102 protein-coding genes and 1 pseudogene (1 of these 103 cut by a window edge) are annotated in these 112,415 nt (G+C 71.4%); 45 read left to right on the top strand and 58 right to left on the bottom strand.

Features of this window, described 5'->3' with window-relative positions; all coding sequences use genetic code 11:
- Positions 1-57 carry the 5' portion of a zinc-dependent alcohol dehydrogenase gene (locus ACZ63I_RS08130; protein ID WP_469336521.1) on the bottom strand. 957 nt of this gene lie to the left of the window's left edge, so the window shows 57 of its 1,014 coding nt (coding positions 1-57); it begins with the start codon at positions 55-57; its stop codon lies beyond the left edge, outside the window.
- Positions 58-164: 107 nt separating this feature from the next.
- On the opposite strand from ACZ63I_RS08130, the gene ACZ63I_RS08125 reads away from it, so the two are divergent.
- Both ACZ63I_RS08125 and ACZ63I_RS08120 read left to right on the top strand, forming a co-directional pair.
- Positions 165-1,880, top strand: coding sequence for an IlvD/Edd family dehydratase (locus tag ACZ63I_RS08125; protein WP_469336519.1), 1,716 nt, complete (start codon positions 165-167; stop codon positions 1,878-1,880).
- A gap of 180 nt (positions 1,881-2,060) precedes the next feature.
- Entirely contained in the window at positions 2,061-2,402 is a 342-nt protein-coding gene (locus ACZ63I_RS08120; protein ID WP_469336517.1) for a hypothetical protein, read from the top strand.
- A gap of 123 nt (positions 2,403-2,525) precedes the next feature.
- On the opposite strand, the gene ACZ63I_RS08115 is transcribed toward ACZ63I_RS08120, so the two are convergent.
- Positions 2,526-2,981 carry a hypothetical protein gene (locus ACZ63I_RS08115; RefSeq protein ID WP_469336515.1) on the bottom strand — a complete coding sequence of 152 codons (456 nt, stop codon included), beginning with the start codon at positions 2,979-2,981 and terminating at the stop codon, positions 2,526-2,528.
- 127 nt (positions 2,982-3,108) lie between these two features.
- Complete coding sequence (locus tag ACZ63I_RS08110; protein ID WP_469336514.1) at positions 3,109-4,806, bottom strand: glycoside hydrolase family 99 protein; 1,698 nt, start codon at positions 4,804-4,806, stop codon at positions 3,109-3,111.
- A gap of 302 nt (positions 4,807-5,108) precedes the next feature.
- Here ACZ63I_RS08110 and ACZ63I_RS08105 point away from each other — a divergent pair, with 302 nt between their 5' ends.
- On the top strand, positions 5,109-5,972 hold the full coding sequence (locus ACZ63I_RS08105) for an MHYT domain-containing protein (protein WP_469336512.1): 864 nt from the start codon (positions 5,109-5,111) through the stop codon (positions 5,970-5,972).
- Here ACZ63I_RS08105 and ACZ63I_RS08100 read toward each other — a convergent pair.
- Genes ACZ63I_RS08100 through ACZ63I_RS08085 form a run of 4 tightly spaced genes read right to left on the bottom strand, consistent with a single transcriptional unit; the run spans position 5,938 to position 10,248 of the window.
- Entirely contained in the window at positions 5,938-6,822 is an 885-nt protein-coding gene (locus ACZ63I_RS08100) for a carbohydrate ABC transporter permease (RefSeq protein ID WP_469336510.1), read from the bottom strand. The two genes, ACZ63I_RS08105 and ACZ63I_RS08100, sit on opposite strands and share 35 nt — an antisense overlap.
- Positions 6,819-7,889 (bottom strand): carbohydrate ABC transporter permease, encoded by a 1,071-nt coding sequence (locus ACZ63I_RS08095; protein ID WP_469336509.1) that lies wholly within the window; start codon positions 7,887-7,889, stop codon positions 6,819-6,821. The genes ACZ63I_RS08100 and ACZ63I_RS08095 overlap by 4 nt, the downstream gene beginning before the upstream one ends.
- 6 nt (positions 7,890-7,895) lie before the next feature.
- Positions 7,896-9,140, bottom strand: a complete 1,245-nt coding sequence (locus tag ACZ63I_RS08090) for a sugar ABC transporter substrate-binding protein (protein WP_469336507.1) — start codon at positions 9,138-9,140, stop codon at positions 7,896-7,898.
- 46 nt (positions 9,141-9,186) lie between these two features.
- The gene (locus ACZ63I_RS08085) at positions 9,187-10,248 is read right to left on the bottom strand and encodes a LacI family DNA-binding transcriptional regulator (RefSeq protein ID WP_469336505.1); all 1,062 of its coding nucleotides are present in this window, start codon (positions 10,246-10,248) and stop codon (positions 9,187-9,189) included.
- Between the two features lie 146 nt (positions 10,249-10,394).
- Here ACZ63I_RS08085 and ACZ63I_RS08080 point away from each other — a divergent pair, with 146 nt between their 5' ends.
- The 3 genes from ACZ63I_RS08080 to ACZ63I_RS08070 all read left to right on the top strand — a co-directional run bounded on the left by ACZ63I_RS08080 (position 10,395) and on the right by ACZ63I_RS08070 (position 15,143).
- Positions 10,395-12,503 carry an amylo-alpha-1,6-glucosidase gene (locus tag ACZ63I_RS08080; protein ID WP_469336503.1) on the top strand — a complete coding sequence of 703 codons (2,109 nt, stop codon included), beginning with the start codon at positions 10,395-10,397 and terminating at the stop codon, positions 12,501-12,503.
- A gap of 112 nt (positions 12,504-12,615) precedes the next feature.
- Positions 12,616-14,091 carry an MFS transporter gene (locus ACZ63I_RS08075; RefSeq protein WP_469336501.1) on the top strand — a complete coding sequence of 492 codons (1,476 nt, stop codon included), beginning with the start codon at positions 12,616-12,618 and terminating at the stop codon, positions 14,089-14,091.
- Positions 14,092-14,093: 2 nt separating this feature from the next.
- The gene (locus tag ACZ63I_RS08070; protein WP_469336500.1) at positions 14,094-15,143 is read left to right on the top strand and encodes a glutathione S-transferase family protein; all 1,050 of its coding nucleotides are present in this window, start codon (positions 14,094-14,096) and stop codon (positions 15,141-15,143) included.
- A 249-nt stretch (positions 15,144-15,392) separates the two neighbouring features.
- On the opposite strand, the gene ACZ63I_RS08065 is transcribed toward ACZ63I_RS08070, so the two are convergent.
- Positions 15,393-16,583 carry an MFS transporter gene (locus ACZ63I_RS08065; RefSeq protein ID WP_469336498.1) on the bottom strand — a complete coding sequence of 397 codons (1,191 nt, stop codon included), beginning with the start codon at positions 16,581-16,583 and terminating at the stop codon, positions 15,393-15,395.
- A 327-nt stretch (positions 16,584-16,910) separates the two neighbouring features.
- Here ACZ63I_RS08065 and ACZ63I_RS08060 point away from each other — a divergent pair, with 327 nt between their 5' ends.
- Positions 16,911-17,429, top strand: a complete 519-nt coding sequence (locus ACZ63I_RS08060) for a lytic polysaccharide monooxygenase auxiliary activity family 9 protein (protein ID WP_469336496.1) — start codon at positions 16,911-16,913, stop codon at positions 17,427-17,429.
- Positions 17,430-17,446: 17 nt separating this feature from the next.
- Positions 17,447-18,169 (top strand): chitinase, encoded by a 723-nt coding sequence (locus ACZ63I_RS08055; protein WP_469336494.1) that lies wholly within the window; start codon positions 17,447-17,449, stop codon positions 18,167-18,169.
- A gap of 106 nt (positions 18,170-18,275) precedes the next feature.
- Here the strand turns inward: ACZ63I_RS08055 and ACZ63I_RS08050 are convergent, their stop codons facing one another.
- The gene (locus ACZ63I_RS08050; RefSeq protein WP_469336492.1) at positions 18,276-19,157 is read right to left on the bottom strand and encodes a YhjD/YihY/BrkB family envelope integrity protein; all 882 of its coding nucleotides are present in this window, start codon (positions 19,155-19,157) and stop codon (positions 18,276-18,278) included.
- 144 nt (positions 19,158-19,301) lie between these two features.
- Here ACZ63I_RS08050 and corA point away from each other — a divergent pair, with 144 nt between their 5' ends.
- Positions 19,302-20,384, top strand: coding sequence for a magnesium/cobalt transporter CorA (corA, locus tag ACZ63I_RS08045; protein ID WP_469337048.1), 1,083 nt, complete (start codon positions 19,302-19,304; stop codon positions 20,382-20,384).
- A gap of 25 nt (positions 20,385-20,409) precedes the next feature.
- Here corA and ACZ63I_RS08040 read toward each other — a convergent pair whose 3' ends face one another.
- The 4 genes from ACZ63I_RS08040 to ACZ63I_RS08025 form a co-directional block, all read right to left on the bottom strand.
- Complete coding sequence (locus ACZ63I_RS08040; protein WP_469336489.1) at positions 20,410-21,150, bottom strand: ANTAR domain-containing protein; 741 nt, start codon at positions 21,148-21,150, stop codon at positions 20,410-20,412.
- 5 nt (positions 21,151-21,155) lie between these two features.
- Positions 21,156-21,878 (bottom strand): GAF domain-containing protein, encoded by a 723-nt coding sequence (locus ACZ63I_RS08035; RefSeq protein WP_469336487.1) that lies wholly within the window; start codon positions 21,876-21,878, stop codon positions 21,156-21,158.
- Between the two features lie 101 nt (positions 21,879-21,979).
- Entirely contained in the window at positions 21,980-22,150 is a 171-nt protein-coding gene (locus ACZ63I_RS08030; RefSeq protein WP_469336485.1) for a hypothetical protein, read from the bottom strand.
- Between the two features lie 9 nt (positions 22,151-22,159).
- Positions 22,160-22,516 (bottom strand): PRC-barrel domain-containing protein, encoded by a 357-nt coding sequence (locus ACZ63I_RS08025; protein ID WP_469336483.1) that lies wholly within the window; start codon positions 22,514-22,516, stop codon positions 22,160-22,162.
- Between the two features lie 360 nt (positions 22,517-22,876).
- On the opposite strand from ACZ63I_RS08025, the gene ACZ63I_RS08020 reads away from it, so the two are divergent.
- The gene (locus tag ACZ63I_RS08020; RefSeq protein WP_469336481.1) at positions 22,877-23,947 is read left to right on the top strand and encodes a fatty acid desaturase family protein; all 1,071 of its coding nucleotides are present in this window, start codon (positions 22,877-22,879) and stop codon (positions 23,945-23,947) included.
- Between the two features lie 213 nt (positions 23,948-24,160).
- Here ACZ63I_RS08020 and ACZ63I_RS08015 read toward each other — a convergent pair.
- Positions 24,161-24,568, bottom strand: a pseudogene (locus ACZ63I_RS08015) (hypothetical protein); the annotation flags it as partial.
- A 246-nt stretch (positions 24,569-24,814) separates the two neighbouring features.
- Between ACZ63I_RS08015 and ACZ63I_RS08010 the strand changes: the two are divergent.
- Positions 24,815-25,138: an ArsR/SmtB family transcription factor gene (locus ACZ63I_RS08010; protein WP_469336479.1), complete on the top strand. Its 324-nt coding sequence runs from the start codon at positions 24,815-24,817 to the stop codon at positions 25,136-25,138.
- On the top strand, positions 25,128-25,994 hold the full coding sequence (locus ACZ63I_RS08005) for an SRPBCC family protein (RefSeq protein WP_469336478.1): 867 nt from the start codon (positions 25,128-25,130) through the stop codon (positions 25,992-25,994). Before ACZ63I_RS08010 ends, ACZ63I_RS08005 begins: the two co-directional genes overlap by 11 nt.
- Here ACZ63I_RS08005 and ACZ63I_RS08000 read toward each other — a convergent pair.
- From ACZ63I_RS08000 to ACZ63I_RS07975, 6 genes are all read right to left on the bottom strand, one after another.
- The gene (locus tag ACZ63I_RS08000) at positions 25,972-26,733 is read right to left on the bottom strand and encodes an MgtC/SapB family protein (RefSeq protein ID WP_469337046.1); all 762 of its coding nucleotides are present in this window, start codon (positions 26,731-26,733) and stop codon (positions 25,972-25,974) included. The two genes, ACZ63I_RS08005 and ACZ63I_RS08000, sit on opposite strands and share 23 nt — an antisense overlap.
- 95 nt (positions 26,734-26,828) lie before the next feature.
- Entirely contained in the window at positions 26,829-27,899 is a 1,071-nt protein-coding gene (locus tag ACZ63I_RS07995) for a LacI family DNA-binding transcriptional regulator (RefSeq protein ID WP_469336476.1), read from the bottom strand.
- A 67-nt stretch (positions 27,900-27,966) separates the two neighbouring features.
- On the bottom strand, positions 27,967-28,422 hold the full coding sequence (locus ACZ63I_RS07990) for a tellurite resistance TerB family protein (RefSeq protein WP_469336474.1): 456 nt from the start codon (positions 28,420-28,422) through the stop codon (positions 27,967-27,969).
- Positions 28,423-28,534: 112 nt separating this feature from the next.
- Complete coding sequence (locus ACZ63I_RS07985) at positions 28,535-30,451, bottom strand: sigma-70 family RNA polymerase sigma factor (protein WP_469336472.1); 1,917 nt, start codon at positions 30,449-30,451, stop codon at positions 28,535-28,537.
- A 148-nt stretch (positions 30,452-30,599) separates the two neighbouring features.
- On the bottom strand, positions 30,600-30,782 hold the full coding sequence (locus tag ACZ63I_RS07980; RefSeq protein ID WP_469336470.1) for a hypothetical protein: 183 nt from the start codon (positions 30,780-30,782) through the stop codon (positions 30,600-30,602).
- 134 nt (positions 30,783-30,916) lie between these two features.
- Positions 30,917-31,738, bottom strand: a complete 822-nt coding sequence (locus tag ACZ63I_RS07975) for a UbiA family prenyltransferase (protein WP_469336468.1) — start codon at positions 31,736-31,738, stop codon at positions 30,917-30,919.
- A 154-nt stretch (positions 31,739-31,892) separates the two neighbouring features.
- Here ACZ63I_RS07975 and ACZ63I_RS07970 point away from each other — a divergent pair, with 154 nt between their 5' ends.
- Genes ACZ63I_RS07970 through ACZ63I_RS07960 form a run of 3 tightly spaced genes read left to right on the top strand, consistent with a single transcriptional unit; the run spans position 31,893 to position 34,599 of the window.
- The gene (locus tag ACZ63I_RS07970) at positions 31,893-32,945 is read left to right on the top strand and encodes a type III polyketide synthase (protein WP_469337044.1); all 1,053 of its coding nucleotides are present in this window, start codon (positions 31,893-31,895) and stop codon (positions 32,943-32,945) included.
- 53 nt (positions 32,946-32,998) lie between these two features.
- Positions 32,999-33,583 carry an isoprenylcysteine carboxyl methyltransferase family protein gene (locus tag ACZ63I_RS07965; protein ID WP_469336466.1) on the top strand — a complete coding sequence of 195 codons (585 nt, stop codon included), beginning with the start codon at positions 32,999-33,001 and terminating at the stop codon, positions 33,581-33,583.
- On the top strand, positions 33,580-34,599 hold the full coding sequence (locus tag ACZ63I_RS07960; RefSeq protein ID WP_469336465.1) for an NAD(P)/FAD-dependent oxidoreductase: 1,020 nt from the start codon (positions 33,580-33,582) through the stop codon (positions 34,597-34,599). Before ACZ63I_RS07965 ends, ACZ63I_RS07960 begins: the two co-directional genes overlap by 4 nt.
- 178 nt (positions 34,600-34,777) lie before the next feature.
- Here the strand turns inward: ACZ63I_RS07960 and ACZ63I_RS07955 are convergent, their stop codons facing one another.
- Positions 34,778-36,034: a DUF4032 domain-containing protein gene (locus ACZ63I_RS07955; RefSeq protein WP_469336463.1), complete on the bottom strand. Its 1,257-nt coding sequence runs from the start codon at positions 36,032-36,034 to the stop codon at positions 34,778-34,780.
- Positions 36,035-36,220: 186 nt separating this feature from the next.
- Between ACZ63I_RS07955 and ACZ63I_RS07950 the strand changes: the two genes are divergently transcribed.
- Both ACZ63I_RS07950 and ACZ63I_RS07945 read left to right on the top strand, forming a co-directional pair.
- Positions 36,221-37,693, top strand: a complete 1,473-nt coding sequence (locus ACZ63I_RS07950; RefSeq protein WP_469336461.1) for an MFS transporter — start codon at positions 36,221-36,223, stop codon at positions 37,691-37,693.
- Positions 37,690-38,304 carry a TetR/AcrR family transcriptional regulator gene (locus tag ACZ63I_RS07945; protein WP_469336459.1) on the top strand — a complete coding sequence of 205 codons (615 nt, stop codon included), beginning with the start codon at positions 37,690-37,692 and terminating at the stop codon, positions 38,302-38,304. Before ACZ63I_RS07950 ends, ACZ63I_RS07945 begins: the two co-directional genes overlap by 4 nt.
- Here ACZ63I_RS07945 and ACZ63I_RS07940 read toward each other — a convergent pair.
- The 6 genes from ACZ63I_RS07940 to ACZ63I_RS07915 form a co-directional block, all read right to left on the bottom strand.
- Positions 38,294-40,033 carry a TIGR03767 family metallophosphoesterase gene (locus ACZ63I_RS07940; protein WP_469336456.1) on the bottom strand — a complete coding sequence of 580 codons (1,740 nt, stop codon included), beginning with the start codon at positions 40,031-40,033 and terminating at the stop codon, positions 38,294-38,296. The genes ACZ63I_RS07945 and ACZ63I_RS07940 overlap by 11 nt on opposite strands.
- A 192-nt stretch (positions 40,034-40,225) precedes the next feature.
- A complete protein-coding gene (locus ACZ63I_RS07935) occupies positions 40,226-41,518 on the bottom strand; it encodes an RNA polymerase sigma factor (RefSeq protein WP_469336454.1) in 1,293 nt (430 codons plus the stop codon).
- On the bottom strand, positions 41,515-41,841 hold the full coding sequence (locus ACZ63I_RS07930) for a YciI family protein (RefSeq protein ID WP_469336452.1): 327 nt from the start codon (positions 41,839-41,841) through the stop codon (positions 41,515-41,517). Before ACZ63I_RS07930 ends, ACZ63I_RS07935 begins: the two co-directional genes overlap by 4 nt.
- 282 nt (positions 41,842-42,123) lie before the next feature.
- Positions 42,124-42,882, bottom strand: coding sequence for a glycoside hydrolase family 75 protein (locus ACZ63I_RS07925; RefSeq protein WP_469336451.1), 759 nt, complete (start codon positions 42,880-42,882; stop codon positions 42,124-42,126).
- A 41-nt stretch (positions 42,883-42,923) separates the two neighbouring features.
- Entirely contained in the window at positions 42,924-43,409 is a 486-nt protein-coding gene (locus ACZ63I_RS07920; RefSeq protein ID WP_469336449.1) for an NUDIX hydrolase, read from the bottom strand.
- Between the two features lie 135 nt (positions 43,410-43,544).
- Positions 43,545-45,653 carry a discoidin domain-containing protein gene (locus ACZ63I_RS07915; RefSeq protein ID WP_469337042.1) on the bottom strand — a complete coding sequence of 703 codons (2,109 nt, stop codon included), beginning with the start codon at positions 45,651-45,653 and terminating at the stop codon, positions 43,545-43,547.
- Between the two features lie 433 nt (positions 45,654-46,086).
- Between ACZ63I_RS07915 and ACZ63I_RS07910 the strand changes: the two genes are divergently transcribed.
- The gene (locus ACZ63I_RS07910; protein ID WP_469336448.1) at positions 46,087-46,833 is read left to right on the top strand and encodes an SDR family oxidoreductase; all 747 of its coding nucleotides are present in this window, start codon (positions 46,087-46,089) and stop codon (positions 46,831-46,833) included.
- On the opposite strand, the gene ACZ63I_RS07905 is transcribed toward ACZ63I_RS07910, so the two are convergent.
- From ACZ63I_RS07905 to ACZ63I_RS07895, 3 genes are all read right to left on the bottom strand, one after another.
- Positions 46,826-47,563 carry a TetR/AcrR family transcriptional regulator gene (locus tag ACZ63I_RS07905; RefSeq protein WP_469336447.1) on the bottom strand — a complete coding sequence of 246 codons (738 nt, stop codon included), beginning with the start codon at positions 47,561-47,563 and terminating at the stop codon, positions 46,826-46,828. The genes ACZ63I_RS07910 and ACZ63I_RS07905 overlap by 8 nt on opposite strands.
- A gap of 81 nt (positions 47,564-47,644) precedes the next feature.
- Positions 47,645-50,089, bottom strand: coding sequence for a beta-L-arabinofuranosidase domain-containing protein (locus ACZ63I_RS07900; RefSeq protein WP_469336445.1), 2,445 nt, complete (start codon positions 50,087-50,089; stop codon positions 47,645-47,647).
- A gap of 165 nt (positions 50,090-50,254) precedes the next feature.
- A complete protein-coding gene (locus ACZ63I_RS07895; RefSeq protein WP_469336443.1) occupies positions 50,255-51,313 on the bottom strand; it encodes an aldo/keto reductase in 1,059 nt (352 codons plus the stop codon).
- Between the two features lie 114 nt (positions 51,314-51,427).
- Here ACZ63I_RS07895 and ACZ63I_RS07890 point away from each other — a divergent pair, with 114 nt between their 5' ends.
- Positions 51,428-52,099, top strand: coding sequence for a TetR/AcrR family transcriptional regulator (locus tag ACZ63I_RS07890; protein WP_469336441.1), 672 nt, complete (start codon positions 51,428-51,430; stop codon positions 52,097-52,099).
- A 70-nt stretch (positions 52,100-52,169) separates the two neighbouring features.
- Positions 52,170-52,613, top strand: a complete 444-nt coding sequence (locus ACZ63I_RS07885) for an ATP-binding protein (RefSeq protein ID WP_469336439.1) — start codon at positions 52,170-52,172, stop codon at positions 52,611-52,613.
- Between the two features lie 37 nt (positions 52,614-52,650).
- On the opposite strand, the gene pcp is transcribed toward ACZ63I_RS07885, so the two are convergent.
- From pcp to ACZ63I_RS07870, 3 genes are all read right to left on the bottom strand, one after another.
- Entirely contained in the window at positions 52,651-53,292 is a 642-nt protein-coding gene (pcp, locus tag ACZ63I_RS07880; RefSeq protein WP_469336438.1) for a pyroglutamyl-peptidase I, read from the bottom strand.
- Positions 53,293-53,364: 72 nt separating this feature from the next.
- Entirely contained in the window at positions 53,365-54,234 is an 870-nt protein-coding gene (locus ACZ63I_RS07875; protein WP_469336436.1) for an ABC transporter substrate-binding protein, read from the bottom strand.
- Between the two features lie 203 nt (positions 54,235-54,437).
- On the bottom strand, positions 54,438-55,013 hold the full coding sequence (locus tag ACZ63I_RS07870; RefSeq protein WP_041998302.1) for a TerD family protein: 576 nt from the start codon (positions 55,011-55,013) through the stop codon (positions 54,438-54,440).
- Between the two features lie 115 nt (positions 55,014-55,128).
- Here ACZ63I_RS07870 and ACZ63I_RS07865 point away from each other — a divergent pair, with 115 nt between their 5' ends.
- Positions 55,129-55,533, top strand: coding sequence for a BlaI/MecI/CopY family transcriptional regulator (locus ACZ63I_RS07865; protein ID WP_469336435.1), 405 nt, complete (start codon positions 55,129-55,131; stop codon positions 55,531-55,533).
- A gap of 81 nt (positions 55,534-55,614) precedes the next feature.
- Here the strand turns inward: ACZ63I_RS07865 and ACZ63I_RS07860 are convergent, their stop codons facing one another.
- The 6 genes from ACZ63I_RS07860 to ACZ63I_RS07835 form a co-directional block, all read right to left on the bottom strand.
- Entirely contained in the window at positions 55,615-57,177 is a 1,563-nt protein-coding gene (locus tag ACZ63I_RS07860) for an SDR family oxidoreductase (protein WP_469336433.1), read from the bottom strand.
- A 256-nt stretch (positions 57,178-57,433) separates the two neighbouring features.
- Positions 57,434-57,844, bottom strand: coding sequence for a PTS-dependent dihydroxyacetone kinase phosphotransferase subunit DhaM (locus ACZ63I_RS07855; protein ID WP_469336431.1), 411 nt, complete (start codon positions 57,842-57,844; stop codon positions 57,434-57,436).
- Positions 57,841-58,470 carry a dihydroxyacetone kinase subunit DhaL gene (gene dhaL, locus ACZ63I_RS07850; RefSeq protein WP_469336429.1) on the bottom strand — a complete coding sequence of 210 codons (630 nt, stop codon included), beginning with the start codon at positions 58,468-58,470 and terminating at the stop codon, positions 57,841-57,843. The genes ACZ63I_RS07855 and dhaL overlap by 4 nt, the downstream gene beginning before the upstream one ends.
- 93 nt (positions 58,471-58,563) lie before the next feature.
- The gene (gene dhaK / locus ACZ63I_RS07845; RefSeq protein WP_469336427.1) at positions 58,564-59,556 is read right to left on the bottom strand and encodes a dihydroxyacetone kinase subunit DhaK; all 993 of its coding nucleotides are present in this window, start codon (positions 59,554-59,556) and stop codon (positions 58,564-58,566) included.
- Positions 59,557-59,795: 239 nt separating this feature from the next.
- Positions 59,796-61,001, bottom strand: coding sequence for an SGNH/GDSL hydrolase family protein (locus ACZ63I_RS07840; protein WP_469336425.1), 1,206 nt, complete (start codon positions 60,999-61,001; stop codon positions 59,796-59,798).
- Positions 61,002-61,083: 82 nt separating this feature from the next.
- Positions 61,084-61,653 (bottom strand): TetR/AcrR family transcriptional regulator, encoded by a 570-nt coding sequence (locus tag ACZ63I_RS07835; RefSeq protein WP_469336423.1) that lies wholly within the window; start codon positions 61,651-61,653, stop codon positions 61,084-61,086.
- Between the two features lie 71 nt (positions 61,654-61,724).
- Here ACZ63I_RS07835 and ACZ63I_RS07830 point away from each other — a divergent pair, with 71 nt between their 5' ends.
- The gene (locus tag ACZ63I_RS07830) at positions 61,725-62,216 is read left to right on the top strand and encodes an FBP domain-containing protein (RefSeq protein ID WP_469336421.1); all 492 of its coding nucleotides are present in this window, start codon (positions 61,725-61,727) and stop codon (positions 62,214-62,216) included.
- Positions 62,217-62,272: 56 nt separating this feature from the next.
- Here ACZ63I_RS07830 and ACZ63I_RS07825 read toward each other — a convergent pair whose 3' ends face one another.
- Both ACZ63I_RS07825 and ACZ63I_RS07820 read right to left on the bottom strand, forming a co-directional pair.
- Complete coding sequence (locus ACZ63I_RS07825; RefSeq protein WP_469336419.1) at positions 62,273-62,947, bottom strand: TetR/AcrR family transcriptional regulator; 675 nt, start codon at positions 62,945-62,947, stop codon at positions 62,273-62,275.
- A gap of 48 nt (positions 62,948-62,995) precedes the next feature.
- Complete coding sequence (locus ACZ63I_RS07820; protein ID WP_469336417.1) at positions 62,996-63,901, bottom strand: LysR family transcriptional regulator; 906 nt, start codon at positions 63,899-63,901, stop codon at positions 62,996-62,998.
- A 105-nt stretch (positions 63,902-64,006) separates the two neighbouring features.
- Here ACZ63I_RS07820 and ACZ63I_RS07815 point away from each other — a divergent pair, with 105 nt between their 5' ends.
- Positions 64,007-65,341, top strand: coding sequence for an aspartate aminotransferase family protein (locus ACZ63I_RS07815; RefSeq protein ID WP_469336415.1), 1,335 nt, complete (start codon positions 64,007-64,009; stop codon positions 65,339-65,341).
- A 58-nt stretch (positions 65,342-65,399) separates the two neighbouring features.
- Here ACZ63I_RS07815 and ACZ63I_RS07810 read toward each other — a convergent pair whose 3' ends face one another.
- Together ACZ63I_RS07810 and ACZ63I_RS07805 are read right to left on the bottom strand one after the other, a co-directional pair.
- Positions 65,400-67,337 carry an RICIN domain-containing protein gene (locus ACZ63I_RS07810; RefSeq protein ID WP_469336413.1) on the bottom strand — a complete coding sequence of 646 codons (1,938 nt, stop codon included), beginning with the start codon at positions 67,335-67,337 and terminating at the stop codon, positions 65,400-65,402.
- Positions 67,338-67,712: 375 nt separating this feature from the next.
- Entirely contained in the window at positions 67,713-68,699 is a 987-nt protein-coding gene (locus ACZ63I_RS07805; RefSeq protein ID WP_469337040.1) for a LacI family DNA-binding transcriptional regulator, read from the bottom strand.
- A gap of 313 nt (positions 68,700-69,012) precedes the next feature.
- Here ACZ63I_RS07805 and ACZ63I_RS07800 point away from each other — a divergent pair, with 313 nt between their 5' ends.
- The 15 genes from ACZ63I_RS07800 (at position 69,013) to ACZ63I_RS07730 (ending at position 87,367) form a co-directional block, all read left to right on the top strand.
- Positions 69,013-70,986 carry a discoidin domain-containing protein gene (locus ACZ63I_RS07800; protein ID WP_469336412.1) on the top strand — a complete coding sequence of 658 codons (1,974 nt, stop codon included), beginning with the start codon at positions 69,013-69,015 and terminating at the stop codon, positions 70,984-70,986.
- Between the two features lie 375 nt (positions 70,987-71,361).
- Positions 71,362-72,033: a hypothetical protein gene (locus ACZ63I_RS07795; RefSeq protein WP_469336410.1), complete on the top strand. Its 672-nt coding sequence runs from the start codon at positions 71,362-71,364 to the stop codon at positions 72,031-72,033.
- Positions 72,034-72,406: 373 nt separating this feature from the next.
- On the top strand, positions 72,407-72,874 hold the full coding sequence (locus ACZ63I_RS07790) for a nitroreductase family deazaflavin-dependent oxidoreductase (protein WP_469336408.1): 468 nt from the start codon (positions 72,407-72,409) through the stop codon (positions 72,872-72,874).
- The gene (locus ACZ63I_RS07785; protein WP_469336406.1) at positions 72,871-73,338 is read left to right on the top strand and encodes a cupin domain-containing protein; all 468 of its coding nucleotides are present in this window, start codon (positions 72,871-72,873) and stop codon (positions 73,336-73,338) included. Before ACZ63I_RS07790 ends, ACZ63I_RS07785 begins: the two co-directional genes overlap by 4 nt.
- An 85-nt stretch (positions 73,339-73,423) precedes the next feature.
- A complete protein-coding gene (locus ACZ63I_RS07780) occupies positions 73,424-74,329 on the top strand; it encodes an alpha/beta hydrolase (RefSeq protein WP_469336405.1) in 906 nt (301 codons plus the stop codon).
- Positions 74,330-74,392: 63 nt separating this feature from the next.
- Positions 74,393-75,277: a helix-turn-helix domain-containing protein gene (locus ACZ63I_RS07775; RefSeq protein WP_469336403.1), complete on the top strand. Its 885-nt coding sequence runs from the start codon at positions 74,393-74,395 to the stop codon at positions 75,275-75,277.
- 33 nt (positions 75,278-75,310) lie between these two features.
- The gene (locus ACZ63I_RS07770) at positions 75,311-75,535 is read left to right on the top strand and encodes a sialidase family protein (RefSeq protein ID WP_469336401.1); all 225 of its coding nucleotides are present in this window, start codon (positions 75,311-75,313) and stop codon (positions 75,533-75,535) included.
- A gap of 67 nt (positions 75,536-75,602) precedes the next feature.
- Positions 75,603-75,962, top strand: a complete 360-nt coding sequence (locus tag ACZ63I_RS07765) for a hypothetical protein (protein ID WP_469336399.1) — start codon at positions 75,603-75,605, stop codon at positions 75,960-75,962.
- Between the two features lie 141 nt (positions 75,963-76,103).
- Entirely contained in the window at positions 76,104-76,952 is an 849-nt protein-coding gene (locus ACZ63I_RS07760; protein ID WP_469336397.1) for an SMP-30/gluconolactonase/LRE family protein, read from the top strand.
- Positions 76,953-77,109: 157 nt separating this feature from the next.
- On the top strand, positions 77,110-78,363 hold the full coding sequence (locus ACZ63I_RS07755; RefSeq protein ID WP_469336395.1) for an MFS transporter: 1,254 nt from the start codon (positions 77,110-77,112) through the stop codon (positions 78,361-78,363).
- A gap of 154 nt (positions 78,364-78,517) precedes the next feature.
- Positions 78,518-80,863 carry an AbfB domain-containing protein gene (locus tag ACZ63I_RS07750; protein WP_469336393.1) on the top strand — a complete coding sequence of 782 codons (2,346 nt, stop codon included), beginning with the start codon at positions 78,518-78,520 and terminating at the stop codon, positions 80,861-80,863.
- Positions 80,864-81,015: 152 nt separating this feature from the next.
- Positions 81,016-81,756, top strand: coding sequence for an SDR family NAD(P)-dependent oxidoreductase (locus ACZ63I_RS07745; protein WP_469336391.1), 741 nt, complete (start codon positions 81,016-81,018; stop codon positions 81,754-81,756).
- A gap of 70 nt (positions 81,757-81,826) precedes the next feature.
- A complete protein-coding gene (locus ACZ63I_RS07740; RefSeq protein ID WP_469336389.1) occupies positions 81,827-82,939 on the top strand; it encodes a serine hydrolase domain-containing protein in 1,113 nt (370 codons plus the stop codon).
- Positions 82,940-83,368: 429 nt separating this feature from the next.
- Positions 83,369-86,371 carry a tetratricopeptide repeat protein gene (locus ACZ63I_RS07735; protein ID WP_469336387.1) on the top strand — a complete coding sequence of 1,001 codons (3,003 nt, stop codon included), beginning with the start codon at positions 83,369-83,371 and terminating at the stop codon, positions 86,369-86,371.
- Between the two features lie 162 nt (positions 86,372-86,533).
- The gene (locus ACZ63I_RS07730) at positions 86,534-87,367 is read left to right on the top strand and encodes an undecaprenyl-diphosphate phosphatase (RefSeq protein WP_469336386.1); all 834 of its coding nucleotides are present in this window, start codon (positions 86,534-86,536) and stop codon (positions 87,365-87,367) included.
- A gap of 11 nt (positions 87,368-87,378) precedes the next feature.
- Here the strand turns inward: ACZ63I_RS07730 and ACZ63I_RS07725 are convergent, their stop codons facing one another.
- Positions 87,379-87,750: an STAS domain-containing protein gene (locus ACZ63I_RS07725; RefSeq protein ID WP_469336384.1), complete on the bottom strand. Its 372-nt coding sequence runs from the start codon at positions 87,748-87,750 to the stop codon at positions 87,379-87,381.
- Positions 87,751-87,883: 133 nt separating this feature from the next.
- Positions 87,884-88,855 (bottom strand): AraC-like ligand-binding domain-containing protein, encoded by a 972-nt coding sequence (locus ACZ63I_RS07720; protein ID WP_469337039.1) that lies wholly within the window; start codon positions 88,853-88,855, stop codon positions 87,884-87,886.
- 101 nt (positions 88,856-88,956) lie between these two features.
- Between ACZ63I_RS07720 and ACZ63I_RS07715 the strand changes: the two genes are divergently transcribed.
- Positions 88,957-90,054, top strand: a complete 1,098-nt coding sequence (locus ACZ63I_RS07715; RefSeq protein WP_469336382.1) for a LacI family DNA-binding transcriptional regulator — start codon at positions 88,957-88,959, stop codon at positions 90,052-90,054.
- Here the strand turns inward: ACZ63I_RS07715 and ACZ63I_RS07710 are convergent.
- Genes ACZ63I_RS07710 through ACZ63I_RS07695 form a run of 4 tightly spaced genes read right to left on the bottom strand, consistent with a single transcriptional unit; the run spans position 90,048 to position 95,182 of the window.
- Positions 90,048-91,001 carry a carbohydrate ABC transporter permease gene (locus ACZ63I_RS07710; RefSeq protein ID WP_469336380.1) on the bottom strand — a complete coding sequence of 318 codons (954 nt, stop codon included), beginning with the start codon at positions 90,999-91,001 and terminating at the stop codon, positions 90,048-90,050. The two genes, ACZ63I_RS07715 and ACZ63I_RS07710, sit on opposite strands and share 7 nt — an antisense overlap.
- 5 nt (positions 91,002-91,006) lie before the next feature.
- Complete coding sequence (locus ACZ63I_RS07705) at positions 91,007-91,942, bottom strand: carbohydrate ABC transporter permease (RefSeq protein WP_469336378.1); 936 nt, start codon at positions 91,940-91,942, stop codon at positions 91,007-91,009.
- Between the two features lie 25 nt (positions 91,943-91,967).
- Positions 91,968-93,278, bottom strand: a complete 1,311-nt coding sequence (locus ACZ63I_RS07700) for an extracellular solute-binding protein (RefSeq protein WP_469336377.1) — start codon at positions 93,276-93,278, stop codon at positions 91,968-91,970.
- Positions 93,278-95,182, bottom strand: a complete 1,905-nt coding sequence (locus ACZ63I_RS07695) for a glycoside hydrolase family 2 protein (RefSeq protein ID WP_469336376.1) — start codon at positions 95,180-95,182, stop codon at positions 93,278-93,280. Before ACZ63I_RS07695 ends, ACZ63I_RS07700 begins: the two co-directional genes overlap by 1 nt.
- Before the next feature lie 237 nt (positions 95,183-95,419).
- On the opposite strand from ACZ63I_RS07695, the gene ACZ63I_RS07690 reads away from it, so the two are divergent.
- The 4 genes from ACZ63I_RS07690 to ACZ63I_RS07675 all read left to right on the top strand — a co-directional run bounded on the left by ACZ63I_RS07690 (position 95,420) and on the right by ACZ63I_RS07675 (position 99,176).
- On the top strand, positions 95,420-96,727 hold the full coding sequence (locus ACZ63I_RS07690) for an alpha/beta fold hydrolase (RefSeq protein WP_469336374.1): 1,308 nt from the start codon (positions 95,420-95,422) through the stop codon (positions 96,725-96,727).
- Between the two features lie 123 nt (positions 96,728-96,850).
- Complete coding sequence (locus ACZ63I_RS07685; protein ID WP_469336372.1) at positions 96,851-97,363, top strand: XRE family transcriptional regulator; 513 nt, start codon at positions 96,851-96,853, stop codon at positions 97,361-97,363.
- Between the two features lie 63 nt (positions 97,364-97,426).
- Positions 97,427-97,978, top strand: coding sequence for a ParH-like protein (locus ACZ63I_RS07680; RefSeq protein WP_469336370.1), 552 nt, complete (start codon positions 97,427-97,429; stop codon positions 97,976-97,978).
- Positions 97,971-99,176, top strand: a complete 1,206-nt coding sequence (locus ACZ63I_RS07675) for an MAB_1171c family putative transporter (protein WP_469336369.1) — start codon at positions 97,971-97,973, stop codon at positions 99,174-99,176. Before ACZ63I_RS07680 ends, ACZ63I_RS07675 begins: the two co-directional genes overlap by 8 nt.
- Before the next feature lie 10 nt (positions 99,177-99,186).
- On the opposite strand, the gene ACZ63I_RS07670 is transcribed toward ACZ63I_RS07675, so the two are convergent.
- The 7 genes from ACZ63I_RS07670 to ACZ63I_RS07640 all read right to left on the bottom strand — a co-directional run bounded on the left by ACZ63I_RS07670 (position 99,187) and on the right by ACZ63I_RS07640 (position 106,781).
- Positions 99,187-100,779: a purple acid phosphatase family protein gene (locus tag ACZ63I_RS07670; RefSeq protein ID WP_469336367.1), complete on the bottom strand. Its 1,593-nt coding sequence runs from the start codon at positions 100,777-100,779 to the stop codon at positions 99,187-99,189.
- Positions 100,780-100,918: 139 nt separating this feature from the next.
- Entirely contained in the window at positions 100,919-101,920 is a 1,002-nt protein-coding gene (locus ACZ63I_RS07665; RefSeq protein WP_469336365.1) for a proline racemase family protein, read from the bottom strand.
- Positions 101,920-102,900: a dihydrodipicolinate synthase family protein gene (locus ACZ63I_RS07660; RefSeq protein WP_469336363.1), complete on the bottom strand. Its 981-nt coding sequence runs from the start codon at positions 102,898-102,900 to the stop codon at positions 101,920-101,922. Before ACZ63I_RS07660 ends, ACZ63I_RS07665 begins: the two co-directional genes overlap by 1 nt.
- Complete coding sequence (locus ACZ63I_RS07655) at positions 102,897-104,471, bottom strand: FAD-dependent oxidoreductase (protein WP_469336361.1); 1,575 nt, start codon at positions 104,469-104,471, stop codon at positions 102,897-102,899. The genes ACZ63I_RS07660 and ACZ63I_RS07655 overlap by 4 nt, the downstream gene beginning before the upstream one ends.
- Positions 104,468-104,842: a (2Fe-2S)-binding protein gene (locus ACZ63I_RS07650; protein ID WP_469336359.1), complete on the bottom strand. Its 375-nt coding sequence runs from the start codon at positions 104,840-104,842 to the stop codon at positions 104,468-104,470. The genes ACZ63I_RS07655 and ACZ63I_RS07650 overlap by 4 nt, the downstream gene beginning before the upstream one ends.
- Positions 104,839-106,113 (bottom strand): NAD(P)/FAD-dependent oxidoreductase, encoded by a 1,275-nt coding sequence (locus ACZ63I_RS07645; protein WP_469336357.1) that lies wholly within the window; start codon positions 106,111-106,113, stop codon positions 104,839-104,841. The genes ACZ63I_RS07650 and ACZ63I_RS07645 overlap by 4 nt, the downstream gene beginning before the upstream one ends.
- Positions 106,114-106,187: 74 nt before the next feature.
- Positions 106,188-106,781 (bottom strand): helix-turn-helix domain-containing protein, encoded by a 594-nt coding sequence (locus tag ACZ63I_RS07640; protein ID WP_469336356.1) that lies wholly within the window; start codon positions 106,779-106,781, stop codon positions 106,188-106,190.
- Between the two features lie 232 nt (positions 106,782-107,013).
- Between ACZ63I_RS07640 and ACZ63I_RS07635 the strand changes: the two genes are divergently transcribed.
- Positions 107,014-108,018 carry an aldo/keto reductase gene (locus tag ACZ63I_RS07635; protein WP_469336354.1) on the top strand — a complete coding sequence of 335 codons (1,005 nt, stop codon included), beginning with the start codon at positions 107,014-107,016 and terminating at the stop codon, positions 108,016-108,018.
- Between the two features lie 11 nt (positions 108,019-108,029).
- On the opposite strand, the gene ACZ63I_RS07630 is transcribed toward ACZ63I_RS07635, so the two are convergent.
- Both ACZ63I_RS07630 and ACZ63I_RS07625 read right to left on the bottom strand, forming a co-directional pair.
- On the bottom strand, positions 108,030-109,718 hold the full coding sequence (locus tag ACZ63I_RS07630; RefSeq protein WP_469336352.1) for a serine/threonine-protein kinase: 1,689 nt from the start codon (positions 109,716-109,718) through the stop codon (positions 108,030-108,032).
- Between the two features lie 235 nt (positions 109,719-109,953).
- Positions 109,954-110,931, bottom strand: coding sequence for a PRC and DUF2382 domain-containing protein (locus ACZ63I_RS07625; RefSeq protein ID WP_469336351.1), 978 nt, complete (start codon positions 110,929-110,931; stop codon positions 109,954-109,956).
- 301 nt (positions 110,932-111,232) lie between these two features.
- On the opposite strand from ACZ63I_RS07625, the gene ACZ63I_RS07620 reads away from it, so the two are divergent.
- The gene (locus tag ACZ63I_RS07620) at positions 111,233-112,294 is read left to right on the top strand and encodes an NAD(+)/NADH kinase (protein WP_469336349.1); all 1,062 of its coding nucleotides are present in this window, start codon (positions 111,233-111,235) and stop codon (positions 112,292-112,294) included.
- Positions 112,295-112,415: the final 121 nt, after the last annotated feature.

The following is a 112,415-nucleotide window of genomic DNA, read 5'->3' as shown; positions in this document are numbered from 1 at the left end:
GGGCGCCACGTCACGCACCCCGCACCGGCGCGGACCTGTGATGACAAAGGCGCGCATGGCCAGATGTTAGTACGCGCCAGGAACATCCGTACGGGCGGAGCGCACTTCAAAAACACCGCCCCGACATGGCAAGTTGGCAGCCACGGACGACGGAGGAGTACGCCATGGCGCAGCAGCGCAGTTCCCAGTGGTACGCGGGCACCGACAGGAACTCCTACATCCACCGGGCCTGGATGCGCAGAGGACTGCCCGCCCACGCCTTCGACGGCAGGCCGCACATCGCCATCGCCAACACCGCGTCCGACCTCACCCCGTGCAACTCCCATCTCGACGAGGTCGCGCAGAGCGTCAAACAGGGCATCTGGGAAGCGGGCGGCGTCCCGCTCAACCTGCCGGTGGTCTCCCTCGGCGAGACGCTGGTACGGCCCACGGCGATGCTCTGGCGGAACATGGCGGCCATGGCGACGGAGGAGATGCTGCGCGCCAACCCCGTCGACGGCGTCGTACTGCTGGGCGGCTGCGACAAGACCATCCCGTCCCTGCTGATGGCGGCGGCCTCCGTGGACCTGCCCGCCGTCGTGGTGCCCGGCGGCCCGATGCTCACCGGCACCTTCCGCGGCAAGCCGCTGGGCTGCGGCACCGACGTGTGGAAACTCAGCGAGGAGGTGCGGGCGGGCACCCTCTCCGAGGAGGCGTTCCTGCGGTCCGAATCCTCGATGATCCGCAGCCGGGGGCACTGCAACACCATGGGAACGGCCTCCACCATGGCCGTCGTCGCCGAGGCGCTGGGTACGACGCTGCCGGGCGTGGCCGGGACGCCCGCCCCCGACAGCCGGCTGCTGGAGAGCGCCCACGCCACCGGCGTGCTCGCGGTCGAGATGGTCGCGGCGGAGCGCCGCCCCAGCACGCTGCTCACCCGGGGCTCCTTCCTCAACGCGATCGTCGCGCTCGCCGCCGTCGGCGGCTCCACCAACGCCGTGGTGCATCTGCTCGCCGTCGCCGGACGGCTCGGCATCGAACTGACCCTGGACGACTTCGACCGCACCGGCGCAGGGGTGCCGCTCCTCGTCGACCTCCAGCCGGCCGGACGCCATCTGATGGAGGACTTCCACCGCGCCGGCGGGCTGCTCGCCGTGCTCAACGAGGTACGCGACCTGCTCGACCCGGCCGCCCTCACCGTCACCGGCACCCCGCTGGTCGACCATCTCGACGGCGCGCGGATCTGGGACGAGACCGTCATCCGGGGCCGCGCCGACCCGCTGCTGCCCGACGCCGGCATCGCCGTGCTGCGCGGCAACCTCGCGCCGTCCGGCGCCGTCATCAAACCCGCCGCCGCCTCCCCCGAACTGCTGCGCCACCGGGGGAGGGCCGTCGTCTTCGACAGCGTCGAGGACATGCACGCCCGGATCGACGACCCGGACCTCGACGTGGACGCCTCGTCGGTGCTCGTGCTGCGCGGCTGCGGCCCCAAGGGCTACCCGGGCATGCCCGAGGTGGCGAACATGCCGCTGCCCACCAAACTGCTGGAGCGGGGCGTCAGGGACATGGTGCGGGTCTGCGACGGCCGGATGAGCGGCACGGCGTACGGGACGGTCGTCCTGCACACCGCGCCCGAGGCGGCGGCCGGCGGTCCGCTGGGCCTGGTCGAGAACGGCGACCCGGTCGTGCTGGACGTGGCCGCCCGCAGGATCGATCTGGACGTGCCAGCCGAGGAGTTGGCGCGCCGCCGCCCGTCGAAGGCCATGACGGCGGCGTTCGCCGCCCCCCGGCGCGGCTGGGAGCGCCTGTACGTCGAGCATGTGAACCAGGCGGACCGGGGCGTCGACCTGGACTTCCTGGTCGGCTCCAGCGGCCACGAGGTCTCCCGCGAGTCGCACTAGGCCCTCTCCGCTCCCTGGACCGGCGGGTGGGAGGTACGGCCGGATCCTCCACATGGCCGTCGCAGAAAGGATTCGGCGGTCCACGAACGGGCGACAGCGCGGCACGCACCGTTACGGACGGGGTGCGCCGCGGACAGCCTCGGAGGGAATCCACCCCACCGACCACAAGGATGACTCCTCATGCGTCTTCGCACCTCCGTCGCCGCCGCCCTCGGTGCCCTCGCGCTCGTCGTCACCATGCCGACCTCGGCCGGCGCCGCGACGGGCGAGTTCACCTTCGCGTACAGCCACCGCGGCCTGACCCACGAGACCAAGCTGATCGACCCCGGCAGCCGCGAGTGCATCAACCTGGACGAGGTCTCCGAGGAGGGCCACGCGCCCGCCCACTCCCCGCGCAACCGGACCGACGCCACCGCGACCGTCTTCACCGGACTCGACTGCGAGGGCGACCACTTCAGCCTGCGGCCGCACTTCGGACACGCCTCCGAGCGGCTGGTGTTCCGCTCCGTCGTCTTCAGCTAACCCCGGAGCCGACCTCGCTCCCGGCGCGAAAAGGAGGACAGCGGGCCGCTGCCCGCTGTCCTCCTTTGCCGTGGCCGTGCTCCGACGGCCGTCAGCTTTGCCGTGTCCGTGCTCCGACGGCCGTCAGCGCCGGGAGCGGCGTACCGTCAGCGCGACGATCACCGCGGCCGCCGCTATGTACGGAGCCGGATTGCGCCGGACCGCCTCGGCGAGTTGCGACGCCCGCTCGCTCCACTGGTCAGGAGCCTTGTCCTGGGCGCGCTGGAGCGTCTGGCTCGCCTTCTCCTGGAGCTGCGCCGTACGGTCCTGGAGCTGGATCTTCGTCTTGGCGGCCTGGTCGTCGATCCGCTCCTTGACCTCGGCCGCCTTCTCCTGGGCCTTCTCCTGCACCTCGGCGGCCTTCTCCTGCGCGCGCTCCTTCGTCTCCTGGGCGCGCCCCTTCACGTCGTTCTTGGCCGCCTCGGCCTTGGCCGCGACGCCCTCAGCGGTTCTGCCCAGCTCGTCACGGGTGCGTTCGGCCTGTTCCCGCAGCTCCTCGGCGGTGGGCTCGCCTTCGTTCGTGCTCCGCTCGTCCGTCATCGGTGTGACCTCTCCTGGGTGCGGCCGGCGCATGGTCGTGCCGGTACCTGGTGCGCTGTGCCTGCCTTGCCACCCGGGTAACCCGAAACGGCGGCACCAATCAGCGCCGGACGCACCCGCCGCCGACTCAGTCCGCGTAGACGCTCAGCGAGGAGAGCTGTCCGGCCGGCCAACCGGTGTTGGCGGTGAACTGAAGCCGCACATAACGGGTGGTGACGGCGGTGGGCAGGGTGATCGTGGCGGTGTTCCCCGAGGCCGGGTTGAAGGTACGGCCCGCGGCGCCCGAAAGCGTGGTGAACGTGGTGCCGTTGGTGGAGCCGAGCACGGCCACCGTCTGGGTGCGGGTCGCCCACGCCTGGTCCGGCGGCAGCGACAGCACGAGCCGCTTCACGGTGTACGCGCCGCCGAGGTCGACCTGGAGCCACTGCGGGAACGCGTTGTTGGCGCTCTCCCAGTACGTTCCCGCGTTGCCGTCCACGGCGTTGCCCGCCCCGTACGACTGGGTGGTGCTGCTGGCCGTCGCCGGGCGGCGCAGGGCCAGGTCGCCGGTCGGCTGCGTCGGTCCGCCGCCGCCCGGCAGCGGTACGGTCGGGCGCACCGCGGTGAGGGCGATCTGCCCCTTGAGCATGCGCCCGCCGTCGTTGGTGAGCCGCAGGTAGTAGTCGGACGAGCAGCGCGTGCCGTCCTCGTCGAGGGCCCAGATCCCGGACCCGGTCGGCACGTCGGCTGCGGTCTCCGCGGTCTTGGCGATCTGGTTGCCCTCGTTGTACTCGTCGAACATCGAGATGTAGAAGCCCTGCACACCGATCCGGACCAGGTTGTAGAACTGGCGCCACATCAACTCGCCGTGGGCGCGGGCCCTGCCTTGCAGATCGCCGGGGATGACGCAGGGCTGGTAGTCGATGCCGTGGGCGTTGCAGTCCAGTTGGTCGGGGCCGTTGTTGTCGCGGTAGAACTGGTCCGCCTGGTCGACGTTGCTGATCCGGCCCACCATCCAGGGCGAGATCATGTTGAACGCGTGGTAGACGTCGGAGAAGCCGGGGCGTGAGTCCTCGGTGCCGGTGCGCCAGTGGGTCGGCACCCCGCCGATCACGTAACAGCCCTGGTTCTTGAACCAGTTGACGACGTCCAGGCACGGCGCGGGCTCGAAGGGCCGGCCGGGGTCGCTGAAGCCGAAGCCCCAGATGCACACCACGGGCTTGCCGTTCTGCTTGGCGTACGCGCTCGACGCGGTGTGCGCCTTCATCTTCGACGTCCAGTCGTCCTTGATCTGCGACTGCATCGCGGTCCAGTCGGTGACGTCGTACATGATGTAGAACTTGCGGCCGTGCGCCTCGGCCGACTGGCGCACCTTCTGCGCCATCGCGTCCCGGGTGGGCCCCTCGGCGCCGAAGGGGTTGAACCGCTGGAGGGCGGCGGTGTCGCAGCCGTTCTCCTGCATCCAGCGGAAGTGCGTGTCCACCGTCTGCTGGTCCCACGACGAGAACAGCGTGGCGGGAGCGCCGCTGCCGAGGTTCCCGTAGGCCGTGGGGTACGACTTCGCGTACTCCTTCATCTCCGGCCAGGAGGCGATGGTGGTGTTCGAAGGGGACGGCGGCTGACCGGCGTTGGCGCTCCAGTGCCACCAACTGTCGATGGGCGCGCCGTCCCCCTTGCAGGCGAACCAGCCCTGGTAGCCCACGGTCACCTTGCCGACCACGTCGCCGGGCGGCGAAGCGGCGGCGACGGCGGGCGCGGCCGTCGCCGTGGTGGCGGCGGACCACCCGCCGACGGTGGCGGTGCCGGCGAGCGCGGACAGGATGACGGACCGTCTGGAAATGCTCACGGGTCCCTCGCAATCGGCTCAGGGCCCACACCGGACGGGGGCCATCCGAAGACAAGGTATGGACATGACAACGCACGGACAAGATGACTGCACGCAATTTCTTGACGTGTCCAGGAAAGAATCTATGCCAACTCCGCCATCACGGTGGCCGGATGGCAATCATTAGGCGTGGATCATGGTGAACACGCACCTTTGTCAACACGTAATCGCCCAGACCCTTGTTTGTGGCTGGATTCCGCCTACGCTCACGTCGGGCTGTCGCATCTCAGACGAGCGACACCGGTTGAAGGGCGTGCACCGCTATGCAGGGCACAGTGGATGGATTCACCTACGGCGCTGTCACCCCCGTGGTGGCCTTTCTCATGGCATGTCTCGGCTCGGCCCTCGGGCTGCGCTGCACCACCCGCTCGCTACGCCACGAGCGTTCCTGGAAGCCCGGCTGGCTGGCGCTCGGCGCGCTGTCCATCGGCTCCGGGATATGGACGATGCACTTCATCGCGATGATCGGATTCAGCGTCGAGGAGGCACCGATCAGCTACGACAAGCTGACCACCGTCGCCAGCCTCGCCGTGGCGATCGTGATGGTCGGCATCGGCGTCTTCATCGTGGGCTACCGCGGGGCCACGAAGGCGGCGCTGCTCTCCGCCGGTGTCATCACCGGACTGGGCGTCGCCGCCATGCACTACCTCGGAATGGCCGGAATGGAACTCCAGGGACACCTGGAGTACAACGTCACGACCGTCACCCTCTCGATCGTGATCGCCGTCGTCGCCGCGACCGCCGCACTCTGGGCGGCCGTGTCGGTCCACGGGTTTCTGGCCAGCCTGGGCGCGAGTCTGGTCATGGGCATCGCCGTGACCGGGATGCACTACGTCGGCATGCTGGCGATCAGCGTGCATCTTCAGGAGGACGTGGGCGCGGCGTCGGGATCGTCACCCACCTCGCTGCTCTTCCCGATGCTGCTCGGCCCGGCCGTCTTCCTCGTACTCGCCGGTGTCGTGGTGATGTTCGACCCGCTGCTGGTCCTGGGCGAAGGCGACTGGAACCAGCCCGCGCCCGCCAGGGGAGCGGCGGCCGGCGCCACGACGGCCGGTGCGCGGATCCCCGCGCAGTCCGGCCGTCAGAGCGGCATCAGTCCTTCAGAGCCCCCGAATTGGCCCCACTGACGAAGTAGCGCTGGAAGCAGAAGAACAGCGCGGCCACCGGCAGGGTGGACAGCAGGGCGGCAGCCAGTTTCAGCGGATACTGGGTGCCGCCCCCGAGGCCGCCGGAGACGAAGCGCGCGAGACCCGTGGTCAGCGTCTCGTACTGCCCCGACTGGGTGGCGATGAGGAAGTGCGTGAACTCGTTCCACGACCCCTGGAACGACAGGATGGTCAGCGTGATCAACGCGGGCCTCGCCATGGGCAGGACGACGGACCAGAAGATCCGTACCACCCCTGCCCCGTCCATCCGCGCGGCCTCCTCGACCTCCGGCGGCACCGACTCGAAGAACTGCTTCATGATGAAGATGCCCGCGGCGTCCACCAGCAGCGGCACCATCATGCCGGTGTACGTGTCGAACAGCCCGAAGACGTTCAGCACAAGGAACTTCGGGATCAGCAGCGCGACTCCCGGCACCGCCATCACGGCGATGACGAAGACGAACAGCACCTTGCGGCCCCGGAAGCGCAGCCGCGCCAGCGCGTAGCCGGCCATCGAGTCGAACAGCACCCGGCCGGCCGTGACCACCACGGCCACCAGCGCCGAGTTGGAGAGCCAGCGCAGGAACGGCACACCGTCCGCCGCACCGCCGAGGCCGAACAGCCGCTGGTAGGCCGCCGTGGTGGGCGTGGTGGGCAGCAGCGAGAGCGGATGCGCCGCCGCGTCCGGATCGGTCTTGAAACCGGTCACCAACTGGAGCGCGAACGGCAGCAGATACAGCAGCGCCACTCCCACCACCAGGGCGTAGCCCACCACCCGCAGCGGAATCGGGAACCGGTTGAGCACCGGCCGGCCCTGTGAACTCGGACTCATCGTGTCCTCCCGGTACGTGCGCCGCGCTCCCGCAGTACCCAGCGCTGGAGTCCGGTCAGAACGAGGATCAGGACGAGCAGCACGAACGCGATGGCCGCCCCCTGACCGAAGTCCGAATTGTCGAAGCCCGACGAGTACGACAGGAACGCCGGCGTCAGCGTGGTGTTGCCCGGCGCCCCCTGGCCCATCACGTACACCTGGTCGAAGACCTGCCAGGTCGAGATGAGCCCGAGCGTCAGCACCAGGAACAGCACGGGACGCAGCGCCGGGAGTGTCACGTACCGCAGCAACTGGCGGCGGTTGACGCCCTCGATGGCCGCCGCCTCCTCCAGCTCGCGCGGGACGTCCTGGAGCGCCGCGAGGAAGATCAGCATGAAGGTGCCGGACGTGGTCCACACCGCCAGCAGGATGATCGTGCACATCGCGACCGAGGGCCCGGACAGCCACTCGAACCAGGAGAGCCCCATGAACGAGTGGGACGCCAGCGCCCCCGAAGGGCGCTCAGGATCGACGATGCCCACCGAACCCAGGACCAGCGACAGCACACCGCGCGGGTCGGAGAACCAGTTGGGCCCCTTCACCCCCACCCACGACAGCATCTTGTTGACCGACCCGCTGCCCTGGAACATGAACAGGAAGACAGTGGCGACGGCGATCGAACTGGTCACCGAGGGAAAGAAGAACGTCGTGCGCAGCGCGCCGCGCCCGCGCAGCATCCGCTGGTTGACGATGATCGCGAGCGTGAGCGCGAGACCCGTCTGCAACGGCACCGTGAGCAGCACGTAGTACGCGTTGTTGCGCAGCGCCGTGGCGAACAGGGTCCGGTCCAGGCCGTCCTGGACGAACAGGGTCCGGTAGTTGTCGAGACCCACGAAGTCGGCGCTGCCGGTGAACGGGTTGGACTGGCCGTCCCAGCGCAGCAGGCTCACCCACAGCGCCATCAGGATGGGCAGCACGAGGAACAGACCGAGGACGACCACCATGGGGCTGACGAACAGCCAGCCCCACGGTCCGTCCCGGCGCACCGAGCGGGCCCTGCCCGCCGAGCGGATCGAACGTAGCGGCATCCGGGCTCAGTTGCCCTTCGCTATCGCCGCTTCGCCGTTGCGCTGCAGATCACCGAGGATCTTCTTCGGGTCCGTCGTGCGCAGCGACTGCAGTTCGGTGTTGAACTGGCTCAGCACCTTGTCGAACCCGGCGATCGTCACCGGGCCCTGCGCGTAGGCGCTGCCGTCCACCCACGCCTTGGCGGCCGGGTACTGCTGGGCGTACGTCTTCAGCGCGCTCGCACGCGACGGCATCACACCGAACGCCTTGGCGAAGGCGAGCTGCTGGTCGCCCGAGCTGAGGTACTTGACCAGGTCGACGCTTGCCGCGCGGTGCGCGCTGTCGGCCGCGACGCCCCAGCAGTTGCTGAACGCCAGGGTGCCCTTGCCCTTCGGGCCCGCGGGCAGTTGCAGCACCTTGTACTTCACGTCCGGGTAGTCGAGCTTCATGCCGCCGTCCAGCCAGTTGCCCTCGACGGTCATCGCGGCCTTGCCCTTGCCGAGCGCCTCGCCGCCCCAACTGGTGTCGACGTCCTTGGCGTACTTCATGGAACCGGACTTGAGCAGCGACTGGACGTAGCCGAGGCCCTCGGCGTTCTCCGGGGTGTCGGCCGTCATCTTCGTCTGCCCGGAGTCGGTGACCCAGCCGCCGGCCTGCTTCAGGAAGACCCCGAGCCGCTGGTACTCGTCACTGGTGACCAGGCCGGTGACGCCCTTGCCGGTGAGCTTGCCCGCGACGGTCTTGAGCTGCTCCCACGTCGTCGGGTAGTCCTTCTCCGTCAGCCCGGCCTTCGCCCACAGGTCGGTGTTGACGACGAGACCCAGCGTCGAGGTGTCCTTGGGCAGGCAGACCAGCTTGCCGTCGTAGCTGAAGGACTCGCGGAGCTGCGGCGAGAAGTCGTCGGCGTCCGGGATCTGCGCGCCGTACGGGTAGAGCGAGCCGCCCTTGGCGTAGTTGGCGAACTGGTCGGAGTTGACATAGAAGACGTCCGGCGGCTTGTTGCCGGCGAACGCCTGCCCGAGCTGCTGGTTCATGTCCTTGGCGGCCTCGACCGTGACCGTGTTGCCGGACTTCTTCGCGTAGGCGGCGGCTGCCGCCTTGACCGCGGCGGTCTCGGCGTCGCCCGAGGTGGCGATCAGCACCGACAGGTGCTGCGGACCGCTCTTCTCCTGGGACGGCTCCTTCCCACTGTCGAAGCCGGACGAGCAGCCGGTGGCTGCCAGCAGCGCCGCGCATGCGACGAAGGCGGCGGCAGCCGTGCGGGTGACCATGAATTCCTCCAGTAATGACGTGACGTACGGACTCGGTTGGACGGACTCAGGTGGCGGGGGGCGGGTACGGGGGTGTGCTGTCGCGGACGACGAGCGAGGGTTCGAGCAGGACGCGTTCGGGATCCCGGTGCGGCGACGCCATCCGCGCCAGCAGCAGCCGGACGCACTCGCGGCCGACCGCCTCGGTCGGCTGGGCGAGCGTGGACAGACCGGGCGAGATCAGCGCCGCGGTGGGGGAGTCGTCGAAGCCGACGAGCGCGACGTCCCTGCCCGGCACGGCGTTCCGCTCGCGCAGCGCGTGGTAGCAGCCCAGCGCCAGCATGTCGCTGGCCGCCACCACGGCCGTCGCACCGCCGTCGATCAGCGGTCCAGCGACGGCCTGCGCCGACGCTATGTCGTCCACGCTCTGCGCGCGCCTGCCGCGCACGGGAAGACCGTGCCGCCGCATGGCGCGCTGCCAGCCGTCGGCGCGGTCGTCACCGACACCGGACCCGCGCGGCCAGCCGAGGAAGGCGATACGGCGGTGGCCGAGGCCCACCAAATGCTCGACAGCGGCGTCCGTGCCCGAAGCGCCGTCGACATCGACCCAGTCGCCGACCTGGCGGCCCGACCACATCCGGCCGAAACCCACGAACGGCACGTCGCGCTTCTCCAGCCACGCCTGTCTGCGGTCGCCCCTGTCGGTGCCGCTCAGCACGAAACCGTCCACGCTGTGCTGGTCGATGAGTTCCTCGTAGCCGGCCAGGCCGCCGCCCTCGTCGTCGGCGGGCCAGGCGAACAGCAGGATCCGGTAGCCGGCGGCGTCGGCCGTCTGCGACAGCGCGTGCAGGAAGCGGTCCATGACCGGGGCGGAGAGACCGGGGGCCGGCCGTATCGCGTAACCGATCAGTTTGCTGGAGCGGGTACGCAGCGTCTGGGCGGCCCGGTGCGGCCGGTACCCCATCTCCTCGATGGTGCGCAGCACCCGCTCCAGCGTCTCGGGGCGCAGTAAGTCAGGCGAGTTGAGGGCGTTGGAGACGGTTTGCGGCGAGACGCCGGCCCGCTTCGCGACCATGGCGAGCGTCACCGGACCCGCCTTGGCAGGCGGGTTGCTGGCAGAGCGGGCCATAGTGGTCTCCGGAGCTGGTAGGAAGAGACAAGAACACGTAGCGAAAGCGAATCAGTTGGTTGGAGCGTTCCAAAAACCGTTGTCAACGCCCCGATGTCGTCGTTAGAGTTTTTGGAACGCTCCAATGACTGAGAGGTTCTGCTCTGTTGGACACCACTGTCAAGACCCACGACACAAAAGACTTCACCGACGGGGACGGTTCTCAGGTGGCAGGACTCCAGCCCTTCCTGCACGACGCCGTGGTGACGCTGTACGCGCCGAGCTTCGCGATATCGCGTCCCGACGGCCAACTCAGCGGCGGCGCCGACGGCTTCTACCACGCGGACAGCAGAGCGCTGGCCCGGCTGACCGTCGCGGCCGACGGCATCGCGCTCGCCCCGGTGAGCGGCGCCCTCGACGGAGCGGACAGCGCCACCTTCCGCGGTGTGCTGCGCGGCCTCGGCGAAGTCACCCCCGACCCCGCCGTCACCCTGCGCCGCACCAGGCAGGTCGCCCCGGGGCAGTTGACCGAGACCCTCGAACTCACCAACGCCGGCGGGCAGCACGTCCGGGTCGGGCTCGTCGTCACGGCGACGACCGACCTCGCCCCCATGGAGCGCGTCAAGACCGGCCGGCCCACCCCGCCCGTCGCCGCCACCGCCGCCGACGGCGGACTCGCCTGGGAGCAGGACGCGTTCGCCGTCCGCCTCACCAGCACGGCTGCGCCCGAGATCGACGCGCCGGCCGGCCGGCTGCGCTACGACGTCGAGCTGGCGCCCGGCGCCGTCTGGACAGCCGTACTGGACTGCTCGGCTGCGCACGACACCGGCGACCAGTTCCCCGCCCCCACCGCCGGCAGTGTGCCCTGGCGCACCCCCCGGCTGGCCAGCGCCGACCACCGCTTCGACCACTGGCTGAGCCAGTCCGCCGCCGACCTCGACCGGCTGCGCCTCACCGACCCCGAGGCCCCGGCCGACCAGTTCCTCGCCGCGGGCGCCCCCTGGTTCCTCACCCTCTTCGGCCGCGACGCGCTGTGGGCGGCCCGGATGCTGCTGCCGCTCGGCACCTCGCTCGCCGCCGGCACCCTGCGCACCCTCGCCCGCCGCCAGGGCGCCAGGTCCGACCGCGACACCCAGGAGCAGCCCGGCAAGATCCTGCACGAGGTGCGCAGGAGCGACCAGACGTTCCACGACTCCTTCGGCCTGCCCGCCTCGTACTACGGCACCGTCGACGCCACCCCGCTCTGGGTCACCCTGCTGCACGACGCCTGGCGCTGGGGCCTCGCGCCCGAAGAGGTCGAACAGCTCCTGCCGCACGCCGAGTCGGCCCTCGCCTGGATGCGGGACCATGCCGACGCCGACGGCGACGGCTTCCTCGAGTACATCGACGAGACCGGCCGCGGCCTCGCCAACCAGGGCTGGAAGGACTCGAGCGACGGCATCCGGTACCGCGACGGCCGCCTCGCGGCGCCGCCCATCGCGCTCTGCGAGGTCCAGGCGTACGCGTACGAGGCCGCCCGGGGCGGCGCCGCCCTGCTGCGCGCCTTCGGCAGGCCGGGCGCCGACCGCTGGGAGGAGTGGGCCGACCGGCTGCGCGAGCGCTTCCGCGCCCACTTCTGGGTGGAGGACGAGCACGGCCGCTACCCGGCCGTCGCGCTCGACCGGGACAAGCGCCCCGTCGACTCGGTCACCTCCGGCTTCGGCCATCTGCTGGGCACCGGCCTGCTCGACCGGGACGAGAGCGCCCTGCTCGCCGCCCGGATCAGCGCGCCCGACCTGGACTCGGGACACGGCCTGCGCACCCTCAGCAGCGCGTCGGTCGGCTACAACCCGTACGGCTACCACATCGGGTCCATCTGGCCGCACGACACGGCCATCGCCGTCCACGGCCTGGTCAGGGCCGGCTTCGCCGACGAGGCTGCGCCGCTGGCCGCCGGGCTGCTGACCGCCTCCGCGGCCTTCGACGCCCGGCTGCCCGAGCTGTTCGCCGGACACGGCGCTGCGAACGCCGCACGCCCCGCGCCCTATCCGGCGTCCTGCCGCCCCCAGGCGTGGGCCGCCGCCTCGTCCGTGCTGGTCCTCCAATCGGTGCTCGGACTCTCGGCGGACGTGCCGGGCTCCACCCTCACCCTGGCGCCCTCCTTCACCGAGGCGTACCGGCCGCTCACGGTCACGGGCCTCGACCTGGCGGGCCACCGGCTGGACATCAGCGTCAGCTCCGACGGCGCCGCCGAGGTGACGGGTCTTCCGGCGGGCACGACGCTGATCAGGGGCTGAGCCATGGCGGCGGTGGTTTTCGGCGGGGGCGCTCCGGGGCATACGGAACTGCGATCTTGCCGACGTGTTCCGGCCCCGGGGCGGTGGCCGGAACCCGCACCGAGAAGTGAGGATGCCTGTGGCCGCGCAGTCCGACGGAGCCCCGGCGGAGCAGGACACGGCGGACGGGCCCGACCCGCGGCGCTGGAAGGCGCTGGCCGTGTGCCTGGTCGCCGGCTTCATGACCCTGCTCGACGTCTCCATCGTCAATGTGGCCCTGCCCTCCATCAAGGAGGGGCTGCACACGCCGGAGTCCGACCTCCAGTGGGTGCTGTCGGGTTACGCGCTGTCCTTCGGGCTCTTCCTCATCCCGGCGGGCCGGCTCGGCGACGCCCGGGGCAGGCGCGCCGTCTTCATGGTGGGGCTGACGCTGTTCACCCTGGCGTCGGCGGCCTGCGGAGCCGCCCAGACCAGTCTGTGGCTGGTCGTCGCCCGGCTGATCCAGGGCGCGGCCGGCGGACTGATCTCGCCGCAGATCTCCGCGCTGATCCAGCAGATGTTCTCGGGCCGTGAGCGCGGCAAGGCGTTCGGCGCCTTCGGTACGGTCGTCGGCATCTCGACGGCGGTGGGGCCGCTGCTCGGCGGGCTGCTCATCCAGGCGGCCGGTCCCCAGGAGGGCTGGCGGTGGGTGTTCTTCGTCAACCTGCCGCTGGGCGCTGTCTGCCTGATGCTGGCCAGGCGGCTGCTGCCGGACACCCCTTCGGCGGGCCGGGTCAGGGCCCGCGACCTCGACCCGCTCGGCATCCTGCTGCTCGGCGCCGGTGTGCTGGCGCTGCTGCTGCCCTTCGTCCAGGCGCAGCAGTGGCCGGGCGACGAGAAGTATCTGCTGCTGATCGCCGCCGCCGCGCTGCTGTTCGCGTTCGTCCGGTGGGAGGCCCGCTGCCCGAAGGGCGGTGTCCAGCCCGTCATCGACCTGGCCCTGTTCCAGGTCCGTTCGTACTGGCTGGGCTGTCTGCTGATCCTGCTGTACTTCGCCGGATTCACCTCGATCTTCTTCATCAGCACGCTCTATCTGCAGAGCGGGCTGCACTACTCGGCGCTCCTCGCGGGCATCGCCATCACCCCCTTCGCCCTGGGGTCCGGCGCCTCGGCGGGGATCGGCGGCAGGCTGGTCGACCGGTTCGGCCGGCCGCTGGTGGCCATCGGACTGACGATGGTGGTCATCGGCCTCGCCGGCACGGCGATCGCCGTCCACCAGGTGCCCGGCCGCGGCGTGGGCTGGGCGATGGCGGCCCCGCTGCTGCTCGCCGGCCTCGGCAGCGGTCTGGTCATCGCGCCCAACCAGACCCTGACCCTCTCCCAGGTGCCGGTGGCCAGGGCGGGCAGTGCGGGCGGCACCCTCCAGACAGGACAGCGTGTCGGATCCGCCATCGGCATCGCCGCCGTAGGCTCGGTCTTCTTCGCCCGGATCGGCCCCGGCGACTGGAACAGCGCCTTCGACCACGGACTCGTCGTCTCCGTGGGGTTCGTGGTGGTGGCCCTGCTCATCGCGCTGGCCGATCTGATCGCGGGGCGCCGGGACCGGACGAGGCAGCGGAAAGGAGAGTGACGATGAGCGAATCGCACACGACCGGAGGCCCCCAGCCGGACCGCGAGGACGGCAACTCCGCACTGGGCAGCAAACCGTTCAAGCGGTCCAGGAGCCACTTCGCCGACCGGATCACCGCCGACGGACGGGGCGGCCGGCCGGTGGAGGCCGGCCGCTACCGGCTGGTGGTCAGCCGCGCCTGCCCCTGGGCGAGCCGCGCGGTGATCTCGCGCCGGCTGCTCGGACTTGAGGACGCCCTGTCGCTCGCCGTGACCGACCCCCTCCAGGACGCCCGCAGTTGGCGCTTCACCCTGGACCCGGGCGGCCGGGACCCGGTGCTCGGCATCCGCTACCTGAGCGAGGCGTACGACGCGCGGGAGACGGACTACCCCGGCGGCGTCAGCGTGCCCGCCGTCGTGGACGTCCCCACGGGGCAACTGGTCACCAACGACTACCAGCAGCTCACCCTGGACCTCGCGACCGAGTGGACGGCGCTGCACCGGCCGGGCGCACCGGACCTGTATCCGCGGGCGCTGCGCGAGGAGATCGACGAGGTGATGGAGGGCGTCTACCAGGACGTCAACAACGGGGTGTACCGCGCCGGGTTCGCGACCAACCAGCGGGAGTACGAGGAGGCGTGCCGCGGTGTGTTCACCCGGCTCGGCCAGGTGTCGCGGCGCCTCGCCGACCGGCGCTATCTGGTGGGCGACACCATCACCGAGGCGGACATCAGGCTGTTCACCACCCTGGTGCGCTTCGACGCGGTCTACCACGGCCACTTCAAATGCAACATGGCGAAACTGGCCGAGGACCCGGTGCTGTGGGCGTACGCCAGGGACCTGTTCCAGACCCCGGGCTTCGGGGACACGGTCGACTTCGACCACATCAAGCAGCACTACTACCGGGTGCACACCGGCATCAACCCCACCGGCATCGTGGCGATCGGCCCCGACCCGGCGGGCTGGCTGACCCCGCACCACCGCGAGCGGCTGGGCGGCCGCCCCTTCGGCGACGGCACCCCACCGGGCCCGGTACCGGCGGGCGAACGGGTCCCGCCGATCGGCCGCGCCTAGGGCCTGGCTGACACATCCCGCCCGGCTTGCGACGCCTGGCACGCACGCTCGCCGCGTTGTCGGGCTCGGCGGGCTCGGCGGGCTCGTCGGCGTATGTCCAGTACGAGGACGACCCTCCGCCTTGCGATCGCACGCACCAGACGCCGCAAGCCCCGCCCTAAGGGCGGACGGCGCTATGTGTCAGACAGGCCCTAGGCCGTGTCCGCGAAGTCTCGTCCGGCGCGCGGGGGCCGGCACGCACGCGCTCGCTCAGCTCTCCGGTACCGGCCTGCGGCTCAGATACAGCCCCGCGCAGAGTGCGAGGACCAGCACGCAGCCGGTGAACACCAGCCCCGCGGTGCGCAGTCCGAGGGCGACGGTCAGCGCTCCGACGCCGACGACCGGCAGTGAGATGCCGACGTAGGCGACGACGAAGAAGGCGGAGATCGTGCCGGCCCGGTGGGCGGGCGGCGCCGCGCCGCCGACGGCGGTGACACCGGCCCGGAAGGCGAGCCCCTGGCCGAGTCCGGCCAGGATCGCGCCCACGACCAGCAGCGGCAGCGACTCGGCCGCGAGCGAGGCCCCGACCAGGGCGAGCCCCACCACCAGGACGAAGCTGCCCCCGGGCAGCGCCCTGCGCACGCCGACCCGCCCCATCAGCGACTGGCCGACGGTGGAGGCGAGGAACACCGAGAAGACGATCGCCCCGGAGACGGCCAGGTTGTGCACGTCCAGGGTCTCCGCGACAAAGCTCGGAGCCACGGCGGTGAACAGACCCAGCAGCGCGAACCCGGCGAAGACGGCCAGCCCGGACGGCGCGAACACCCCGCGCACCTCCGGCGGCACCCGCACCCCCTGCGGACTGAGCGGCGCCCATCGCGGCGCCTCGACCGGCTCGGGCAGCAGCCAGGTCAGTACGGCGGCGACGGCGACCAGGCCGAGGTCCACGATGAACGGCAGACTGAGCGGCGACGGCGCGTACTGGGCGAGCAGCCCGGCGAGCAGCGGTCCGCAGCCGAGCCCGCCCATGTTGGCCGCCGTCGCGGCGAGGCCCGCCCTGACCTTCTGGTCGGGCCCCGCCAGGTCCAGCACGGTGGCCGTCGCCGCGCCGCTGAACAGCCCGGCGGCGAACCCCGACAGCAGCCGCCCGACGAACAGCACCGCGAGACCGCCCTCGAAGAGGAAGCACAGCGCGCTCGCCGCCGAGAGTCCGAGCGCCACCAGCAGGACGGGCCGCCGGCCCACCACGTCCGAGTAGTTGCCGGCGAGCAGCAGGACGGCGATGACGCCGACCGCGTACACGGCGAAGACGACCGTCACGATCAGCTCGGAGAAGCCGAGTTCCTGCCGGTAGAGGCCGTAGAGCGGGGTGGGCAGCGTCGTGCCGAGCATGCCGATGGCGAAGACCGCCGCCGCCACCGGGTAGCCGAGGCGCGGACGCCGGGCATTGCGATCGATCATGCCCACCACAGTACGAGCCCGCGGCCCACCCCACCCGCACCGGCACGGACGGCCCGGCGGCGGGAGCGGATCGGAGCTGACAAGCCCTCACCGGGCCCTCACCCGCGCCCTCCGCGCACGCCCTTGACGCGAACACGACGACCTGTATGGTCTAGGCCAAGTGGTGGAGATATTTGCGGAAGCACCGGCCGACGGCCGCCGCCGAAGCGGTCTTCGCCACTGCCCCTTCGCGCCTCTTGGCCCCACACCTGAGAGGCCGGCCCGCAGGACCCGGATCCCCCCACGGACCCGAGCCCGCGCGGGAAGACCTGATGTGAAGGAGTACGCATGCACCGGAAAAGGAAGCTGGCCGCTGCCGCAGGCGCGGTCCTGGCACCGGTCCTCGCCCTGAGTCTGCCGGCGAGTTCCGCGAGTGCCCACGGCTACATCTCCTCGCCCCCCAGCCGGCAGGCCCAGTGCGCCGCGGGCACCGTGAGCTGCGGGGACATCACCTACGAACCGCAGAGCGTGGAAGGCCCCAAGGGGCTGACCAGTTGCAGCGGCGGCAACGAGCGGTTCGCCGACCTCGACGACGACGCCAAGGGCTGGACGGTCACCCCCGTCCAGCAGACCACCGAGTTCAAGTGGACCCTGACGGCGCAGCACTCCACGAGCACCTGGCAGTACTTCGTCGGCGGCCAGGAGATCGCGGAGTTCAACGACAACGGGGCCAAGCCCGGTGCCACCGTCACCCACCAGGTGAACTTCGGTTCGCTGACCGGGAAGCAGAAGGTCCTCGCGGTGTGGAACATCGCGGACACGGTGAACGCGTTCTACGCCTGCATCGACGTCAACGTCGGCGGCTGAGAGAGGGAGTGAGTCACATGCGCAACCGCATCATCGGGCTGCTGACAGCGACGGCATCGGCCGCCACACTCGCGGTACTGACCTTCGGCCCCGCGACCACCGTGCAGGCGGCCCAGGCCGACGACTTCATCGTCAGCGAGGCCCAGTTCAACCAGATGTTCCCCGGCCGCAACTCGTTCTACACGTACAGCGGTCTGACGGCGGCGCTGGGCGCCTATCCCGGCTTCACCGGCACCGGCAGCGACACCGTACGCAAGCAGGAGGCCGCCGCCTTCCTCGCCAACGTCAGCCACGAGACGGGCGGCCTCGTCTACGTGGTCGAGCAGAACACCGCCAACTACCCGCACTACTGCGACACCAGCCAGTCCTACGGCTGCCCCGCGGGCACCGACAAGTACTACGGCCGCGGGCCGATCCAGTTGAGCTGGAACTTCAACTACAAGGCGGCGGGGGACGCGCTGGGCATCGATCTGCTCAACAACCCCGACCTGGTGCAGAACGACGCGTCCGTGGCCTGGAAGACCGGGCTCTGGTACTGGAACACCCAGAGCGGCCCCGGCACGATGACCCCGCACAACGCGATCGTCAACGGCGCCGGATTCGGTGAGACCATCCGGTCCATCAACGGCAGCATCGAATGCAACGGCGGCAACCCCGCCCAGGTGCAGAGCCGTATCGACAGCTACACGAACTTCGCGCAGATCCTCGGCGTCGACCCCGGCGGCAATCTGAGCTGCTGACGGTTCGCACAGGGCGGCGCCATCGGCCGGGAGGCCGGCGGCGCCGCCCTTCCGTGTGCTGCCCTTCCGTGTGCTGCCCTTTCGTGTGCCGCCGTCCTTCCGTGCGTCAGAGCCGGGGCTCCGCAGGGCCGCCGTCCGCCTGATCCTCCCCGGCAGGCGCGTGCCGCAGCCGGTACTCGATCTGCCGCTGGTAGTACAGCCGCCCCACCAGTGCGCCCCCGTACACCACGAACCCCACCCCGACGAGCCACGACTGGATCACCAGGACGGTGCCGAAGGGGCCGTACGTGACGGCGCTCGACGCGATCAGCGGCGAGAAGACGATCGCCGAGAAGGCCCGCAGCCCGAGCAGCCCCACCGCCGTGGCGACGGCGCCGGGGAACAGCGCCTGCCAGCGGACCCGCCCCGCCAGCAGCAGCCGCTGCGACCACCAGAAGAACAGGAACGTGCCGATCACATCGCCGATCGTGCCGAAGACCAGCTCCAGCGTGGACCGCGACGTCACCGGCGTGTTGACGAAGATGACCAGGAACACCACCAGCACGGCCAGCCAGACCACATGGCGCCACATCGTGTGCCACCGCGCGGTCGACAGCTCCCACACCCGCTCGTAGCCGGTCTGCACGGCCGACCCGAAGGTCAGCCCGAAGACCGCGAGCGCCGCGAGCCCGAACGCCGTCGTACGCTGCAACGCCTGGCCGGGTCTGCCGAACAGCTCCTGGATCTCCTGCTGGGAGTCGGCCGAGACCCCGAGCCCCTGCCCCAGCCACTTGGCGAACCCCTCACCGCTCGCCGGGTCGGCCGCCGCGACCAGGATCAGCAGCGGGACGAGGGTCAGGAAGCCGAGCGCCGCGAACCCCATGGCCCGGTGCATCAGCTCCGTCTCGCGGCCGAGCCGCCAGACCAGCTCCGTGTACGCGACCGCCTCGCCCCACAGACGGCGGATCCGGCCGGGGCGGTTCGTCTCGCTGGGCTGCTTCCGGGTCATGTGTTGTCGACTACCCCTCAAGGACACGGCACGGGTTGCCCCAAGATACGCCTGCCGGTGCGGGGCGTTCCGCCTCGCCACGGGCCCTTCGCCCCGGCGTGCCACACTGGCGGCCGATCAGCCGAAGGAGGCATGAGCGTGTCGATGATCCGCAACCTGCGCCGCACCATGGGCAGGGCCTACCGGCGCACCGTGGACCTGAGCCATCCGGCCAGATCACCGCTGGGCAGCGCGGTGGTGCACTGTGTGGTCTACCAGGACGGGGTGCGGCAGTCCGGCGACTGCCCGGCTGACGAGGCGCTGCGCAAGGTCCGCAGGTCGGGCGGCGGTTTTGTGTGGATCGGGCTGCACGAACCGACCTGGGAGGAGTTCTCCGGCGTGGCCGAGCTGTTCGACCTGCACCGGCTCGCCGTCGAGGACGCCGTCACCTCGCATCAGCGGCCGAAGGCCCAGCGGTACGACGAGACCCTGTTCGCCGTCTTCAAGACGGTCAGCTATGTGGAGCACGAGCAACTGACCGCCACCAGCGAGGTGGTGGACACCGGCGAGCTGATGGTCTTCACCGGGCCGCAGTTCGTGGTCACCGTCCGGCACGGCAGGCACGGGTCGCTCGGTCCGCTGCGCGAAGCCCTGGAGGCCAACCCCGAACAGCTCGCCAAGGGCCCGGCCGCCGTGCTGCACGCCATAGCCGACCACATGGTGGACGACTACCTCGCCGTCGCCGAAGCGATCCAGGACGACATCGACGACGTCGAGACCGAGGTCTTCTCCGGGCAGGCGGCGCGCGCCGACGCCGGCCGGATATACCAGCTCAAGCGGGAACTGCTTGAGCTGAAGCGGGCGGTCGCGCCGCTGGACCGGCCGCTGCAGAAGCTCGCCACCCAGCCGGACGGCCTGATAGGCCCCGAGATACAGAAGTACTTCAGGGACGTCGTCGACCATCTGGCCAGGGTCACCGAGCAGATAGCCGCCTTCGACAACCTGCTGGACTCGATCCTCCAGGCGTATCTGGCGCAGGTGACCGTCGCGCAGAACGAGGACATGCGCAAGATCACCGCCTGGGCCGCCGTGATCGCCGTCCCCACCATGGTGTGCGGCGTCTACGGGATGAACTTCGAGCACATGCCGGAGCTGCGCTGGCAGTACGGCTACCCGCTGGTCATGGCAGTGATCGTCGTCGCCTGCTTCGGCATCCACCGCACGTTCCGCCGCAACGGCTGGCTCTAGGCCGTGTCCGCGAAGTCCCGCCGGATCAGGCCGCACCTCCGCCGTGCGGGATCGCGTCGGTGTCGAGCGTCTGGTCGATGACCCGGCGCGCGCAGTCCGACAGCCGCAACTGGTGCGAGCGCGCGTACGAACGCAGGGCGGCGAACGCGGAGTCGACGTCGGTCCGCCACCGCTCGGCGAGGATGCCCTTGGCCTGTTCGATGATGATCCGGCTGGTGAGCGCGCGTTGCAGTTGGGCCTTCTCGATGTGCTGCTGGTCCAGGGCGCGTTGCTGGAGCAGGGCGATGGTCGCGACATCGGCCAGCGCCTGCGCCAGCGACGCGTCCTGCGGGCTCAGCGGCTGCGTGTCGGTGTGGAAGAGGTTCAGCGCCCCGACCGCACGGTCCCGCAGCCGCAGCGGGAAGGTGTGACTCGTGGCGAACCCGCTCTCCCGCGCGTGCGCCGCGAACTGCGGCCAGCCGGCGGTCGCCTGAGCGTCCGTCAGGTCGATGTTGATACGCGCGCTGCTGCTGCGGTAGCACTCCACGCAGGGGCCCTGGTCGTGCTGCAGGGCGAAGAGTTCGAGCAGATGCGTGGTCTCGTCGGACGCTGCGATCGTCTGCAGGGTCTCCTTCTCGTCGGCGAGGAGGATCCCGGTGGCCGACACATCGAGCAGGGCGACGCAGTGCGCGCAGAGCTGTTCAAGGAAGTCGATCAGGTCGAAGTCGTCCGTCAGCGAATCCGCAACCTGCACGAACACCGCTGACACCTGCTGTTCGCGGGACATGGAGGTCATCCCCTCATTTCGTCGGTCGGATCGGTCGGGCCGGGGCCGCCCGCCGTGGGTGGCAGACGCAGGCGCCTCGCCACGATGTCGTGCGCGATGTCGGTGATCGGCCGGCTCTGACTGAAGGAGTAGGCGCGCAGTCGCAGCAGGGCGGGGCCGAGTGCGAGACCGAGCTGGACACTGATCATCCCGGTGGCCTGGTGCACGACGGCCCGGTGCAGCTCGGTCGGCCGCGCGTCGCCCCAGGATTCGAGCTGCACGCCGTCGCCGCCCAGGAACTGGAGCGTGAGTGCCTCGGCGAGGGCGAGCGCGTCGTCCAACTGCTGGCCGCTCATCGGTCCCGGCACGTCGCGCAGCGCCGTCAGGACGCCCACGAAGATGCCGCCGAGATGCAGCGGGAAGCAGAACACCGCCCCCACCGGGAGATCGCCGAGCGCCGGCAGCAGCGCCGGCCACCGGCCGGACGGGACAGCGGTGATGTCGTCGACCATGCGCAGCGCGTGATCGCGCAGCGCGTCGGGCCCCGGACCTTCGCCCAGGGTGAACTGAAGATCCTCGAAGAGTGCGGCCGTCTTGCCCGACGACCACAGTTGCTCCGTGATCTGACCCTCCACGACCAGGGACACCGCGAGACCGTCGACCCCGAGCACCTCGGCGCAGCCGGCCAGCCTCGGCTGCGCCTGGATGTGCACCAGCCGCAGGACCTCGGTCATGGCGTCACTGATCATTGGCGGCCACCCCTTCTCCGTACTCCACGCTGGGGGGACGGCAGCCTCAGGGCTGGTCCAAACGACAGGCCCTGAGCGGCTCTCTTCAGCATAGACCGCGATCAGCGGGTGACCCGCCTCCCGCGGCGGGCACCCCAGCGGGCACCCAGCAGGATCAGATCAAGAACGAGCACGATCACACCGACAACGAGCAGATAAGAAAGGCCCGACCCCGCCACACCGATGATTCCCAGCACGACGGCGATCAGGAGAAGGAGCAGGAAAAGGGCCATCCCGCCCTCCTACCGGCGCGCGAGCCGGCGCTCGCCGGTCGCACCCGTCTTGTAGGCAAGTCCGTAGTGCGCGAAGATCTGCGGCTCGTCCTCGGCGGGCAGTTCCCCGTCCGTGTCGATGGAGGGCGCCTCCTTGACCAACTGCTTGTCCCAGCCGACCTTCAGATAGCCAGGACCGACGGTCGCGTCGTTGAGCGGTACGAAGATCAGCCGTTTCTTGGTCGGCATCCCGACCGTGACCGTGGCGAACGCCGGTGCGTCCGTCGCCGTGTCGACGTACACGGCTTCCAGCGAGCCGATCTTCTTCTTCTCGGCGTCGACCACGTCGTGGCCACGCCATTCCCGGATGTCCTCAGCCTCGAACACGAGCCATTCGCCTCTTTATCCGCTGGTGGTGCAGGTGTCGTCAGTGTGACTGTTACCCCCGCAGGCGGCGATGCCACCTGGCCGGGGCGGCGAACTGTTACCGCTCGGTCGGCCGAGCCAGACCGCTTCCGGGCATCGGCGGTTACACTGGCAGAGCAAGACGCCCAAGACCCTGGCTCCAAGCTGCCCTGGACCCGGCAGCCAGCGACCTTGCGATTCTTCTTATGCGCTCCACTTCTTATGCGCACCCTACGCGGCGTCTGTTTGCTCTCGAACCATGTGTGCTCAACAAGCCACCCTGCCGAGCATTCACCGCACCGGCTACCAGCGGTCGTGAACCGACCCGAAAGGCGTGGCTCAATGTCTCTGCCCACCACCGGCGCTTCCGAAGCGGCGGTTCTGGATCCACCACGCGAGTCGGGCAGCGACTTCGCGCGCCTGACCCAGCTCATCAACGCGGCCGGACTGATGCGCCGCCGCCCCGGGTACTACGTCCTGCGGATCTCCCTCGTCGTGGCACTGTACGCCGTCGGCTGGGTCGCCTTCGCCATGGTCGGGAACAGTTGGTGGACGCTGGCCGTCGCCGCTTTCCTCGCCGTGGTCTTCGGTCAGGTCGCCCTCGTCGCGCACGATGTGGCGCACCGCCAGGTCTTCCGGCTGCGCCGGGCGAGCGTACGCACCGGCAGGCTCGCGGGGAACCTCGGCATCGGCATGGGCTACGGCTGGTGGCAGGACAAGCACTCCCGGCACCACGCCAACCCGAACCACGAGGACCTCGACCCCGACGTCAACCCGGACATCCTGGTGTGGTCCCAGTCCCAGGCCAGGGAGGCCAAGGGAGTGGCCCGGCTGATCGGCGGCTCGCAGGCGTATCTCTTCTTCCCGCTGCTGGCACTTGAGGGCTTCAACCTCCATGTCGCCGGCGTACGGTCGCTCGCCAACCGGTCGTTGAAGCAGCGCAGGCAGGAAGGTGCCCTGCTGATCGGGCACTTCGCCGTCTATCTGGCGGCCCTGCTGGTGGTCCTGCCGCCCGGCAAGGCGCTCGCCTTCCTCGCCGTCCACCAGTGCCTGTTCGGGATCTACCTCGGCTCGATCTTCGCCCCCAACCACAAGGGCATGCCGGTGCTGACCGGCGCCGACCGCCCCGACTTCCTGCGCCGTCAGGTGCTCACCTCGCGCAACGTGCGCGGCGGCTGGTTCACCGACATCGCGCTGGGCGGCCTCAACTACCAGATCGAGCACCACCTGTTCCCGAACATGCCGACCCCGCAGCTCCGCAAGGCGCAGCCCATCGTCAGGCAGTACTGCGAAGAACTCGAAGTCGGCTACCTGGAAACTGGCTTGATCGGTTCCTACCGCCAGGCGCTGCGCAGTCTGCACGACGCGGGAGCGCCGCTGCGGAGCATGCGAAAAGCGCTCGTGACCCCGTAAGTGATCCGGCGGCTCAACCCGCCGTCGCGTAAATGACATCGCCGCGTGCCCCGGCGCCCCGCGCTCCGGCACGCGGCGCTGCCATGCCGGCGCGGTGTCATGTCAGTAAGGAACCCTGCCCAGTTGCAGGGTGTCGCCGGCCTGCCGGTGGTCGCGCATCGTCGTGATCGCCGACGAGGCCAGCGGGCGTTCGCCGCGGTGGTCGTCGGGTCTCGCGGCCGAGGTGGTCAGGGACGGCCGGGCGCGGTCCATGCGCAGCGCGTCGACCGACTCGGCCAGCAGCTCGTACTCCGTGGTGTCGTCGCGCGTCGCGACCCTGATCAGCCGGCCCGCCGCGAGATGTTCGGCCACCATGTCCTGGTGCGACACGTCGTCCCGCCAGGCCCGCAGCGTGTCCGGTACGTTGGGCACGCTCTCGCCGACCGGGGTCAGCGCCGACGCGGGGAAATGCCCGCTGTCCGGGCTGGGGTCGAGCCGCTCGGCGATCCAGGTGGCGCGGTCCCGTAACCACCACAGGGCCAGCGGCAGGGTGGGGGCGCGGTAGGTGCCCAGCGGTACGCCGACGTACTGACCGCCGCAGATTCCGTACGCGGTGACGTGGCACAGGAATTCGTCATGCACGGCCGCTCTCCTTGCGCCGTTCGGGTGGGGGGCCGGCTGGCCGCGGGGCGAATCCTGGGAGAGCAGAGTGATCGATTTCTGATCGCCCCAACTTACAATTATGGACCGGTCGATGACGCGCTGTCACGACGCGATTCCAGCCAGAAATCGCCTGACTTCCGAGCGTGACCATGGCCGAAAGGGGCGGCCGGAAACCCTCCATACATTGCTTGACGGTTATATGCCATCGCAGGTATGTTCAATGCCATGTCCATACCGTTCGACGTCCTCGCGGATCCGAGCAGGCGGCGGATCCTCGATCTGCTCCTGGAGCGCCCCTATCTGGTCGGCGAGCTCACCGAACGGCTGGGACTGAGCCAGCCGGGCACGTCGAAGCATCTGCGGGTGCTGCGCGAGGCCGGACTCGTACGGGTCAGGCAGGACGCCCAGCGGCGCTGGTACGAACTGCGGCCCGAGCCGCTCGCCGAACTCGACGCCTGGCTCGCCCACTACCGGCATCTGTGGTCCGGCACTCTCGACGCACTCGAACGTCACCTCGACGCGATGGAGGACGACTCCCATGACGACTAGTTCGCGCCCCGACTCCCTGACCACGACGGGCGAGCGCTCCGCGCTCCGGATGGAGCGCAGGCTCCCGCATCCGCCCGAGGCGGTGTGGGCGGCCCTCACCGACCCCGAGCGGCTCGCGCGCTGGTTCCCCTTCGAGGTCACCGTCGACCTCGTACCCGGCGGCACGATCGGCTTCCACCGGCCCGGCGAGTCCGCGCCCGCCGCGAGCGGCACCGTCACCGAACTCGACGCGCCGCGGCTGTTCGGCTTCACCTGGGGCACGGACGAGCTGAGCTGGTCCGTCAGCCCCGACGGCGAAGGATCATTGCTCACCCTCGTGCACACCTTCGGCGATCTGCCGGGCGCGGCGAGCTTCGCCGCCGGCTGGCACCTGTGCCTCGGCGCGCTCGGTCAGCTCCTCGACGGTGGACCCGTCGAGCCGGGCAGGGACGACGGCGCGCTGCACGACGCGTACGTGGAGCGGTTCGGGCTCGGCAGGGGCGTCGTCGAGTCCGTACCCGCCGGCCGGCGGCTGCGGCTCGAACGCCAGCTCGTGCGGTCGGCCGAGGTCGTCTGGGACACCCTGTGCGCCGGTGTCGAGCCGGTGCCGGGACTGCCGGTGCCCGAGGGGTTCACGGCCGAGAAGGTCGAGGCGGGCCATGTGACGGAGGTGCGGCCCCCCGGCTTCGTGACCTTCGCCGTCGACCCCGACGGCGAGGTCACCTGGGAGCTGGGCGAGGGCACGGGCCACGGCGCGCGGCTCGTCCTGACCCAGAGCGGGCCCGACGGCTTCGACGCGGAGGCGGCGCTGGCCGCCTGGCAGGAGCGGATCGAGCGGCTGGCGGCGCAGTTGCTCACTCGGCCGTCTCGTCCTTGATCGAGGAGACGCTCAACAGCTCCTCGAACTCGGACAGTTCGGCCACCAGCCGGTGCACGCTTCCGGTGCCGGCGATATCGACGTAGACCAGGGCGGTGCCGGCCTCCGGGTGGTCCTGCTCGTCCTCGCCGCCCGGCCGCCGCGCCGCCCGGTCCACCCGGACCTGCACCACCTGGAACCCCTGGTCCGCCGTGTACTCCAGCACCCGGGTCAGCACCCCGGTCCCGATCAGATAGGCGAGATGCAGCCGGGCCTGCTCGGGGGTGGCCAGGACCGGGATGCGCCGGGTGACCAGCGGATAGCCCTGCACGACCAGGAAGTGCGCCAGCGTGGCGCCGATCGCCAGCAGCGGCAGCCCGCCGCCGCAGGCCATGCCGATCGCACAGGTGAGCCAGACGGTGGCGGCCGTCGTCAGTCCCCGTACGGCATCACGGCGGACGAAGATGATGCCGCCGCCGATGAAACCGATACCGGAGATGATCTGGGCGGCGACGCGCGAGGGGTCGAACGACACGTTCTCCATGCCCAGCACCGCGTTGAAGCCGTGCTGGGACACCTCCATGAACAGCGCGCTGCCCACCCCGACCAGGGTGTGGGTGCGCAGCCCCGCACTCTTCTGCCGGATCGCGCGCTCGGCGCCGATGACGGTCGACAGCAGCAGGGCGAGCCCCAGCTCGGCGAACTGCCGGGCCCCCTGACCCGCTTCGGGGTCGAACAGATTCAGGGCCAGCGTGTGCAACGGCCCGCCTCCCAGCTCGGTACGGAACATCCGTCACGCGATGCTAGTACCGGCACCTGCACCTGTACCGGCACCGGCACCGGCACCGGTGCCGCTCAGCGGTCCGCCGCGGTGAGGGGGGCCGTGCCGGGCAGCAGGACCGGCGGGATCAGCAGATGCCCGATCGAGGCGGCGAGCAACCGGCCGCCGGGCTCGACACCGCTCGTCACCGAAGCGCGCAGCGTGTCCGCCGCCGAAACGGCGAGCCGGGTCACCTCGGTGGCCAGCGTCTCGACCGGCAGCTCGATCCGGGGCAGCCGGCGGCCCGCCGGGTCGCCGGGGAGCGTGCCGATCACCACGACCGTCAGCTCCTCAGGCACCCGCAGACCCGAAGCGGCCACCGACGTGAGGATGTGGTGGTGCGCCGACGGGTGCTGGACGACGAGGGCGGTCGGCCGCGCGCGCCCCTCGCCCGTCGGGTCCGACAGCAGCGTGCCGAGCCTGCGGCCGAGCTTGACCGGGTCGTCGACCGCATGGACCACCTTGACGGCGGCGCCGGTGTCCCGGGCGCCCCTGCGGGCGCCCGCGATACCGCGCAGCGCGTAGCTGCGCCGGGCCCTGACCTCGGACTCACCGGGCGCCAGGTACACCATCGTGCGGTGCCCGGCCGCAGCCAGCTCCCGTACGGCGAGCGCCGCCGCCTCCTCCCAGTCGAGGTCGGTCCACGGGAGGGCGTCCTCGTCGGCGGGCCGGCCGATCAGCGCCGCGGGGAAGAGCAGTTCGCGTACGACGTCGATGCGCGCGTCCTCCATGTCGACGGCCATCAGCACGGCGGCGTCGGCGAGGCCGCTGAGCGCCACCCGGCGCAGCCCGCCCGCCTTGTCCTGGGACGTGGTGAGCAGCAGGTCGTAGCCGAGGCTGTTCGCCGCGTCGCTGACGTCGATGGCGAAGCGGCCGTCCACCGAGTGCTGGAGCCCGGCCGCGCGTGGCAGCGCCAGCGCGATCACCTGCGTACGGCTGCTGCGCAGCGTCCGCGCGCTGGCCCTGGGGTGGTAGCCGAGGGCCTCCACCGCCTCCTGGACGCGCCTGCGCGTCTCCTCGGAGATCGACCGGGACCCGTTGAACACGTACGAGACCGTGCTCGGCGCGACACCCGCCCGGCGGGCGACGTCCTTGATGGTTGTCATCCACGACCCCTTCGGTGATCCGCCATCGTATCCGCGACGGCGGATCACCCCACCGGTGAAGGGCTGATCAGAGGTCGAACTCGTGCGGCGGCAGGTCGAGGGCGTAGCACGCCTCACGGACGACGGCCTGCTCGTCCTTGTCGAAGTCGCCGTCGGCGCCGCCGATGACGATGCCGATCTGGATGACCGCGCGGGCCTCGGCCGGCTTCTTCTTGGCCTTGGCGATCTCCTGCAGGATGCTCACCTTGCCGAAGGCGAAGTCGGCGGTGAGCTTGTTGATCGCGTCGTCGAAGCGCCGCTGGAGGTCGGCCGCCGGGAAGTTCTGCAGGACCTCGTTGCTCGCGATCAGCGAGGCGACGCGCTGGCGCTCGGAGGCGTCGACGGAGCCGTCGGCCGCGGCGACGAGAGCGCACATGGCCATGCTGGCGTCGCGGAACGCGCCGCTCTTGAGGTCGTTCTTCTTGGCCGTGAGCTGCGTCTGCATCGTCGCGGCTGAATCCTTGAAACGGTCCCAGAGGGCCATTCGGTATCTCTCCTCGTGCTGTCAGGTTGAACCACTGGCTCAACGCCCGGGAGAGCCGGGGCGTGCCCACTTCAGGACGCTTTCTCCGTCCGCCGCCCGAAGTGGGCTTTTCTCACCGGGCCGCGCGGAACGCCTCTCCCGCCGGGGTGATGGCGGGCCCGCTCCGGTAGAGGCCGGTGCTCGCGCCGCTGTCCTTGGCGGGCAGTCCGAACCACGCCCAGCGCTGCACGTACGGCAGCCCCGCCAGCATCTTGGCCGCCGAGGCGAGGAAAGCGGCCTGCTCGGTCTCGGAAGGGAAGCGGACGCCCTGCGAGAAGTCGGTCAGCGCGAACTCCGTCAGCCAGAGCGGCTTGCCGTAGCGCGCGTGGACCGCCTCCAGGTACGACTTGAGCTGGCCGACGGCCGCCTCCGTACGGAAGTCGCCGCCGTACCAGTGCAGGGCGATGAAGTCGACGCGGTAGCCGCGTGCCTTGGCCCCGCTCATGAAGCGGTCGAGCCAGCCGCCCGCCGTGTCACCGCCGTAGGCGACAGCGGGGCTGCCGAGGATCTGGCCCGTCTTCTCCAGCGTCGGCCACAGCGACAGCGCCTGATCGGTCGTCATGTTCGACTGGGCCGCCATGTCGGGCTCGTTGAAGCCGAGCAGATACGGTCCGGCGGCGCGGGCCCGCGCCAGGTCCGCCGCGCCCGTCGAGTCCTTGCCCCAGATCATCGGCACGAAGCCCGTCGAACCCGGTGCGTCGACGCCCGAGTGCTGGGTGGACCAGGTGTAGTACCAGCCGGCCCCCGAGTCGGCGAGCGCCTTGCTCACGCCGGGGAACGTCCACACCCCGACGCCCTTGCGCGCCGAGGCCACCACCGGCTTCGGGGCCGGTGCGGGCGGCGCGTGCCGGGCCGCTGTCCTGGTGGGCCTGGGGCTGCTCGGCTTCGCCTTGGGCTTGGCCTTCTTCGACACCGAGGGCGACGGCGAGGCGGACGAGGCGACGGCGGACGGTACCGGGGCCGCGGGCGCGTCGGCCGTCGTCACGGAAGCACTGCGGTCGGCCGGCGGATCACCGGGCAGATAGGCGGCGACGAGCAGTCCCGCCGCCACCACCGCCCCGACGGACAGGGCGACGGCCACACCGCGCGCCCGGACCGTACGGCGGGCCGCCTTGCGCCGCGCCGCCCGGCCGGTCGTGCCACCGCCGTGCGGGGACAGCGACACAGGGGCGGAGTCCGCCGAATGCGCGGCGGCCTCCCACGCGGCGGGTACGGCGGGCAGCGGCAGCAGCGGAAGTCCGCCGAGCAGCCGCTCCACCGGGACGCGCGGCTCCTCGCCGGCCCCGCACAGGTCGCAGGCGCGCAGATGGCGCGCGAAGCGCTTGCGCCACAGCCCGCCGGGATCGCCCGGCCACCGCTCGGTCAGCGCGTCGAGACCCACACAGCGCCCCGGGGCCTCGTGCAGCACCCGGACGACGGAGCGGGCGGTCTCTATCTGGTCCCTGAGCCGGTGCACCCGCACCGCGGTGTGCCGCTCGGACAGGCCCAGCGCCGCCGCCAGTTCGGCCCTGCTGATCTCGCCGGACGCCTCCAGCCACCACAGCGCCAGGAGGGTGCGGTCCTCCTCGTCGAGCCAGCGGGTGGCCTCGGCGACCTCGCGCCGCTGGTCGGTGAGGCCGAGCCGCAGAATGGTCATGGCGGCGAAGTCGGACGCGGGGTCCTCGACACTGTCGGCCGCGTCCAGCGAAGCCGTCCGGCGCAGCGCCTTCGACCGGCGCTGCTCCCGCTCGCGCACCTGGCGGACGGCGATGGCCACCGCCCACGACCGGAAGGCGTCGGGGTCGCGCAGCCCGCCGATGCCGCCGACGATCCGTACCAGCGTCTCCTGGACCACGTCGTCCACATCGCTGTGCCCGTCGAGCGCACGGCCCACGATGTTGTAGATCAGTGGCATGCAGGAGGCCACCAGCGCGTCCAGGGCGTGCTGGTCGCCCTCGCGGGCGGCCAGCACGGTGCCACGGTCGGGTCCACTGCGGTCACTTCGGTACACGACGCTCCACCTTGTTCTCGTCCGGTTCACCCAGGAGACCGTGCGGGACGGTCCTGGACAACAGAAAACGGGAGGTGGATTTTCCGCGCGCGTGCACGTGCGCGCCCGCGAGGGCGGGTCGGACGGTGGTGGGGCTCAGCGGTGGGGATCAGCGGCGGCGCCCGCTGCGCGCGGCCCAACCGGTGCCTATACCGGCGACATGCAGGGCGAGAGCGGTAAGTCCGAGGTACAGCAGGCTCGTCGGGGTGAAGACGGCCGTGTCGACGCTCGTCTCGGTGGCGTTGAGGATGAACGCGATGGCGAAGAGCACTGCTGCTACGAAGCCCAACATCTGTTTACTCCCGATGAGTTCGGCGGCCGGTCACGTCGGAAGGTGGTGACCGTGCTGCTTGCGGCCGGGTGCCCCCTTCCCCACCGATCAGTCACCCGCCCGTATACCGGTATGGCAACGGTCGCCGGCAGGCCCTACGCGAGGGCGGAGCCCTGCCACAACAGCAGTGCCACATCGACGGCGGCGACCAGGATCGCCGCGAGGAACGGCACCTTCGGGCGGCTGCGGCCGTACAGCGATCCGGCGACGGCCACCGCGAGCACCACACCGACAGCCGCACCGCCCCACGCGCTCGGCCGGCCGAAGGCGAGCAGCACGGTCGCCGCCACCAGCGGGGCGGGCAGCAGCCACCGCACGGCGGTGGGCCCGAGCCGTTGCGGACCACCTCGCACACCGGTGGCCAGATCGGCCTCGATGTCGGGCAGTACGTTGCCGAGATGCGCGCCCACCCCCACCAGCGCCGCAGCGGTGACGATCCACCAGGCGGGCGCGGGTGTGCCCGGCAGACCGAGCGTCACGAAAGCGGGCAGCGAGGCGAATCCGATCGCGTACGGCAGCCAGGACAGCGCCGTCGACTTGAGCCCGAGGTTGTACGCCCAGCCGGCCGCCACACCGGCCAGATGCACCACGCCCGCCAGCAGCCCGTAGCCGAGGGAGAGCGGCACGCACAGCGCCAGCGCGACCACGGCCGCGGTCCGCACGGCGCGGGCGTTCACCGATCCGCCCGCCACCGGTTTGTCGCCCCGGCCTGTCGCGGTGTCACGCGCCGCGTCGATGGCGTCGTTGCTCCAGCCGATGGACAACTGCCCCGCCAGCACGGCGGCGGTCGCCAGGACACATCCGGCGGCGTCGGCCCCGGCCGCCGCCGCGAGACCGCCGACCAGCGCGGTCACCGCCACGGTCGGCCCCGGATGACACGCTTTCAGCAGGGCGCCCGTCCGGCGCGTGGCGTCCACAGGCTCATCGTAAGCGCCACCCGGGCCGCCACCTGTGCCGCCGTACGGGGTGCGTCGGCCCCGGTGTGAGCGGCCGTACAGGCGACTTCGCGTGTGGCGGCAGCAGGCGCGGGCAGGCATGGACACGTCCACGACCTCCGACCTCGGACCGCAGATGACTCGCATCGCAGCCGTCCATGGAGCCCTGGCTCCGCATCAGCACAGCCAACAAGACCTCACCGACATGGTCGCCAGGACGTGTCTGCCCGCGGGAACCGACCGCCGGGTGCTCGACAGGCTCCACCGCTCCGCCCGGGTCGCCACCCGGCACACCGCCCTGCCCCTCGACCGGTACGCGGAGCTGACCGACTTCGGTGTCACCAACGACGCCTTCATCGCCGCTGCCGTACCGCTGGGCGCCGAGGCCGTCGGCGCAGCGCTGGACGAGGCGGGGCTCTCCCCGCGCGATGTCGATCTGCTGATGTTCACCTCGGTGACGGGGATCGCCGCCCCGTCCGTCGACGCGCGGCTGGTCAACCTGCTCGGTATGCGACCCGACGTCAAAAGGCTGCCCATCTTCGGACTCGGGTGTGTCGCGGGGGCCGCCGGGATCTCCAGACTCCACGACTACCTGCTGGGCAGACCCGACGACGTCGCCGTACTGCTCTCCGTCGAACTGTGCACACTGACCTTCCAGCGAAACGATTCGTCGATGGCGAACCTGGTCGCCACCGGACTCTTCGGTGACGGCGCCGCCGCCGTCGTCGCCTGCGGGGCGCGCCGCGCGGGCCCCGGCCCCTACGTGGTCGACACCCGCAGCCGGATGTACCCCGACACGCAGGACGTGATGGGCTGGGACATCACCGGATCGGGCTTCCGGGTCGTCCTCGACGCGAGCGTCCCCGATGTCGTACGCAAGAACCTCGCCGCCGACGTCGACGGCTTCCTCGCCGACCACGGGTTGGCGCGCGAGGACATCACGGCGTGGGTGTGCCACCCCGGCGGCCCGAAGGTGCTCGAAGCGGTCGAGGAAGTGCTCGACCTGCCCGACAAGGCCCTCGACGTCACCTGGCGCTCGCTCGAAGCGGTGGGAAACCTGTCGTCGGCCTCCGTGCTGCACGTACTGCGTGACACCCTGGCCGAGCGGCGGCCACCGGCCGGTACGGCGGGACTGCTGCTCGCCATGGGGCCCGGGTTCTGCTCCGAACTCGTCCTGCTCCGCTGGTAGGACCGGCCGGGCCGGTACGGCCGGTACAGCCGATACGCAACGACGGGGAGAACATGATCTGGTACACGGTCCTGATCCTGGCGGTCGGCGCCGAGCGCGTCGCCGAACTCGTCGTGTCCAAGCGGCATCTGCGCTGGAGCATGGCGCGCGGCGGTGTCGAGTACGGCCGGCGGCACTACCCGCCGATGGTCGTCCTGCACACCGGGCTGCTGCTCGGCTGCCTGGCCGAAGTGTGGCTCGGCGACCGGCCGTTCGACGCGGCGCTCGGCTGGACGATGCTCGCGGTCGTGGTGGCGGCGCAGGCGCTGCGCTGGTGGTGCATCCGCACACTCGGCCCGCGCTGGAACACGAAGGTGGTCGTCGTGCCGGGGCTGCCGCTGGTCGCGGCGGGCCCGTACCGGCTGCTGCGGCACCCCAACTACGTGGCGGTCGTGGCCGAGGGAGTCGCGCTGCCGCTCGTGCACGGGGCCTGGCTGACCGCCGTCGTCTTCACGCTGCTGAACGCCTGGCTGCTGACGGTCCGTATCCGCTGCGAGAACCGCGCGCTGGCGCCCGCGCCGGCCACCGAAACCACCGACACCACCGACACGACCGGCGCGACCGACACCACCGGCGCCGCCGCCGAAGCCCGCCCGTGATCGACCTGCTGGTGGTGGGCGGCGGGCCCGCCGGACTCGCGACCGCCGTGCACGCCACCCTGGCCGGCCTCGAAGCGGTGGTGGTCGAACCGCGCACCACCCCGGTCGACAAGGCGTGCGGCGAAGGCATCATGCCCAGCGGGGTGCGTGCGCTGGCCGCCCTCGGCCTGACCGCACCGCCCGGCCACCCGCTGCGCGGCATCCGCTATCTCGCGGGCCCGCACAGCGCCGAGGCCACCTTCGGCGCGGGAACGGGCCTCGGGCTGCGCCGTACCGCACTGCACACCGCGCTCGCCGGGCGCGCCGACGAACTCGGCGTGAAGACCGTGACGGACCGGGTGCGCGAGGTTCGGCAGGACGCCGAATCGGTCACCGCCTGCGGCCTGCGGGCGCGCTGGCTGGTCGCCGCCGACGGGCTGCACTCGCCCGTACGCCGGGGTCTCGGCCTCGAACTGCCCGACCGCAGGCCCCGGCGGTACGGGCAGCGGCGCCACTACCGGGTCGAGCCGTGGAGCGACTTCGTCGAGGTGTACTGGTCGGGCGCGGGCGAGGCGTATGTGACCCCGGTCGGTGCCGACCTGGTGGGGGTGGCCGTGCTGAGCACGGTCCGGCGCGGCTTCGACGAGCATCTGGCCGGCTTCCCCGCACTGCGCGCCCGGCTCGAAGGACGCCCCGCGGCCGGCGCGGTACGCGGCGCCGGACCGCTGCGCCGCCGGGTACGCAGCCGGGTGGCGGGCCGCGTGCTGCTCGTCGGCGACGCGGCCGGTTACGTGGACGCGCTGACCGGCGAGGGCGTCGCGCTCGCGCTGGCCTCGGCGGAGGCGGCCGTACGCTGCCTGCGCGCCGGGCGCCCCGAGGCGTACGAACGCCGCTGGCGCACCCTGTCCCGGCGCCACCGACTGCTCACCGAGGGCCTGGTACGGGTCGCGGGCAACGCGGCGGGCGCCCGCCTGATCGTCCCCGCCGCCGCCCGGCTCCCGGCGGTCTTCACCGCGGCCGTACGCGCCTTGCAGTGACGCGCGGCCGGCGGACGGTGCCGCCGGATTCTCCCGGCCACGGGAGGATCCGGCGCCCGAGGGGCCGCGGCCTGTCCCGTCGCCACACCGGTCGACGCACCGGCCGCCCGCCTCCCGGCGGTCTTCACCGCGGCGGTACGTGCCTCGCAGTGACGCGGGCGAGCGGGGCCGACCCGGCTCAGGGTGAGATGACGTCCACGCTGTCGGTCTCCGGCGGGGTCAGCGCCGCCGCCGAGTGCGGTAGTACGTTGGCGACGTAGTCCGCGATGGTCGCCGCGAGGCCCACGTCGGTGCCCGCGTTCTCCGACAGGTACCAGCGGTGTTCCAGGACCTCGTGGTAGATCTGCGCCGCGTCCATCTCGCCGCGCAGCTCCAGCGGTACGGCCCGCACCGTGGGCCGGAAGACGTCCCGTACCCAGCGGTGCGCCAGCACCTCGGGCCTGGCGCTCAGCGGGTCGCCCGGCGCGTAGTCGTCCTGGCCCGCCATCCAGACCTCCAGGTCGCCGAGGAGCCGGCGCGCCTGGTTCTCCTCGGCGTCCAGGCCCGTCAGCCGCAGCAACTGCCGCTGGTGGTGTCCCGCGTCGACCACCTTCGGCAGGAAGGTGACCGTGTCACCCTGCGGGGAGCTCTGGATCTGCATCTCGGCGACGTCGAAGCCCAGTTCGTTGAGGCGGCGTATCCGGCGGTCTATGTAGTGCCGCTTGTCGACCGGGTACACCGACTCGCGGGTCAGCTCGTGCCAGAGGTCCTCGTAGCGCTTGACGATCGCAGCCCCGAACGGCACCGGGTCGACGGACGGGTGCAGGGAGCCCGAGGCCTCCAGGTCCATCAGCTCGCCCGCGATGTTCATCCGGGCCAGCTCTATGTCGTACTCCCGCTGGCCGTGGCTCAGGTGCTGCTGGATCTGGCCGGTCTCCGCGTCCACCAGATAGGCGGCGTACGCGCCCGCGTCCCGCCGGAACAGCGCGTTCGACAGCGAGCAGTCGCCCCAGGCGAACCCGGCCAGGTGCAGCCGGACGAGCAGCACGGCCAGCGCGTCCATCAGCCGCTTGACGGTGCTGGGGCGCATCGTCGACTCGAACATCGACCGGTAGGGCAGCGAGCCCTTGAGGTGGCGGGTGATCAGCGCCGACTCCAGCGGCTCGCCGTGCTCGTCCAGCCGCCCGGTCACCACGCCCACCGCCTCGACGGCGGGGATGGACAGCCGGTGCAGGTCCCGCAGCAGCCCGAACTCGCGGAGCGCGGCCCGCTCGGTGATCTCCTTGACCGCGACCACCTCGGGGCCCGCCGACGCGAAGCGCACCACATGGCGCGAGATACCGCGGGGGAGCGGCACCAGGCACTCCGCGGGCCAGGCGTCCAGCGGCGTGTTCCAGGGCAGATCCAGCAGTACGGCCGGATGCTCCGGATTGGTCGCGCTGATCTGCAGCGCCATCGTGCCTCCCACGGCGGTCGAGCGGTGTTCCCGCGGCGGGTCTCCTGACCGGAACCGCCCAGGACAGTGTGCCGGGTGTCGCACCGCCGCTGGCAGGGCGAGGGGTGCACAAGCGTTTACCCTAGGGGGTGAACATCTGTACACCCAGCGCCGGCACCTCCACCGGCAGAGCGCACACGGAGTGACATGTCCGCCGAGATATCCGAGCCCGCCGAGGAGCCCGTGGAAGCACCGCACCCGCGCTTCCTCGTCGCCGTGCTGTCGTTCTGCGGCGTGGTGGTCGCGGTCATGCAGACGCTCGTCGTCCCGCTCCTGCCGCACATCCCGGCCCTCACCGGCGCCACTCCGGCCGCGGCGAGCTGGCTGGTCACCGTCACCCTGCTGACCGGCGCCGTCTGCACCCCCGTGCTCGGGCGGGTCGGCGACATGTACGGCAAGCGCCGGGTGCTGCTCGCCTCGCTCGCCGTGCTGGCCCTCGGCTCCGTGCTGTGCGCCGTCAGCTCCGAGATCGCTGTGCTGATCGTCGGCCGCGCCCTCCAGGGCGCCGCGCTGGCCGTCGTACCGCTGGGCATCAGCATCATGCGCGACGAGCTGCCGCCGGCCCGGATGATCTCCTCCGTCGCGCTGATGAGTTCGACGCTCGGCATCGGCGCCGCCGTCGGACTGCCCATCGCCGCCTTCGTCATCGAGCACTACGAGTGGCACACCATGTTCTGGGCATCGGCCGGGCTCGGGGTCCTCGACATCGTGCTCGTCCTGCTCTGCGTGCCCGAGTCGTCGCGCCGCTCGCGCGGCAGGTTCGACGCGTGGGGCGCCCTCGGCCTCTCGGCGGCGCTGGTCAGCCTGCTGCTCGCGGTCACCCAGGGCGGCGACTGGGGCTGGACCTCGGGACGCACCCTCGGCCTGCTCGCCCTCGCCGTACTGATCGCCCTCGCCTGGGGCCGCTTCGAGCTGCGGACCACCTCGCCCATGGTCGACCTGCGGGTCTCGGCCCGGCCCGCCGTGCTGCTGACCAACATCGCCGCGCTGCTGATCGGCTTCGCCTTCTACGCCAACTCGCTGTCCACCGGGCAGATGGTGCAGGAGCCGAAGGCCACCGGCTACGGCCTCGGCGCCTCCATCGTGGTCAGCGGCCTGTGCATGCTGCCCGGCGGGATCGCGATGGTCGCGCTGTCACCGGTGTCGGCCAGGATCTCCGCCAGGTACGGGCCGAAGACCGCCCTCGCCATCGCCTCCGGGACGCTGGCCGCCGGCTATCTGATCCGCTTCTTCACCAGCCACCAGCTCTGGACGATCATCGTGGGCGCCACCGTCGTCGCCGCGGGCACCGCCATCGCGTACTCCGCGCTGCCCACGCTCGTGATGCGCTCGGTGCCGGTGGCCGAGACCGGAGCCGCCAACGGGCTCAACACCCTGATGCGCTCGGTCGGCCAGGCGTTCTCCAGCGCGGTGGTCGCCGCCGTCCTCGCCAACGTCACCTTCCAGGTGGGCGGGCTCACCGCGCCCACCCTGCACGCGTATCTGCTGGTGTTCCTGATCTCGGGCGGTGTGGCGTTGGCCGCGCTCGCCGTCACCCTGTGTCTGCCGAGCGGCAGGACACCCGCGACCGGTAGCGTCAGGAGGGACCGGACCGCATCGCTCGCCCAGGAGAACGCATGAGCGCGGAAGCCACCGATCCGGCCAGCGGCCGGGGCGCGATCCTGCGCGCCGCCCGGCGGGCCTTCGCCGTACGGCCGTACGCGGAGGTCACGCTGCGCGGTATCGCGGCGGACGCGGGCGTCAGCGCCTCGCTGATCGTCAAGCACTTCGGCACGAAGGAAGAGCTGTTCAACACCGTCGCCGACTTCGGCCCCGCCGCCGACCTGCTGTTCGTCGTACCGTCGGCGGAGCTGGGCCGGCATCTGGTGCTCACCATGGTGCGCGCCAAGCGCGGAGCGCAGGGCGATCTGCTGCTGCGGGTGGTGTTCTCGCTCGGCAAGGACGACGAACGGGCGCTGCTGCGCGAGCGGTTCGGCGAGCAGATCACCCAGCGGCTCGCCGGGCTGCTGCCGGGACCCGACAGCGCGCTGCGGGCCGAACTGGTCGCGGGACAGCTCATCGGGCTCAGCGCCACGCTCAGCCTGCACGCGGCGGGCGCGGGCACCGCCGCCACCCCCGAGCGACTGGCCGATCTCTACGGACCGGCCGTCCAGACCCTGATCGACGGGTCCTCGGCCACCGGGTCTTCTGCCACCGGGTCTTCTGCCGGCGGGGCCCCGGTCACCGGCTGAGCAGCAGCTCCGTGTTGCGGTCCTCGGACTCGCCGACCCCCGCGGTGCCGCGCCCCGGGGCGTTCTGGGCCAGCTCGCGGTAGAGGCCCGCGAGACCGGTCTGCGAGAGGTCGTCGAAGTCGGTGCGGTACGGCGCGCCCGACTCGATCAGCGTGGTGAACAGGGACAGGGTGCCGTCGCCGTTGTCGGTGATCTCGATGATCCGGGCGAGCTGCGGGTGGTCGACGTGCGAAGCGGTGGAGATCTCCCAGAACGAGCCGTGCGGCAGGATCGCGTTGCGGTGGCTGTGTCCGTTGACCCACGCCAGGACATTGCGGTGGCGCTTCAGCAGGTCCACCACTTCGTCGCTCGTGTGCCGCGCCTCGCCGGGTCTGGCCGGATCGCGGTGGGTGTTGGTCATCGTCCAACTGTTGTGGTGGCTGAAGAAAACGACGTGCGCGTCCTGGTACTCCGTGAGGGTTCGCTCCAGCCAACGGAGCTGGGCCGTGCCGAGCGAGCCGAGGAAGTGCCCGGCGCGGTCGGTGGTGTCCAGGCTGACGCCGATCACGTTCCCGCCCATCGGGAAGGTGTAGTACAGCGTGTCACTGTCGAGGTTGGCCGCGCTGTAGCCGTGGCCCAGCGGACCAGGTCCCGTACGGGCCGGGTCGAGGTGCGCCCTGAGGTAGTCGCGTGGCCCGAACGGGGCCCGGAGCGGATCCGGTGTGACGGTGCGCATCCTGCGCTTCTCGCGGCGCAGCAGATCGACCAGCTCGCCGCCCGCCGGATTGCTGCCGGCGGTCAGGACCTTCGCCAGCGCCTGCGCCTCGGACTCCGGGACGGTGAACAACTTCCGGTCACCGACGGCGAATTCGGCGAGGAAACCGGACCGGTCCGCCATCGCGCCGCTGGCCAGCGAGTCATGGTTGCCGACCGTCGAATACCACGGGATGCGCAGCCCCGGGCTGTCCACGGAGCGCATCGCCGCGTCGAGGAAGCCGTCGATCCTGGGGAAGCCGAGCTGCTTGTCCGGGTCGCGCAGCGCGTCCTCGGGGTGCCAGTACAGCCGCTCACCGGAATTCTGCACGCCCTCGTACTTGCTGCCGTCACCCGTGTTGGGGGTGACCCGGCCGCCGCTCATCACGGTCAGGAACCAGTCGAGTTCCGCCCGCGAGTTGTTGTCGGTGTTGTCGCCCGTCGTCACGGCGAAGGACAGCGGGGCGCCGGTCGCGGGACCCGAGGTGAGGGCGTTGATCCGCTCGACCAGGGAGACGGCGCCGGGCACGGTGAGCGCCTCGTGGGGGCGCCAGGAGCTGAGCTGCCGCGCGCGCAGGTACTCGGTGCGCACCGGGTGCTGGACGTCGACCAGGTGCAGGTCGGTGAGCTGCACGAACGAGCTGAGGACGGTACGCCGGTCGGCGCGGCCGTTCTTGGCCGGCGCCAGTTTCTCCCTGACGACGCGGCGCCAGCCGGGGCCTTCGCCGAGCCGCCGGAAGGCGGCGAGGTTGTTACGCGGGGCGGCGACCGAGTCCAGTGTGGTCCTGGCGGGCACGGCCGGTGCCGGTGTGGCGGAGGGGGCGGTACGGGGCGCGGGGACCGCCGGTGCGGACGACTCCGGTGCGGCGGCGGCCGCGTCCGAACCGCTGCCGGCGCCGAGGGCCAGACCGATTCCGGCCGAGACGCCGACCGCGCCGGTCGCGGCGAGAAACGACCTGCGGTCGAGGGCGGTGACTGCGGAGCGTATGCGTGACATGGTGCGGTCTCCCGAAGTGCGAACGCATCGGTTTGCGAGCCAGAGGACGGCCCCCTGGTCACACCTTTGATGCTTGACACCGGGCGTGGCCTGCGCGTGAACGTCGTTACAACTGCGAACACACGTCACTGCACAGGGATCACCGACGGTGGCCAACCGTCGTCAGGCCCTCTTCCGGCGTACCGGAACCGGTCACTCTGTGTTCACTCCGCGGGGAAGGGAAACCTCACCGACGCGCCGGTTCAGGTAGCGCCGCTCGGCGTCCGTCGGCGCGAGCGCCAGCGCCTCGCGGTAGCCGGCGGCCGCCTCCCGCCACCGGCCGAGCCTGCGCAGCAGATCGGCCCGGGTCGCGAACAGCGGGAAATATCCGGCCAGTTCGCCGGACTCCCGCAGCGCGTCCACCAACGCGAGCCCTTGGGCGGGGCCTTCGGCCATGGCGACGGCAGCCGCCCGGTTCAGCTCCACCACGGGACCCGGCGCCATCCGCGCCAACTCGAGGTACAGCAGCGCGATCTGCGGCCAGTCCGTCTCCTCGGCGGTGCCGGCGGATGCGTGGCAGGCGGCGACAGCGGCCTGCACCTGGTAGGGCCCCGGCCTGCGCCGCAGCAGGGCCTCGTCCAGGACGGCGAGACCCTCGGCGATGCCGTCCCTGTCCCACGCCGTACGGTCCTGCGCCTCCAGCGGCACCAGCGCGCCCTCCCCGTCCACCCGGGCAGCGCGCCGCGCGTCGTGCAGCAGCATCAGCGCCAGCAGCCCCCGCACCTCGCTCTCCCCGGGCAGCAGTCCCGCCAGCACCCGGGTCAGCCGGATCGCCTCGGCCGTCAGCTCACGCCGTACCGGCACTGCGCCGGCCGACGCCGTGTACCCCTCGTTGAACAGCAGGTACAGCACGGCGAGCACCGCCGCCGTCCGCCCGGCGAGCGCCGGACCCGACGGCACCCGGAACGGGATCCCGGCCCGGCGGATCTTGTTCTTCGCCCGGACCAGCCGCTGCGCCATCGCCGGTTCGGAGACCAGGAACGCGCGGGCGATCTCGGCCGTGCTCAGCCCGGCCAGCGTCCGCAGCGTCAGCGCCACGCGCGCCTCGGCCGGCAGCGCCGGATGGCAGCAGGTGAAGATCAGCCGCAGCCGGTCGTCCGGTACGTCACCGTCGCCCGTCACCTCGGGGTCGGGGTCGGGCTCCGGGTCCGCGGCGGGGGAGCCGGGGAGCGAGCCGTTCGCGCCGGGCATCCGCGCCACCTTCCGCAACGTCGCCGCCTCGGTCGCCGTCCTGCGCAGCCGGTCGAGCGCGCGGTTGCGGGCCGTGGTGGTGAGCCACGCGCCGGGGCGGCTCGGCACCCCGTCACGCGGCCAGCGCTCCAGCGCCCGCGCGAACGCGTCCTGCGCGCACTCCTCGGCCAGGTCCCAGTCGCCGGTGAACCGGATCAGGGAGGCGACGACGCGGCCCCACTCCTCGGAGTAGGCCGCCGCCACCGCCTCGTTCACTCCGTCCAGAACGGCCGCACCTCGATCATCCCGAACTTCGCCATGGGGTGCTTCGACGCGATCTCGACCGCCTCGTCGAGATCGGCGCAGTCGATGATGTCGAAGCCCCCCATCTGCTCCTTCGTGTCGGCGAAGGGGCCGTCCGTGAGCAGCAGCGAGCCGTCGCGCACCCGGACCGTGGTCGCGGCCTCGGGGCCCCCCAGGCGCTCCCCTTGGAGGCGTACGCCACGGCCGTCCATCTCCTCGACCCAGGCCGTGGCGTCCAGCTCCTCCGGGGGCGCCTCGAACGGTTCGTCCGTACAGATGAGCAGCAGATACTTCATCGTTCCTCCTGATGTACCGAGGTCTGGTCTCCGGGAGTGGACACCATTGCCTCACACCGGTACGACGCGCGCCCCCGGCCGGATCGACAGGTCCGGCGAGAAAACTTTTCCCGATCCGCGGCGCATACGCCGTGGGGGAGGGGGCACACGCATCTTCGAACCCGGGCTCGCGGCACCCCCCCGCCGACGGAGCTCGCCGGCCCCACCGGTAACCCCCCTCCACCGGTGGGGCCGCCCCCTTTTCCGGCGCGCTTCCTGCGCGCTTCCCGCGCCCCTCCGGCGTCAGTTGTCCCGGACGAACTTCTTCGCCAGTCGGTCGCCCAGCCGGACGGCGGCGGCGTGGTCCTCGATGGGGGAGACCCGGGAGTCCGTGAAGAGGATGTACGTGACGCCCGACGGGACCCCGCCCCGTTCGGGGTGCGCGGGGATGCCCATCGCCGCGGCCGTCGCGTAGGACGCCTCGCCGATGATCCCGGCGGGCCCGGTGTCGCCGACCACCGCGTACTGCACCCGGTCGTCGTGGATGACCGCGGCGACCCCGCCGCCCTTGATGCCGGACGCCGTGTAGTCCCAGGTGCCGCCAGGGGCCGGCACCACGACGTACGGCAGCTTCTCCGAGTTCAGCGGCTTGCCGTCCGACTGGGAGAACGCGGTCGAGTTCTGGAACCACCGGTCCGTCGCGCTGTTGCAGCGGGCGGTCACCTGGCCGTCGCAGTCGATGTCCATGTCGGCCTGCCAGAACACCGCGCCCTCGGCGCCGCAGACCGGGACCGTCGCCGCGCCGTTGTCGTCCGTGCGGTACAGGCCCTTCGAGATCCGCGCGCAGTCCTTGACCTTGGCGAGCAGGTCGGCCGCCGGAACGCTGCCCTCCCGCGCTGAGGCCGGGCCCGCGGCGCCCCGCCCGGCCGGCGGCCCCGCCGCGCCGCGTCCTGCGGGCGACGCGGACCCGGCGAGGGCGATGGCGGACAGCGGGAGCTGGGGGAGTACCGCCGCTGCCAGCAGTACCGTGCCGGCGGCGGCGACGTGGGTGCGATAGCGCATGGGGAAGGTGCCCTTTCCTGGACGGCATGGCCCTGACGGCTCTACGGGGGCGGACGGCGGCCCTCCGATATGCGCCGGCCCAGCCGTTCGAGGAACACCCGCTGTCCCGCCACCAGCCGCGGCTCCGCCGCCGCCGCCGGGAACCACGCGAACCGGTCCAGCTCGGGAAACTCCTGTATGAGCCCGGAGCCGCGCGGCCACTCCATGGTGAAGGTGCCCGGCACCGCGTCCGCCGGGTCCAGGTCGCCCTCGACCGCCCAGATGGTGACGGTCTTGCCGCCGCGCTGCACGGACTCGCCGAGCGCGGTCCAGTCGCCCTCGGGCGGCGCCAGGCTGAGCTCCTCCTGGAACTCCCTGCGGGCCGCGGCCTCCGGCGTCTCGTCGGGGCCGTACTCCCCCTTGGGGATCGACCACGCCGCCGTGTCGCGGCGCGCCCAGAACGGGCCGCCCATGTGCCCGAGCAGCACCTCGACACCGGCGTCAGTGACCCGGTACACCAGAATTCCCGCGCTTCGCTTGCCCGACATGCCGTCAATTCTGTTCGAAGTCGGTAACGCGCGCTCGAACTGATGCGCCGTCCGGGAACGGGGCGGGGCCCGGCCTCATGGAGAGACCGGGCCCCGCGGGTGCGATGTGCGCTGTGCTGTATGCGCTGTGCGGTGTTACGGGAAGGAGACCACGTTGGACGGGACGGTCGAGGTGCCCGACGTGGCGGCCCCGGTGTTGTTGATCACGTGGTTGTACTGACCCATCCCGCCGAGGGAGACCACCAGCAGGTCGTGGAACTTCACACCGGGCTTGACCGGTGCCTCGAACCCGCTGTTCTGACGGATGTTCGGGTCGGCGGTGTAGTTGCAGTAACTGCCGAGCCCCCAGCCCTCGTGGGTGTTGACGGAGTCGTCGACCTTGTAGGCCGCGAATCCCTGGGTGTTGCCGTTCTGGATCGCGGCCTGGTTGGGAGCGTCGTACGCCTTCTCGTTCTGGAAGAAGATCGTCTTGCCGTTCTCGCCGCTCCACCGGACGTCGTACTTGTTGAAGTGTTCGACGAACAGCCCGGTCGCCAGCACATTGGCGCCGCTGACATGGAGCCCGTAGTCGGCGCGGTTGGACTCCCAGCCCGCCCCGGCTCCGTGGTCGGCCCGCCAGATCCAGGTGTGGTCGATGATCGTGTCGTTGCTGTTGATCTCCATGCTGGTGGTCGCCTTGGCGGCGCCCGCGCCACCGATCCGGACGAACACGTCCTGGACGGTGGTCGGGTTCGCGGCGTGGCTCGCCGACGCGCCCTGGGGGCCGACCTGGAGGAGCACCTGCGAGTTGACCGTACCGGCGTCGATCAGGAAACCGGCCAGCTTGACGCCGTCGACGTCGGCGACCTTCATCGCGTTCACCCCGTTGTCCGGGATGATCGTCGCGTAACCGAGGCCGAGCACCACGGTGTTGGCCCGGGTCACGTTGATCGTCTGGTCGACGTGGTAGATGCCCGGGGTGAACAGCAGGTTGAGGCCCTGGGCCAGTGCCGCGTTGATCGTCGCCGCGGTCGCGCCGGGCTTGACGACGTAGAACTGGTCGAGACCGATCGAGTCACCCTGCGGGGTGCCGTTCCACGAGACGCCGCGCGCGTTGGTGCGCTTGGCCGGAACGAAGACCTTGTAGGTGTTGCCGTCCAGGTAGAGGAACGGCTTCTCCCGCGAGGTCGGGGTGTTGTTCAGCGTGGTGTAGGGCGGGTTCGGGAAGCTCTGGGCAGGCGCGCCCTCGACACCCGAGAACACCTGGTTCCAGACGCCGTTGCTGAAGCCGCCGATGGAGCTGTCCCGCGTGTACCACTGCTGCTGCGAGTAGTTGCCGATGCTGCCGTCGATCTTGCTGTCGGCGATGTAGCCGCCACTGGCCCAGCCGTAGCCGTTGGGCGCCAGGTTGAGCCCGCCCTTGATGTGCATACGGCGGAACGGCGCGGCCTGGGCGACGGCCCAGCGGTCGGTGCCGTTCACCGGGGTGAGCGCCAGGTTCTCGGCGGAGCGCCAGAAGTTCTGGGTCGCGTTGCCGTTGAACCAGCCGGCGTCCACGGTCACGTCACCGTTGATGTTGGTGTCGTCCGGCTTGAGGCCGAGACCCGCGATCGAGGTGTAGAAGCCGAGCTGGGCGTTGAGGTTGTTGTACGTGCCCGGCTTGAAGAGCAGTTCGTAGCGGCCCGTGCCGAACTGGGCCGACTCCTGCTGCGCGAAGATCTGGTCCAGCGTGCCCTGGATGTTGGGCGTCGACGGGTCGAAGACCTTGACGTTGGGGCCGAGGTCGCCACCGCCCTGGATCGGTCCGCCGGGGTTCGAGCCGCCGTCCGTGCCGCCGTACACCTGGAACTCCCAGAGGGAGTAGCCGTACTGGGTGGCGCGGGTGGTGCCCGTCAGCTTCACGTAGCGGGCGTTGCCCGTGACGTTGAGCGTCTCGTTGCCGCCGGGGCCCGTGGTGGTGGAGTACGCCTGCGTCCAGCTCGAACCGTTGGTGGAGAACTCGATCTTGTACGCCTTGGCGTACGCGGTCTCCCAGCGGAGCTGGATCTGGGTGACCGCCTGGGTGGAGCCCAGGTCGATCTGGATCCACTGCGGGTCGGACGCGGCGCTCGACCAGCGGGTGCCGTTGTTGCCGTCGACGGCGTTGACGGCGGGGGTGCCGCCGTTCTCCGTGCTGGAGACCGTCACCGGCTTGCCCTGGGAGAGCAGGGTCGGCGCCGCGCTGGCCGTTGTGGTGGGGATGAAGAGCAGCAGCGAGGCGAGCATGGAGGCCGCGACCGCGGCGACCACTCCTCGCCTGCGCGTGGGCGAGGGTCTCCGGAACCGTGGGAGACCGAGCGAAGCAGCATGCATGGGCATGTCTCCTGAATCATCAGACAACGGGCAAGGCGCTGCGGGAAAGAACTCGGAGAGCGCTCTCTGGGTAATGGTGATGGTTCCCCCGTGTTTCGTACACGTCAAGAGTTGTGCACGGACCGAGTGAGTCCGGTTCAGTTGTGCACAACAAGTAACCGCCAGGAAAAGGCAGTTGTCCCAACTTGTGCGGAGTCCAAGGTGACGATGTTTCAGAATCTGACGTCGGCGACGCGATGAGGAAACATTGCCGCGCGGCCGTCGTATCGTCGTTAACTGATTGGTGTTAACGTTGCTCTATCGGGGGGCGGTGAGCGTGCCCCGAGGACCGGAACGGAGTATCGTCATGGCTGAGAACACCCCTGCCGGCCGCCGGGTGGCCGTCGTCACCGGCGGGTCACGCGGTATCGGCAGGCAGAGCGCCGAGCGGCTGGCGGCGGACGGACTCGCCGTCGTCGTCAACTACGCGGGGAACACGGCCGAGGCGCAGGCCACGGTCGAGGCCATCACCGCCGCAGGCGGAGCGGCCGTCGCCGTACGGGCGGACGTGGCGGACGAGCACGCCGTCGCCGCCCTCTTCGACACGGCGGAGGAGACCTTCGGCGGGGTCGACGTGGTGGTGAACGCGGCCGGGGTGATGGTCGTGAAGCCGCTCGTGGACCTCGGCCTCGACGACCTGGACCGGATGCTGCGGACGAACGTCAGGGGCACCTTCGTCGTCAACCAGCAGGCCGCGCGCCGGCTGCGGTCGGGCGGCGCGATCCTGAACTTCTCCAGCAGCGTCGTCGGCCTGGCGTTCCCCGGCTACGCCGCGTACGCGGCGACCAAGGGCGCCGTGGAGGCGATGACCCTGGTTCTCGCGCGCGAACTGCGCGGCAGGGACATCACCGTCAACACCGTGGCACCTGGTCCGACCGCCACCGCGCTGTTCCTGGACGGCAAGGACGAGAAGGCCGTCGCCGAACTGGCGGCCGCGCCGCCGCTGGAGCGGCTCGGCACCCCGGAGGACATCGCGGAGGTGATCTCCTTCCTCGCGGGCCCCTCGCGCTGGATCAACGGTCAGCTCGTACGGGCCAACGGCGGGATCATCTGACACCGCCGCGCGGGCGCGCGTCGGACAGCCGGTCCAGCCACTCGGCGAGCAACGTGCCCTCGGCCGCGCTCAGTTCGGCGGGCGGTGACTGCCGCAGCAGCGCACCGAGGCGGGCCGCAGCCGCGGACGTACCGGCGCCGGCGGGCGTACCGGCGTTTGAGGGGGCGCCCTGGGTGGCGGCCACGGCGTCGTCCGTCAGGACCGAGGCGTGCACCGCGTCCCGCACCCGCACGGACATCCCGGCGTCGCTGAAGGTGGCGGGCCGCGAGACCAGCATCAGCGACACACCGACATTGGCCGACATGATCATCTGCGCCGCGAGGGCCGGGGAGACCCGCAGCCTCCCCAGGGCCGCCGCCCGCTCCAGGTCGCGGGTCAGGATCCGGTGGGACTCCAGCGCCGAAGCGGGCGGCTCGCGCATCGCGGGGGAGTTCATCAGCCGGTACAGATTCCGGTTCGCCAACGCGAATTCGACATGGCCGTTCCAGCCCTCGCGCAGATCCTCGACCGGGTCGGTGCTCGGCTCCCGGCGCCGCTTGGTCTCCAGATACCGGTCGAAACCGTGGTCCACGACGGCCGACAGCAGACCTTCCTTGTCACCGAACTGCCGGTAGAGCACGGGCGCCCCGATACCGGCGGCCTCGCAGACCGCGCGCGTCGAGATGTCGCCGCTGGGCGACCTGGCCAGCAGCTCCGCCGCCACCTCCAGAATCCGTACGCGCGTGCTCATGGGCGGATGCTACCAACCTGCCCGTAGCGCCGCTCGCGCGAGCGCGTGTCATCCGCTACGGGCGGCCGGGGCGCACCGGGCTCAGAGCAGTTGCCACAGATGGTCGTCGGTCCCGTTGTCGGCGAACTGCACCACCTGGGCGCTGTCGGCCGTCGACATCCCGTCCACGCCCAGCACCTTGCCGCTGTGCTTGTTGCGGAGGAGGAACCACCCGTCGCCCTTGTCGACGCGCTGCCACAGGTGGTCGTCGGTGCCGTTGTCGGCGAACTGCACCACCCGCGCGCTGTCGGCGGTCGACATCAGGTCGACACCGAGCACCTTCCCGCTGTTGCCGTTCCTGATCAGCAGCCAGCCCCCGCCCGCGTCCGCCAACTGCCAGGCGTGGTCGGCCGTACCGGAGTTGGTGAACTGGACCACCCGCGCGCTGTCGGCCAGCGACATGCCGTCCACGGCGAGCACCTTCCCGCTGTGCTTGTTCTGGATCCGCCGGTACGGGGGTGCGGCCACCCACGCGTGCCCGTCGGGCGTCGCCGTCGGGAAGGCGGTGATCCGCAGCCGGGCGGCGCCCATCGGGATCAGGGTCACCTCCTCGGGCGCCGCCGCGCTGCGCGCGGGGCTGTCCTGGAGCGGGGTGACGACATGCTGGTCGTCGGCGGTCCACTCGGCGAGCCTGCGGGCCTGCGCCGTGATCCGTACGGGAGCGCCGTCCTGCGTGAACGGGTTCGCGGCGAGCGGCCCTTCGTCGGCCGTGAAGCGCAGAGCGCCCAGCGGGTCGGGCGCCAGGGCGTAGTTCCAGGCGGTGGTGGCGTGTACCGCGTACTGGGGGAAGTCGGCCGTGCCCGCGTAGCGGTCGTACCGCTCACCGATCTTGAGTGAGTAGCTCAGCGGCCCGTGGTCCACGCTCACCGCGCCGTGGTTGTGCTGCCAGGTGCGTACGGTGGTGCGCTGCGGCAGCCGCAGGGTGACCTGGTCGCCGCTGCGCCAGGTGCGGTCGACCTTGACGAACGCCGGTCCTGCGGGAGCGCTCACCCGGGCGCCTGCCACGGTGAGTTCGGGGTTCGCGCACCAGCCGGGGATGCGCAGACGGAGCGGGAAGGCGACCGCTTTCGGGGTGGTGACCGTGAGGGTGACCGTCTCCTTGAACGGATAGTCGGTGTCCTCGGTGATCGTGACGACCGTCCCGTCACCCACCTTCGCGCGCACCTCGCTCGCCGCGTACAGCGAGGCCGCCAGGCCGCGGTCGGGGGTCGCCAGCCACAGCTCCTCGGTGAAGTAGGGCCATCCCATGCCGTAGTTGTGCGGGCAGCAGCGGTACTGGTCGACGCCCGGCTGGAACGACTGCATGGCGAAGCCGTTCTGGAACTGGCCGTTCGTCTTCGGGGTGTTGTCGAGATCGACACTGTTCGCTGCTGTGATGTAGTGAATGCCCCGGCCCTGCGGATCGGTGGCGGCGGGCAGCAGGTTGAAGGCCAGTTCCTCGCAGCGGTCGGCCCACACCGGATCGCCGGTGATCCGGGTCAACAGCTCGTGGCTGGCCATGAATTCGACGATGCCGCAGCTCTCGAAACCCTGCCGGGGATCGCCGAACCCCGGCCTGGCGTTCTCGTCCCCGGCGAAGCCGCCGCCGGGGAACTGCCCGTACGTACCCATCACGTTGGCGTAGTTGCGGTACGTGGCGTTGGTGAGATCGGCCGACCCCGAGCGCAGGGCGTACTGGGCGGGTTCGCGGAAGCCCTGCGCGATGTTGACGTTGTGCAGGTCGGGGAAGTTGTCGACCCAGTTCGCGCCGTGGGTGTGCATCGAGTCGGCCAGGTCGAGGAGGAACGACTCGCCGGTGCGGTTGTAGACCCAGAAGACCACGTCGAGTCCGTCGCCCCAGCGCTTCGACACCCAGCTCGAGTTGAAGGCACCCGGCCCCTGCGCGTTCATGAAGCGCAGGAACGGGAGCAGGAAGGGGATGATCCGGGTGTCGCCGGTGAACTCCTCGTGCGAGCGCAGGGCCTGGAGCAGCGGGAGGTACGGCCAGAAGTCGGGCCCGCCGTTCAGCGCGGTACGCAGTCGGGTGGGGCCGAAGAAGCCGTCCGGCTGCTGGGTCGCGATGATCGCGTCGATCCAGCGCCCCGCGGCGTCGATGGCGGCCTGGTCGCCGGTGAGGGCGCCGAGTCCGACGTATCCCCGCAGCCAGTACGTGACTTCCTCCCAGCCGGCCTTCTCCGGGTGGACCCAGCCCGACTCGTCGAACTGGAGGAAGTGGGAGACCTCGGCGTACCGGCCGAACAGGCCGCCGAGGAGCTGCCTGAGCTGTCCTGCCAGCCAGCCGCGCGCCGTGACACTGCCGAGCGGCAGCTTCTGGAAGGCGGCGGGGGCCAGCGGGGCCGCGTTCGGCGTGTACCAGCCGCCGGCCGGCGCGGCCTGCGCCGCCGCGGTCGGCGCCGTGGCCGAGGCGGGTGCGGCGAAGTGTCCGAGGACGCCCGCCCCGCCGAGTGTGAGGGCGCCGGCGTGCAGGAAGCGTCGTCTGTCGATCATGACCGGGGACTCCCGTCCTTCGTGCGTTGCCCGACCGTCTGTACAACGTTGCAAATAACTCCGCTGGCATGACAGCACGCGGCCCTCGCCTTGTCCAGGTCCATGACAAAAGCGAGGGCTCTTCGGGGGCGCGCGTGAGGAGTGCGGCCGGGGAGGGGGCCGAGGTCAGGCCACCGGGACCGCGCGGGTACGGAACCGGTCCGCGTCCCCGCCGAGCACCACGGCCCGCTGTGCCTCGATCTGCTCGTGCGGCTGGCCGAGCGCGATCGCCCCGGCCGCCGTCAGCCGCCCGTACTGCTCGGCGCTGAGCGGCACGTCGAGCGCGGCCAGATAGTCGTCGAGCTGCTTGACGGTGCGCGGGCCGATGATCGGCACCTGGGCGGTGGTCGCGCGGGCCGCCCGCTCGCGCAGCCAGGCCATCGCCACCTGCGCCGGCGGCGCGCCGATCTCGGCCGCCACGGCGAGGACGGCGTCGACCGCCGCCGTCTTGCGGCCGCCGTCCTCCGTGTGCAGCAGCCGCTTGAGCACGGTCTGCTGCCGCCCCTCGTCGCTGTCGCGGTACTTGCCGGTCAGCAGGCCGCCGCCGAGCGGCGACCACAGCGCGGCGCCGAGCCCCAGCGCCTCGGCCATCGGCAGCAGCTCGCGGTCGGCGCCGCGCTCCACCAGGCTGTACTCGAACTGCACGGCGCTGACCGGCGCCCAGCCGCGCAGCTCGGCCAGGGCCACGGCGCGCGAGACGCGCCAGGCGGGGAAGTTGGAGAGCCCCGCGTAGTGGATCTTCCCGGCGCCGACCAGGTCGTCGAGACCGCGCAGGATCTCCTCCATCGGGGTGACCGGGTCGGGGAAGTGCACCCAGAACAGGTCGATGTAATCGGTCCTGAGCCGCCGCAGGCTGGCCTCGACCGCCCGCACCATGTTCTTGCGGCTGTTACCGGTCGCCTGCACCCCGGCCTGCGGGGTGACCCCGTTGGCGAACTTGGTGGCGAGGGTGAAGCGGTCGCGCTCGGCGGCGATCAGATCGGCCAGGATCTCCTCGGACTCGCCGAACTGGTAGCTCTCGGCCGTGTCGATGAAGGTGCCGCCCGCGTCGGCGAACCGGTCGAAGATCTTGCGCGCCTCGGCGGGCTCCGCTCCCGTACCCCACCGGGTGCCGAAGTTCCCCGCACCCAGGGCGTACTCGGACACCCGTAGTCCGCTGGCGCGGCCGAAGGTCGTGTACTGCATGGCGGGACTCCTCGTGTGCGGCGGCGGCCGGAAATCGAAGTAAACCGATTGTTCTACCTCTGGGACGCTACACCGCACCCGCGGCCAAGTAAAACGATCGGTATGCTTGAGGGTGTGGAGACGACAGCGCAGGCGCCGGAACGAGAGCCGCGCGGCGGCCGGGGGGCGCGCGAGCGGATTCTGACGACGGCGGAGAGGCTCTTCTACGACCAGGGCGTCAACGCCACGGGGATGGCGCAGCTCACCTCGGCCGCGCATGTCTCGCGGCGCACGTTCTACCAGCACTTCCCCGGCAAGGAAGCCCTCGTGGCCGCCTATCTGGCGCGGGTCGGCGCACCGGGCACCGCCGGCCGTGAGCAGGTCCTCGACCGTACGGACCTGGCTGCCCGCGACCGGCTGCTCGCGCTCTTCCGCGACCCGCCGGCGGGCACGGCGCTGCGCGGCTGCGCCTTCCACAACGCGGCGGTCGAGTTCGCCGACACCGGATCCGCCGTCCGGACCCTGGTCGGCGCGCACAAACGGGAGTTCGCCCGGCGTCTGACGGAGACCGCCGCCGAAGCGGGCGCCGCGGACCCGCAGCAGCTCGGCGGCCGGCTCGCCGTCCTCTTCGAGGGCGCCACGTCGCTCGCCCTCTCGCTGAACGACCCGCGGCCCTTCGCCGACGCGCGCGAGCTGGCGACCCTGCTGGTCGACGCGGCCACGGCGGGCGGTAAGGGGTGCGGGACCGGTGCCGCGGTGATTGGTGATCATGACAGCCGGGCACTCGAAAGGAGTGACCGGCTGTAGCGGAGGCCCTCGGCCGCCGCCGCCCCACCCGGGGCGGACGCCGGGTCACTGACGGAAGGGAGTGGTCCGCATGCGTGCGCACAGACGCGCCCCAGGGCGTGCCGCACGTGCGACGTATCTTCTGCCGAGATCGGACACCTCGGCCCGGTGGGCGCGGCATCTGACCGCCGCCTACCTCGACCACGGCTGCGGCGAGCCGATATCCGCCGATCAGATGGACGACGCCAAGCTCGTCGTCTCCGAACTCGTCACCAACGCCACCCGCTACGGCAGGGGAAACTGCCAGCTCCGGCTGAGCGTGGGGCACGGCCAGGTCACCGTAGAGGTGCATGACAACAACCCGGCCCGGCCGGTGCTGCGCGTGGCGGAACCCGCCCGGTCCGTGGACTCGGACAACGCGTCGGCCGAGAGCGGCCGCGGCATCGCACTCGTCTGCGCGCTCTCCCACCAGTTCGTGGTGCTGCGCGGCCCCGGTACGGGCAAGACCGTGCAGGCGGTCCTGTCGGACTGCTGAGCCGGCCCGCTCGGTCAGCCCGCGCTCCTCGCGCTCCTCAGTGGAGCGCCCCTCCGGCGACCCGCAGATCGGTCGACGTGCGCGCCGCCGTGCTCAGCACGGCGGCGAGTCCCCTGGCGATGTCGCCGACCGCCATGGACGGCTCCGCCCTCTCCGTCACCTGGTGCGGTGCGAACGGCACATGCACGAACCCGCCGCGCAGCGCCGGGCGTTCGGTGGCGATGAGATGCGCGAGCCCGTAGAAGACGTGGTTGCAGACGAAGGTCCCGGCCGTCTGCGAGACGGCCGCCGGCAGCCCCGCCGCCCGTACCGCCTCGACGCAGGCCTTCACCGGCAGGGACGCGAAATACGCCACGGGGCCGCCGGGGACGACCGGTTCGTCGACGGGCCGGTTGCCCGCGTTGTCGGGGATCCTCGCGTCGTCGACATTGACGGCGACCCGCTCCACCGCCAGCCCGGTCCTGCCGCCCGCCTGGCCCACGCACAGCACGAGCGCGGGATCCGTACGAGCGACAGCCGCCCGCAGCTCGTCCAGCGCCGTGCCGTAGACGCAACTCAGCCTGACCGCCGTGATGTCGAGCCCGGCGGGCGGCGCCGCAGCGACGAGCGAGACCGCGTCCCAGGAGGGATTGGCGTCCTCGCCGCCGAACGGTTCGAAGCCGGTGAGAAGTACGTTCATGAAAGGTGTCGCATCGAAGCCGTCCGCCAGAGGGTCGTTCGACGCTCCGGCCAGGGCCGGAGCCGTCCGCCGTCAATTGTCCTCGACGGCGTCGGCGACCGTGCCGAGGAGGCGGGCATGCGCGTGATGGCTGCCCGGCGTCTCCGGGTTCCACGGCAGGATCCTGGCCCGCCCGGCGATGGCCCGCCAGTGCTCGTTGTCCGCGAACTGCTCGCTCGGCGCCGCGTTGGCCCGTACGTCGGCGAGCACGATGTCCGGTGCGAGCGCCGCGGCCTCGGACCACTGCGCCGTGTACCAGTTGGCGCCAGGACCCTCCGGCGGTTCCACGAGACCGACCCCCAGCTCGCTGAGGAAGCGCAGGTCCGGCCAGGTCTGCGGGCGGGCCAGATAGGACGTCCCCGCCCCGGCCGCCGACAGCGCGAGCACCCGGGGGCCGCCACCGGCAGCCGTCAGCGACCGCAGCCGCTCCTCGGCGGCCGCCAGCTCGGCGACGGCCGGCTCCCGAGGGGCACCGAGGGCCGACGCCAACTCGCTGAACCGGTCCCGGATCGCGGCGAGCGTGCGGTCCTTGCCCACGTCGAGGACGACGACGGGGACCTGCTCCTCCAGATGCTTGGCTGCTTCCGGATCGATGCCGTAGATCTGCCCGCCGCCGTAGCTGACGGCCACCACAAGGCCGGGTCCGGCCGCGACCAGACCGTCCAGGTCGATGCCGCTGCCCGCGCCGAAGTTCCGTACCTCGGACAGCGGCAGCTCACCCGCCTTCGCCGCGTCGGGGGTGTCGCCGTCGTGGTGCGAACCGAAGATGCCCAAGGGGCGCAGACCGTGGTCCCAGAGCGTGGCACCCGCCTGTATGTAGGCGACCACCCGCTCCGGTCGGGCGGCTGCCGTGGTCAGATGACCGCGGTCGTCGGTGAACTCCCAGGTGTGCTGCGGCTGCATGCCTCGCCTCGTTCCGCTCGGGTCCCCGCTGGGTGGGTCGGGTGTGGACTGCGCGGCGTTTGTAGACGCCACTGACTCCATGCCCAGCGGAACGCGGCCGGACTCCAACGGCCGCCGCGGCGTGGCTCGATGCCGCTACCACATGGCGGTGGGGCACAAGGCCGCTGCCCTGTGCCCCACGTGACGCCGGGAAACCCGTACGGTCAGACGCCTACGCCGAAGTCGGCCGCGATACCGGACAGTCCACTGGCATATCCCTGGCCGACCGCGCGGAACTTCCACTCCGCACCGTTGCGGTACAGCTCGCCGAAGACCATCGCGGTCTCCGTCGCGGCGTCCTCGCTCAGGTCGTAGCGGGCCAGTTCGGCGCCGCCGTCCTGGTTGACGACGCGGATGAACGCGTTGCGGACCTGGCCGAAACTCTGCCCGCGGCTTTCCGCGTCATGGATCGAGACGGGGAAGACGATCTTGCTGACCTCGGCGGGCACGGCCGCGAGATTCACCTTGACCACCTCGTCGTCGCCCTCGCCCTCGCCGGTGAGGTTGTCACCGGTGTGCTCGACGGACCCGTCGGGGCTCTTGAGGTTGTTGTAGAAGACGAAGTTCTGGTCGGTGCCGACCTTGCCGGCCTCGTTCACCAGCAGGGCGCTGGCGTCCAGGTCGTAGTCGGTGCCGGTCGTCGTCCGTACGTCCCAGCCGAGCCCGACCAGTACCGCCGTCAGACCGGGTGCCTCCTTGGTGAGCGAGACATTGCCGCCTTTGGACAGGGAAACTCCCACGCTGCTCCTCCTGATGTGCGCTCTGATGCGCGCTGGTGACCGTCACCAAAATCTACAACACTGTAGAAGTCAGCGGCCGGTGAGCGGCCGGCGAGCGTGGCGGAAGGGGACGGCGTTGGGGGAGTACGGCAGTACGCACGGCGGCCCCCGCAGGCGCGGCAGGGGCGAACTGGAGTCGCTGGTGCTCGCCGCGCTGCGGCAGGCGCCAGGACCCGCGACGGCCGACTGGGTGCGGCACCGGCTCGGCGACGACCTCGCGTACACGACGGTGATGACCATCCTGACCAGGCTCTACGCCAAGCACGCCGTCACCAGGCAGCGCTCGGGCCGCGCCTTCGAATGGCGCGCGGCCCTGGACGAGGCCGGGCTCGCCGCGCTGCGGATGCGCAAGGTGCTGGAGAGCGCGGGGGACCGCACGGCGGTCCTCACCAGCTTCGTCACCGGACTTGGGCCGGCCGACGAGAACGTCCTGCGGGATTTGCTGTCCCGCAGGACCGACCGGCGCGGGGACGGCGCGTAGGGGCTTGCGACGGCCCTGCGTCCCTGCGTAATGGCGCTCGCGGGACGGGCCTGCCTGACGGGCTCGCGTGACCGGCTCGCGTCACCGCTTCGTGACGGTCACAGGACCGGGATCGGACCGGCCGGGCGGGGTCGTCTGCGCCGCCGCGTGGGCCGCCGCCGCGATGTTGCGCGCCATACCGCCGAACACCGACGAGTGGAACGGCCAGACGCTCCACCAGTACGCGTGCCCCAGCAGCCCCTGCGGATGGAACAGCGCCCGCTGCCGGTACACCGCCCGGCCGTCACCCTCCGGGTCGGCCCGCAGCTCCAGCCAGGCCAGACCGGGCAGCCGCATCTCGGCCCGCAGCCGCAGCAGCTTGCCCTGCTCGATCTCCTCGACCCGCCAGAAGTCCAGCGCGTCACCGACCCGCAGCCGCCGCGCGTCCCGCCGGCCGCGCCGCAGCCCGACCCCCCCGACGAGCCGGTCGAGCCAGCCCCGTACCGCCCACGCCTGCCGGAACGAGTACCAGCCGTTCTCCCCGCCGATTCCCTCGATGACCCGCCACAGTGCCTCCGGCGGCGCGTCCACCACCCGCTGCCGCCGGTCCGTGTACAGACTGCCGCCCGCCCAGTCGGGATCCGTCGGCAGCGGATCGCTCGGCGCGCCCGCCACCGACGCGGACGACCAGCGGGTCGACACGTCGGCGTCCTGGATGCGCCGCAGCGCCAGCCCGACCGCCCGGTCGAAACCGGAAAGACCCTGCGGCGGATCGGGTACGTACCGGGCGATGTCCCGCTCGTGGCAGACGACCTCATGGCGCAGCGACTCGACCAGCGGCCGGGCGATCGACCGGGGCACCGGGGTGACCAGCCCGACCCAATGGCTGGACAGCCGGGGCGTCAGCAGCGGCACCGGCAGGATCAGCCGCCGGGGCAGCCCGGCGACGGCGGCGTAGCGCCGCATCATGTCGAGGTACGTCAGCACGTCGGGACCGCCGATGTCGAAGGCGCGGTTGACCTCGGCGGGGAGGGCGGCGCAGCCGACGAGATAGCGCAGCACATCGCGGACGGCGATCGGCTGAATGGTGGTGTGCACCCAGCTCGGGGTCACCATCACCGGCAGCCGCTCGGTCAGATAGCGCAGCATCTCGAACGACGCCGAACCCGACCCGATGATGACGGCGGCCCGCAGGACCGCTGTCGGCACGCCGGAGTCCAGCAGGATCCGGCCCACCTCGGTACGCGAGCGAAGATGCGGCGACAGCTCGGCCTCCGGCACCCCCGCGGGGGTGAGCGCCCCGAGGAAGACGATGCGCCGCACCCCCTGCGCGCGCGCCTGCTCGGCGAAGACCTGCGCGGCGTGCCGGTCGGTCGCGGCGAAGTCCCGACCGCCGCCGAGCGCGTGCACCAGGTAGTACGCCACGTCGATACCCCGCAGCGCCTCCCCGACCGACTCGGCGTCGGTGACGTCACCACGTACCACCTCGGCCCGGCCGACCCAGGGGTGGTCCCGCAAGGTGTCCGGCCGCCGCGCAAGACAGCGCACCTGGTGACCGGCATCGAGCAACTCAGGCACCAACCGCCCGCCGATGTACCCGGTGGCCCCGGTCACCAGGCACCGCAACGCCCGGCCGTCGTTCGCATCTGTCGTCTCGCGATCCATGGGTCGAGCCTGTCCCGGCGACGCCTGATCAGCAAGGCGGGGGCGAGATCACGCCACGGGCCGCGGTCCCACGGGCCTGCGCGCTTACGCGCCTGCGGCCCGGTGGCTCGGCAGCCAGGCAGCCAGGCGGACCGGCTGCCCGGCGGACCGACGGCGCGTGGCCCGGCCGCTTCCTCGTGGCCGGGCCGTACGCTCGCGGGCGCCCCACGCCGCCGACTCGTTCCGACGCCGGGCGGCGGCGCGTCGCGGGGGCTTCTTACGTCTTGCGGTACGAGTACGCCTCGGCTGCCGCCGCCTCCACCGCGTCCAGGTCGCCGCCCGCCGACGCCGTCACCACGGCGGCCACCGCGCCCTCCACGAACGGGGCGTCGATCAGCCGTGCGTTGTCGGGGAGTTCGTCGCCGTCGATCAGGAGCGTCTTGACCGTCAGTACGGCGCTGCCCAGGTCGACCAGCAGGGCCACGCCCGAGCCTCTGTCCACCTCGGCGGCGGCCGCCGCGATCAGTTCCGAGCTGGTGCCGAGCCCGCCGTCCGGTGTGCCGCCCGCCGCTGCCAGCGGGGCCTCGGGGCCGCTGCCCGCGAGGCCGCGTGCCAGGTCGGCGACGGCGGCGGCGACCGGGCCGCTGTGCGACACGAGCACGATGCCGACGGGCTTCTCCACGCTCATCGGCTTTCCTCGGCGGCCGTGCCGAGCGCCGCGATCAGCAGCGCGGCCGACGTCGCGCCGGGGTCCTGGTGCCCGATGCTGCGCTCGCCGAGATAGCTCGCCCTGCCCTTGTGGGCTTGCAAAGGCACGGTCGCCTCGGCGCCGGCCTCCGCCGCCGCGGTCGCCGCGGCGAACGACGTACCGAGCGCGGCGACCGCCGGCTCCAGCGCGTCCAGCATCGTCTTGTCCCCGGCCTTGGCACCGCCGAGCTGGGCCACGGCAGCGACGCCGGCGCCGAGCGCCTCGGCCAGCGTGGCGTGGCTGACCTCGGGCTCGTCGCCGAGCGCCTTGCCCGTACGCCGCAGCAGCGTCCCGTACAGCGGTCCCGACGCACCGCCCACGGTGGAGATGAGCTGCCGGCCCGCCAGGGTCAGTACGGCGGCGGGCGTGGCCGGCGACTCCTTCTCCAGTACGGCGGTCACGGCCCGGAAACCGCGCTGCAGATTGCTGCCGTGGTCGGCGTCGCCGATCGCCGAGTCCAGCTCGGTCAGCCGGTCGGCCTCCCGCTCCACCGCAGCCGCGGTGGCGAGCAGCCAGCGGCGGAAGAAAGCGGTGTCGAGCGTCGGGTCGGGTTCCTGGTCAGGCACGTGATCTCCTCGAAACCGTGAGTCGTTCTGTCCTGTGTCGGACTGTCCGGTGTCGGACCGTCTTGTGCGGACTGTCCTGTCTCGGACGGCGCTTCAGCGACCCCAGCGGAGCGCGGGGGTCTGCACCGGCGCGTCCCACAGTCGCAGCAGGTCCTCGTCGACCTGGCACAGGGTCACCGAACAGCCCGCCATGTCGAGCGAGGTCACATAGTTCCCGACGAGCGTACGAGCCACCGACACGCCCCGCTCGCCCAGCACCCGCTGCACCTCGGCGTTGAATCCGTACAGCTCCAGCAGCGGGGTGCCGCCCATGCCGTTGACCAGCGCGAGCACCGGGCCCGTCGGCTTCAGGTCCTCCAGGACCGCGTTCACGGCGAAGTCCGCGATCTCACGGGACGTCATCATGGCGCGCCGCTCGCGGCCCGGCTCGCCGTGGATGCCGATGCCCAGTTCCAGCTCGCCCTGCGGCAGGTCGAACGTCGGGCTGCCCTTCGCCGGCGTGCTGACGGCGGTCAGCGCGACGCCGAAGCTGCGCGAGGACTCGTTGACCTGCCGGGCGATCGCCTCGACCCGCTCCAGCGGCGCGCCCTCCTCGGCCGCCGCTCCCGCGAGCTTCTCGACGAAGAGCGTGGCGCCCGTACCGCGCCGGCCGGCCGTGTACAGGCTGTCGGTGACCGCCACGTCATCGTTGACCAGGACCTTCGCGACCCGGACGCCCTCGTCCTCGGCAAGCTCGGCCGCCATGTCGAAGTTGAGGACGTCACCCGTGTAGTTCTTCACGATGAACAGCACACCCGCGCCGCTGTCCACGGCCGCCGCCGCCCGCACCATCTGGTCGGGTACGGGACTGGTGAACACCTCACCGGGACATGCGGCGGACAGCATCCCGGGCCCGACGAACCCGCCGTGCAGCGGCTCGTGCCCCGAGCCGCCGCCCGAGACGAGGCCGACCTTGCCCGCGACGGGCGCGTCGCGGCGTACCACCACGCGGTTCGCCACGTCCACGGCGAGGTCCGGATGCGCCGCCGCCATCCCGCGCAGCGCGTCGTCGACCACGGTTTCCGGCACGTTGATGAGCATCTTCACAGGGTCCTCCTGGGTGCGGTACCGGCCAGGCCCCGGGACAGGCTCATGGCGGTTGACGTCGGTCTTCTCGCAGCAGTCAGTCAGCATTCAGTATCGAAGAGACACGCGTGATCGGGAAGTGACGCGCCGTGCGCCCGCGATTCTGCTCATCCGGTCCTGATCGGTCAGGGCCGGTCTCAACCGTCCCCGCCGGTCGCAGCCCGGTCGCAGCCCGGACCCAGCCGGGTCGCAGCCCGGCCTCAGCCGGTCTTGGCCGCGAAGGGACCCTCGGCTCCGAACGCGAGCCGCGCGAAGTTCTCGCCGATGCGCCGCTGCCCCGCCGGGTCCGGGTGGAGCTGGTCGGGCAGGGGAAGCTCGGCGTAGTCGGCGGCGCCGTACAGCTCGGTGCCGTCGAGGTGGTGCAGATGAGGGTCGTCCGCCGACCGCTGCGCCACGATGCGGGCCAGCTCCTCGCGGATGACGCCCAGCGTCAGCTTCCCCGCGGCGCGCTCCGCCGGATCGCCGGCCGCCCGGAACCGCAGCGTGCCCTCGGAGATGTCGCTGAAGTCCGGGGCGCTGGGGCCCGGGGTGTCCTCGTGGATCGGGCAGTGGACGGGGGAGACGACCAGCAGCGGTGTGCTGGTGTGCCCTTCGCGGATGGTGTCGAGGAAGCCGTGCACGGCCGGGGTGAAGGCCCGCAGCCGCATCAGGTCGGCGTTGACCAGATTGATGCCGATCTTGACGCTGATCAGGTCGGCCGGGGTGTCCCGCATCGTGCGGGCGGTGAACGGGTCGAGCAGGGCGCTGCCGCCGAACCCGAGATTGATCAGCTCCACCGCACCGAGGGACGCGGCCAGCGCGGGCCAGGTCGTCGTCGGGCTCGCGGAGTTGGAGCCGTGGCTGATCGAACTCCCGTGATGCAGCCACACCTTGCGGCCCCGGTCCGGTACGGGTTCGACGGGCGCGTCGGTACGCAGCGCGACGAGCACGGTGGTCTCGTTGTACGGCAGCCAGATCTCGATGTCCTTGTCCCCGGCGGGCAGTTCGCCGAACCGGAGCGTGCCGGTCGGGCCGGGTTCCAGCTTCGTCGTGCCGGTGGTCATGTCGATGTGCAGGACGTTGCCGCCGCTCACACCGGCCTGGCCGGTCAGCCGGCCGTCGACGAGCAGGTCGTACACCCCGTCGGGACGCAGCGGCGCGCCCTCGTAGGACGGCTTGGTGCGCAGGGTTTCGAGTTCGACGGCGGTGGCCCGGGTACGGAACGCCAGCCGTACGCCCGAGGGCTGGGACTCCGCCATGGCGAGCTGTCCGTCGGAGTACTGGGCGCGCGCCCAGCCGGGCAGCCGGTGCGGCAGCACGCCCTGCGGGGTCCGCTCAAGGTCGAGGGCGCCGCGCACGACGTCCTCGGTGATGGGCGTGCTGATCCAGTCGGGCCGGGTGGTGTCGGTGTTGTCGGTGGTGTCCATGGGGCTCCGCCTGCTGTTCGGGATGTACGGATCTACGGGATCTGCGGGATGTGCGGGATGTGCGGGATGCGAGGTCCTGCGGTCAGGACTGCGGCCAGTTGCGCAGCATCGCGTCGAGGGAGTCGACGATCCAGGTCCAGCTCTCCTGGCTGTCGGGCAGGCTGTGACTGAAACCACCGCTCATCTCCAGGCTCACGTAGCCGTGGAAGACGCTGCCCAGCATCCGGACCGCGTGCGTCTGGTCCGGCTCCGTCAGGGCGTAGCCGCGCAGGATCGCGCGGGTCATCTGGGAGTGCCGGACGCCGGCGCTCGCCGCCGCCGTCTCCGGGTCGAGCTTGAGCCGCGCCGCCTCGTAGCGGCCGGGGTGCTCCCTGGCGTAGTCGCGGTACGCGTCGGCGAAGGCGGCCAGGGCGTCCTTGCCCGCGCGCCCGGCGAGGGCGGCGGAGACGCGGTCGGCCAGCTCCTCCAAGGCGTACAGGGCGATCCGGATCCTGAGGTCGTCGGAGCTCTTCAGATGCGAGTACAGACTCGCGACCTTGACGTCGAACCGCCGGGCGAGCGCCGAGACGGTCACCTGGTCGAAACCCACCTCGTCGGCGAGTTCCGCCGCTCCCTCGGTCAGGCGTTCCGGGGTCAGTCCTGCTCGAACCATAACCATCCCTCCTTCTACCGAAACCCATTATGCATTTGCCTAAAAGCTTTAGGCAAATTAGCCTGCGTGTCATGAGGCCGCTGACTGAGCGAGAGATCCGTACCGCGTTCGTGAACTGTTCCAAGGGCGAGGCCAACCGCCTGTCCGTCCCCCATGACCTGGCCGAACGGCCCTGGGACGACCTGGACTTCTTCGGCTGGCGGGACCTCCAGGTCCCCGGCCGCGCCTGCCTGGCCACGGAGCTGGACGGCCGGCCGGTGGCGCTCGTGCTGCGCGTCCCCAGCCCGGCCTTCCAGCAGGGGCGGCGCAGCATGTGCTCGATCTGTCTGACGACGCACAGCGGAGGGGTCTCGCTGATGGTCGCCCCGAAGGCCGGGAAGCCGGGGCGGGAGGGCAATTCGGTGGGCGCCTACATGTGCAGTGACCTGGCCTGTCCGCTCTATCTGCGGGGCAAGAAGGACGCGGGCGTGGGCGCGCGGCTGCACGAGACGCTCACGATGGAGGAGAAGATCGAGCGGACCGTGGGGAACCTGGCGGCGTTCATCGGCAAGGTCACCGCGTGACGTAGTGACGTAGCGGCACATGGCACCCACGGGCCCTGGGCCTCAGGTGATTGCTCTCAGGCGACGGCGTCGCCCACCGCGCCGCCGGTGGCCGTGCGGATCGCGCCCACGATGCGCGCCGCGAGGACCGACAGGTCCTTGTACTGCGAGAGATCGGTACCGGCCAGCAGAGCGGCGCCGATGTCCTCGTCCGTCACCCGCATCGCCGCCGCGGCCGTCGCTGCGTGCAGCCGTACCTCGATGTCGTCGGCCGGGCGGCTCAGCCGGCTCGCGAGGATGCCGGTCAGCTCGTGTTCCACCTGGTCGCAGGCCATCAGCCAGGCCGAACGGATCGACGGCTCCGTGTCGCCGAGGGCGATCATCTTGGTGGCGAGCATTTCGTCGGCCTGTTCGGCCGGGTCCACGTCGCTCGCGCGCTTCCCCAGCTCCGCGACGATGTGGTCTTCGAGAGAGCTGTGCCGGGGCCAGTCGCGCATCACGTTCATGAACCACTCGACGCCCTGCGTCACGATCGGCTCGGCGCAGCTCTCCTTGTTGCGGAAATGCCGCCAGATGGTGCGGACCGAAAGCCCCACAGCGGCCGCGATCTGCTCACCGCTGGTGGCGGCCACCCCCTGTTTCCAGAACAGGCGCGACGCCTCCCGGGAGATCTCCAGCCGCAGCCGCAGCCTGCGCTGCTCACTCATCCCGCCCGCCGCGCGCTTCTCCGCCGTGTGCGTGTCCGCTGCCATGTCGACCTCCGCTCGTGTCCGGTGTCCGATACCAGTGTCATCGTGTCACTAAGTGACGTCCGTGGCCAGCTCCGGGAGATGGCGGAGCGCGTCCAGTACGACGCGTACCGCCGCGCGGGGCGGCGAGCCGCGGCGGACGGCGGCCGTGATCGTACGGGTCACGGGGGTCGGGAGTTCCCTGGTGGCGACGCGATAGCGGCGGTCGACGGCCAGGCCGGGCAGCAGCGCGATCGACAGCCCGGCCTCGACGTGCTGCAGCGTCATCATGTAGTTGCTGAACCTGCACACCACCCGAGGTTCGAAGCCCGCCTGCCGACACAGCCGCTGGGCGAGATTGGCCATGTACGACTGCGGCATGTCGAACGCCCACGGCTCGTCCGCGTACGCCGCCAGGTCGACCGAGCCGCGCCCCGCCGCGGGGTGCTCCGGCGGCACCACGAGCAGGACCGGGTCGGTGGCCAGCGGTACGAGATCGAGATCGGGCCCGAGCGGCAGCTCGTCGAAGTCGGTGGTCGTGATGATGACGTCCGCGTCGCCGTTGCGCAGCGCCGGCATGCTCTCGTGCGGCTCCAGTTGCAGCAACTCGATGTCGAGATGCGGGTGTTCGCGTGCCAGCCGGGTGACAGCCGGCACCGCCATGGTGTGGATCGCGCTCTGGAACGCCCCCAGCCGCACCAGCCCGGCGGGCTCTTCGCCGAACCCGCGCAGCTCCGCCTCGACGGCGTCCATGTGGTCGAGGACCGCCCGCGCCCGCCGGGCGAGGATAAGACCGGCGGGTGTCAGCCGCACCCGGCGTCCCGTGCGCTCCAGGAGCTGGGTACGGGTCTCGGACTCCAGCACGGCGAGCTGCTGGGAGACGCTGGACGGGCTCAGGCTGGCGGCCTGGGCGACGGCCCGGACGGTGCCCAGTGTGTCGAGCTGGCTCAGCAGGCGCAGCCTCCAGGGATTCATCATCTCCCCAGTGTCGTGCGGTCGCGTGGTGTTGTGCGGTTCCGCCGAACAGGAAAGCCGGAATCGTGAGATGGACGTGTTGCTCGAACGCCCCCTACCGTCGACACCATGGCTGCTACGACCACTGGTCCGACCACCGTACCGCCGTCCGCCACCGACGCTTTCTGGGCCGACGCGCAGAGGCATCTCGTCCGCTACGGCACCGAGTTCACCCACGAAGTCATCGAGCGCGCCGCCGGGAGTTTCCTCTACGCCGCCGACGGCCGGAAGATCCTCGACTTCACCTCCGGCCAGATGAGCGCGATCCTCGGCCACTCGCACCCGGAGATCGTGGCGACCGTCCAGCGCCAGGTCGCCACCCTCGACCATCTCTTCAGCGGCATGCTCAGCCGGCCGGTGGTCGACCTGGCCAGGCGGCTGGCCTGCACCTTGCCCGAGCCGCTGGAGAAGGTGCTGCTGCTGACCACCGGCGGCGAGTCGAACGAGGCCGCCATCCGGATGGCGAAGCTCGTCACCGGCAAGCACGAGATCGTCTCGTTCGCGCGGTCCTGGCACGGGATGACGCAGGCCGCAGCCTCCGCGACGTACAGCGCGGGCCGCAAGGGCTACGGCCCGGCGGCGCCCGGCAACTTCGCGATCCCGGTGCCGAACGCGTACCGGCCCGACTTCACGGCGGCGGACGGCTCGCTGGACTGGCGGCGCCAGCTCGACTTCGCCTTCGACCTGATCGACGCGCAGTCGACGGGCAGCCTGGCCGCGTGCCTGGTCGAACCGATCCTCAGCTCGGGCGGCATCATCGAGCCGCCGCTCGGCTACTTCGCCGCGCTGCACGAGAAGTGCCGGGAGCGCGGCATGCTGCTGATCCTGGACGAGGCCCAGACCGGCCTGTGCCGCACGGGGACCTGGTACGCGTTCGAGCGCGACGGCATCGTGCCCGACATCCTCACCCTGTCGAAGACGCTGGGCGCCGGGCTGCCGCTGGCGGCCGTGGTCACCAGCGCCGAGATCGAGCAGGAGGCGTACGAACGCGGGTACTTGTTCCTGACCACGCATGTCGCGGACCCGCTGGTGGCGGCGGTCGGCAACACCGTCCTGGATGTCCTGACCGCCGAAAACCTCGACGCCCGCGCCCGCACGCTCGGCGCCTTCCTGCACGCCGGCCTGACCGACATCGCCACCCGCCACGAGGTCGTCGGCGACATCCGGGGCCGGGGTCTGCTGGCGGGCCTCGAACTCGTCGTGGACCGCGAGACGAAGCGCAGCTCGAACGAACTGGGCGCGAAGGTCACCCGCCGCTGCCTCGAACTGGGCCTGCACACGAACATCGTCCAGATCGCGGGCATGGGCGGAGTCCTCCGCATGGCCCCGCCCCTGACAGCGACGGAGGACGAACTGTCCCTGGGCCTGACCATCCTGGACGAGGCGATAGCCGACAGCGCCTGAGCCGCGGCCCACACGTGCCGGCGATCGCCGGTCCCATTTTGTGCTGCCCGGTGGGTGGTTACGTGGCGGAGAGGGCGAAGCTCTGGGCCGGGCCGTTGCTGCATGTCCACTGTTGGAGGCGGGCGCCGTCGGCGGTGGAGACGTCGGTGATGTCCAGGCACTGCGCGGTGTTGTTGCGAGGGGTGAAGCTGTAGCTGCCGTCGCTGTGCTGGACGGGTTTGAACTGCTCGTTCGTGCCGCCGCCGTAGGTCCAGAGCTGGACCTTGACGCCGTTTCCTGTGGCGCCGGCGCCGCCGGTGATGTCCCAGGCCGCGGTGGCGGCGTTGCGGCTGACGACCTTGTAGTAGCCGCTGTCGGTGGGCTGGAACTGCCACTGCTGGTTGGTGCTTCCCGCGACGCAGGTCCACTGCTGCACCGCGGTCCCGTTGGCGGTGCCGCCGTTCGCCGCGTCGACACACTTGTGGCTGTTGGTGTTGGCGATCGAGTACCACTTGCTCGTATCGATCACACTGCCGCCGCCGTCACCCGTCCCGCCGCCTCCGCCGGTCGTGCCGGGCTTCCAGGTGAAGGTCGCCACCGCCTTGGCCGGCACGGAGTAGCTGAAGTTCTGGCCGTTGTGGTTGACACCGAAGGTACGGGCGTTGGCGGTGTCGCCGTTGAGGACGATCAGGGCGATCGAACCGTCCGGGTTGCGGAAGGCGACGTCCTGGAGGTTCCCCGAACCGAAGGTGTTGGAGTCGACGCGTACGGCGCCGGGCTTGACGAACTTGCTGGCCTGGCCGAGGACGTAGTACTCGGCGTTGTACGCGGCCGTGCCGGCGGAGTTGTTGACCGTGACGGCCCCGGTGCAGGTGGTGCAGTTCATGCTCGGGCCGCCGCTCGGGTCCAGCGCCATGTTCCATGTCACCACGGACTTGGCCCAGTTGCGGGTCGCGCCGATGATGAGGTTCTCCGTCTGCCAGTCGAGCGAGTCGGCGAACGTGTTGGCGTCGTTGGCGGATTTGCTGCCGGAGCACTCCGTGAAGTACGCGTCCTTGTTCGGGAACGAGTTGTGCACGACGGACTGCGCGCTCGGGCTGCCGCCGTAGCAGTGCCAGGCCACCCCCGCGGTGTACGGTCCGGCGGCGGAGTCGCCGAGGACGGTCGAGGGGAAGCCGGTGTCGTCCCAGTTGTGGTCGTAGCCGATGATCTTGGTGCTGAGACCGGCGGACGCGATGGCGGGGCCGAGATACCCGCCGATCAGCCGGGCCTCGTCCGCGGCCGAGTAGGTGGACCCCGGATAGTTGGACGGCGAGAACTCCGGTTCGTTCTGCGGGGTGAGCAGCGAGACGGGGACGCCCGCCGTCTTGTACGCCTGGAGGAACTTGACCAAGTAGTTCGCGTACACCTGGTAGTTGGCGGAGTTCAGCGAGCCGCCGACCACCGAACCGCTGCTCTTCATCCAGCCCGGCGGGCTCCAGGGCGTGGCCATGACGGTGGTGCTCGGGTTGAGCTGGAGCGCCTGCTTGAGCAGCGGCAGGATGTAGTCGTTGTCATGGGCGGTCGAGAAGTGCGTCAGGCCCGGATCGCTCTGCCCCGCCGGCATGTCGTCGTAGGTGTACTGGGACCGGGCGAAGTCCGAGGCGCCGATCGGCTGGCGCAGGAAGCTCAGCCCGATGCCCGAAGCGGGGTCGAAGAGCTTGGACATGATCGCGTTCCGCTGGGGCGAGTTGGCGATCAGCCACGCGGACGAGTCGGTGAGCGAGGCGCCGAAGCCGGTCATCGACTGGTACGTCTTCGACGAGTCGACGCTGATGACCTGGCCGGCCGAACTCGCGCCGTCGGCGAAGGTCGCGCCTGGCTGCGGAGCCAGCAGCTTGCTCTGGTCCGCCGTCGTCTCCCAGATCGATACGGCGGGTCCTGCGGCGGCCTGCGCCGTGCCCGAACTGACGGCGGTGGCCGCCGAGAAGACCAGTGCCGAGGCCAGCACGGTGGAAAGGATTCTGGTACGGGACAACTCTGTCCCTCCTTCTTCGAAGGTGGTGGAGCAGCACGCGGCGGGGCGCGGCGAGGCGCGACGGGACGCGGAAAAAGGGAACGGCCGGGCGGGCCCTCGGTGACGGTGCTGCGATGTCACTGGCGCGATCTGACAACGGCCTTGTGTTCAAAGGGTGTTGTCATGGGTGGACGGAATGCCACGGTGCCTTCGGCTTCCTGATTGAAGGGGAGGATGCCGCAGCGGTCAAGGGGGCGGGGACCGAAAAAAGTACGACCTGGGGCAGGGTGGGCCGTACGGCCCGTTCATTTCCTCAACGCGGCGCCGATACGCGGGACTTCGGTCCGGGACGTCGCTGGACCGCGCCGCCGAGGTCAGCGGAGTGCGCCGCCGAGGTCAGCCGCGTGGCGCGGGACCGGTCGACTCCCGCAGGACGAGATGCGTGGCGAGTTCGACATGCAGGGTGTCCACGGTGTGCCGGTCGAGCAGCCGCATCAGCAGCGACACGGCCATCCGGCCCATCTCCTCCAGTGGCTGACCCACCGTCGTCAGCCGGGGGACCGTACTGCGGCTCAGATCCGTGTCGTCGAAGCCGGTGATCGACAGGTCCGCCGGGACCCGGAGCCCCCGCTCGTACGCGGCCCGCAGCGCGCCGACCGCCGCCTTGTCGTTGAACGCGACCAGGGCGGTGGGGCGTTCGGGCAGGTCGAGCAGGTCGCCCGCCGCTTCGTACCCCCGGTCGGCCGTCGGTTCGATGGCGCGCAGCAGGGTGGGCGACGGCAGCAGCCCGGCCTCGGCGAGCGCCGCGGCGTGTCCGGCGAGCCGCGACTGGGTCGCCAGCCACTCGGTGGGTCCGCCGATGACCCCGATACGCCGGTGCCCGAGCTGCACCAGATGCGCGGTGACGGAGCGGGCCGCGGTCAGATTGGCCGCCGACACCGAAGCGATGTCCCGGGACAGCGGGCTGCTCGGGTCGACCACCACGAACGGCAGCCCCCGGGCGCGCAGCGCCTCCAGCTCCGTCGTGGGCTCGGGCGGCAGGATCAGCACGGCGCCCGCGATCCCGGACTCCTGAGCGAGCCCGGCCAGCACCCCCGGCCGGCGGGCGGCGTCGCCCGCGCTGAGCACCACGCGCCTGCCGTGCAGGTCGAGCGTCTCGGCGATCGAGGAGACGATCACGCCGAAGTAGTCGGTCAGCACGTACGGGCAGCGCACATAGATCGCGCCGCCCGAAGCGCCGCGCCGCGCGGGGGCCGGAGCGCCCAGCCGCTCGACCGCCCTGCGGACCAACTCCTGCGTGTCGGAGGCCACATGCTCGTGCCCGTTCATGACGCGCGAAACCGTGGCGATCGACACGCCCGCTTCTGCGGCGATCGCCCGCACTGTGACCCGGGAACTCCTCAGCTCAGCCACTTGTTACAGCTCTCCGTTTCATACCGGCAGGGTAGCGGAGCGGTACTTATCGGCTGTAGAGGGCTTGACAGTCCATGACGGGTACGGCTTTTCTGTGCACACGTCAAACAGTTTCCAGGATGTTTCAGTTTGTTACATGACGGGTTTCGGTAACTCGTCCCCGAAGCGGAGTCGGCCCGTGTTCACCGGCTCCGCCGCGCCACGGTTCCGCCTTCGCCCGCACCCGCCTCCCCCCCCGGTCACCGCCAGCCCCGATCGTGTCCGTCACCAAGGAGAACCACTGATGAGACCCTCCCTGACTGCGGCGGCCGTCGCGGCGGCCGCACTCTGTCTTGCGTGTCTGCCGGCCGTCCAGACGGCGGCGGTCACGCCGGCCGGCCGTACCGCACCGGCCGGCCACCACCAGCCGGGCTCCCCGAAGGCGCAGGCACAGGTGTGGCTGACGACGGCGGACGGGGCCCAGGAACTGCGCAAGCAGGCGCCCGTCGCCTTCCGCGCCGGCGCGTCCGACCGGACGACCATCACCGTCGACCCGAACCAGAGCTTCCAGCGCATGGACGGCTTCGGCGGTGCGCTGACCGACTCGTCGGCGGCCGTCCTCGCCCGACTGCCGCGCACGGCGCGGGACTCCGCGATGCGGCAGCTCTTCGACCCGGACCGGGGCATCGGCGTCAGCTTCCTGCGCCAGCCCGTCGGATCCTCCGACTTCACGGCCGAGGCCGAGCACTACACGTACGACGACGTCCCGGCGGGGCAGACCGACTTCGCCCTGCGGCACTTCAGCATCGCCCACGACCAGCGGCAGATCCTGCCGCTGCTGCGCCAGGCCAAGCAGCTCAATCCCCGGCTGACGGTCATGGCCACGCCGTGGAGCCCGCCGGCCTGGATGAAGGACAGCGACTCCCTGGTCGGCGGTCATCTCAAGGACGATCCCGCGGTGTACGACGCGTACGCCCGCTACCTGGTGAAGTACGTCAAGGCGTACGCGGCGGCCGGTGTGCCCATCGACTATCTGACCGTCCAGAACGAGCCGCAGAACCGCAAACCCAACGCGTACCCCGGCACCGACCTGCCCGTCGAGCAGCAGGCCAAGGTCATCGAGGCGCTCGGACCGCTGCTGCACCGGGCCAGTCCGCGTACCAAGATCCTTGCCTACGACCACAACTGGTCCACGCACCCCGACGACATCGCCACCGCCGAGCAGCTCGGCGAGGACCCGCAGACGGACTACCCGTACCAGGTGCTCGAAGGCCCGGCGGCGAAATGGATCGCGGGCACCGCCTACCACTGCTACTCGGGTGACCCCAGCGCGCAGAGCGCCCTGCACGCCGCGCATCCGGACAAGGGCATCTGGTTCACGGAGTGTTCCGGCTCGCACGGCGCGACCGACACCCCCGCGCAGATCTTCCGGGGGACCCTGACCTGGCACGCCCGGACCATCACCGTCGGCACGACGCGCAACTGGGCCAAGTCCGTCGCCGACTGGAACGTCGCACTCGACGCCGACGGCGGCCCGCACAACGGCGGTTGCGACACCTGCACCGGGCTGCTGGCCGTCCAGGACGACGGGACCGTGACCACCAACGCCGAGTTCTACACCATCGGCCATCTGTCGAAGTTCGTACGCCCGGGGGCCGTTCGCATCGCCAGCACCAACTACGGCACCCCCGGCTGGAACGGCCAGCTCACCGATGTCGCCTTCCGCAACCCGGACGGCTCCACGGCGCTCGTCGTGCACAACGAGAACGACGACCCGCGCACGTTCGCCGTCGCCGTGGGTGACCGGACGTTCGAGTACACCCTCCCCGGCGGCGCGCTGGCGACCTTCACCTGGCCCAAGTCGGCAGTCCTGACGAGCACGTTGCACGAGGTGCCGCTGACCGGCGCCCGCACCACCGCCCTGCCCGCGGGCGAGGGCGCTGCGGCCCTCGCGACCGACGCGGACGGCTCGACCCGCTGGTCCAGCGGCCAGGCCCAGGAACCGGGCCAGTACGTGCAGATCGACCTGGGCAAGCGGCGCGACTTCCGCCGCGTCGCCATCGACAGCGGCGACAACCTGGGCGACTACGCCCGCGGTTGGCAGGTCTCGGTAAGCAACGACGGAACGACCTGGCACACGGCGGCCACCGGCACCGGAACAGGCCAACTCACCACAGCCGACCTCCACCGGACCACCACGGCCCGCTACGTCAGGGTGACCTCGACGGACACAGCGCCCAACTGGTGGAGCATCGCGGACATCCGCCTCTACCGCTGACCCCGGCCCTCCCTCCCGCCCCACCCGGGGGCGGGCAGGGGCCCCATATCACTTGGCCGGAAGTCAGTTCACATCATCTGCTGATCCCACCAATCCGCAGAGCGTGCTGATACGAACATATGACTGAGAGATCTCGGGACAGGGCGCGCGGCACGGACCTCGTCGGCGCTCGGTCGTTGTCATGCGCGCCAGTGGGGAGTGGTCAGGAAGATGGGCACAGCGGTCGAAGAACGCCCGAAGAGAGCAGAGGAAACCGGGGAAGCCAAGACCGCCGGGGAAGCGGAAGCGGCCCCGGCCGTCGGGCCGGGCGCCGGGACCGGGGAGGTTGCGGCCGGGGTGGCGGCACTTTCGCCTTATTCCGGTGGGCCCGTTTTCGTGGACGCCAGTGGTCGGCGGCGGCGGCTGTTCCGTAAGGCGGGGTGGCTGGTGGCCGGGTCGTGCGCCTGTTACGCCGTCGCGCTGGGCGGCGCCATCGTCGGTGGGACCTCGGCCGCGCCGTGGCTGCCGATACCGGGCATGGTCCAGGCGGCGGAGGGGGCGGTCAAGCAGCACACGCTCGCCGACCGCGCACCCAAGGAATCGGCCCCGAAACCGCAGGCGGAGGCCGATACGCCCGCGTCGGGCAGTGTCGGAGGACCGAGTACTCCGGGGTGGACCGCGCAGGAGCCGACCGTGGCTGCCGACGGCGGCAAGCAGGACTCCGCCCCGGCCCGCAAGTCGTCGGCCAAGGCCCCCGCGAAGAGCGCATCCGGCGGTGGCAAGGCCCCCGCCGTCACGACGGGCAACCAGAACCCGGCGCCGGACAAGGGCAGTTCGGGCAGCGGCACGGGTTCCGGCACGGACTCGGGCGCGGGCTCCGGCTCGGGCAGTACGACGGCGCCGCAGGAGCCGGCCGGCGGCAGCGGCGACAGTCCGGTGACGAACGAGCCGGCGCCGCCCGCGGAGCAGCCGGGCGCCGACGCACCCGCTCCCGCACCGGCCAGTAACCCCATCGGCGATCTGCTCGGCGGCGTCCTCGGGCTCCCCGGCAAGCTGCTGGGCGGCTAGGCCGTGTCCGCGAAGTCTCGTCCGGCTCGCGATGCCTGGCACGCACGCTCGCGGCGTTGCCGACCTGCCCGAGTAGCTCCGCTACAAGGGCAGTCCGGCGCCTTGCGATCGCACGCACCAGCCACCGCGAGCCCCGCCCAAAGGGTGGACGACGATACGTCGCGGGCACTCCCCAGCACCAGGACCTGCCGAGAGCAGTGCCCTGCGGGCGGTCGGTGCCGGTGGCGCCGACCGCCCGTACGTACAGGTGGTACTGCTGTTCCTACCTTTCGTCTGGCGGTCACCGCGCTACCAGGGGGATGATCGAACATGTGACTGCTCCGGGTGGGAGCCGCCGACCGCGGTGCCGCCGGGGCGCGACGACGGGAGACGTATGACTGACGACCCGAACGCACGCATCATCGACGAGTTCCGCGCCAATCACGGACAGGTCGGCGGAAACTTCGCCGGGGCTCCGCTGCTCCTGCTGCACACGGTCGGTGCCCGCTCCGGCGCACCCCGTATCAATCCGATGATGTACCTGCCCGGTGAGGGCCGCTACTTCGTCTTCGCCTCCAAGGCGGGCTCCGACCACAACCCGGACTGGTACCACAACCTGGTCGCCCATCCCGACGTGCGCGTCGAGATCAAGGACGAGACCCTCGACGTCCGCGCCGTCGAGCTGCGCGGCGAGGAGCGTGACAGCGTCTACGCCGAGCAGGCCGGCCGCTACCCCGGGTTCGCCGACTACCAGCGCAAGACCGAGCGGATCATCCCGGTCATCGCGCTCGTCCCCACCGGCGGTGCCGGCGACGGCGCCCCGCCCGCCGCCGCCGAGCGCGCGGCAGGGGAGCCCTCGTGAGCATCGCCTATCTCGCCCAGCCCGAGCAGCAGCAGAAGCTGGAATGGCTCGACGGGGGCATGTTCTCCGTACTCCTCGACAGCGCGGCCACCGACGGACAGCTCACCGTAGGGCGCTTCGCCGTCAGCAAGGGCGAGGCCCCGCCGTACCACATGCACACCAATGAGGACGAAGTCTTCATGCTGATCAAGGGCGAGGCCCTGCTCTGGTCCGACGACCAGGAGATGGAGCTGTCCGAGGGCGGCATCGTCTTCCTCCCCCGCAACGTCCCGCACGGCTACCGGATCACCTCCGACACGGCCGACCTGCTGATGATCTGCACCCCCGGCGGCATCGAGGGCATGTTCCGGCACGCCGGACGTGACATGGCGACACCGCGCCCCGAGGGCTTCGAGATCTCCAAGGACCGCATGGCCGAAGCGGCCGACATGTACGGCCAGATCGTCATGGGCCCGCCCCGCTGACCTGGCCCCGCGCCGCTGTCCCGCGCGCGCACTCCGGCCTGCTTCCCCAGCCAGGAAAGGCTCCACAGCAAGGAAAGGCTCCACCTTGTCCGAGCAACAGCGCCAAGCCCTCGACAAACTGCTGCGGGACGGCCCGCTCGACCTGGGCGGCGACGTCACCGAACAGCGCGCCGTCTTCCACGAGATGATGACGTCCGTACCGCTGCCCGACGACATCTCCACCACCGCCGGCGAGCTGGGCGGCGTACCGGTGAACACCGTCGAGACCCCGGACAACGACCCCTCGACGGTCCTCCTGTACTTCCACGGCGGCGGCTACGCCATCGGCTCCGCGGCCGACGCCGTGGGGCTGGCCGCCGACGTCGCCCGGCGCACCGGCACCCGCGCTGTCTGCGTCGACTACCGGCTTGCCCCCGAGAGCCCGTTCCCCGCTGCGGTCGACGACGCGCTGGCCGCCTACCGCGCCCTGCTGGACGACGGTGTGCCCAGCTCCACCATTGCCTTCGCCGGCGAGTCGGCAGGCGGCGGCCTCGCCGTGGCCACGCTGGTCGCGGCCAGGGAGGCCGGCCTGCCGCAACCCGCGTCGGCCGTGGTCTTCTCCCCGTGGGCCGACCTCACGGTGTCCGGCGCCGGCGTCGACAGAAAGGCCGCCGTCGATCCCGCGCTGACCCCGGACGGCATGCGCACCCGCGCCCACGACTACCTGGGCGCGGCGGACCCCGCCACCCCGCTGGCCAGCCCCGTCTTCGCCGATCTGACCGGCCTCGCACCCCTGCTCGTCCAGGTCGGGTCGCACGAGATCCTGCTGGACGACGCGGTACGTCTCGCCGCACGCGCCGCCGAGCACGACGTCCATGTCGAGCTTCAGGTCTGGCCCCAAGTGCCGCATGTGTTCCAGGCGTTCGCCGCTCTGCTGGACGACGCCGACGCCGCGCTGCGGTCGGCAGCCGCCTTCACCCGCGCCCACTGGCCCGAGACCGACCCCGGGTAAAGAACACGCCCCGCGCCGACAAAACCGGTCGCACACCGGTGACTTGCGGCGATCATGGTGCCCATGGTGCGGACGAACAACTTCGGCATCGCCCTGCGGGGCTGGCGCGAGCGGCTGTCCCCGCTGGAGGGCGGGCTGCCGGCCGAAGGCGGCGAGGACCGGCGCATCCCCGGCCTGCGCCGCGAGGAACTGGCGCTGCTGGCGGGCCTGTCGGTGGACTACGTGGTCCGGCTGGAACAGGGCCGTGCCCGCAACCCCTCGGCCCAGGTCGTCGCCGCCCTGGCCAGGGCGCTGCGGCTCGACACGGCCGAGCGCGACCATCTGTTCCGCTGCGCGCATCTGGCACCGCCGGCGGGCGGCACCGTATCCATCCGGGTGCCCGCCCGAGTCCACCGGCTCGTACGGCAGTTGGGCGACACGCCCGTCGCCGTCTTCGCCGCCGACTGGACGATCATCTGCTGGAACGACATGTGGTCGGCCGCGGTCGGCGACCCCCGTACGTACGACTGGCAGGAGCGCAATCTCGTCACGGGGATGTTCCGCGCGGACGGCCGGCCGGGGCCCGACTCCATCGCGGCGTGGCCCGTCCGGTCGCGACACGGCGAGGAGGCGGAGGAAGCGGCCCTCGTTGCCGATCTGCGGGTGACGGCGGCCGCCTACCCCGCCGACCTGCGCCTCGCCTCGCTGGTCGAGCACCTGCTGAGCAGGAGCCCGCGCTTCGCCCGGCTCTGGTTCAACGGCACGGCCCGCACGCTCGTCGGCGACCTCAAGACCGTCTCGCATCCGTCGGTGGGGGAGATCGACCTCGACCTCGACGTCCTGATGGTCGCGGGCGCCGACCTCAGCATCGTCACGTACACGGCCGCCGCCGAGACGGCCGACGAGGCCAAGATGGCCGCGCTGCGCGCCTCTTGTCACCTCCCGGCACCGAGCCGGGTTTCCATGTGACGGTGCCTGCGCGGATTCCCCGGGAGCCGCGGAGTGCACCTCCTCCGTGCCGTTCCAGCCGCTCGGCCTGGTCGCGGCGGGGGACGGCTACGACACGAGGCCACCACCGTCTCCGAACTGCCCGCCGCCTACTCGGACCTGGTCCAGCCGGACGGCGGAGCGGTCGGCGTCTTCCACGAGACGGGCGAGGCCGGTCCGTACGAGCGGATCGAGTACCGCAGGATCCCGCTCGGCGACTTCACGGCGAACGAGAGCTGAACCCCCGGCGGGGGAACCATGGTTGTTCCCCTGCCGGTGCCGCGCGCCGGTCGCTACGGTGACTGGCATGGATGACAAGAACGCGCAGTCCGCCGAGGAGTGGCCGTTACCGCCTTCGTGGATGTGGGGGTGCCACGAGTGCGTCTCGCTGTACAAGGCGATGAAGCGGGCGCCCGAGGTGGTGGACGCGGCGCGCAGGGCGGGGGAGCCGGGGATCGACTACGACCCCATGGACTCGGTGGTGACCACCCAGATCCGGCTGGCCCAGCACATCGCGACCCGGCACACCGATGAGCTGCCCGGCGTGGACGAGTCGTGCGAGAGATGCGTGGCCGACGCGGCGGCGCAGCGGTTCCCCGTCGCGCTCAAGCTGGAGCACCGCGCCCGCCACCTGTTCGCACCGCCCCGTATCGTGGGCCTGATGTGACGGCCGCGGTTGACCACCCCGTCGTGGCCCGAGCCGCAGCGGCGGACCGGCTCGCGGCGGGCTGACCCTCCCGGGGCCCTCGCGGCTGCGCGGCCGGTACTCCCGGCCGGAGCACCCCCACCGGACCAGGAGGAACGAAGAGTGAAAGCCGAGCAGTTGACCGAGGCCGTCGCCGACCACGGCGAGGGACCCGTCTGGGCACCGGAATGGGCAGGGCTGCGCTGGGTCGACATGCTCGCCGGTGACGTCCTCCACCTGGAGCCGTCCGGCGCGATCGGCCGGTGGCATGTCGGCCCCGTCGCCGCGGCCCTGCGGCCGAGGACGTCCGGCGGGATGGTGATAGCGACGGAGCACGACTTCGTACTCGCCGACGCCCCCGGCGAGGAACCCCGGCTGCTCGCCACGGCGTTGAGCGATCCCGCGATCCGCCTCAACGAGGGCGGCTGCGATCCGGAGGGCAACTTCTACTGCGGAACGATGGCGTACGACGAGACCCCGGGCGCCGGGACGCTCTACCGGCTGCGGCCGGACGGCGAGGTCTCGACCGTACTGACCGGGGTGACGATCTCGAACGGTCTCGCCTGGTCGCCGGACGGCACGCGCGCGTTCTACATCGACACGCCGACCGGGCGGGTCGACGTCTTCGACCACGACAGCGCGACGGGCCTGCACAACCGGCGGCCGTTCGTCACGATCCCGGCGGAGGCCGGCCATCCCGACGGGCTGACCGTCGACGCGGACGGCGGGATCTGGGTGGCGCTCTGGGACGGCGCCGCCGTACGGCACTACAGCGCGGCGGGCACGCTGGAGAGCGTGGTCGAGCTGCCTGTGCGCAACATCACCGCGTGCGCGTTCGGCGGCGAGCGCCTCGACGAGCTGTTCATCACCACGTCCCGGCACGGGGACGAGGACCCGCATCCGGCGGCAGGCGCGCTGTTCACGGTCACGCCCGGCGTACGGGGCTTGCCGGTGGCGCCGTTCGCGGGCTGACCGCCATCCGTCGGGCCGGGGCCACCCTGCCCCGGCCCACTCCACCCTGCCCCGGCTCATGTTGACTTCGTCAGACCGGTCTGTCTAGTATCTCGGCTGAGCAGACAGACCGGTCTACTCATCGCGTCTCGCCGATGACGGACGAAGGACTCACCCCATGACGGATCTCGCAGTGCTCGCCGAACCGGCCGTCGGCACCCCGGTGCGCGGGCCGCTACGCGACCGCCGGCTGCCCCCGACCGCCGCGCTGCTCCTGCTGGCGTCGATCACCGTGTCGTTCCTCGCGGGCTCCAGCGCCCCGACCCCGCTCTACGCGGTCTACCAGGGGGAGTGGGGCTTCACCCCGATCACCACCACCGTGGTGTTCGGCGTCTACGCGCTCGCCGTACTGGCCGGGCTGCTGACCCTCGGCAAGCTCTCCGACCATGTCGGCAGGCGCCCGGTGCTGCTGGCCGCGCTCGCCGTACAGGCCGTGTCCATGGTCGTGTTCGCCACCGCTGAGGGCGTCCCCGCCCTGCTGGTCGCCCGGATCGTCCAGGGCGTCTCGACCGGCGCCGCGCTCGGCGCGATAGGCGCCGGCATGATGGACATCAACCGCCCGCGCGGCACCGTCGCCAACGCCGTCGCGCCCGGCGTGGGCACCGCCACCGGCGCGCTCGTCTCCGGCGTCGTCGTCCAGTACCTGCCGGCGCCGACGCACCTGATCTATCTGGCCCTGCTGGCGCTCTTCGCGCTCCAGGCCGTCGGTGTCCTGCTGATGACCGAGACGGTCACGCGCAAGCGCGGCGCGCTGTCCTCGCTGGTCCCCGAGATCAAGCTGCCCCGCGCGGTCCGCCGTCCCGTACTGGTCGCCGCGCCCGTGCTGTTCGCCGTCTGGGCCCTCGCGGGCCTGTACGGATCGCTCGGCCCGGCGCTCGCCCGGGATCTGGTGGGCTCCTCGTCCTTCGTCTTCGGCGGTCTCGGCCTGTTCGTGCTCGCCGGTGTCGCCGTCGTCTCCGTACTGGCCCTGCGCGGACTCGCCCCCAGGAAGCTGATGTTGACCAGCGTCGCCACGCTGAGCGCTGGCATGGCCGTCACCCTGGTCTCGCTCGCCGAGGGCTCGGCCGTCGGCTTCTTCCTCGGTACGGCGGTCGCCGGTGTCGGCTTCGGCAGCGGGTTCCAGGGCGGTATCCGAATGGTCATGCCGCTGACCGAGCCGCACGAGAGTTCCGGTGTGCTCTCGCTCCTGTACGTCGTGTCGTACCTGGGCATGGGCGGTCCCGCCGTCCTCGCCGGGTTCCTCGTCGTCCACGCGGGCGGGCTCCTCACGACCGCGCGGGAGTACGGCATCGCGGTGATCGTCCTCGCCGGGATCGCGCTCCTCGGCCTGCTGCGCAGCAGTCCGGCGCCCGCGCTCGCCGGCCGCCGTTGACCAAGCATTCATGATGCGCCGTCAAAGGACCGACCAAGCACTGACAAAGAGGTGACAAGCCGCTGTCCCGACCTCGTGTGGCGCGAGGTATGGACAGCGGCTTGACCGCGTGCTGTCATACGGCCACGGGTTTCCAACGTTGGAAGGTTCTCCGATGACCATCGCGCGCGGGACCGCACGCCTCCCATGGCCAAGACAACTGACCGCACTGGCAGGGCTGTTGGCGCTCATAGCCACCGCCCTCATCGGGATCGGCTCGACGCCGGCGCACGCCGCCGCCTGGACGCCCAAGCCGGCCCCCATGACCACCCCGTGGACCGGCCAGGTCCCGGTGGACCATCCGCTGCCCGAGTACCCGAGGCCGCAGCTCACCCGGCCCGACTGGGCCAATCTGAACGGCATCTGGGACTTCGCCGTGACCGGCCGTGACGCCGGCCAGCCCGCCACGTTCGGCGAGCAGATCCGGGTCCCCTTCGTCGCCGAGTCCGCGCTCTCCGGCATCCAGCGCAGGATCACCGAGAACGACAAGCTCTGGTACAAGCGCACCTTCACCGTCCCCGCCGACTGGCACGGCCGCCATGTCGTCCTCAACTTCGGCGCCTCCGACTGGCAGACCACCGTCTGGGTCAACGGTCAGCAGGTGGGCGCGCACAAGGGCGGTTACGACGCGTTCAGTTACGACATCACCGCGCAGTTGACGGGCGGTACCAACACCCTCGTCGTCTCCGTCTACGACCCGACCCAGACCGGCGGCCAGGCCGTCGGCAAGCAGCGGATCAACGACGTACTGCCGCACACCGGCGGCGGGATCTTCTACACGGCCGCCTCCGGCATCTGGCAGACCGTCTGGCTGGAGCCCGTCGCCGCGGCCCACATCACCCGGCTCGACATGACCCCGAACCTCGCGGACAGCACCCTGCGGGTGAAGGTCCAGGGCGCGGGACCCGGCGGTCAGCAGGCCAAGGTCACCGTCTCCACCGGCGGCAGGGTCGTCGGCACGGCCACCGGCGCCGTCGGCGCCGAACTCTCCGTACCCGTCGCGAACCCGCACCTCTGGACACCCGACGATCCGTTCCTCTACGACGTGCGCGCCGATCTGAGCAGCGGAGCGACGACCTTCGACTCCGTCGGCGCCTACACCGGCATGCGCTCCATCGCCGTGGCGAAGGTCGGCGGTGTCCTGCGCCCCGTACTCAACGGCAAGTTCGTCTTCCAGACCGGCACGCTCGACCAGGGGTACTGGCCGGACGGCATCTACACGGCGCCGACGGACGACGCGCTCAAGTACGACCTCCAGGCGCACAAGGACCTCGGCTTCAACATGGTCCGCAAGCACATCAAGGTCGAACCCCAGCGCTGGTTCTACTGGGCGGACAAGCTCGGGCTGCTCGTCTGGCAGGACATGCCGGCCATGGACACCGGCAAGTCCCCGGACAGCGCGGCGCGCACGCAGTGGGAGAGCGAGTTCCACGCGCTCATCGACCAGCACCGCAGCTCGCCCGCGCTGATCCAGTACGTCGACCAGAACGAGGGTTGGGGCCAGTACGACCAGGCCCGGATCGCCAACGACGTGAAGGCGTACGACCCGTCGCGCCTGGTCGACAACATGAGCGGCGTCAACTGCTGCGGGGCGGTCGACGGCGGCAACGGCGACGTGGTCGACGACCACGTGTACGTCGGTCCCGGCACCACCGTACCCACCGCCACCAGGGCCGCCGTGCTCGGCGAGTTCGGCGGACTCGGCCTCAAGGTGCCGGGCCACGAGTGGTTCCCCGGCGGCGGATTCAGCTACGAGGACCAGCCGAACGCGGCCGCGCTCAACAACCGGTTCGTGGGGCTCATCGACACACTCAGGCTCAGCCGGCTGCCGGCCGGGCTCTCCGCATCGGTGTACACCGAGATCACCGACGTCGAGAACGAGTCGAACGGGCTGCTCACCTACGACCGGCAGGTCGTCAAGGTCGACAAGGCCCGGGTGAAGGCCGCCAACGAGGCGCTGATCCGGGCGTCCCAGAACCCGCCACCGCCGGTGACCGTGCCCACGGGCCAGTACAGGTCCCTGCGGGTCACCACCCCCGGGTACACCGACAAGTACCTGCGCCACCAGGAAGGGCTGGCCTTCACGACGGTCGTCAACGGCGCGAGTGACGCCCTGCTGAAGAACGACGCCACCTGGAAGATCGTCCCGGGTCTCGCCGGCACCGGCTGCTACTCCTTCGAGTCACGCAACTACCCCGGCGAGTACCTGCGGCACCGGGACTTCCGGATCCACCGCGATCCCAGCGACGGCTCCGGGCTGTTCACGGCGGACGCCACCTGGTGCGCCGTCGCGGGCAGCGGCGGGGTGCGGTTCGAGGCGTCCAACTTCCCCGGCAGCTATCTGCGGCACATCAACTCGGAGGTGTGGCTGGCGACGGCGGGCGGCAGCCACACCTGGGACAACCCGGCGTCGTTCGAGGCCGACACCACCTGGTCGGTGGACGCCCCCTGGGCGCCCTGACGCGGCCGGCCGACGCGCGGGCCGACGACCCGCGCAGGGCCGACGATCCGCGCAGGGCCGACGGCCTGAGCGGCTGACCCGCACGGGCTGACGGATCTCCTTCGGCGGGCCTATGATCGATGATCGATCAACGGCCCGTCGGAGGAGCAGTCATGTCCCGCCCCATCACCGTCGTCACCGGAGGCAGCCGCGGCATCGGCGCCGCCACCTGCGTCCGGCTCGCGACCGAAGGACACGACCTCGCTCTCGGCTACGTCAGCGACGAGGAGGCCGCCGAGCGGACGGCGCAGGCCGTACGCGCCGCGGGCGCCCGCTGCGTCACCGTACGCGTCGACATCTCCGTCGAGGCCGAGGTGGAGCGGCTGTTCGACACGGCCGTCGCACAGCTCGGCACGGTCACAGGACTGGTCAACAACGCGGCCGTGAGCGGACCGCTCGGCCGCCTCGCCGACACCTCGACCGAGGTGCTGCGCCGCGTCGTCGACGTCAACCTGCTCGGACTGCTGCTCTGCTCGCGCCGCGCCGCCAGGGACATGACGGCCGCCGGGTCCGGCGCCATCGTCAACGTCTCGTCGGGGGCCGCCACCCTCGGCAGCCCGGGGGAGTACGTGCACTACGCGGCCACCAAGGCGGCGGTGGACGCCCTGACCGTCGGACTCTCCAAGGAACTCGGCCCCGACGGCGTCCGGGTCAACGCCGTCGCGCCCGGCCTCACCCGCACCGACATGCACGCCACGATGGGCGACCCGGACCGCCCGACGAAGATGGCCCCGAACGTGCCGCTGCGCCGGGCCGCCGAACCGTCCGAGATCGCTGCCGCCATCGCCTGGCTGCTGTCGCCCGACGCCTCGTACGTCACGGGCACGGTCCTGCGGGCCGCGGGCGGCCGATGAGTTCCCGACGCGCGTGAGGTCTGCCTCCACGGCAGAGTTCGGCAGAGTCGTCACTGGAGGTCGTACCGACATGAGTGATGTCCAGCAGCGCGTCCAGCGGGCCCTCGACCGGCTGGTCGACTCGGGGGCCGAGCGCGGGGTGCAGGCCGCGGTGTATCTGCGCGGCGAGCCGGTGGTCGAAGCGGTCGCCGGCGTCGCCGACCCGGCGACCGGCCGGCCCGTCACACCGGCCACCCCGTTCTACAACTTCTCGATCGGGAAAGGAGCCGCCTCCACACTGACGCACCAACTGGTCGACCGCGGTGTGTTCGGCTACGACACCCGCGTCGCCGAGCTGTGGCCGGAGTTCGCGAAACACGGCAAGGACGCCGTGACCGTACGGCATGTCCTGACCCACTCGGCGGGCGTGCCGGGCCTGCCCGCCCGCACCACGGCGGAGGACGTGTGCGACTGGGACACCATGTGCGCGGCGCTGGTCGAGGCGGAGCTGTGGTGGGAGCCGGGTACGGCCGTCGGCTACCACGCGTACACCTTCGGCTTCCTGATCGGCGAGATCGTCCGCAGGGCGACGGGCCGGCCGATCGGGCAGGTCCTGCGGGACGATCTCGCGGAACCGCTGGGCGTCGGCGACGAGCTGTACTTCGGCATGCCACGCGCCGAACACGGCAGGCTCGCCCGGCTGGAGGACGCGGGCGACCCGGCGGCGGCCCTGGCGTCGGTCCCGCAGGACGCGCCGATGTTCAAGGCGTCACCCGCCGCGCTGCTCCCGACCGCCGCACTCGGCAACCGCACCGACATCCTCGCCGCCGACATCCCGGCAGGCGGCAAGACCTCGGCGCGCGCCGTCGCACGGATGTACGCGGCGCTGCTGGGCGGCGTCGAGGACGTCCAACTGATCGCGCCGGAGCGGCTGCCGGAGGTGGCGGCCGTCGCCGCGAGCGGCATCGACCAGGTCTTCGGCAACGCCTCGTCGTGGGCGCTGGGTTACTCGGTGTGGCTGCCGGGCGCCAGGTCCGGCGCCGCCACGACCGCGTTCGGCATGGCGGGTGCGGGCGGGAGTTACGCGTACGCCGACCCGGCCACCGGCATCGCCTTCGCGCTGACCAAGAACCGGCTCACCCAGGACTTCGCCGCCGTTGAGGAGATCAACGGCATCGTGCTCGACGCCCTGGGCGAGAGCTGAGCCTGCCGGTGGCTCAGTGCGTGCGTGTCCACCACACCACGGCGGCCAGCAGTGCGGGTCCGGCCGCGTCGGCCAGACCGACGGCCAGCCGTCGCCCGGCAGACGGCTCCGAAACGGGCTTGGCAGCGGGAGGCCGCCGACGGTGGTGCGGGGAGGCGGTTGGCAGATGGGGAGTGCGGCGGGCGCGACGGCGCTGGGACATGACGGTGCTCCTTGACACAGGTGGACGGTACGGCGCGCCGGGCCCGGCGTGTGGGAACTACGCTGGCCCTCATTCCTGGCCTGTGGCAGCAAGTACCGGACACGTGGGGCACGTTGCCGCTTGAGTCGCTGGTCGCAGGGCTGCCCGGCGCCGCCCCGCGCGCCCGACTCCGGGCAAGCGCCGGGCGGTTGACAGCCGGGTGCGGCGGCGATGGGGAGGAGACGGGGATGGGCGAGCGGAAGAGGGAACTGCACGCGCGGTTACGGGGGTTGCGGGAGCGGGCGGAGAAGGCGCGGCGGGCGGCGGGCAAACCGCACAGCCAGCAGCACGCGCTGGCACCCGCGGTGCGGAAACTGCCGGGCGGCCGGGACTTCGAAGGGAAACGGGCCAGCTCCTGGGCACCGCGGGCCCTGGAGAAGTTCAACGTGCCGCACAGCGGCAGTGATCCGGCGGTGCTGGCCCTGGTCGAGGTCTGGACAGTCTGGGCGGGCGATCGCCTGAACAGGAAGGAGTGGGAGCGCCTGCTGAGGGAGGCCCGAGACGAGCAGGATGCCGAACGCGGAGGGGGTGCCCCGGAGCCGATCGGCGCCGCCGCCTTTCGCAGGCCGGGACCCGCGGCCGGTGCCGGAGCTGGGCCAGGTGCTGGGGCCGGGCCGTCGGCGAACCGGGATTCCGGACTTCCGCCCCGGTCGTCCCACTACACCGGGAACGGCCGCGTACTCGACGCGCTGCTCGACGCACTGGCACCTCACGAGCGGCCGGCTCCGCCCGGGAGCCCCCGTGTGTCCGTGGTGACCGGGATGCCCGGTGTCGGCAAGACGGAAGTCGCCCTGCAAGCCGCGTATACGGGTGCTTCCCGCGGCTGGTTCCCCGGCGGCGTGCTCTTCGCGGATCTGGGCGGATACGCCGCCGAACCCCGCCGACGGAGAAGCGCCGCGCAGGTCCTGGACGAGTTCCTGCACCAACTCGGCCAGGACTCAAGGGCCGGCGACAGCGCGCAGGACCGGTCTGCCGAGTTCCGCGGTGTGCTCGCGGAGCTGGCCGCCACCGACCGACGCGTGCTGCTCGTCCTCGACAACGCCTCCGGCCGGACGGAACTGGCCCCGCTGCTGCCGTCGGACGGCGTCACCCAGGTGCTCGTCACCTCCCGCGAGACGCTGACCCTCGGCCGTGTCCACGAGGTGGAGCCGCTGACGAGCGAATCCGGCGTCGAGTTGCTGCGTCACACGCTGCGGACCGCCCGGGGAGACGGGGACGACCGCGTCGACCGGGAGCCTGCGGCCGCCACCGAGATCGTCACGCTGTGCGGCGGGCTGCCCCTGGCCCTGACCATCGCCGGCGCGTTCATCGCCGCCTCACCCGTGCTCGGCGTGGACCGGTACGCCGGCCTGCTGCGGAACGAGCACAGCAGGCTCGGCCGGCTGCGCAGCGGGGACATCGCGGTCGAGGCGGCCTTCGACCTGTCCTACCGATCCCTCTCCGACCGCGAACGCGAGGTGTTCCGCCTGGTGTCCGCCAACCCCGGCCCCGGCTTCTCCTCCGAAGCCGCGGCTCATCTCACCCGCATCGACGCCGGCATGGACAACGACCATATCGACGACACCGAGATCCTGCTCCACGGCCTGGCTGCCGCCCACCTCATCGAACCCGGCGCGACCGAGGGGCGCTGGCGGATGCACGATCTGATGTTGTTGTTCTCGGTGCGCCGAGGAGAGGAGCCGGAGCAGGCCGCGAAGGACCGGCGGGACGAGGCCGTCCAGCATGTCCTGCGTTACTACGCGCACTGGGTCCTCCTGGCCGCCGAACTGCTCGCCGACCCCTTGTCGTCCAAGAGCGGGGGGAAACCCTTCTCCACCGTCGGGTACGCGCTGGGCTGGTGCGACTTCGAACGGGCCAATCTGTTCGCCGCCGTCCGGAGCGCGTCGACCCGCTCCGTGGACCTCGCGGTCACGCTGTGCACCGGACTGGAGGTCTACGCCGCGCGACAGCACCTGTTCGAAGACATGTGCATCGCGGCGCAGACCACGCTGGCGGCCGTCCGGGCGACGGGCCACTCACAGTACGAGGCGCGGATCCTCTGCGGTCTCGGCAATACCCTGGCGGGTCTGCGTCGCCACGACGAGGCCCTCGCGGCGTACCAGGAAGCGCTCGACACGGCCGGCCGGTCCGGGGAGACCAAGCCGGGGGCTTTGATCGGCATGGGCAATGTGCTCACGGAGATCGGCCGGTTCGACGAGGCGATGGAGATCTTCACCGGGATCATGGAGCAGACCGACGCGGGGACCTCGCACGACTTCGGGGACGTACATACCAACTTCGCCGGCACTCTGTTCCGCATGGGCCGGCACGCGGAAGCGCAGACTGTGGCCATGAAGTCCCGCGACATCCAGCGTGGACGACGCAACCCCCTCGGCGAGGGTATGGCGCTCAGCGTCCTCGGCGCTGCGCAGATCGAACTAGGTGCCTTGACGGAGGCCGAGGCGACGCTCGTCCGCTCGTTGAATCTCCTCCACGACTGCGGTGACCGGACCAACGAAGTGAAAGTCGCCAACTCCCTGGGGTGCGTGTACCGCGACCTGGGCCGGCCCCGTGAGGCCGCTTACATCCTTACCGCCGCGTGCGACATGTGCCGCACGACGGGCGATCTGCCGACCCTGGCGATGCTGCTCCGCAATCTCGCCGAGGTCTTGCGTGACACCGAGCAGCATTCCGAGGCCCTGGAGGCGTGGGAGGAAGCCCGGGAGCTGCTCTCGGCTCTCGGTGACGACCAGGGCGCGGCCCAGGTGGAGAGCAAGATGGTGCTCAGCCGGTGGTTCGGCGGCGACCGTGCGGGCGCCCTCTCGCTCGCCGCCTCGACACGCGAGTCCTTCCGAGCGCTGGAAGACCGTGAGAGTGAGGCCCGACTCGACTGCCTCACCTCCGGATTCCTCCGCGAGGAGGACCGGTTGGACGAGGCATTGACGGCCGCGCGCCGGGCCGAAAGCCTCGCGCGGGACGTCGGCAACGCCTGGCTCGTGGCAATGGCGCAACGAAAGGCGGGCGAAGCCCTGTGGGCCGGCGGACAGCTCGACGCCGCCGTCGAGCCTCTGCGGCAATCGGTCGCCGGCTTCCTGGAAATCGGTTCCGCGCAGGAGACTTGGGCCTCACGCAACAGCCTGGGCAGTGTCCTGGCGCTGGCCGGCCGTGAGGAAGAACTCCGCAAGGTGTTGTCCCATGAGCGTGACGGGTGAGAGCTTGCCGGTGTCGGCCGGCCGCTGGATCAACGGTCAGGTGCTGTACGACGCCGGCGCCATCTGAAAGAGCCCCGCACTCCGGCCACCCGCCCGGCGGGGCTGTCAGGGGCTCGGGCATGATGACCCTCTCCCCTTCGGCGTCGTCCAGAACTGGATCCCATGAGCGTGATCAGCGTCGGCCAGGCCGTGATTCTCGGTGCCGTCGAGGGGGTGACGGAGTTCCTGCCGGTCTCGTCCACGGGCCATCTGAAGATCGCCGAGGGGCTGATGGGCATTCCGGTCGACGACGACTCGGTGGTTGGCTTCTCCGCCGTCATCCAGGTGGGCGCGATCGCCGCCGTGCTCGTGTACTTCTTCAAGGACATCGTGCGGATCGTCGGCGCCTGGTTCCGGGGCCTCGCGCACCAGGACGAGCGGCGGAACCACGACTACAAGTTCGCCTGGTGGGTCATCTACGCGACGATCCCGATCGTCATCGTCGGTCTGGCGGCGAAGCCGCTGATCGAGGGGCCGCTGGCGTCCCTGTGGGTGGTGGCGGCCTCGCTGATCGTCGGCAGCGGAGTGATGTGGGCGGCCGACCAGATGGGCCGGCACAAGCGGAGCGAGGCGGACACGACGTTCAAGGACGCGATGCTGGTGGGCAGTTCGCAGATCCTCGCGCTGCTGTTCCCCGGCTTCTCCCGGTCCGGCGCGACGATGTCCACCGCGCTCATCCTCGACCTCGACCGGGTGGCGGCCACCCGGCTCTCCTTCTTCCTCGGCATCCCGGCACTGACCGGCGCCGGGATCTACGAGCTGAAGGACGCGCTCGGCGCGGGCGTCGGCGCGGCGCCGCTCGCGGCGGGCACCGTCGTCTCGTTCGTGATCGCGTACGGGTCGATCGCCTGGCTGCTGAAGTTCGTCGCCAAGCACTCCTTCAACGCCTTCGTGATCTACCGCATCGTGATCGGACTGCTGCTCTTCGGCCTCCTGGGCGCCGGCGCCCTCAACTGACGAGCGCCGGCTCAGCCGTCGATGGCCTCGGACACGTCGCCGTAGATGTTCAGTATCTGGTCGGCGCCGGTGACGCAGAGGAGCCTGCGCAACTGTTCCGGGGGCGCCACGATCCGCAACTGGGTCGACTGATGGGCGCGCAGCAGCAGATTGAGGAAGCTGGAGTCACCAAACGTGACGCCGCTGGTGTCGAGGATGATCACCGGATGGCCCGCTGCCTCCTCCAGCGCTTCCTCCACGGGGCCGAGCGTGTCGGTGTCGAGATCACCGTGCGCCGCGATGACCCAGGTGTCCTCCAGGGCGTACTGGGCACCGAGGGCCTCCGCGGGAGGCTGGCTGGGGACGCGGGAATCGTCGTTCTCCGGCGTGCGAGGTCTGGGCACACCGAAAGTATGCCCGTACGGGACGGACAATGCGCCCCCGGCTCGGCATATTCATAGCTTGGCGCCCGCCGGCCGTACGCCGAGATCGCCGCCTCCTCGGCCGGGCTGCCCCGCGAACCGGAAAGGGGCGGGTTCAGGCGCCGAGGCCGAGCGACTGCTGCCGGTAGTCGCGGGGCGGTACGCCGTAGGCCGCGCAGAAGGCGCGGCTGAAGACGGCGTGATGGGTGAAGCCCCAGCGCGCGGCGATCCGGTGGACGGGCACCGCGTACTGGGCGGGGTCGGAGAGGTCGCGGCGGGCGTGCTCCAGGCGCTGGTGGCGTATCCAGCCCGAGACGGTGAGGTCCTGGTCCCGGAAGAGACCGTGCAGATGGCTGGTCGATATGTGGTGCGCTGCCGCGACCATGCCCGGGGTCAGCTCGGGGTCGGACAGATGCGCCCGGATGAACGCCTGCACGCGCAGCGTGAGGGCTCTGCGGTGGCTCTCCGCCGGTACGGCGTCCTGCGCGTCGAGGTGGTGCGCCAGCGTCGCGGTGAACAGGTCGACCAGGACGGTCTCCAGGCGCGGTCCGTCCGCGTCGCTGAACGAGGCGACGTCGTGCACCAGGCGGCCGAGGAGCCCTGCCAGCAGCGCGCCGACCCCGTCCCTCGCCGACAGCCGCCTGGTCAGCAGTCGGGCGACGTCCCCCTCCGGCAACGGCACGAGGGCCTTGGGGATTTCGAGCCCCACACCGCGCAGTGGACCGTCCGGTACGTCGCAGTCGAACGGCAGCGAGGTGTCGATGAAGTACATCTGGTCGACGCCGTGCACGGCGGCCCTGTCGTCCTGCGCGATGGCGACGGCGCCCTGGAACGGCAGGGACAGGTGGTAGAGCTCCGGGTCGGACTGCCGGATCAGCCGGGGCGTCCGCCGCCAGCGCAGCGGCTGCATCTGCCCCGGCCAGACGGAGACGGCGCCGAGCTGGATGAGCCGCGACTCGGCCTTGAACTCGCTGTCGTAGGCGCTGGTCATGTCCGTCGGGCACATCAGCTTCGCCATGCAGTCACGCCAGTAGTCGAACCTGTCCTCCGCGGCCACGTCGTCGGTACGGAACACCGTCTCGATCATCGCCAGGGCCCAACTGTCGTCGATATCTGTTCGTTCGGCGTCCATATTTGCACGGTCCGCCACCAGGTGGGTGATGCCGGTAACTGCCTTAAGATCGTTCGGTGTCCGCAGCGAACCGGCAGGCCGGCAGTTCCCGCAACGTCAACATGAAGGACGTCGCGGCGCTCGCCGGGGTCTCGCCGAAGACCGTCTCCAACGTCATCAACGGCTTTGTCCATGTCAAGCCCGCCACCCGGGAGCGGGTCGAGCGGGCCGTCAGGGAACTCGGCTACCGGCCCAACACCAGCGCCCGCAACCTGCGCAGGGGCAGCACGGGCATGATCGGGCTCGTCCTGCCGGAGCTGGACATCCCGTACTTCGCCGAGCTGGCCCGGCACTTCCTCGGTACCGCCGAGGAGCACGGCCGCACCCTGCTGATCGAGCAGACGCTCGGCGACCGCCGCCGCGAAGAGGCCGTCATCGAGGGGCTGGCGGACCAGCTCGTCGACGGGATGGTCATCAACCCGCTGGCCCTGCACGGCCGCGCGCTCGCCGGACACACCGACGACACCCCGCTCGTCCTCATCGGGGAGCGGCCCAGCGGCGGACTCACCGACCATGTCGCCATCGACAACGTCGGGGCCGCCAGGGACGCCGTCAGCCATCTCACCGGGCTCGGCAGACGGCGGATCGCCGCCATCGGCACGCAGACCGAGCCGGACATCGGCACGCCGCTGCTGCGGACGACCGGGTACCACGAGGCGCTGCGCGCCGCCGGCCTCACGGCCGACCCCCGACTTGAGCCCGAGACCCCCGGCTACCACCGCGCTGACGGCGCGCGGACGATGCGGACCCTGCTCGACGAGGGCGAGCGGCCCGACGCCGTGTTCTGCTTCAACGACGCGCTGGCGCTCGGTGCGTTGCGGGTCCTGTACGAGCGGGGGGTGCGGGTCCCCGACGACATCGCGGTGATGGGGTTCGACGACGTGGACGCCGCGCGGTTCAGCACGCCCAGCCTGTCGTCCGTGGCCCCGGACAAGGCCGAGGTGGCGCGTACCGCGCTGCGGCTGCTGCTGGAGCGGATCGAGACGCCTGGCCTGCCGGCCCGCGAGATCACCATCGGCCACACCCTGCGGATCAGGGAGTCGACGGGGGCAGGACCTGGCGACGAGGCGGCCCCGGCCGGCGGGGTGGAGCCGGCCGGGGCGCCGGCTCACTGACCGCCGAGCCCGGTCGTCGCCACGGACTTGACGATCTGCCGCTGGAAGAGCATGAACACCAGCAGCAACGGGATCGCCGCGAGCATCGAGGCCGCCGACGCCTGCGCGTTCTGCAGCCCGTAGGCGTCCTTGACGGTGGAGAGCCCCACCGGCAGCGTCATCAGCGACGGATCGCTGGTGCTGATGAACGGCCACAGGAAATTGTTCCAGGTGGTGATGAAGACGAAGATCGACACGGCGGCGAGGATCGGCCGCGACAGCGGCAGCACGATGCTGAAGAACACCCGCAGACTGCCCGCCCCGTCGATCCTGGCCGCCTCCTCCAGCTCGCGCGGGATGCCGTCGAAGAACTTCTTCAGGATGTAGACCATCGCGGGCGCCACCACCTGCGGCAGGATCACCGCCGCGTAGGTGTCGACCAGGTTCATCGCCAGCATCTGCCGGAACAGCGGCACGATCAGGATCTGCGGCGGCACCATGATCGAGGCGATCGTGACGGCGAGGAACACCTTGCGGCCGCGGAACAGCGTCCGCGAGAACGCGTAGGCGGCGGTCGCCGAGACGGCCACCGTCAGTACGGTCACCGCGGCGCCGATCAGCAGGCTGTTCAGCGCCCACACCGGCAGATTGCCCTGCTCGAAGATCTCGCGGTACGCGGCGACGGTGAACCCGCCGTCCGGTATCCAGTCACCGGCGGCCGCACTGGCGTCGACCTCCGACTTGAACGAGGTGTCGAGCCCCCAGGCGAACGGCAGCACCCAGACGGCCGCCATCAGAACCAGGGCGAGCACCGACAGCACCCGGGGAGCGAGCCCGGCGCCCAGGGTCGGATGCCACGCGTGGCTGCCGCCGCCGCCACCGGCCGGCCGGCGCCGGCGGGCGACCTCCCTCGGCATGGTCGAGCGGCGCGGCCCCGACGCCTTCGGTGCGAGCGTGTTCGATGCCATGGCCGTCAGCCCTCCTTGCGCGAGAAGATCTTGAGCTGGGCGAGCGAGAGGACGACCACGATCGCGAAGAAGACGTACGACACCGCCGACGCGTAACCCAGCCGGTAGTTGGTGAAGCCGGTGTCGTAGATGTACTCCAGGATCGGCCGGGTCGAAGCGGCGGGACCGCCCTTGGTGAGCAGATAGATCTGGTCGAAGACCTTCAGCGAGGCGAGCACCTGGAGCACCGCGATCAGCGCGGTGGTACGGCGCAGTTGGGGGAGCGTGACCGACCAGAGCCTGCGCCACGCCCCGGCCCCGTCGAGCGCCGCCGCCTCGTACAGATGGTCCGGTATGGACTGCAAGGCGGCCAGATACAGCAGGAAGTTGAAGCCGACGGTCCACCACAGGGTGAGCAGCGCGATCGACCACATCGCGTACTTCTCCTCGACCAGCCAGCCGATCCCGTCGATACCGACGGCCCTGAGCATCACGTTGAACAGGCCCTGGTCCGGCTGGAAGAGCATCAGCCACACCTGCGTCACGACGGCCACCGGCAGCAGATAGGGCGCGAAGAACGACAGCCGCCACACCCACTGCCCCGGCAGCCCGGTGTGCACCAGGACCGCCATCACCAGCGAGACGACCACCAGCGGCACGGCGCTGAGGACCGTGAACCAGGCGGTGTTGCCGAGGCTCTGCCAGACCTGGCTGTCGGTGAACGCCTCCGCGTAGTTGCCGAATCCGGCGAAGGTGTTGTCGCCGTGGCCCGTCAGGCTGGAGTCGGTGAAGCTCATCCACACCCCGTAGCCGATCGGCACCACGAGGAAGAGGACGAAGAACACCAGGAACGGCACGGCGAACGGCCAGCCGGAGCCGCCGGACGCCCCGGTCCTGCGCCGGGCTCTCCCCGGCCGGGCGGCGACGTCCCGCCGTCGCGCGAGGGTGGGAACGGAACTCATGACACTCGCTCCTTCACTGTCGCGGTCAGGCCGGATTCGGCTGGGACATCAGGGTGTTGATCTCGGAGATCATCTTGCGCACGGCGCCCTCCGCCGACCCCGAGCCGGTCATGGCCGGCTGGAGTGCCTGGCACATCCGGGTCTGGAAGTCGGACCCGGCGCCGGTGAACCACGCCGGCGGGTCGAGAGCGGGATGCTTGGCGGCGTCCGCGTACTCGGACTGCGGATGCAGCGCCGCGTACGGCTTCGACTCGACGGCCGGCAGATAGGCGGGGATGTGGCCCGCCTGCGCCCAGGTGATGCTGGACCTGATCAGCTCCGCCACGAACTTGTGGGTGAGGCGCCGGCGTTCGGGGTCGGCGTCCGCCTGGTGCGGCAGCACGAACGAGTGGCTGTCGGCCGCCCCGGCGGGCCGGTCGAAGAAGGTGGGGAAGGGCGCTGCGCCCAAGTTGTCCTTCTTCGCCGTCAGATAGGTCGCCATGTCCCACTCGCCGGAGAAGATCAGCGGGGAGAGGCCGCCCGCGAAGTCGCCGATCGCGGTGGGGCTGTCCATCGTGCGGCAGTCCGCCTTGACCATCTCGACCATGAACCTGGCCACTTCGACCGCCGCGTCCTCGTCGATGTCCGGCTTGCCGCCCGACAGGTCGAAGGTCCCGCCGGTCTGGCTGAACAGCGTCCAGAACATCCGCCAGGCCATCGCCGAGTCGTTGACGTACCCGAGCAGCGGGCCCAGTTTCCCGTTGTCCTTGCGGAGTTTGGCCGCCACCTCCAGATAGTGCTCCGGCGACTCGAAGGGGATCGGCCGCCCGTCGGCCCGCAGCGCACCGGACTTCTCCATCATGTCGCGGTCGAAGAAGATGACGAACGGGTGGGTGTCCAGCGGGATGGCGTACGGCTCGCCCTCGAACAGGCACCGCTTGAACACCGCGGGGTTGAGGTCCTGCTCCCGCAGCCCGAACTCCGCCAGCAGATCCATGTCCCACGGGTCGAGCAGCCCGCCGGGCGCGTATCCCGCCAGCCGGGTCAGATGCATGATCGCCACGTCGGGGGAGCGGCCGCCGGCCGACGCCATCGCCAGCTTCGTGTAGTACGGCGGACCCCAGTCCAGGACCGTCGTCCGCACCTTCAGCCCCGGCGTCTCGCGCACGATCCGGCCGGTGATCTTGTTCATCAACTGGCCGTCGGGGCCCGCGAACAGGTTCCAGTATTCGAGCCGGTCCGTGTCGCCCACGCTCCCGGTCAGCGAGCCGCAGGCGCTGAGCGCCGGAGCCAGCGCAGCCGCGCCCGCTCCGTACAGGGTCCCGCGCAGCAGTCCGCGCCTGGTCAGGGTCGTCATCACTGCTCCTCGCCCTCGTCGGGCCGTTCGAAGGCGGCGGGCCGGAGCTGCGCGGCGCGCAGCCGGCCGACGTCGAGCTTGGGGCTGCGGTCGAACCGGTAGACGCCGTTCTGCTCCTGGAAGACATCCGTGAGCTGGGTGTAGCAGTAGCCGAACATCTGCGGGTCGTCGAGCAGGACGCCGGTGAGGCCGGCGAACCGCTCGTGGAACTCCTCCTCGGTGCGCGGGCGTTGCCCGTAGCCCCAGGAAGCGCCCCGGTCGTCGCCCGAAGCGGCGGCGGCCTCCTCCGGGTTCCACCAGATGCCGCCGAACTCGCTGCAGAAATACGGCTGTCCCGCGTACGGCACCGACCAGGGCGCGGCGCCCGTCTCCAGACCCTCCGGGTTGGTGAACGGCGCGTCCTTGGCCAGGCCCGCCATCTGCGTACGGAACGCCTCCGGGTCCTGCTCGTAGGAGTGCGAGTCGTACACGTCGGTCTCCCGGACCCGGTGGGAGTAGCCGGAAGCATCGAGCACGGGGCGCGAGGTGTCGGCGGCCTTCGTCGCGAGGAACATCGCGCGCGTGACGTCGTCCAAAAGGCTCTGCCGGTCGTGGAGTTCCTGGTGGGTCTCGTTGAGCGGGCACCAGCCGACGATCGACGGATGCGAGTAGTCCCGCTCGACGGCCTCCAGCCACTGCGCGACATAGCCGGCCGTGGGGCGCTGGTTGTCGCGGGTGGTGCGTCCGGTGCTGCTGCCCCAGTCGCCGAACTCGCCCCAGACCAGATAGCCGAGCCGGTCGGCGTGGTGCAGGAAGCGCTCCTCGAACACCTTCTGGTGCAGCCGCGCCCCGTTGAACCCGGCGGCCAGGGACAGTTCGATGTCGCGTACGAGCGCGGCGTCGTCCGGCGCCGTCATCAACCCGTCCCGGTACCAGCCCTGGTCGAGCACGAGCCGCTGGAAGACCGGACGGCCGTTGAGCAGCAGCTTCTTGCCCGAGATGGCGACGGACCGCAGCCCCGCCGTGCAGAGCGCCGAGTCGACGGTCTCGCCGTGCCGGTCCACGATGTCGACGGCCAGCGTGTACAGATGCGGGTCCTCGGGGGACCACGGCCTGCGCCGGTCGGTGGGGATCTGGAGCACCAGGCGCGGGGCGAGGTCGAGGTCGGCGGGCGCGCTCGCCTGGACGACCGTGCCCTCGGCGTCGGTCAGCCTGGCGCGTACCCGGTGCCCGGGACGGTTGGCGGAGAGCGGCAGTTCGAGGTGGAAGGCGCCCGAGCCGAGGTCCGGGGTGATCCGGGGGCGGCGCAGATGGACGGGGGCGACGGGCTCCAGCCAGACCGTCTGCCAAATACCGGTCGTACGGGTGTAGTTGCAGTCGCTGTTGGCGTAGTGGGTGGCCTGCTTGCCACGGGCCTGCGCGCCGTCCCTGGCGTCCCTGGCCCGGACCACCAGCACCACGTCCCGGTCCTCGCCGTCCGCCGCCACATCGCCGAGATCGGCGGTGAAGGAGGTGAACCCGCCGCTGTGCCGCGCCACTTCGCGGCCGTCGGCCCATACGGTCGCGTCGTGGTCGACGGCGCCGAAGTGCAGCAGTACGCGCCGACCCGCCCAACGGCCCGGCACCCGGACCGTGCGGCGGTACCAGACGGCGGGGTGGAAGTCGGTGTCACCGATACCGGACAGCTCCGACTCGGGGCAGAAGGGCACCGTGATCCGGCCGGGCAGCTCCTGCTCGACCAGACCGCGTTCGAGACCGCTGTCGCCCGGGTCGAAGGCGAACTGCCACCTGCCGTTCAGATTCAGCCAGTCCGTACGGACGAAGCCGGGGCGCGGGTACTCGGGGCGCGGGACGGCGCCCGGCGTGCCGGTCGGTTCGTCCGTCGGTCCTTCGGTCGGTCCGTCGATCGCGGGGCGCAGAGGCATGGTGTCTCCGGTGCTGGTGACGAGCTGGTCGTCACATGTCAGCACTCGATTACATCGATGTAAATACCTCCGACGCCGGTTTCTTCCCGAAGGGGCGGCCCCGCCCGCCGACCGCGTGGCGGCCCTGTGGCCGCCACCCTGTTTCGGACATCCCGCTGACGTGGGGGAGAGTGGGCCCAGGGCCGCGGCACAACGCACGCGGCACGCGGGGCTACGAGGTCGGAGGGTGACCCAGGAATGATCATTGCCGAGTACACACTGCCGGGGATCCATGTGCGCGACCACCGGACAGAGGTGCCGCTCGACTGGTCCGACGACCGGAGCCCGGCCCTCTCCGTCTTCGCCAGGGAACTCGTCGACCCCGGCCGCAGGTCGGACGAGCTGCCCTGCCTGGTGTATCTGCAGGGCGGCCCCGGCGGCAAGGCGCCCCGGCCGGTCGGCCGCCCCGGCGACGGCTGGCTCGGGCAGGCGCTGAAGACGCACCGGGTGATCCTGCTCGACCAGCGCGGCACCGGCCGCAGCACACCGCTCGACGGCGCGGTGATGGAGTCCTTCGGCTCGGCGCGCGAGGCCGCCGATCACCTCTGCCACTTCCGGGCCGACTCGATCGTCAAGGACGCCGAGCATCTGCGGAAGACGGTCTTCGGCGACACACCGTGGACCACGCTCGGCCAGAGCTACGGCGGGTTCCTCACCCTCACCTACCTCTCGCAGGCGCCCGAGGGGCTGAGCGCGTGCCTGGTCACCGGCGGTCTCGCGTCCGTCACGCCCGACGCCACCGAGGTGTACCGCCGCACCTATCCCCGTACGGAGGCCAAGAACCGGCTCTTCCAGCGCCGCTACCCGCAGGACACCGACGTGGTGGCCCGGGTCGCCGACCGCGTCGCGGCGGGGGACGTGACACTGCCCGACGGCGACGTGCTGACCGTACGGCGCCTCCAGACGCTCGGACTCGACTTCGGCATGAAGCCCGGCTTCGAGCGGATGCACTGGCTGTTCGACGAGGCGTTCGCCGACGAATCCGCCCAGCGGCTCTCCGGGGCGTTCCTGAGCGAGGTGGGGAACCGCACCGCGTTCGCCGGCAATCCGCTCTTCGCCGTCATGCAGGAGTCGATCTACGCGAGCGGCGCGAACGGCCCGACGGCGTGGGCCGCCGAACGGGAGCGGGCGAACCACCCCGGCTTCGCCGAGGACGCCAGGCCGCTGCTGTTCACCGGCGAGATGATGTACCCGTGGATGTTCGAGGAGATCCGCGCGCTGCGGCCCTTCGGACCCGCCGTGGAACTGCTGGCGGCCCGCGAGGAGTGGTCGGAGCTGTACGACCTGAAGCGGCTCGCCGCCAACGAGGTCCCCGTCGCCGCGGCCGTCTACTTCGACGACATGTACGTCGACTCCGGGCTCCAGTTGGAGACGGCGGCGGCGGTGGGCGGCCTGCGGACGTGGGTGACCAACGAGTACGAGCACGACGGACTCGCCGCCGACGGCCGGGTCTTCGGACATCTGGCCCAAACCCTGCGGGACGCGGGCGAGTTTCCGGCGGCCTGACGCGTCGTCCGGATCAGGCCGGACCGTCGGGCCCGAGCTTCAGCGCGCCCGCCATCGGTGCCAGCTACGATGAACGCGGGCGCGCACGCGTCCCACCTGAGCCGGCACGGAAGGAGGCGGACGATGGGCGACCCCGAGTCCGGTCCCGACCCGGAGTCCGGTTCCGACCCCGAGTCCGGTCCCGACCCGCAGGCCGGTACCAGCGCCGGTTCCGGTTCCGGTTCCGCGGCGACGCTGGCCGGGAAGATCGACGCGCTGTTCCGGGTGGTCCGGCGGTCCAACCGCGAGCAGTACAGCCACGAAGAGGTCGCCCGCGCCTGCCGCGAAGCGACGGGGGAGAGCTTCTCCGCCACCTACCTGTGGCAGTTGCGCACCGGGCGCAGGGACAATCCCACCAAGCGCCATCTGGAGGCGCTGGCCCAGTTCTTCGAGGTCCCCGTCGCCTACTTCTTCGACGGCGAGCAGGGCGCCGCGGTCGCCAGGGAACTGGAACTGCTCGGCGCGCTGCGCGACGCGGGGGTGCGCAGCATGGCCCTGCGCGCCGTCAACCTCTCGCCCGAGGGCGTCGGCACGATCAGCGACATGATCGATGTGCTCGCCCGCAGGGAGCGCGGCGCCCCCGGCGGCGCCTCCTGACCGACCGTATGCGAACTCTTCGGTGAATCCTCGCGGTGCCGGCAGGCGGAAGAGGGACGGCGTGTGAGAAATGACCGTCACAGTGGACTGTGGCAACGATGTCAGCGGACCGTCGAAGGGCTGGCCCTACCGAGCCCGTTCGACGCCGAGACCTTCATCGGGATGCTCGCGAGCGCACGCGGACGGCCGATCGAACTGATCCCTGTCTCCGCACGGCCGCACACCCCGTGCGGGCTGCTGGTCACCACCGACAGCGCCGACTGCATCCTCTACACCGCGGACACGACCGTCCTGCACCAGCAGCACATCCTGCTGCACGAGGCCGCCCATGTGATCTGCGGCCATCACGAGACGGCCCCCGCGGTATCCGCTGCCGCGCGCCTGCTGCTGCCCAACCTGCCGCCGTCCCTGGTCCAGCGCGTGCTCGGGCGCAGTGTCTACTCCGAACCCCAGGAGCGGGAGGCCGAGTTGGTGGCCTCGCTGATCCTGACCCGGGCCCGCAAGCAGGACCGGGCGGCCCCGGCGGCTCCGGCCGCGCGCGATCCGGAGCAGTCCCGGGTACGGCGGCTGTTCGGCACTCCGGAGGACCGCGCTCCCGGGTGCGCCGATGCCTGACCTCACGTCCCTCCTCGCCGCCGCGGTCTTCCTGGTCTTCGGAGTCGACCGGCTCGTCAGGAGCCGCGCGGCGCAGGCCGACCCGGCGCAGCGCTATCTGGCGGGCCTGGCCTGGTGCATGGGGACGGCCATGCTGTTCAACGCCCCCACCGTCGCGGGCGCCCTGTCGGGGGAAGCGGGGCTCGACACATCGGTCCTGCTGATCACCCACGAACTCAAGACGGCCGGGCTCGGGTTCCTGGTCCTGGTCGGTCTCGCGGTGAAGTCGCCCCCGCCGGGGCCGGGTTCGGTACGCCGCCAGGTCGCGCTCAACGCCGTGGTGCTGATCGCCTCCGCCGTGCTGTTCGGCGTCGCCGACATCGCCGAGGACGGCGACGTGCTGTCGGTCCCCGACGGCCGCCGGTGGGCGCTCGCCGGGTACAACGTGCTCTTCGCGTTCTACGGCTGCTGGTGCCTGCTGGTCCTCACCCGTGAACTGGCCCGCCACGCACACCGGATGAGCCCGGGACCGCTGCGCGCCGGGCTGAGGCTGATGGTGCTCTCCGCGGTGTTCGGCGCCGCGTGGACGCTCTGGGCGCTGGCCGACGTACCCGCCGATCTGCGCGAGGGCCGCCAAGGGGTGGGGGAGGACGCGGTGTCGGCGGCGCTCTCCGCCGTCACGGCCGTGCTCGCCACGGCAGGCGCCTCGGCGACGCTGTGGGAGGGACCGCTGGGCACCGCGGTCCGCCGGCTGCGGGCCGTCCGCAGGTTCCGGGCGCTCGAACCGCTGTGGTCGGCGCTGCACGCGCAACTGCCGCAGATCGCCCTCGACGAGTCGCCAGCCGCCCGCAGGCCCGGCCTGCGCGACGCGGAGTTCGCGCTCTACCGCCGGGTGATCGAGATCCGCGACGGCTACCTCGCGCTGCGCCCGTACTTCGACGCGGGCGTACCCGGCTGGACGTCGCAGACAGCGGACCTGGCCAGGGACCGCAGGGCGGTGCTGGAGGCAGCGATGATCGCGGCGGCCCTGGAGAACCTGCGGGCGGGAGAGCGCCAGGACGGCGTCCACCGTGAGCGGGACGCCGTCCATGTGCCGTCGGTCGTCGCGGGCACCGTCGAGTCGGAGTCGGAGTGGCTGGTCGGTGTGTCGGCCGCCTTCACCGCGTCCCCGGTGGTGGCCGGGGTCCGCAGCCGGGTCCGCTCGGCCCGCGCCGGCTGACGCGCCGTGGTCAGCGGTGGCCGTCGGACCGCTTGCGGTGCAGGGTGAACTTCTCGAACACCGACAGATCGCCGTTGGGCTTGTTGACGTTGTAGTACGTCACATGCATCCGGGTGGTGTCGCCCGCGTGCCGTCCGGGGTCGACGGTGAACGCGGCGAACCCGTACGGGTTCTCGGTGTCCCGTACGCCCGTCCAGACCGCCTGCTCCTTGACGTAGGTGGCGGTGCGCTTGCCGTTGGGACCCGGCGTCGCCGACACCGCCGTGATCACCTTGCCCGTACCGTCCTTGAAGAACGACTGGTTGGTGGTGCCCGAGACACCGCCGCCGCCCAGGACCATGTGCACGGTTCCGTGCGCGGTGTCGATGTCGTCCGTCGCGTGCGAGACCGGGTTGGGCGTGAGGGTCTCGCTGCCCCGCACCACACCGCGGACGGCCAGCGACCGCTCGTAGTTGTGCTCGTGACCGCACAGGACCAGGTCCACGCCGTACTTGTCGAAGAGCGGCCCGTACTTCTCGCGCAGCCCGAGGTCCGCGCCGTTCGCGTCGGTGGAGCTGACCATCACCTGGTGCATCGCGATGACGATCCAGTCGATGTCGCTGGAGGCCCGCGCAGCCTTCAGTTCCCGCTCCAGGAACCGCAGTTGCCGGCCGCCCGAGTAGCCGTTGACGTAGACGTCGCCGCCGTCCTGCAGGGCGTTGTCGTCGTTCTGGAGCACGATCACCCGCACCGAGCCGGCTGTGAACGCGTACCAGAGACGGGCCAGTTCGGCGTCGGTCTCGGTGGACGGCAGGTCGAAGTACGTCTGGTAGGCGCCGAGGCCCAGCGGCCCGTTGGCGCTCTCGATCTCGTGGTTGCCCGCCGCCGGCATCCACGGCCGGAACCGCGCCGAACGGCTGTTGTTGGTGAAGAAGTTGTTCCAGGTGCGCACCCGGTCGACGTCGAGGTTCGCGTAGCAGAGGTCGCCGTTGAGCAGGTGGAACAGCGGGGCGACCTGCTCGATGCCGGTGACGATGTCCTTCGTCGCCGGGGTCGAGTTGGCGTCGAGCGCGACGGTGCCGTCGGCGGCCCAGGTCACCTGCGGCGCGGACTGGTCGCCGAAGCTGGTGAAGGTGAGCGGCCGGCGGCCGCGCGGCGCCGTCTTGAACATGCCGCTGTCGGGCGCCGCGCCCTCGTGCGACACGAGATAGACGTAGTCGGTGCCGGGGCTGAGCCGGGACAGCGCCGCGTGGTGGACGTACACGACACGGCCGGACTTGCCGTCGGTGTAGGTGCGGGTACGCGCTTCGGCGCTGGAGCCGAGCCCGTGCTCCAGCGTTCCGTAGAGCACCCGGGGCTTCTTCACGGGCCCTTCGGTCAGCCAGGAGACGACCATCTGGCGGCTGGGATCGGCGCCGAAGGTCAGATGCAGGCCCTGCACGGGCGAGGCGCCGCCCGTGTCCGGCGACGGGTGGAAGGCGGCGGAGCCGAATGTGCTCGCGGCCTCGGCCGGTGCGGCGCCCAGCAGCGGAGTGGCGGCGGCGGCAGCGCCGGCCGCCCCGACCATACCCAGTGCGTGACGGCGCGTCAGTTTGCCGGACTCGTCGCTGTCGTTCGATACCATCGCGGTTCCTCCCCAGGTGGCTCGGTGAACGAGTGAACACTCGTCCACCTCCACGACCCTGCGGTGAACACGAACTTGCTTCGGTACGACGAACAGTCCCGCAGGAGCCGGGGCACTCCCCGGCCGGGCGGCGCGCTCCTCAGAGGACGAAACCGTGCGGGAACGGATCGGCGGGATCCAGCAGGTAGTTCGCCGTGCCGGTGATCCAGGCCCGGCCCGAGAACTCCGGTACGACCGCGGGCAGCCCCGCCACCTCGCTCGTCGCCAGCAGCCTGCCGGTGAACCGGGTGCCGATGAACGACTCGTTCACGAACTCGGTGTCCAGCGGCAGTTCGCCGCGCGCGTGCAACTGGGCCATCCGCGCGCAGGTGCCGGTGCCGCACGGCGAGCGGTCGAACCACCCCGGCCGGATCGCCATCGCGTTGCGCGAGTGCCGCGCGTCCGAACCCGGCGCCAGGAACTGCACATGGCCGCAGCCGCTGATGAGCGGATCCACCGGGTGGCGGGGCAGGTTCTGCTCGTTCACCGCGCGGGAGATCGCGAGCCCGGCGGCGAGGATGTCGTCCTTGCGCGCCCGGTCGAACGGCAGCCCCAGATCGGCCAGTTCGACGATCGCGTAGAAGTTGCCGCCGTACGCCATGTCGTAGCGGACGTCACCGATCCCGGGGACGGAGACCGTCGCGTCCAGTTCGAGCGCGAAGGCGTCCACATTGCGCAGCGTGACCTGTTCGGCGACGCCGTCGCGCACCGCGACCCTGGCCTCCACCAGACCGGCGGGCGTGTCGAGTCGTACGACCGTCTCGGGTTCGCTGACCGGGACCATGCCCGTCTCGACCAGCACGGTCGCGACCCCCACCGTGCCGTGCCCGCACATCGGCAGGAACCCGCTGACCTCGATGTACAGCACCCCCCAGTCGGCGTCCGGGCGGGTCGGCGGCTGGAGGATCGCACCGCTCATCGCCGCGTGCCCACGCGGCTCGTCGACCAGGAACCTGCGCAGTTCGTCCAGGTGCTCGATGGCGTACCTGCGCCGCTCGGCCATCGTGTCACCGGGGATCGGCGGCACCCCGCCGGTGACCACCCGGGTGGGCATGCCCTCGGTGTGCGAGTCGACCGCGCTGATGGTCCGTACGCTGCGCATCAGACCTCGCTCCTCGCCGCACCGGCACCCGCATCCGCGCCCGCGCCCGCATCCGCTTCGCGCGCGATGGCGTCGATCGCCTTGCGCATCTCGGCCGCGACCTGCGCCCGGTTGACGTCGGTCAGCGGGCCGCGCGGCGGCCGGCAGGGGCCGCCGTAGCGGCCGACCATCTCCATGCCGAGCTTGATGGCCTGGACGAACTCGGTACGGGAGTCCCAGCGGAACGCGGCGACCAGCGGCTCGTACAGCGCGCGTGCCTCTGCCAGCCTGCCCGCCCTGGCGAGCGCGAACAGCCGCGCCGACTCGGCGGGGAAGACGTTGGGGAACCCGGCGAACCAGCCGGTCGCGCCCATCAGCAGGCTCTCGAGGGCGACATCGTCGGCGCCGCTGATGATGTCGAGTCCCGGCGCCCGCTCCTTGATCTCCAGCACCCGGCGCACATCGCCGGAGAACTCCTTCACCGCACGGACGTTGTCGATCCGGGCGATCTCCGCCAGCAGCTCCGGCGTCAGGTCCACCTTCGTGTCCACCGGGTTGTTGTAGACCATGACCGGCAGTCCCACGGCGGCCACCGCCTCGAAGTGCGCCAGCACCTCGCCGTGGTTGGCGCGGTACATCGTCGGCGGCAGGCACAGCACCCCGTCGGCGCCGTCCTCGGCGGCGGCCTCGGCCCACCGCGCCGCCTGGTGCGAACCCACCCCGTGCACCCCGACGATCACCTTGCCGCGACCGGCGACGGCCGCTATGGCGGTACGGGCGACGGTACGGCGCTCCTCGTCGGTCAGCGACGAGTACTCGCCCAGCGACCCGTTGGGCCCGACACCGTCGCAGCCGTTGTCGACCAGCCACCGGCAGTGCTCGGCGTAGCGGTCGTAGTCGACGGCGAGACCGGCGGGCGCCTTCGGGTCGGACCGGTACGGCAGCGCCGTGGCCACCACGACTCCGGTCAGCGGGCTGGTCTCCTGCGTGCTGGCGGTCATGAAGTGCTCTCCTCGACGGACGGATCGGAACGTGGCGGGGGTGTACCGGGCCGGCTCGGCGGCTCCGGCGGGCGGGCCAGTTCACCGAGCCTGATCGGCTCGGCGACGGGCCGGTGGTGCGGTCCTGGGGGCACCGGGTCGCCGGGCCGGCAGCCGGCCGGGCGACAGTGGGCGGTACGCCTGTTGGCGCCGGGGCTGTCGGCGCTACGGGTGTCGGCGGCGGCGCGCAGCTCGGCGACGGTGGGTCCGCAGACGCGTGCCTGGCAGGGCCCGAGCCCCGCCCGGGTCGCGAGCTTCGCCACCCGCGCCTCCGTACCCGTCGGATCGTGCGCCGTGCGGCGGACGGCCGCGTAATCCGTCTCCTCGCAGCGGCAGATGACGGTGTCCGGCCGCAGCCAGCCGGGCCAGGCCCGGCCGACCGGGTGCGCGGCGGTCAGCCGCGCGGCGAACGCCCGCCCCTGGTCGCGGCTGCGGCGCAGCGCCGTCAGCGCGCGCGCCTCCGGATCGCCGCCCGCCGCGATCCAGCCCGCGAGCGCGCCCTCGGCGCGGGCGGCGGGCGCACCGGCGACACCGGTGATCTCGCCCGCCGCGTACACCCCGGGACGGCTGGTCGCCTGGTCGTCGTCCACGTCGACGAACGCCTCGGCGGGCGACCCGCCGGGCACGGGGCGCAGCGCACACCCGGCGGCCACCGGCAGCTCCAACTGCGGTGTGAAGCCATGGCCGACACAGACGGCGTCCACGGCCGTGGTCCGTTCACTGCCCGGCACCACCGACCAGTCGGCGCGCAGCTCGGCGCTGACGATCTCCTCGACGCGCTCGTCGCCGCGCGCCTCGATCACCGCCCTGCCCAGCCGGTACGGGACGCGGTGGCGGCGGAGCGCCGCCGCGTACTCTAGCAGTTCACCGCTCTTGCCCGCCTGGGCGGGCAGCTCCCAGGGGCGCCGCAGCCAGCCGCGCAGCACACCGCCGGTGCGGGCGGCCTCCAGCACCTCGACCACCTGGGACCCGGCCGCCAGCAGGGCGGCGGTCACCGGCAGCAGGAAAGGACCGGTGCCCGCGACCACCACCCGGTCGCCGATCACCAGCCGTTCGCCCTTGGCCAGCGCCTGCGCCGCGCCCGCCGTGAACACGCCCGGCAGCTCCCAGCCGGGGAACGGCAGCACCCGGTCGTGCGCGCCCACCGCCAGCACCAGCGCGTCAGGCGCCAGCACCCGGCGCACCCGCGCGCCGGGCCCGCCTGCGGGATCGCCGGTCAGCACGTGCACCAGCGGTGCTGCCACCGAGCCGGGGTCCGGCTGCTCCAGTGCCCAGACGGCGCTCTGCGCCCACCAGGCACAGCGCGGATGGCCCAGCACCCGGCGGCTGCGCGTCTCGAACGCGCGGTAGCCGTGGTGCAGCACCTCGGGGCTGTCCGCCTCGAAGGCGTCGGGCAGCATGCGGTGGTACTGGCCGCCGGGCCGCTCGGCCGTGTCGATCAGCGTCACTTCGGCGCCCGCCGCCAGCGCGGTGTCCGCGGCGGCGAGCCCGGCGGGGCCCGCCCCGACGACCACGACATGACGCCGGGTCATCGCGCGTCCCCGAAGCCGGTGCTCGTGCCGCTCCCGCTCCCGCTGCCGGTGCCGCTCCCGCTACCGGTGCCGGTGGCGCGTGACTGCGTGGTCACCGCGTCGCCGTCCAGCGCCCGGCGCCGGCAGGCCCGTACGTCCCGCTCACCGTTGACCGTCACCAAACAGTCGAAGCAGACGCCGATCCCGCAGAACACCCCGCGCGGCGCGCCCGACGGGCCCCGCCGCCAGGACGTCCGGCCGGCGGCCAGCAGCACGCCCGCCACGGACTGCCCGGCGACGCCCGCCAGCGGTTCGCCGTCGACGGTGATGGTCAGCGGCCGGTCCCTGCGCCCCACGGGATCGGACCCGGCCGGTACCAGTCTCGGGCTCATGGCGACTCCTCGGTCGTGGACGGTACGTCTGCGGGTGTAGCGGGTGTATCGGGCGCCTCCGCGGCCAGTACGGCGGGCCTGTCCACCCGGAACGGGGTCGCGTCGATCGCCGTCGCGTCCCCGAGCAGCAGCTCCCGCAGCAGCCGCGCCGTACCGACGGACAGCCCGATCCCCGCCCCCTCGTGACCGCTCGCGTGCCAGAGGCCCGCGAGCCGCGGGTCGGGTCCGATGACCGGCAGATGGTCGGGTACGTACGGCCGGAAGCCGCCGTACGCGCGCATCACCTGCACACCGGCGAGCGAGGGGAAGAGCCGCAGCGCCTTCGCGGCGATCGCCGACAGCACCTCGGGGCGGGTCCGGTCGTCGAAGCCGACCCGCCGCCGGGAGGAGCCGAGCAGCACACTGCCCGCCCGGGTCGCCTCGACCACCGCCGAGGTCTGCAGATCCCCCGCGCCGCTGCCGACGGCGCCCACGTAGTCCGCGTCGTACACCTTGTGGAAGACCGTCGGCGGCAGCGGGACCGTCACCAGCACCTCGCCGCGGCGCGGCCTGATGTCCACCGGTGCGCCCAGGCGCGCCGACAGCTCACCGGACCACGGTCCCGCCGCGTTGACGAAGACGTCGGCCGACAGGGTCCCCCCGGAGGTGCGCACCCCCGTCAGCCGGCCACCGCGCCGCACCCCTCCGAGCACCTCGCAGCCGGTACGCAGGACGGCGCCCGCGGCGAGCGCCTCCGCCAGCAGGGCGGTCGCTGCCCCGGCCGGCTGCACCTGGGCGTCGTCCGGATAGTGCATGGCGGCGGTGTGCCCTTCGGTGACGAAGGGTTCGGCGGCGCGCAGCGCGCCGCTGTCCAGCGGCTCGGCCCGTACGCCTGCCGCCCGCTGGGCCGCGGCGAACGGCAGCAGCCCCGCAGCGCCCTCGGCGGTGGTCGCGACGACGATGCCGCCCTTCGGCTCCCACTCGACCGCTTCTGCCCCGACCGCTTCTGCCCCGACCGCATCGGCCCCGACCACATGAGCCCCGCCTGAGCGCCGCTCGGCGAGCGACGCCAGTACCTCGGGCCACAACCGCCGGGAGAGCTGGGCGAGTTGGAGTTCGGGCCCCGGGCCCTTGTCGGAGACCAGGATGTTGCCCTCGCCGTGCGACGTGGTGGCCGCCGCCGCTCCGCCCCGGTCGACCACGGTCACGTCGAACCCGGCGAGGATCAGTTCGCGGGCGCAGGCGGCGCCGATGATTCCGGCGCCCAGCACCACCGCCCGCGTTCGGGACATCCATCCTCCACTGTTCTGTAAAGCGAACGGTCTTGAGCGTATGGGTCGGCCCGGAGGGTGTCAACGCACCTCGGCTAGTGCGGAGCGCCCGGCGGCTGCGGCTGGTCCCCGCCCGACCGGTACTGGAGCAGCAGCACCGACCGCACGGGCCCTTCGGGGGCGCTGTAGCAGTGCGGCAGCGAGCCGTCGAACGACACGTAGTCGCCGGGCCCCAGCTCCACCCGGTGGCCGTCCACCTCCACGTGCAGCCGGCCCGCCTGGACGACGGTGTGCTCGGTGCCCGCGTGCCCCAGCGAAGGCTGCCGCGACCCGTCGCGCACCTGCTGGTCGTAGATCTCCATGATGACACCGCCGGCCTCGATCCGCCGGAGTGCCCGCAGGTCGACGCCCGCGCCGCTCAGCACCTCGGTCTCGGCTGCGCGCACCACCGTCACGGCGTCCGCGTGCTGGGTGTCGAGCAGGTCGGAGATCGGCAGCTCCAGTGCCCGAGACAGGCTGAAGACCGTCTCGATGGTCGGGTTGCCGGTGGCCGATTCGAGCTGGGACAGCGTCGCCTTGCCGATCTTGGACAGCCGCGACAGCTCGGAGAGCGACAGTCCGCGCCGGGTCCTCTCCCGCCGGAGATTGGCGGCCAGAACGTCCCGGACCGAACTGCTGGGGGACTTCACGCGGGCTCCTTCGGCTGTCGGTACTGTTCGGTGCAGTGTAGGGATGACCTACCAGGTTCGTTCGACATAGTGAACGCGCTCGTGGGGCTGTCGGCGGAACCAGGACTCGGAGTGTATGAGCCCGGTCTCCCTGTCCCAGCCGTTGACCGTGGTAGTAACCGCTTTCTACATTGAGAGTCGCGCGGCCTGTCGCCCTGACCGGTCCGCGCATCCCCGACACGCAAGGACGGACATGACCTACCTCGCCGCCGAAGAGCGCTATTCCGGTATGCAGTACCAGCGCAGCGGCCGCAGCGGCGTGCTGCTCCCGAAGGTCTCGATAGGCATCTGGCAGAACTTCGGCGACAGCAGCCCGCTGGAGACCCAGCGCGCCGTCCTGCGCCGCGCCTTCGACCTCGGTGTCAGCCACTTCGACATGGCGAACAACTACGGTCCGCCGGCCGGCAGCGCCGAGACCAACTTCGGTGCGCTGTACGACGCGGACTTCCGGCCGTACCGCGACGAGCTGTTCATCGCGAGCAAGGCCGGCTACAACATGTGGCCGGGCCCGTACGGGGAATGGGGCTCGCGCAAGCACGTCCTGGCCAGCCTGGACCAGACGCTGCGCCGCACCCACCTCGACTACGTGGACCTCTTCTACTCCCACCGGCCCGACCCGCACACGCCGATCGAGGAGACGGTGGGCGCGCTCGCCTCGGCGGTGCGGCAGGGCAAGGCCCTCTACGTGGGTCTTTCCAACTACAGCACGGAGCAGATGACCCGCGCCGCCGCCCTGTTGAAGGAGCTGGGCACCCCGCTGCTGATCAACCAGCACCCCTACTCGATGCTTAACCGCGACATCGAGAACGGGTTGATCGCGGCGTCCGACGAGGTGGGCGCCGGGGTCATCGCCTTCTCGCCGCTCGCGCAGGGGCAGTTGACCAACCGCTACCTCAACGGCATTCCGGCGGACTCCCGGATGGCGGGCGGCGGCTCCCTCAAGAGCGACGTGCTGACGGAGGAGCGGCTGGCCCTGCTGGGCGCCCTGGACACGTTCGCCGGGCAGCGCGGTCAGTCCCTCGCCCAACTCGCCCTCGCCTGGGGGCTGCGCGACCCGCGCGTCACATCCGTGCTCATCGGCGCCAGCAGCGTCACCCAGCTCGAACAGAACATCGGCGCGCTCGACGCGCCCGCCCTCGGCGAGTCCGAACTCGCCGAGATCGAACGGCTGCTGGCGCAGGAGACGGCGGCGGCCTGACCAACGGCCGGTCAGTCGCGGCTCAGTGTGGAAGGCGACCCGGCGGACTGGGCACCCTCGGCCTCAAGGGCGAGGGTGTCCGCGTCCTTCATCGTGATCACATAGATGTGGTCGGTGGGGCACGTCCCGTTGGTCGCGGGGTCGGTGGGATGGCTGGTGACCGCCTCGAACACCATCGACTTCGGGTGGACCTCGGTCAGCTTCAGCGCCTCCGTGCAGCCGACGTTGATGTTCGTCCCGACCGCGTCGACATCGCTGACCTGGCTGCCCACGATCTGGCCGAGGTCCGCCGCGTGCAGCGTCAGAGCGACATGGAAGCGGCTGACCTGGGCCGTCCCCGGACCCGTGCCCGACCAGTGGCCGACCCAGGACGCCGGCAGCGCGTCGTCCGCGCCGTCCGACGCCGGTGCCGAGGGCGACGAGGAGGATCCGCCGCCCCCCGCACCGTCCGAGGAGCCGTCGCCGTCGCCGTTTCCGAGCTGGACGAGTACGAAGGCGACAGCGGCGGCGGCCAGCACCCCGCCGGCCAGCAGGGCGGCCCACCGACGGCCCGCGCCGCGCCGCGCGGGACCGGTAGGCGCACCTGGGGCGGGCGGCCCCGGCTGGGTGTACGGCCCAGGCCCGGTGTAGGACCCGGGCCCGGTGTACGGCCCCTGCTGGGGGTACGGGGCCGGTTGGCTGTACGGGGCCTGCCGGCCGTACGGGTTCGGCTGCGCGTACGTCGCGGCGTACGGCGGCGCCGACGGGTACGCGGGGCCCTGCGGCGCGCCCGTACCGTCCACGGCCCCTGCCCCCGCGAACGCCTGCCGCATCGCCTGCTCACGGGAGCGCAGCTCGGCCGCGAGGCCCGCCGGCAGCACGGACGGCCACCGGCCCGCCGGCTGCCCCGCGCGCTCCAGCAGCGCGCCCGCAGCGGCCGCCGAAGGGCGTCGCTCGGGCTCCTTGGCCAGACAGCCGCGCAGCAGTGCACCCAGCGGCTCGGGCAGGCCGTCCAGGCTGGGTTCCTCGTGCACGATCCGGTACAGCAGCGCGGGGGCCGACGGCGTCTCGCCCGGACGGGAGAACGGGCTGCGCCCGGTCGCCGCGTAGACCAGCACGGCGGCGAGCGAGAACAGGTCGCCCGGCTCCGCCGAACTGCCCGATGTCGCCTGCTCCGGCGCGAGATAGCCCGGCGAGCCGATGACACCGCCGGTCCTGGTGTGCCGGGAGTCGTCGGCGGCCCGCGCGATGCCGAAGTCGATGAGCAGCGGACGCTCGCCGCCGAGCAGGATGTTCGACGGCTTGATGTCGCGGTGGCTGAGTCCGGCGGCGTGCACCGCGCGCAGCGCCTGGCACAGCTCGGCGGCCAGCGACAGCGCAGCGGCCTGCGGCAGCGGGCCGTTGCGGTCCACCCAGTCGGCGAGCGAGGGCGCGGCGACGTACTCGGTGGCCAGCCACTGCGGCCGGGCGCCGGGCGCGCTGTAGTCGACCACGGTCACGGTCCACGGCGACCGCACCCGGTCGGCGTTGCGTATCTCCCGGTCGAACCGTTCGGCGAAGCCGTCGTCCGCGCCGAACTCGGACCGCAGCGTCTTCAGCGCGAGCGGCCTGCCCGACGGCGTGCGCGCGAGGTACACCTGTCCCATGCCGCCGGCGCCGAGCCTGCCGTACAGCGGATATCCACCGATGACCCGCGGGTCCGAAGGATCCAAGCTCTCCATGAGCAGTCACAGTAAAGGGGCGCGGGGTACGCCGGGAGCGCGCGGGTACTCATCTTCGCCTGCGCACCTGTGCCCTCGCACCCGATCGCGGCCCGGGGCCTCGTACACGATCGCGGCCCGGGGCCCTCGTACACGATGGCGGCCCGGGGCCCTGACGGCACGTGCCCCCGCCGGCCACGGTCGGTGGCCGGCGGGGGCACGGAGGCATGCCAGGGGTGGTGCCGGAACAGCGAGATCAGTGGCTGGGGCCGCGCTTGCCGCCCATGTCCTTGCCGCCCATCTCGTCGCCCTCCTGGCCCGAGTCGTACTCGATCTGCTCCTTGCGGACCTCCGACGAGACCTCCTGCTGCTCGGTGACCTTCTCGGTCTCCATGCGCACCCGCTCGACGGCGACGGTCTCCTTGCGTACGACCGGCTGCTCGGCGTGCAGCGTCACCTGGGTCTCGGCCTCGCCGATCCGGCCCTTCGTGCGGTCGCCGTCCGTGATCGGCTCGTGGATGACCCGTACCTCTTCGTGGCTGACCGGCACGGTCGTGGTGATGTTCTCCGTCACGACGACCTTGCGCAGCCGGGCCCGGCCGCTCTCGTGCTCCTCGGTGCCGACGTGGAGCTGCTCCTCCGACCGGATCAGCTCCTCGCCCCTGCGGTGGTCGCCCGCGCCGGTCATGTCGTCGTCGGCGAAACCCATGCCGACGCCTTCGGACCTGGCCGTACCCGCACCACGGCCGGTGCTGGTACCCGCGTCCACACCGCCGGCCACGCCACCGGCCGCACCTGCGCCGGCACCGGCGCCCGCACCTGCGCCCATGCCGGTGCCGGTCGTCCCGCCGGTGTCCTTGGTGGTGTCCGTGCCCTTGGCCCCGGCCATGCCGGAACTCATGCCCGCGCCGGCGCCGGTGAGGCCGTAGTGCTCGTACAGCTCACGCTCCTGGGCGGCGTCCAGATGCTCGTCGGCGTCCAGGCGCGGGGCGTCCTTGACGGTTTCCTTGGGGTGGGCCACATGCAGCCCCTCGCCGGTGCGCCGGGCACCGGACAGCGGGACAAGGCTCTCCTTCATACCGAAGAGACCGGTTTTCACGGTGACCCACTCGGCGCGGCCGGTGCGGTCGTCGACATAGACCTGGCCGACGTTGCCGATCTTGTCACCGTCCCTGTCGTAGGCGGTCAAGCCGTTCAGCTCACCGGGGTTGTTGAAGACGCCATCGGCTGACATCTGCCATCACTCCTTGCTGCGTGGGGGAGCGCGTCCAAGGGAGCGGTCCCCTCGGAGTCAGGCGCGCATACGTCCATCGCGCCTCTCCCCGGTACGTAAGGCAACCGCAGACGGCACGCGCGGGCCGCGGGGACCGCCCGTGCCCGCCGCCCGGCCGGGATCCGCGCCCTGCCACCGGCTCGTTCCGCACTCCGCCATTCGGGTGAACGGGGAACGCCGACGCGGCGCGCGGCGCCAGGCGCCGGGTCTTCGGTGATCCTTGACTGCTGAGGACGCCGCGACTGCCGAGGAGAGCGCCGATATGCCAGTGAACCGTGTGGGTGTCGTGGTCCATCAAGGCCGTCCCGCGGCCGTGGAGGCCGCCGACGTCGTCCATGACTGGTGCCTGTCGCACAGCATCCCGTGCAAGGAGATCGACGTCTGGAAGGACCACGAGCCTCGGCACGGCGGCCAGGAGGAGGCGATCGCCGCAGGCAGTCCCGACCTCGTCGTCACGCTCGGCGGCGACGGCACGTTCCTGCGTGGCGCGCGGATAGCGGCCAAGAGCGACGCGGCCGTGCTCGGCGTCGACCTGGGCCGGGTCGGCTTCCTCACCGAGGTGCCCGCCGACGACGTGGGGCGCGCCCTGGACGCCGTGCACGAGGGCAGGGCCACGGTCGAGGAGCGGATGACGCTGGCCATGCGGTCGTCGAGGCCGCTGGAGATCCCCACCGCCATGGAGGCCCTGCTGCGCTACGGGCGGGGCCCCGCGCTGCCGCCGCCCGAGGTCCGGCCCGACATGGTGGGCGGCGAGGGCTGGGGGATGGCGCTGGACGCCATCGCGCTCAACGACGTCGTCCTGGAGAAGCTGGCGCGCGACCGGCAGGTCAGCCTCGGGGTCTACATCGCGGGCCGGCTGCTCGCCGCGTACTCGGCGGACGCGGTCATCGTGGCCACCCCGACGGGCTCCACCGCGTACAGCTTCGCGGCGGGCGGGCCCGTGCTCTCTCCGCACATGGACGCGGTGGTCTTCACGCCGGTGGCACCGCACATGACGTTCGGCAGGACGGTCGTCGCCGCCCCTGACGAGCCGATCGCGCTGCGGGTGCTGCCGCATTCGGGCGACGTGGCGCTCAGTATCGACGGCCAGTTGCGCGGGGTGCTGAAGCCGGGGGACTGGGTGGGGGTGTACGGGGCCAAGTACCGGCTGCGGCTGATCCGGCTGGGGCCCACCGACTTCTACACCAGGCTCCGCGACCGGTTCCGGCTCACCGACGCGCCGGCGACGGCGGCCGACGGGCAGTCGGCCCCGCTGTTCCGGCCCGACGGACCCGTTCCCGACGACCTCGCGCATCTGCGGATGCCGGCCGCCGACGAGCTGTGAGACAAGGGGGGTTGGGGCCGGGCGGGGCGCCCCCCCCCGGGGGCACTGCCCCGGGGGGGGCGGGGGGCGGGACCGCGGGGGGGGTGTGCGTCGCGCCCCGGGGGCGGGGGGGGTGGGGGGT

It is taken from the genome of Streptomyces sp. NPDC087906, assembly GCF_055584925.1.
This window is presented reverse-complemented; position numbering and strand designations above follow the sequence as displayed.

Bases quoted from the DNA above. Each gene is read 5' to 3' on its own strand.
- ACZ63I_RS08125 (WP_469336519.1), top strand. From the start codon at position 165: ATGGCGCAGCAGCGCAGTTCCCAGTGGTACGCGGGCACCGACAGGAAC.
- ACZ63I_RS08120 (WP_469336517.1), top strand. From the start codon at position 2,061: ATGCGTCTTCGCACCTCCGTCGCCGCCGCCCTCGGTGCCCTCGCGCTC.
- ACZ63I_RS08115 (WP_469336515.1), bottom strand. From the start codon at position 2,981: ATGACGGACGAGCGGAGCACGAACGAAGGCGAGCCCACCGCCGAGGAG.
- ACZ63I_RS08105 (WP_469336512.1), top strand. From the start codon at position 5,109: ATGCAGGGCACAGTGGATGGATTCACCTACGGCGCTGTCACCCCCGTG.
- ACZ63I_RS08100 (WP_469336510.1), bottom strand. From the start codon at position 6,822: ATGAGTCCGAGTTCACAGGGCCGGCCGGTGCTCAACCGGTTCCCGATT.
- ACZ63I_RS08095 (WP_469336509.1), bottom strand. From the start codon at position 7,889: ATGCCGCTACGTTCGATCCGCTCGGCGGGCAGGGCCCGCTCGGTGCGC.
- ACZ63I_RS08090 (WP_469336507.1), bottom strand. From the start codon at position 9,140: ATGGTCACCCGCACGGCTGCCGCCGCCTTCGTCGCATGCGCGGCGCTG.
- ACZ63I_RS08085 (WP_469336505.1), bottom strand. From the start codon at position 10,248: ATGGCCCGCTCTGCCAGCAACCCGCCTGCCAAGGCGGGTCCGGTGACG.
- ACZ63I_RS08075 (WP_469336501.1), top strand. From the start codon at position 12,616: ATGCCTGTGGCCGCGCAGTCCGACGGAGCCCCGGCGGAGCAGGACACG.
- ACZ63I_RS08070 (WP_469336500.1), top strand. From the start codon at position 14,094: ATGAGCGAATCGCACACGACCGGAGGCCCCCAGCCGGACCGCGAGGAC.
- ACZ63I_RS08065 (WP_469336498.1), bottom strand. From the start codon at position 16,583: ATGATCGATCGCAATGCCCGGCGTCCGCGCCTCGGCTACCCGGTGGCG.
- ACZ63I_RS08060 (WP_469336496.1), top strand. From the start codon at position 16,911: ATGCACCGGAAAAGGAAGCTGGCCGCTGCCGCAGGCGCGGTCCTGGCA.
- ACZ63I_RS08055 (WP_469336494.1), top strand. From the start codon at position 17,447: ATGCGCAACCGCATCATCGGGCTGCTGACAGCGACGGCATCGGCCGCC.
- ACZ63I_RS08050 (WP_469336492.1), bottom strand. From the start codon at position 19,157: ATGACCCGGAAGCAGCCCAGCGAGACGAACCGCCCCGGCCGGATCCGC.
- corA (WP_469337048.1), top strand. From the start codon at position 19,302: ATGATCCGCAACCTGCGCCGCACCATGGGCAGGGCCTACCGGCGCACC.
- ACZ63I_RS08040 (WP_469336489.1), bottom strand. From the start codon at position 21,150: ATGTCCCGCGAACAGCAGGTGTCAGCGGTGTTCGTGCAGGTTGCGGAT.
- ACZ63I_RS08035 (WP_469336487.1), bottom strand. From the start codon at position 21,878: ATGATCAGTGACGCCATGACCGAGGTCCTGCGGCTGGTGCACATCCAG.
- ACZ63I_RS08030 (WP_469336485.1), bottom strand. From the start codon at position 22,150: ATGGCCCTTTTCCTGCTCCTTCTCCTGATCGCCGTCGTGCTGGGAATC.
- ACZ63I_RS08020 (WP_469336481.1), top strand. From the start codon at position 22,877: ATGTCTCTGCCCACCACCGGCGCTTCCGAAGCGGCGGTTCTGGATCCA.
- ACZ63I_RS08010 (WP_469336479.1), top strand. From the start codon at position 24,815: ATGTCCATACCGTTCGACGTCCTCGCGGATCCGAGCAGGCGGCGGATC.
- ACZ63I_RS08005 (WP_469336478.1), top strand. From the start codon at position 25,128: ATGACGACTAGTTCGCGCCCCGACTCCCTGACCACGACGGGCGAGCGC.
- ACZ63I_RS07995 (WP_469336476.1), bottom strand. From the start codon at position 27,899: ATGACAACCATCAAGGACGTCGCCCGCCGGGCGGGTGTCGCGCCGAGC.
- ACZ63I_RS07990 (WP_469336474.1), bottom strand. From the start codon at position 28,422: ATGGCCCTCTGGGACCGTTTCAAGGATTCAGCCGCGACGATGCAGACG.
- ACZ63I_RS07980 (WP_469336470.1), bottom strand. From the start codon at position 30,782: ATGTTGGGCTTCGTAGCAGCAGTGCTCTTCGCCATCGCGTTCATCCTC.
- ACZ63I_RS07970 (WP_469337044.1), top strand. From the start codon at position 31,893: ATGACTCGCATCGCAGCCGTCCATGGAGCCCTGGCTCCGCATCAGCAC.
- ACZ63I_RS07965 (WP_469336466.1), top strand. From the start codon at position 32,999: ATGATCTGGTACACGGTCCTGATCCTGGCGGTCGGCGCCGAGCGCGTC.
- ACZ63I_RS07955 (WP_469336463.1), bottom strand. From the start codon at position 36,034: ATGGCGCTGCAGATCAGCGCGACCAATCCGGAGCATCCGGCCGTACTG.
- ACZ63I_RS07950 (WP_469336461.1), top strand. From the start codon at position 36,221: ATGTCCGCCGAGATATCCGAGCCCGCCGAGGAGCCCGTGGAAGCACCG.
- ACZ63I_RS07945 (WP_469336459.1), top strand. From the start codon at position 37,690: ATGAGCGCGGAAGCCACCGATCCGGCCAGCGGCCGGGGCGCGATCCTG.
- ACZ63I_RS07940 (WP_469336456.1), bottom strand. From the start codon at position 40,033: ATGTCACGCATACGCTCCGCAGTCACCGCCCTCGACCGCAGGTCGTTT.
- ACZ63I_RS07930 (WP_469336452.1), bottom strand. From the start codon at position 41,841: ATGAAGTATCTGCTGCTCATCTGTACGGACGAACCGTTCGAGGCGCCC.
- ACZ63I_RS07925 (WP_469336451.1), bottom strand. From the start codon at position 42,882: ATGCGCTATCGCACCCACGTCGCCGCCGCCGGCACGGTACTGCTGGCA.
- ACZ63I_RS07920 (WP_469336449.1), bottom strand. From the start codon at position 43,409: ATGTCGGGCAAGCGAAGCGCGGGAATTCTGGTGTACCGGGTCACTGAC.
- ACZ63I_RS07915 (WP_469337042.1), bottom strand. From the start codon at position 45,653: ATGCTCGCCTCGCTGCTGCTCTTCATCCCCACCACAACGGCCAGCGCG.
- ACZ63I_RS07910 (WP_469336448.1), top strand. From the start codon at position 46,087: ATGGCTGAGAACACCCCTGCCGGCCGCCGGGTGGCCGTCGTCACCGGC.
- ACZ63I_RS07905 (WP_469336447.1), bottom strand. From the start codon at position 47,563: ATGAGCACGCGCGTACGGATTCTGGAGGTGGCGGCGGAGCTGCTGGCC.
- ACZ63I_RS07900 (WP_469336445.1), bottom strand. From the start codon at position 50,089: ATGATCGACAGACGACGCTTCCTGCACGCCGGCGCCCTCACACTCGGC.
- ACZ63I_RS07895 (WP_469336443.1), bottom strand. From the start codon at position 51,313: ATGCAGTACACGACCTTCGGCCGCGCCAGCGGACTACGGGTGTCCGAG.
- ACZ63I_RS07885 (WP_469336439.1), top strand. From the start codon at position 52,170: ATGCGTGCGCACAGACGCGCCCCAGGGCGTGCCGCACGTGCGACGTAT.
- pcp (WP_469336438.1), bottom strand. From the start codon at position 53,292: ATGAACGTACTTCTCACCGGCTTCGAACCGTTCGGCGGCGAGGACGCC.
- ACZ63I_RS07875 (WP_469336436.1), bottom strand. From the start codon at position 54,234: ATGCAGCCGCAGCACACCTGGGAGTTCACCGACGACCGCGGTCATCTG.
- ACZ63I_RS07860 (WP_469336433.1), bottom strand. From the start codon at position 57,177: ATGGATCGCGAGACGACAGATGCGAACGACGGCCGGGCGTTGCGGTGC.
- ACZ63I_RS07855 (WP_469336431.1), bottom strand. From the start codon at position 57,844: ATGAGCGTGGAGAAGCCCGTCGGCATCGTGCTCGTGTCGCACAGCGGC.
- ACZ63I_RS07840 (WP_469336425.1), bottom strand. From the start codon at position 61,001: ATGGACACCACCGACAACACCGACACCACCCGGCCCGACTGGATCAGC.
- ACZ63I_RS07835 (WP_469336423.1), bottom strand. From the start codon at position 61,653: ATGGTTCGAGCAGGACTGACCCCGGAACGCCTGACCGAGGGAGCGGCG.
- ACZ63I_RS07830 (WP_469336421.1), top strand. From the start codon at position 61,725: ATGAGGCCGCTGACTGAGCGAGAGATCCGTACCGCGTTCGTGAACTGT.
- ACZ63I_RS07825 (WP_469336419.1), bottom strand. From the start codon at position 62,947: ATGGCAGCGGACACGCACACGGCGGAGAAGCGCGCGGCGGGCGGGATG.
- ACZ63I_RS07820 (WP_469336417.1), bottom strand. From the start codon at position 63,901: ATGATGAATCCCTGGAGGCTGCGCCTGCTGAGCCAGCTCGACACACTG.
- ACZ63I_RS07815 (WP_469336415.1), top strand. From the start codon at position 64,007: ATGGCTGCTACGACCACTGGTCCGACCACCGTACCGCCGTCCGCCACC.
- ACZ63I_RS07800 (WP_469336412.1), top strand. From the start codon at position 69,013: ATGAGACCCTCCCTGACTGCGGCGGCCGTCGCGGCGGCCGCACTCTGT.
- ACZ63I_RS07790 (WP_469336408.1), top strand. From the start codon at position 72,407: ATGACTGACGACCCGAACGCACGCATCATCGACGAGTTCCGCGCCAAT.
- ACZ63I_RS07775 (WP_469336403.1), top strand. From the start codon at position 74,393: ATGGTGCGGACGAACAACTTCGGCATCGCCCTGCGGGGCTGGCGCGAG.
- ACZ63I_RS07765 (WP_469336399.1), top strand. From the start codon at position 75,603: ATGGATGACAAGAACGCGCAGTCCGCCGAGGAGTGGCCGTTACCGCCT.
- ACZ63I_RS07755 (WP_469336395.1), top strand. From the start codon at position 77,110: ATGACGGATCTCGCAGTGCTCGCCGAACCGGCCGTCGGCACCCCGGTG.
- ACZ63I_RS07750 (WP_469336393.1), top strand. From the start codon at position 78,518: ATGACCATCGCGCGCGGGACCGCACGCCTCCCATGGCCAAGACAACTG.
- ACZ63I_RS07745 (WP_469336391.1), top strand. From the start codon at position 81,016: ATGTCCCGCCCCATCACCGTCGTCACCGGAGGCAGCCGCGGCATCGGC.
- ACZ63I_RS07740 (WP_469336389.1), top strand. From the start codon at position 81,827: ATGAGTGATGTCCAGCAGCGCGTCCAGCGGGCCCTCGACCGGCTGGTC.
- ACZ63I_RS07735 (WP_469336387.1), top strand. From the start codon at position 83,369: ATGGGCGAGCGGAAGAGGGAACTGCACGCGCGGTTACGGGGGTTGCGG.
- ACZ63I_RS07730 (WP_469336386.1), top strand. From the start codon at position 86,534: ATGAGCGTGATCAGCGTCGGCCAGGCCGTGATTCTCGGTGCCGTCGAG.
- ACZ63I_RS07720 (WP_469337039.1), bottom strand. From the start codon at position 88,855: ATGATCGAGACGGTGTTCCGTACCGACGACGTGGCCGCGGAGGACAGG.
- ACZ63I_RS07710 (WP_469336380.1), bottom strand. From the start codon at position 91,001: ATGGCATCGAACACGCTCGCACCGAAGGCGTCGGGGCCGCGCCGCTCG.
- ACZ63I_RS07705 (WP_469336378.1), bottom strand. From the start codon at position 91,942: ATGAGTTCCGTTCCCACCCTCGCGCGACGGCGGGACGTCGCCGCCCGG.
- ACZ63I_RS07700 (WP_469336377.1), bottom strand. From the start codon at position 93,278: ATGACGACCCTGACCAGGCGCGGACTGCTGCGCGGGACCCTGTACGGA.
- ACZ63I_RS07695 (WP_469336376.1), bottom strand. From the start codon at position 95,182: ATGCCTCTGCGCCCCGCGATCGACGGACCGACCGAAGGACCGACGGAC.
- ACZ63I_RS07690 (WP_469336374.1), top strand. From the start codon at position 95,420: ATGATCATTGCCGAGTACACACTGCCGGGGATCCATGTGCGCGACCAC.
- ACZ63I_RS07685 (WP_469336372.1), top strand. From the start codon at position 96,851: ATGGGCGACCCCGAGTCCGGTCCCGACCCGGAGTCCGGTTCCGACCCC.
- ACZ63I_RS07675 (WP_469336369.1), top strand. From the start codon at position 97,971: ATGCCTGACCTCACGTCCCTCCTCGCCGCCGCGGTCTTCCTGGTCTTC.
- ACZ63I_RS07670 (WP_469336367.1), bottom strand. From the start codon at position 100,779: ATGGTATCGAACGACAGCGACGAGTCCGGCAAACTGACGCGCCGTCAC.
- ACZ63I_RS07665 (WP_469336365.1), bottom strand. From the start codon at position 101,920: ATGCGCAGCGTACGGACCATCAGCGCGGTCGACTCGCACACCGAGGGC.
- ACZ63I_RS07660 (WP_469336363.1), bottom strand. From the start codon at position 102,900: ATGACCGCCAGCACGCAGGAGACCAGCCCGCTGACCGGAGTCGTGGTG.
- ACZ63I_RS07655 (WP_469336361.1), bottom strand. From the start codon at position 104,471: ATGACCCGGCGTCATGTCGTGGTCGTCGGGGCGGGCCCCGCCGGGCTC.
- ACZ63I_RS07650 (WP_469336359.1), bottom strand. From the start codon at position 104,842: ATGAGCCCGAGACTGGTACCGGCCGGGTCCGATCCCGTGGGGCGCAGG.
- ACZ63I_RS07645 (WP_469336357.1), bottom strand. From the start codon at position 106,113: ATGTCCCGAACGCGGGCGGTGGTGCTGGGCGCCGGAATCATCGGCGCC.
- ACZ63I_RS07635 (WP_469336354.1), top strand. From the start codon at position 107,014: ATGACCTACCTCGCCGCCGAAGAGCGCTATTCCGGTATGCAGTACCAG.
- ACZ63I_RS07630 (WP_469336352.1), bottom strand. From the start codon at position 109,718: ATGGAGAGCTTGGATCCTTCGGACCCGCGGGTCATCGGTGGATATCCG.
- ACZ63I_RS07625 (WP_469336351.1), bottom strand. From the start codon at position 110,931: ATGTCAGCCGATGGCGTCTTCAACAACCCCGGTGAGCTGAACGGCTTG.
- ACZ63I_RS07620 (WP_469336349.1), top strand. From the start codon at position 111,233: ATGCCAGTGAACCGTGTGGGTGTCGTGGTCCATCAAGGCCGTCCCGCG.